This is a genomic window from Sphingobacterium hotanense, from assembly GCF_008274825.1.
GTDB lineage: Bacteria > Bacteroidota > Bacteroidia > Sphingobacteriales > Sphingobacteriaceae > Sphingobacterium > Sphingobacterium hotanense.
The window spans coordinates 634,386-749,728 of sequence record NZ_CP030848.1 but is presented as its reverse complement, the minus strand read 5'-3'; the positions used below and the strand labels follow the sequence as shown (position 1 = coordinate 749,728).

General features: G+C 41.8%; 94 protein-coding genes and 1 riboswitch (2 of these 95 cut by a window edge). Of the genes, 46 read left to right on the top strand and 48 right to left on the bottom strand.

The features are described from left to right. On the top strand, nt 1–229 hold the 3' end of the coding sequence (locus DSM08_RS03055; RefSeq protein WP_149524765.1) for an endonuclease/exonuclease/phosphatase family protein. It extends 881 nt beyond the left edge of the window; the window shows 229 of its 1,110 coding nt (coding positions 882–1,110); the start codon falls outside the window, past its left edge; its stop codon occupies nt 227–229. On the opposite strand, the gene DSM08_RS03050 is transcribed toward DSM08_RS03055, so the two are convergent. After that, complete coding sequence (locus DSM08_RS03050) at nt 226–1,827, bottom strand: S41 family peptidase (RefSeq protein ID WP_149524764.1); 1,602 nt, start codon at nt 1,825–1,827, stop codon at nt 226–228. The two genes, DSM08_RS03055 and DSM08_RS03050, sit on opposite strands and share 4 nt — an antisense overlap. A gap of 138 nt (nt 1,828–1,965) precedes the next feature. On the opposite strand from DSM08_RS03050, the gene DSM08_RS03045 reads away from it, so the two are divergent. The 4 genes from DSM08_RS03045 to DSM08_RS03030 all read left to right on the top strand — a co-directional run bounded on the left by DSM08_RS03045 (nt 1,966) and on the right by DSM08_RS03030 (nt 5,141). After that, entirely contained in the window at nt 1,966–2,532 is a 567-nt protein-coding gene (locus DSM08_RS03045) for a hypothetical protein (protein WP_149524763.1), read from the top strand. A 44-nt stretch (nt 2,533–2,576) separates the two neighbouring features. Further along, complete coding sequence (locus tag DSM08_RS03040) at nt 2,577–2,927, top strand: n-acetylglutamate synthase (protein ID WP_149524762.1); 351 nt, start codon at nt 2,577–2,579, stop codon at nt 2,925–2,927. Nucleotides 2,928–3,205: 278 nt separating this feature from the next. Next, complete coding sequence (gene fumC, locus DSM08_RS03035; RefSeq protein WP_149524761.1) at nt 3,206–4,603, top strand: class II fumarate hydratase; 1,398 nt, start codon at nt 3,206–3,208, stop codon at nt 4,601–4,603. A gap of 34 nt (nt 4,604–4,637) precedes the next feature. Beyond that, complete coding sequence (locus DSM08_RS03030) at nt 4,638–5,141, top strand: fumarate hydratase (RefSeq protein ID WP_149524760.1); 504 nt, start codon at nt 4,638–4,640, stop codon at nt 5,139–5,141. A gap of 37 nt (nt 5,142–5,178) precedes the next feature. On the opposite strand, the gene DSM08_RS03025 is transcribed toward DSM08_RS03030, so the two are convergent. The 3 genes from DSM08_RS03025 to DSM08_RS03015 form a co-directional block, all read right to left on the bottom strand. Beyond that, nucleotides 5,179–6,285: a toxic anion resistance protein gene (locus DSM08_RS03025; protein ID WP_149524759.1), complete on the bottom strand. Its 1,107-nt coding sequence runs from the start codon at nt 6,283–6,285 to the stop codon at nt 5,179–5,181. A 6-nt stretch (nt 6,286–6,291) separates the two neighbouring features. After that, a complete protein-coding gene (locus DSM08_RS03020) occupies nt 6,292–7,077 on the bottom strand; it encodes a hypothetical protein (RefSeq protein WP_149524758.1) in 786 nt (261 codons plus the stop codon). 145 nt (nt 7,078–7,222) lie between these two features. Then, the gene (locus DSM08_RS03015) at nt 7,223–8,713 is read right to left on the bottom strand and encodes a hypothetical protein (protein WP_149524757.1); all 1,491 of its coding nucleotides are present in this window, start codon (nt 8,711–8,713) and stop codon (nt 7,223–7,225) included. A gap of 130 nt (nt 8,714–8,843) precedes the next feature. Between DSM08_RS03015 and yiaA the strand changes: the two genes are divergently transcribed. From yiaA to DSM08_RS02990, 5 genes are all read left to right on the top strand, one after another. Next, a complete protein-coding gene (yiaA, locus tag DSM08_RS03010) occupies nt 8,844–9,311 on the top strand; it encodes an inner membrane protein YiaA (RefSeq protein ID WP_149524756.1) in 468 nt (155 codons plus the stop codon). Nucleotides 9,312–9,398: 87 nt separating this feature from the next. Beyond that, nucleotides 9,399–10,346, top strand: a complete 948-nt coding sequence (locus DSM08_RS03005; protein WP_149524755.1) for a DUF2157 domain-containing protein — start codon at nt 9,399–9,401, stop codon at nt 10,344–10,346. Further along, nucleotides 10,343–11,410: a DUF4401 domain-containing protein gene (locus DSM08_RS03000; RefSeq protein ID WP_149524754.1), complete on the top strand. Its 1,068-nt coding sequence runs from the start codon at nt 10,343–10,345 to the stop codon at nt 11,408–11,410. The genes DSM08_RS03005 and DSM08_RS03000 overlap by 4 nt, the downstream gene beginning before the upstream one ends. Continuing rightward, a complete protein-coding gene (locus DSM08_RS02995) occupies nt 11,397–11,891 on the top strand; it encodes a GDYXXLXY domain-containing protein (RefSeq protein WP_149524753.1) in 495 nt (164 codons plus the stop codon). The genes DSM08_RS03000 and DSM08_RS02995 overlap by 14 nt, the downstream gene beginning before the upstream one ends. A gap of 600 nt (nt 11,892–12,491) precedes the next feature. Further along, a complete protein-coding gene (locus DSM08_RS02990) occupies nt 12,492–13,160 on the top strand; it encodes an OmpW/AlkL family protein (RefSeq protein WP_149524752.1) in 669 nt (222 codons plus the stop codon). A 117-nt stretch (nt 13,161–13,277) separates the two neighbouring features. On the opposite strand, the gene DSM08_RS02985 is transcribed toward DSM08_RS02990, so the two are convergent. Then, complete coding sequence (locus DSM08_RS02985) at nt 13,278–13,652, bottom strand: DUF3127 domain-containing protein (protein ID WP_149524751.1); 375 nt, start codon at nt 13,650–13,652, stop codon at nt 13,278–13,280. Nucleotides 13,653–13,717: 65 nt separating this feature from the next. On the opposite strand from DSM08_RS02985, the gene DSM08_RS02980 reads away from it, so the two are divergent. The 11 genes from DSM08_RS02980 to DSM08_RS02930 all read left to right on the top strand — a co-directional run bounded on the left by DSM08_RS02980 (nt 13,718) and on the right by DSM08_RS02930 (nt 23,212). Beyond that, on the top strand, nt 13,718–14,881 hold the full coding sequence (locus DSM08_RS02980) for a THUMP domain-containing class I SAM-dependent RNA methyltransferase (RefSeq protein WP_149524750.1): 1,164 nt from the start codon (nt 13,718–13,720) through the stop codon (nt 14,879–14,881). Then, on the top strand, nt 14,859–15,527 hold the full coding sequence (locus tag DSM08_RS02975) for an HD domain-containing protein (RefSeq protein WP_149524749.1): 669 nt from the start codon (nt 14,859–14,861) through the stop codon (nt 15,525–15,527). Before DSM08_RS02980 ends, DSM08_RS02975 begins: the two co-directional genes overlap by 23 nt. A gap of 156 nt (nt 15,528–15,683) precedes the next feature. Then, complete coding sequence (locus DSM08_RS02970; protein ID WP_149524748.1) at nt 15,684–16,271, top strand: RNA polymerase sigma factor; 588 nt, start codon at nt 15,684–15,686, stop codon at nt 16,269–16,271. A 131-nt stretch (nt 16,272–16,402) separates the two neighbouring features. Beyond that, on the top strand, nt 16,403–17,122 hold the full coding sequence (locus DSM08_RS02965; RefSeq protein ID WP_149524747.1) for a FecR domain-containing protein: 720 nt from the start codon (nt 16,403–16,405) through the stop codon (nt 17,120–17,122). Further along, nucleotides 17,101–17,412 carry a TlpA family protein disulfide reductase gene (locus tag DSM08_RS02960; RefSeq protein WP_149524746.1) on the top strand — a complete coding sequence of 104 codons (312 nt, stop codon included), beginning with the start codon at nt 17,101–17,103 and terminating at the stop codon, nt 17,410–17,412. Before DSM08_RS02965 ends, DSM08_RS02960 begins: the two co-directional genes overlap by 22 nt. A gap of 120 nt (nt 17,413–17,532) precedes the next feature. Further along, nucleotides 17,533–18,387: a phosphodiester glycosidase family protein gene (locus DSM08_RS02955; protein ID WP_149524745.1), complete on the top strand. Its 855-nt coding sequence runs from the start codon at nt 17,533–17,535 to the stop codon at nt 18,385–18,387. 12 nt (nt 18,388–18,399) lie between these two features. Beyond that, nucleotides 18,400–19,161 (top strand): glycerophosphodiester phosphodiesterase, encoded by a 762-nt coding sequence (locus DSM08_RS02950; protein ID WP_149524744.1) that lies wholly within the window; start codon nt 18,400–18,402, stop codon nt 19,159–19,161. Nucleotide 19,162: 1 nt separating this feature from the next. Further along, entirely contained in the window at nt 19,163–20,014 is an 852-nt protein-coding gene (locus tag DSM08_RS02945) for an endonuclease/exonuclease/phosphatase family protein (RefSeq protein WP_149524743.1), read from the top strand. 492 nt (nt 20,015–20,506) lie between these two features. Then, nucleotides 20,507–21,283, top strand: coding sequence for a DUF4197 domain-containing protein (locus DSM08_RS02940; protein WP_149524742.1), 777 nt, complete (start codon nt 20,507–20,509; stop codon nt 21,281–21,283). A gap of 30 nt (nt 21,284–21,313) precedes the next feature. Beyond that, nucleotides 21,314–22,567: a peptidase T gene (gene pepT, locus DSM08_RS02935; protein ID WP_149524741.1), complete on the top strand. Its 1,254-nt coding sequence runs from the start codon at nt 21,314–21,316 to the stop codon at nt 22,565–22,567. A 78-nt stretch (nt 22,568–22,645) separates the two neighbouring features. Then, on the top strand, nt 22,646–23,212 hold the full coding sequence (locus tag DSM08_RS02930; protein WP_149524740.1) for a nitroreductase family protein: 567 nt from the start codon (nt 22,646–22,648) through the stop codon (nt 23,210–23,212). A gap of 232 nt (nt 23,213–23,444) precedes the next feature. Here DSM08_RS02930 and DSM08_RS02925 read toward each other — a convergent pair whose 3' ends face one another. From DSM08_RS02925 to DSM08_RS02860, 14 genes are all read right to left on the bottom strand, one after another. Beyond that, a complete protein-coding gene (locus DSM08_RS02925) occupies nt 23,445–24,893 on the bottom strand; it encodes an IS1182 family transposase (RefSeq protein ID WP_149527614.1) in 1,449 nt (482 codons plus the stop codon). A gap of 122 nt (nt 24,894–25,015) precedes the next feature. Beyond that, nucleotides 25,016–25,657, bottom strand: coding sequence for a hypothetical protein (locus DSM08_RS02920; RefSeq protein WP_149524739.1), 642 nt, complete (start codon nt 25,655–25,657; stop codon nt 25,016–25,018). Beyond that, a complete protein-coding gene (locus DSM08_RS02915; protein WP_149524738.1) occupies nt 25,657–26,193 on the bottom strand; it encodes an RNA polymerase sigma factor in 537 nt (178 codons plus the stop codon). The genes DSM08_RS02920 and DSM08_RS02915 overlap by 1 nt, the downstream gene beginning before the upstream one ends. Before the next feature lie 172 nt (nt 26,194–26,365). After that, on the bottom strand, nt 26,366–28,057 hold the full coding sequence (locus tag DSM08_RS02910; RefSeq protein ID WP_149524737.1) for a hypothetical protein: 1,692 nt from the start codon (nt 28,055–28,057) through the stop codon (nt 26,366–26,368). Between the two features lie 16 nt (nt 28,058–28,073). Further along, nucleotides 28,074–28,508 carry a lipocalin family protein gene (locus DSM08_RS02905; RefSeq protein ID WP_149524736.1) on the bottom strand — a complete coding sequence of 145 codons (435 nt, stop codon included), beginning with the start codon at nt 28,506–28,508 and terminating at the stop codon, nt 28,074–28,076. Nucleotides 28,509–28,686: 178 nt separating this feature from the next. Then, the gene (locus DSM08_RS02900) at nt 28,687–29,940 is read right to left on the bottom strand and encodes a YeiH family protein (protein ID WP_149524735.1); all 1,254 of its coding nucleotides are present in this window, start codon (nt 29,938–29,940) and stop codon (nt 28,687–28,689) included. 15 nt (nt 29,941–29,955) lie between these two features. Further along, entirely contained in the window at nt 29,956–30,867 is a 912-nt protein-coding gene (locus DSM08_RS02895; protein ID WP_149524734.1) for a TIGR01777 family oxidoreductase, read from the bottom strand. Further along, a complete protein-coding gene (locus DSM08_RS02890) occupies nt 30,867–32,300 on the bottom strand; it encodes a phytoene desaturase family protein (protein ID WP_317131795.1) in 1,434 nt (477 codons plus the stop codon). Before DSM08_RS02890 ends, DSM08_RS02895 begins: the two co-directional genes overlap by 1 nt. A gap of 82 nt (nt 32,301–32,382) precedes the next feature. After that, nucleotides 32,383–34,167, bottom strand: coding sequence for a hypothetical protein (locus tag DSM08_RS02885; protein ID WP_149524732.1), 1,785 nt, complete (start codon nt 34,165–34,167; stop codon nt 32,383–32,385). Nucleotides 34,168–34,378: 211 nt separating this feature from the next. Further along, nucleotides 34,379–36,172 carry an acyl-CoA dehydrogenase family protein gene (locus tag DSM08_RS02880; protein WP_149524731.1) on the bottom strand — a complete coding sequence of 598 codons (1,794 nt, stop codon included), beginning with the start codon at nt 36,170–36,172 and terminating at the stop codon, nt 34,379–34,381. A gap of 35 nt (nt 36,173–36,207) precedes the next feature. Then, nucleotides 36,208–37,380, bottom strand: coding sequence for an acetyl-CoA C-acyltransferase (locus tag DSM08_RS02875; protein ID WP_149524730.1), 1,173 nt, complete (start codon nt 37,378–37,380; stop codon nt 36,208–36,210). 164 nt (nt 37,381–37,544) lie between these two features. Beyond that, a complete protein-coding gene (locus DSM08_RS02870; RefSeq protein ID WP_149524729.1) occupies nt 37,545–37,904 on the bottom strand; it encodes a four helix bundle protein in 360 nt (119 codons plus the stop codon). Between the two features lie 45 nt (nt 37,905–37,949). Continuing rightward, nucleotides 37,950–40,376 carry a 3-hydroxyacyl-CoA dehydrogenase/enoyl-CoA hydratase family protein gene (locus DSM08_RS02865; RefSeq protein WP_149524728.1) on the bottom strand — a complete coding sequence of 809 codons (2,427 nt, stop codon included), beginning with the start codon at nt 40,374–40,376 and terminating at the stop codon, nt 37,950–37,952. Nucleotides 40,377–40,389: 13 nt separating this feature from the next. Continuing rightward, nucleotides 40,390–40,848: a MarR family winged helix-turn-helix transcriptional regulator gene (locus tag DSM08_RS02860; protein WP_149524727.1), complete on the bottom strand. Its 459-nt coding sequence runs from the start codon at nt 40,846–40,848 to the stop codon at nt 40,390–40,392. Between the two features lie 274 nt (nt 40,849–41,122). On the opposite strand from DSM08_RS02860, the gene DSM08_RS02855 reads away from it, so the two are divergent. Next, a complete protein-coding gene (locus tag DSM08_RS02855; protein WP_149524726.1) occupies nt 41,123–42,085 on the top strand; it encodes an isopenicillin N synthase family dioxygenase in 963 nt (320 codons plus the stop codon). A 78-nt stretch (nt 42,086–42,163) separates the two neighbouring features. On the opposite strand, the gene DSM08_RS02850 is transcribed toward DSM08_RS02855, so the two are convergent. The 4 genes from DSM08_RS02850 to DSM08_RS02835 all read right to left on the bottom strand — a co-directional run bounded on the left by DSM08_RS02850 (nt 42,164) and on the right by DSM08_RS02835 (nt 45,579). After that, nucleotides 42,164–42,931 carry an outer membrane beta-barrel protein gene (locus DSM08_RS02850; RefSeq protein WP_149524725.1) on the bottom strand — a complete coding sequence of 256 codons (768 nt, stop codon included), beginning with the start codon at nt 42,929–42,931 and terminating at the stop codon, nt 42,164–42,166. Continuing rightward, a complete protein-coding gene (locus DSM08_RS02845) occupies nt 42,931–44,061 on the bottom strand; it encodes a PCMD domain-containing protein (protein ID WP_149524724.1) in 1,131 nt (376 codons plus the stop codon). Before DSM08_RS02845 ends, DSM08_RS02850 begins: the two co-directional genes overlap by 1 nt. 164 nt (nt 44,062–44,225) lie before the next feature. Continuing rightward, nucleotides 44,226–44,585, bottom strand: a complete 360-nt coding sequence (locus tag DSM08_RS02840; RefSeq protein WP_149527627.1) for an MmcQ/YjbR family DNA-binding protein — start codon at nt 44,583–44,585, stop codon at nt 44,226–44,228. A gap of 433 nt (nt 44,586–45,018) precedes the next feature. Continuing rightward, a complete protein-coding gene (locus tag DSM08_RS02835; protein ID WP_149524723.1) occupies nt 45,019–45,579 on the bottom strand; it encodes a thioredoxin family protein in 561 nt (186 codons plus the stop codon). 277 nt (nt 45,580–45,856) lie between these two features. On the opposite strand from DSM08_RS02835, the gene dnaK reads away from it, so the two are divergent. Then, nucleotides 45,857–47,776 carry a molecular chaperone DnaK gene (gene dnaK / locus DSM08_RS02830; RefSeq protein ID WP_149524722.1) on the top strand — a complete coding sequence of 640 codons (1,920 nt, stop codon included), beginning with the start codon at nt 45,857–45,859 and terminating at the stop codon, nt 47,774–47,776. Nucleotides 47,777–47,914: 138 nt separating this feature from the next. Here dnaK and DSM08_RS02825 read toward each other — a convergent pair whose 3' ends face one another. From DSM08_RS02825 to DSM08_RS02815, 3 genes are all read right to left on the bottom strand, one after another. Beyond that, nucleotides 47,915–48,598, bottom strand: a complete 684-nt coding sequence (locus DSM08_RS02825; protein WP_246172426.1) for a TIGR02117 family protein — start codon at nt 48,596–48,598, stop codon at nt 47,915–47,917. 233 nt (nt 48,599–48,831) lie between these two features. Then, nucleotides 48,832–49,746, bottom strand: coding sequence for a sugar phosphate nucleotidyltransferase (locus DSM08_RS02820; RefSeq protein WP_149524721.1), 915 nt, complete (start codon nt 49,744–49,746; stop codon nt 48,832–48,834). A gap of 55 nt (nt 49,747–49,801) precedes the next feature. Continuing rightward, nucleotides 49,802–51,352, bottom strand: a complete 1,551-nt coding sequence (locus DSM08_RS02815; protein ID WP_149524720.1) for a helicase HerA-like domain-containing protein — start codon at nt 51,350–51,352, stop codon at nt 49,802–49,804. A gap of 175 nt (nt 51,353–51,527) precedes the next feature. On the opposite strand from DSM08_RS02815, the gene DSM08_RS02810 reads away from it, so the two are divergent. The 3 genes from DSM08_RS02810 (at nt 51,528) to DSM08_RS02800 (ending at nt 54,323) form a co-directional block, all read left to right on the top strand. Then, on the top strand, nt 51,528–51,899 hold the full coding sequence (locus tag DSM08_RS02810) for a hypothetical protein (protein ID WP_149524719.1): 372 nt from the start codon (nt 51,528–51,530) through the stop codon (nt 51,897–51,899). A 115-nt stretch (nt 51,900–52,014) separates the two neighbouring features. Then, complete coding sequence (locus DSM08_RS02805) at nt 52,015–53,604, top strand: SulP family inorganic anion transporter (protein ID WP_149524718.1); 1,590 nt, start codon at nt 52,015–52,017, stop codon at nt 53,602–53,604. 71 nt (nt 53,605–53,675) lie between these two features. Then, nucleotides 53,676–54,323, top strand: coding sequence for a carbonic anhydrase (locus DSM08_RS02800; protein ID WP_149524717.1), 648 nt, complete (start codon nt 53,676–53,678; stop codon nt 54,321–54,323). A gap of 78 nt (nt 54,324–54,401) precedes the next feature. Here the strand turns inward: DSM08_RS02800 and DSM08_RS02795 are convergent, their stop codons facing one another. After that, a complete protein-coding gene (locus tag DSM08_RS02795; protein WP_149524716.1) occupies nt 54,402–55,679 on the bottom strand; it encodes an FAD-dependent oxidoreductase in 1,278 nt (425 codons plus the stop codon). Nucleotides 55,680–55,772: 93 nt separating this feature from the next. Here DSM08_RS02795 and DSM08_RS02790 point away from each other — a divergent pair, with 93 nt between their 5' ends. Continuing rightward, on the top strand, nt 55,773–57,443 hold the full coding sequence (locus DSM08_RS02790; RefSeq protein ID WP_149524715.1) for a glutamine--tRNA ligase/YqeY domain fusion protein: 1,671 nt from the start codon (nt 55,773–55,775) through the stop codon (nt 57,441–57,443). A gap of 82 nt (nt 57,444–57,525) precedes the next feature. Here DSM08_RS02790 and DSM08_RS02785 read toward each other — a convergent pair whose 3' ends face one another. From DSM08_RS02785 to rimM, 3 genes are all read right to left on the bottom strand, one after another. Further along, nucleotides 57,526–60,540 (bottom strand): glycosyltransferase family 117 protein, encoded by a 3,015-nt coding sequence (locus DSM08_RS02785; protein ID WP_149524714.1) that lies wholly within the window; start codon nt 60,538–60,540, stop codon nt 57,526–57,528. Nucleotides 60,541–60,810: 270 nt separating this feature from the next. Further along, nucleotides 60,811–61,767 carry a methylenetetrahydrofolate reductase gene (locus tag DSM08_RS02780; RefSeq protein WP_149524713.1) on the bottom strand — a complete coding sequence of 319 codons (957 nt, stop codon included), beginning with the start codon at nt 61,765–61,767 and terminating at the stop codon, nt 60,811–60,813. Nucleotides 61,768–61,812: 45 nt separating this feature from the next. Then, nucleotides 61,813–61,911, bottom strand: a riboswitch (SAM riboswitch). A gap of 79 nt (nt 61,912–61,990) precedes the next feature. Further along, on the bottom strand, nt 61,991–62,518 hold the full coding sequence (rimM, locus tag DSM08_RS02775) for a ribosome maturation factor RimM (protein WP_149524712.1): 528 nt from the start codon (nt 62,516–62,518) through the stop codon (nt 61,991–61,993). 357 nt (nt 62,519–62,875) lie between these two features. Between rimM and DSM08_RS02770 the strand changes: the two genes are divergently transcribed. Both DSM08_RS02770 and DSM08_RS02765 read left to right on the top strand, forming a co-directional pair. Then, complete coding sequence (locus DSM08_RS02770) at nt 62,876–65,959, top strand: SusC/RagA family TonB-linked outer membrane protein (protein ID WP_149524711.1); 3,084 nt, start codon at nt 62,876–62,878, stop codon at nt 65,957–65,959. A gap of 18 nt (nt 65,960–65,977) precedes the next feature. Then, entirely contained in the window at nt 65,978–67,699 is a 1,722-nt protein-coding gene (locus tag DSM08_RS02765) for a RagB/SusD family nutrient uptake outer membrane protein (protein ID WP_149524710.1), read from the top strand. 551 nt (nt 67,700–68,250) lie between these two features. Here DSM08_RS02765 and DSM08_RS02760 read toward each other — a convergent pair. Beyond that, nucleotides 68,251–68,781, bottom strand: coding sequence for a 30S ribosomal protein S16 (locus tag DSM08_RS02760; protein WP_149524709.1), 531 nt, complete (start codon nt 68,779–68,781; stop codon nt 68,251–68,253). 225 nt (nt 68,782–69,006) lie between these two features. Between DSM08_RS02760 and DSM08_RS02755 the strand changes: the two genes are divergently transcribed. The 6 genes from DSM08_RS02755 to DSM08_RS02730 all read left to right on the top strand — a co-directional run bounded on the left by DSM08_RS02755 (nt 69,007) and on the right by DSM08_RS02730 (nt 78,826). Beyond that, entirely contained in the window at nt 69,007–72,363 is a 3,357-nt protein-coding gene (locus DSM08_RS02755) for a UvrD-helicase domain-containing protein (protein WP_149524708.1), read from the top strand. A 9-nt stretch (nt 72,364–72,372) separates the two neighbouring features. Then, nucleotides 72,373–75,261, top strand: coding sequence for a PD-(D/E)XK nuclease family protein (locus DSM08_RS02750; RefSeq protein ID WP_149524707.1), 2,889 nt, complete (start codon nt 72,373–72,375; stop codon nt 75,259–75,261). Nucleotides 75,262–75,404: 143 nt separating this feature from the next. Further along, nucleotides 75,405–76,316, top strand: a complete 912-nt coding sequence (locus tag DSM08_RS02745) for a LysR family transcriptional regulator (RefSeq protein ID WP_149524706.1) — start codon at nt 75,405–75,407, stop codon at nt 76,314–76,316. A 60-nt stretch (nt 76,317–76,376) separates the two neighbouring features. Then, entirely contained in the window at nt 76,377–77,417 is a 1,041-nt protein-coding gene (locus DSM08_RS02740) for a c-type cytochrome (protein WP_149524705.1), read from the top strand. Nucleotides 77,418–77,421: 4 nt separating this feature from the next. Then, complete coding sequence (locus DSM08_RS02735) at nt 77,422–77,895, top strand: DsrE family protein (protein WP_149524704.1); 474 nt, start codon at nt 77,422–77,424, stop codon at nt 77,893–77,895. Nucleotides 77,896–77,899: 4 nt separating this feature from the next. Next, nucleotides 77,900–78,826, top strand: coding sequence for a molybdate ABC transporter substrate-binding protein (locus tag DSM08_RS02730; protein WP_149524703.1), 927 nt, complete (start codon nt 77,900–77,902; stop codon nt 78,824–78,826). 34 nt (nt 78,827–78,860) lie between these two features. On the opposite strand, the gene DSM08_RS02725 is transcribed toward DSM08_RS02730, so the two are convergent. From DSM08_RS02725 to DSM08_RS02695, 7 genes are all read right to left on the bottom strand, one after another. Further along, on the bottom strand, nt 78,861–79,730 hold the full coding sequence (locus DSM08_RS02725) for a cupin-like domain-containing protein (RefSeq protein ID WP_149524702.1): 870 nt from the start codon (nt 79,728–79,730) through the stop codon (nt 78,861–78,863). Between the two features lie 147 nt (nt 79,731–79,877). After that, nucleotides 79,878–80,930: a type IX secretion system ring subunit PorN/GldN gene (gene porN / locus DSM08_RS02720; RefSeq protein WP_149524701.1), complete on the bottom strand. Its 1,053-nt coding sequence runs from the start codon at nt 80,928–80,930 to the stop codon at nt 79,878–79,880. A gap of 21 nt (nt 80,931–80,951) precedes the next feature. Next, nucleotides 80,952–82,475 carry a type IX secretion system motor protein PorM/GldM gene (porM, locus tag DSM08_RS02715; protein ID WP_149524700.1) on the bottom strand — a complete coding sequence of 508 codons (1,524 nt, stop codon included), beginning with the start codon at nt 82,473–82,475 and terminating at the stop codon, nt 80,952–80,954. A 49-nt stretch (nt 82,476–82,524) separates the two neighbouring features. Beyond that, entirely contained in the window at nt 82,525–83,178 is a 654-nt protein-coding gene (porL, locus tag DSM08_RS02710; RefSeq protein ID WP_149524699.1) for a type IX secretion system motor protein PorL/GldL, read from the bottom strand. A 46-nt stretch (nt 83,179–83,224) separates the two neighbouring features. Beyond that, nucleotides 83,225–84,520 carry a T9SS ring complex lipoprotein PorK/GldK gene (gene porK, locus DSM08_RS02705; protein WP_149524698.1) on the bottom strand — a complete coding sequence of 432 codons (1,296 nt, stop codon included), beginning with the start codon at nt 84,518–84,520 and terminating at the stop codon, nt 83,225–83,227. Between the two features lie 545 nt (nt 84,521–85,065). After that, complete coding sequence (locus tag DSM08_RS02700) at nt 85,066–85,833, bottom strand: uroporphyrinogen-III synthase (protein WP_149524697.1); 768 nt, start codon at nt 85,831–85,833, stop codon at nt 85,066–85,068. Between the two features lie 10 nt (nt 85,834–85,843). After that, nucleotides 85,844–86,818 (bottom strand): DUF4271 domain-containing protein, encoded by a 975-nt coding sequence (locus DSM08_RS02695; RefSeq protein ID WP_149524696.1) that lies wholly within the window; start codon nt 86,816–86,818, stop codon nt 85,844–85,846. 46 nt (nt 86,819–86,864) lie between these two features. Between DSM08_RS02695 and DSM08_RS02690 the strand changes: the two genes are divergently transcribed. Further along, nucleotides 86,865–87,431: a DNA-3-methyladenine glycosylase I gene (locus tag DSM08_RS02690; RefSeq protein ID WP_149524695.1), complete on the top strand. Its 567-nt coding sequence runs from the start codon at nt 86,865–86,867 to the stop codon at nt 87,429–87,431. On the opposite strand, the gene DSM08_RS02685 is transcribed toward DSM08_RS02690, so the two are convergent. Both DSM08_RS02685 and DSM08_RS02680 read right to left on the bottom strand, forming a co-directional pair. Further along, a complete protein-coding gene (locus DSM08_RS02685) occupies nt 87,412–87,972 on the bottom strand; it encodes a phosphoribosyltransferase (RefSeq protein ID WP_149524694.1) in 561 nt (186 codons plus the stop codon). The genes DSM08_RS02690 and DSM08_RS02685 overlap by 20 nt on opposite strands. A gap of 2 nt (nt 87,973–87,974) precedes the next feature. Next, complete coding sequence (locus DSM08_RS02680) at nt 87,975–90,050, bottom strand: transglycosylase domain-containing protein (RefSeq protein WP_246172424.1); 2,076 nt, start codon at nt 90,048–90,050, stop codon at nt 87,975–87,977. 115 nt (nt 90,051–90,165) lie between these two features. Between DSM08_RS02680 and DSM08_RS02675 the strand changes: the two genes are divergently transcribed. Then, the gene (locus DSM08_RS02675) at nt 90,166–91,227 is read left to right on the top strand and encodes an Mrp/NBP35 family ATP-binding protein (protein WP_149524693.1); all 1,062 of its coding nucleotides are present in this window, start codon (nt 90,166–90,168) and stop codon (nt 91,225–91,227) included. Between the two features lie 87 nt (nt 91,228–91,314). Here DSM08_RS02675 and DSM08_RS02670 read toward each other — a convergent pair whose 3' ends face one another. From DSM08_RS02670 to DSM08_RS02655, 4 genes are all read right to left on the bottom strand, one after another. After that, on the bottom strand, nt 91,315–92,823 hold the full coding sequence (locus DSM08_RS02670) for a RagB/SusD family nutrient uptake outer membrane protein (protein WP_149524692.1): 1,509 nt from the start codon (nt 92,821–92,823) through the stop codon (nt 91,315–91,317). Nucleotides 92,824–92,843: 20 nt separating this feature from the next. Then, nucleotides 92,844–96,044 carry a SusC/RagA family TonB-linked outer membrane protein gene (locus DSM08_RS02665; RefSeq protein ID WP_149524691.1) on the bottom strand — a complete coding sequence of 1,067 codons (3,201 nt, stop codon included), beginning with the start codon at nt 96,042–96,044 and terminating at the stop codon, nt 92,844–92,846. A 789-nt stretch (nt 96,045–96,833) separates the two neighbouring features. After that, nucleotides 96,834–98,249, bottom strand: coding sequence for a RagB/SusD family nutrient uptake outer membrane protein (locus tag DSM08_RS02660; RefSeq protein WP_149524690.1), 1,416 nt, complete (start codon nt 98,247–98,249; stop codon nt 96,834–96,836). Nucleotides 98,250–98,251: 2 nt separating this feature from the next. Further along, nucleotides 98,252–101,329: a SusC/RagA family TonB-linked outer membrane protein gene (locus DSM08_RS02655; protein WP_149524689.1), complete on the bottom strand. Its 3,078-nt coding sequence runs from the start codon at nt 101,327–101,329 to the stop codon at nt 98,252–98,254. Nucleotides 101,330–101,735: 406 nt separating this feature from the next. Between DSM08_RS02655 and trmD the strand changes: the two genes are divergently transcribed. From trmD to dusB, 5 genes are all read left to right on the top strand, one after another. After that, nucleotides 101,736–102,413 carry a tRNA (guanosine(37)-N1)-methyltransferase TrmD gene (gene trmD / locus DSM08_RS02650; RefSeq protein WP_149524688.1) on the top strand — a complete coding sequence of 226 codons (678 nt, stop codon included), beginning with the start codon at nt 101,736–101,738 and terminating at the stop codon, nt 102,411–102,413. Between the two features lie 248 nt (nt 102,414–102,661). After that, nucleotides 102,662–104,065: an anthranilate synthase component I family protein gene (locus DSM08_RS02645; RefSeq protein ID WP_149524687.1), complete on the top strand. Its 1,404-nt coding sequence runs from the start codon at nt 102,662–102,664 to the stop codon at nt 104,063–104,065. Between the two features lies 1 nt (nt 104,066). After that, nucleotides 104,067–104,639: an anthranilate synthase component II gene (locus DSM08_RS02640; RefSeq protein WP_149524686.1), complete on the top strand. Its 573-nt coding sequence runs from the start codon at nt 104,067–104,069 to the stop codon at nt 104,637–104,639. Nucleotides 104,640–104,677: 38 nt separating this feature from the next. Next, the gene (gene trpC / locus DSM08_RS02635) at nt 104,678–105,469 is read left to right on the top strand and encodes an indole-3-glycerol phosphate synthase TrpC (RefSeq protein WP_149524685.1); all 792 of its coding nucleotides are present in this window, start codon (nt 104,678–104,680) and stop codon (nt 105,467–105,469) included. Nucleotides 105,470–105,722: 253 nt separating this feature from the next. Continuing rightward, on the top strand, nt 105,723–106,718 hold the full coding sequence (gene dusB, locus DSM08_RS02630) for a tRNA dihydrouridine synthase DusB (RefSeq protein WP_149524684.1): 996 nt from the start codon (nt 105,723–105,725) through the stop codon (nt 106,716–106,718). Between the two features lie 86 nt (nt 106,719–106,804). On the opposite strand, the gene DSM08_RS02625 is transcribed toward dusB, so the two are convergent. Genes DSM08_RS02625 through DSM08_RS02615 form a run of 3 tightly spaced genes read right to left on the bottom strand, consistent with a single transcriptional unit; the run spans nt 106,805 to nt 109,771 of the window. Then, complete coding sequence (locus DSM08_RS02625; protein WP_149524683.1) at nt 106,805–108,292, bottom strand: oligosaccharide flippase family protein; 1,488 nt, start codon at nt 108,290–108,292, stop codon at nt 106,805–106,807. Nucleotide 108,293: 1 nt separating this feature from the next. After that, entirely contained in the window at nt 108,294–108,575 is a 282-nt protein-coding gene (locus DSM08_RS02620; protein ID WP_149524682.1) for an acylphosphatase, read from the bottom strand. 32 nt (nt 108,576–108,607) lie between these two features. Continuing rightward, complete coding sequence (locus DSM08_RS02615) at nt 108,608–109,771, bottom strand: amidohydrolase family protein (protein ID WP_149524681.1); 1,164 nt, start codon at nt 109,769–109,771, stop codon at nt 108,608–108,610. A 356-nt stretch (nt 109,772–110,127) separates the two neighbouring features. On the opposite strand from DSM08_RS02615, the gene DSM08_RS02610 reads away from it, so the two are divergent. The 3 genes from DSM08_RS02610 to DSM08_RS02600 are packed head-to-tail and all read left to right on the top strand — an operon-like array spanning nt 110,128 to nt 113,425. Next, the gene (locus tag DSM08_RS02610) at nt 110,128–112,590 is read left to right on the top strand and encodes a TonB-dependent receptor (RefSeq protein WP_149524680.1); all 2,463 of its coding nucleotides are present in this window, start codon (nt 110,128–110,130) and stop codon (nt 112,588–112,590) included. Between the two features lie 38 nt (nt 112,591–112,628). Further along, complete coding sequence (dtd, locus tag DSM08_RS02605) at nt 112,629–113,087, top strand: D-aminoacyl-tRNA deacylase (protein WP_149524679.1); 459 nt, start codon at nt 112,629–112,631, stop codon at nt 113,085–113,087. An 11-nt stretch (nt 113,088–113,098) separates the two neighbouring features. Next, nucleotides 113,099–113,425 (top strand): nucleotide pyrophosphohydrolase, encoded by a 327-nt coding sequence (locus tag DSM08_RS02600; RefSeq protein ID WP_149524678.1) that lies wholly within the window; start codon nt 113,099–113,101, stop codon nt 113,423–113,425. Between the two features lie 17 nt (nt 113,426–113,442). Here the strand turns inward: DSM08_RS02600 and DSM08_RS02595 are convergent, their stop codons facing one another. Beyond that, entirely contained in the window at nt 113,443–114,201 is a 759-nt protein-coding gene (locus DSM08_RS02595; RefSeq protein ID WP_149524677.1) for an endonuclease/exonuclease/phosphatase family protein, read from the bottom strand. A 67-nt stretch (nt 114,202–114,268) separates the two neighbouring features. Here DSM08_RS02595 and ggt point away from each other — a divergent pair, with 67 nt between their 5' ends. Beyond that, nucleotides 114,269–115,343, top strand: partial view of a gamma-glutamyltransferase gene (ggt, locus tag DSM08_RS02590; protein WP_149524676.1) — the 5' portion only. It continues 620 nt past the right edge of the window; 1,075 of the gene's 1,695 nt are visible here — the first part of the coding sequence; the start codon lies at nt 114,269–114,271; its stop codon lies beyond the right edge, outside the window.

The window sequence follows — 115,343 nt, the reverse complement described above, 5'->3', positions numbered from 1 at the left end:
TACCCCCATGTCATACAGCGTTAATCTGATTGGAAAGGATATGAAGAATGCATTTCAGGAGAAAGGCAATGGATGGGGTATTACGCATTTCGAGATGCTACCTATCCTCCAGATAGATTATATTTTTGCCGACAAGCAATTCGCTGTCAACAACTACCATATCATTAAGGAAAAGCTTTCAGATCACTACCCGATTTGGGCAGATTTAAGTATGCACAAAGGAAATTAAGATTGTGTGTTAAGCTGCTGTAAAGCCTTCTCGATAAAGAAATCATAACGATTCTTTACTTTAAAATAAGCTTCCCTACCGAAATAGTACCGACCCAAGAGAGCTTCAATATCACTTTGTATCAGATCGTGCAAGTCTATCTGTTTGCGTGCGCTTAGGCGAACTCCCCTTTGGTTAAGGAAATTAATAAAGCTGCTGTACTCTGAATTTGGAAGGGTATATCCTTGCAAGAAGTTCTCGATAGAATAGGCAGGTAGTTTCTTCGTGAAGCGACTGTAGACAAACTGCTCTACAAGACTCGACTGCGCTAGATCCTGATAAATAATGCTCACCTCGTTAGAGTCCACAGGAACTAACAGATCAGGCACAATACCTCCACCAGAGAAGAGCTTCTTGCCCAAGCCCGTTTGGTATGACTTTCCATGTGCATACGTCGTGTCTAATGACCAAAGACCGCTATACATAGACGCGTAATCTTGCATATTTGACCAATTCGGACTGTATTTACGTTGGATACTACGTCCTAGCGGCGTATAGTATCGAGCAATACTCAAGTTGATCGTTGATCCATCAGAGAAATCGAATAGCTCTTGGACAATCCCTTTTCCATAAGTACGACGTCCGATCAAAATACCTCGATCCCAATCTTGCACTGCACCTGCAACAACTTCACTCGCAGAAGCCGTACGCTCATTCACTAGCACCACCAGTTTACCATTTGCGTAATTGCCTTTACTTTCCGATAGGTAATCTCTGCGCGCTTCATGAGCTCCTTCCGTATATACTACCAAGCGTTGATCGGCGAAGAACTCGCTTGCCAACTTGATTGCGATATGAAAGTATCCTCCGCCATTGTCTCTCAAGTCGAGGATGAGGTTCTTCGCACCTTGCTTCTTAAGCTCGATGATCGCATTCCGAAACTCTTCCGCAGTCTTCAATCCGAAACGACGGATACGAACGAACGCGACGGTAGGTTCGATCATGTAAGCTACGTCCAAGGAGCTTACACTGATCTGGTCTCGCTTTGCTTTCAAGGGGAATGGCAGCGCAATGGAATCGCGTTGGATGAACATCTCTACCTCTGTACCACGCTTACCACGAATTAGCTTCTCTACTTCTTCCTTCGACACCAGATTCCCTGCAACGGGTTTATTACTAATCTTCAGAATTCGATCCCCTACTTTGAAACCAGCCTTATCCGCCGGACCATTGGTAATCACTCCAACTACCAGCAGGGTATCGTTCAGATTGAAATACTCCATTCCTATCCCTTCGAAAGTACCTTCAAGGATTTCCGTTTGAGTCTGCGACTCATTAGGCATCAGAAATAAAGAGTAAGGATCGAGATGGGAAATGATATGGTTGATCGCCCCGTTTTGGACGGAATCCATATTGATGCTATCCACATATCGGGTGGAAATAAGATCTACAACCTGTTGTATCTTATACGCATTATCGGAAATACCAATAGGCACCAAGGAACCACCAGAACTGATTCGCTCTTGGTCAGCGTAATTCTGCCCGAGAATCAATCCTAATAGGAGTGTAGCCGCATAGGTGGCTGCAACGAAAATATTCCTCTTTCTTCCTTTTTGCATTTATGGTCTGGTGCGCAAAATTAACACTTAACGATTTGTTTAAAAGAATAATATAATAAATAATTTATCAACAATTAACAGTCCAAACAAGACTTGTAACGGTAATATTTCAGCAATTTTCAATATTTTTACATACTCATGCACGAAATAGAACCATATTACAACTGGAGAGACGATTATATAGCCTCAGAAGATGAGCGAAGCCCATTTTATGGCACTATACATTCAGAATTTGAGTTTGATAAGAAAATCTATAATTTTCTTTTACATCCACAATGGGATGAGTTTGGATCATTGACGCTTTACCTGAAAGTTTTGTATGCAGATTACGATAAAGGATTCTGCATCATTGAACTCATTGGCGAATGGAACGATGCGATCTACAACGACATCATGATCCTAAAACGCGAGATCATCGACCTGATGATCGGCGAGGGTATCAATAAGTTTATCCTGATTGGAGAGAACGTTTTGAACTTCCATGCTTCCGATGATTCCTATTATGAAGAATGGTTTCAAGATGTCGAAGACGGGTGGATCGTAGGAATCAATTTCCGCGAACATGTTATTCAAGAATTCGAGAGCAACCACATCGACTATTACATTAACTTCGGACAGTATTTCAACAACTTCCCTTGGCGCACATTAAAGCCGAAACAACTTTATCATCACATAGAAGAACACATGCAAAAAAGGCTGAATTAATGTTGTTATTGATAGCCTTTTCATCATAAATAAATACCAGCGCCATGAACGTAAGATCTATCAACTACCACAACCGCATATTCCGAACCTTAAGCAACAGCAACAACGGCGAAACTTCCCCTGAAACAGAATTTCATTACAAGCATATCGGCAATATTGTCTTCGCGGACTACAGTGGCGGAGCTATTAAATATGGGCATCTTTTAGGGATAGTTTCTGAGTATGGCACAATCGACATGCGCTATCATCAGGTTAATCATGCTGGCGAACTCATGACAGGTATCTGCCAATCACGCCCTGAAGTTTTAGCAAACGGTAAAATCCGCTTACATGAGACCTGGCAATGGACTTCCTGCGACCTAAGCAAAGGCGAGAGCATTGTCGAAGAAGTATAAGTACCCCAACACTCCCCTTTCTCCTCTCCAAACATAGATGCAAAATCCGCATAACACACCTGCGTGGCCTCAACAATTGGCGAAAAGCAATAAAATAGGCTTTTTTTAAGTATCTTTAGCCTATCATAAAATTCGTAAAAACTATATTCCAATCATCTACGTTAGGTTAAGTCAACGATTAAAGTAAACAGAGTCCACATCTTTCGTTAACGACGAAGGAATAAGATTTGGATATACGTTATGACAGTCCTAAATTTGCCTAACAAAAATTTGTAATTATGTCATTCAGAATAGAAAAAGACACCATGGGCGAGGTTCAAGTACCTGCCGACAAATACTGGGGTGCACAAACTGAACGTTCAAGAAACAACTTTAAAATTGGTCCAGCGGCATCTATGCCACATGAGATCATAGCAGGCTTTGCTTACCTAAAGAAAGCAGCTGCCTATGCTAACCATGAATTAGGCGTACTACCTGTAGAGAAGCGTGATGCTATCGCTGCAGTATGCGACGAAATCTTAGCAGGTAAACTAGATGACCAATTCCCATTAGTTATCTGGCAAACAGGATCAGGAACACAGTCCAACATGAATGTGAATGAAGTAGTCGCTAACCGCGCGCAAGTACTTGCAGGTGGAAAGATCGGCGAAGGTGAGCCTGTATTAAAAGCGAATGATGATGTAAACAAATCACAGTCTTCTAACGATACATTCCCTACGGGTATGCACATTGCGGCTTACAAAGCAGTAGTAGAAGTGACTATCCCTGGCGTTGAGAAGCTTCGCGATACATTGAAAAGAAAATCCGAAGAGTTCATGAACGTAGTAAAGATTGGACGTACGCATTTAATGGATGCTACACCACTTACACTAGGTCAAGAGCTTTCAGGCTATGTAGCGCAGTTAAATCACGGTCTTAAAGCGTTAAGAAATACGTTATCACACCTTGCAGAAGTAGCATTAGGTGGTACAGCCGTTGGTACGGGTTTAAATACACCTAACGGATACGACGTTGTTGTTGCCAAATATATCGCTGAGTTCACAGGTCATCCATTCGTTACTGCCGAGAACAAATTCGAAGCACTAGCAGCACACGATGCTATCGTTGAAACACACGGTGCTTTGAAACAATTAGCCGTAGCATTGAATAAGATTGCTAACGATATCCGTATGTTAGCATCAGGTCCTCGTTCAGGAATTGGTGAGATCCTTATTCCGGAGAACGAACCAGGATCGTCGATTATGCCAGGAAAAGTAAACCCTACGCAGTGTGAGGCTTTAACAATGGTTGCAGCACAGGTAATGGGTAATGATGTAGCAATCACAATCGGAGGTACGCAAGGTCACTACGAGCTTAACGTATTCAAACCATTGATGGCTGCAAACTTCTTACAATCAGCAAGACTTATCGGAGATGCATGTGTATCTTTCGAAGAGCACTGTGCGGTAGGTATCGAGCCTAACTACGCACGCATCAAAGAATTAGTAGACAACTCCTTGATGTTAGTAACAGCATTGAACACGAAGATCGGTTACTACAAAGCTGCGGAGATTGCACAAACAGCACACAAAAACAATTCTACATTAAAAGAAACAGCTATCGCATTAGGTTATGTTACTGCCGAGCAATTCGACGAGTGGGTAAAACCGGAAGATATGGTAGGTAGCTTAAAATAAAAGAGTGGATAAACGCTTAAAATTACATATTTCAATGAAAGCATACCTTGCCCTAGTGTTAGGTATGTTTTTTATTGGCAGCAGCTGTCAGCGACATTCTGATATGCAGGATGAGGGAGCAGATTGGTTTCAGGGTGTATGGGTACAGGACAGCATCCCCAACTCAGCAAATATGCTGAACTATACCTTACATGAATTCCGTGTCACCTGCGACTCGATTTACACAACCATGAAAGTGCACAATAAGGTAAAAACAATGCCCGACAGTTGCTACAAAAATGGAGAATGGACAGAATATGCAAAGGCTGTCTATGTATTGCGCGGCGACAGTATGATTGTCGAAGGCGTCTATACAAAACCCAACTGGAAACAAAAGATCTCCGGATGTTATAAGCAAGGGGAATACTTGCCACGCTATAAAGTGGCTTACAAAAGCAAGGATAGCGTCGTATTGGAAAACAAATTTGATGCAAGACCTGTCGTTCTCAAGAAGATCAAAGACATTACCTGCGTACCTAAAAAACGTTGGGAACTATAAAAAGAAAGAGCCGCTAAACGCGGCTCTTTCTTTTTATCTAGTTTATCAGTCTCGTCTCATCCGACGATTTCAAAATATGGTTCTTCAATTCAGTCTCCGCCTGCAATAGATCTGCTTCGGCAACCTTACGTTTCTCTCTACCCTCTTTCTGAATACGCAACACCTCTTCAATCGTCGTGATAATATCCGTATTCGCTTTCTTAATGGTTTCCACGTCGATAATACCACGCTCCGTTTCCTTCGCTACATTGATAGTCGCATCTTTCAACATCTCCGAATTGCGCTTCAAGAGTTCATTCGTCGCGTCAGTAACCGCACGTTGTGCTTCCAACGCGCTCTGCGCATGCGCAATACCTAAAGTCAATACCATTTGGTTCTTCCACAAAGGCAAGGTATTCACAATACTTGACTGGATTTTTTCCATCAGCGAGCTGCTATTGCTTTGGATCATACGAATCTGCGGAGCCGTCTGCAAGACCACCATTCGGGTAAGCTTCAGGTCATGCACCTTACGTTCGAAACGAACAACATGTTGCTCCATGTCTTTATACTCCTGTATCTTATGCTGATCTCCTGTCGATTCAGCCTCCGCTTTCATCGCCGGTAAAGTCACGGTTAGCACCTCATGCAACTTCTCCTCCCCTGCTTGAATATGCAGCGAAAGGTCTTTAAAGTATTGCTGATTCTGAACAAAAAGCTTATCGAAGATGTTGACATCCTTCGCTAAGTTCTTATAGTGCCCCTCCAGCTTCAATTCAATGCTATGAATGTTCTTCTCCACAGAAGCATATTCCGTACGAAGACGACCGATCTTTTTCTTGATATTATCGAAGAAAGGAATCAACGGTTTCTTATTCAATTTCTCATCGAAATTCTTAATCTCCCCACGAAGATTCAACAGAATATCTTCCGCACCACCAAGATCCTTGGTCCGCACCTGCTTCAAAATCTCGTTCGAGAAATTACTTACATTGGACTGGCTACCGACACCAAATTGGATAATATCAGTGGTTGATTTTAAGTTAATCTTATCCTTATATTGTTGAATTAAGCCCTTCTCTTCCTCTGTAAAGTTTACAGCGATTTCGCCAGGCTTATTCTTGTTCTGGTCATCATCCAAATTTGTCAAATCTAAGTTTGCCATAATATCTTAATCTTTTAAAAGGTTTCTACTTTTTAAGGTTTGCAGATAAACATCGGTCTCCGCCGATACATCCAGCATCCCCATCTTAAAATGATTCGTTACTTCTTGCTCAATGGCCACCGAAGCCTGGCGTATCACACTTTCCAGCTTACGCTTCGATTCCATCGTGATGCTATTGCTCAGATGCGTATTCTCCAACTCATCATATTGCATCAGCACATTCACTACCGTCGAATGGCGCACAAGAAACTTCTCTGCTTCACGAACATCTTTCTTCTCCAACAATTGAAATAACCGGATAATCTTATCGATATCCGTTTGAATACTTCTATTGTCTATTTGCTTGCGCCAATGTAACAGTCGTTCCACAAAAAATTGAGGCGTATCAATAGACGCCGATTTAAGTTCCAAATATTTCTGTGCAGAAGGCGTCGATATCCATGTCAACGGACGAACCTCGCCCAGCTCCAAGCGCTGTAAATAAGGCTTCGCCTGATTCAGCAGCATGCCATTACCAACGATATAAGACACCACAGAACCACCCATCGTTAGCAGCATCGCGGAGCTCAATGTTCCGAAGAAGTAAATGAAGGATACCAACAGTGCAATCTCTACGGCCAATAATGCCACCCCCGCAACATACCAAGAACGAACCTTCGTTTTCTTAGCTTGTCCCAACATGACGAAGGGATGTATATGTATAGGCAATGGGATAATCATTAATACAGACAAAATCGTCCACATTAACTGTCTGACCTCCCACGGTCTACTTTTCTTTGTTGCCCAACCCATTTTGCAATTTAATTATTTTTATAAAAATACACCAATTCTTATTCCAATGCATACTTTCATCCTAAAAACTAGGTAATTGGCATAAAAACACCTGTCATTACGTCATTTTTATCGGTGAAAATTCCTAGGCCCAATTCCTCAATTTCTATACGGTTTCAATCAGCGACAGCGTCAGTTCATAAGCTGTCTTTTTCTCCCATTTCGCCATTAGCCACGCAATAAAGCTTAGGTTAAAGATATCTTTATTCGCGTCGATATCAACCATAGAAAGAACGGTATCCTGATAAGTTTGCTCGCTGACGATGTCAGGTTTTTGAATGGAGCGCTCAACCATGCTTAGGAAAACCATGACACGCTCCTCCTGAATGCTCAACAAATACTTCTTGTAGCGGCGTTTGAAACTATGCAGCCGCGAAACCGCCAGCTCCGTATTCTCGAATTGCAAATGCACCAAAATCTCCATCAAATTCTTTCGAATCGTCCACAGCATCCCCATCTTCTTCTCATACCAATGATCGGTATGTCCCAATTTCGCTAGATAGCTTAAGCTGCGCGAGTCCCGATGCTGCGCATAGAACATGGTCAGACTCAGATACAGATCGTCGATATCCTCTTGGCTGGATTTCTTAGTCGCATACGATAATCCTTTCTCAATCGCTTGGATACCTTCTTGAGGCTTCCCCGAAAAATGATAGTTCAATCCCAGCAGCAGTTGATACCGCAGCATAAACTGCTCTCTGTAAGATTTACTGCTATCCATCAATTCGTCCATCTGCGTTAAATAACTAATGCTTTCTGCAAACCTTTTATTGCGCAAATTGAAATTTGCTAGGTAATAAAGGATATAGAGATGATAATAGAGATGGCGCTCCTTCGGTTTTTCCAAGCCCTGAATGTATTGATACGTTTTCCGAACATATCTTTCGATCAATCCATAATTCTGATTGATGGCCGCATACTCGTTCGCGATATAGAGGATTTGATAGAGCGACTTATAATTCATCAGATCCAGCACCGCGATCTGATATTTCTTCAGTGTCGCTTCGATCAACTCCGTCAGGTTAACGATTTTCCCTTTCAGATGTATCTCCTGCAATTCCCGACGCAGGTAGGCATAGGCCATATGCATCTTCGCTTCCCGTTGCATATGCGTTTGGTTCAAAGTAAAACGATCTAATAAACGGTCTAAGGCTAAATCCCTATCCAAATGCGCATACTGCATACGCAACAAAAAGACTTCATTGACCAAACCAAACTGCTCTTCTTGAACGGCCAAACGCTCCGCACGATCCAAACATTTCAAACCAATCTTCGCAGCACTATTCTCCAATAAGAATCGAGCAACAACGAGGTTCCTCAGTATTTCGTAGACCGCGCTGTCTTTGCTTTCAAATGCGCGTTGCGAAAGGAATTGGAGCACATTATCCTGCAATCTTTTGCGAAGCGCATGATATGCATCTTTATTTTTTTGCTTTGAATATAATTTATTTATTGATTTTTTATCGTCAGTTTCTAAAAAATTGAACAAACGAATATTCTTGGCATCCTTGCGCTTATTTTTTCTGTTTAGAAAACTCTTAAAATCTGCTTTATCCTGATTATTAAGCAAGTCGATCAGCTGCGATAAATCATCCATACACTATAATTTCTTTCTAAATATATCAAAAATATCTCTTTTATATCGTCAGTATTTTAATGAAACTAAGTTTGCAAGCAGCCCGATTCCCCCGACCTTTACGTCGTATTAATCAACAAAAATTAAAAATATGGAACCGCTAAATATCCAATCAGAAGAAAACAACTTGACTCCAAAGGGGTCGGAAGGAACAAAGAATCCGTACAAACCGACAGCTGCCTTCGTAGGCGCCTCTTGGTTAGCATTAATTACAGGTGCTGTCGCATTTTGTATAGGATTATGGAATGCCGATATGGCACTCAATGAAAAAGGCTATTATTTTACCATTTTACTATTTGGATTATTTGCCGTTATCTCGGTACAGAAAAGCGTACGAGATAAAGCTGAAGGGTTGGCTGTAACTGAGATTTACTATAGCTTAAGCTGGTTTGCGACCATTGCCTCGATCGTATTATTGGTCGTTGGTCTGTGGAATGCTGACTTGACCTTAAGTGAAAAAGGATTCTACGGAATATCCTTTGTGCTCAGTGTTTTTGCTGCCATTGCCGTTCAGAAAAACACAAGAGACGCTAAGTTGGCAAACGAAAAGACCTTATAACTTAGCGGTTTCCCCGCAGTCCTTGCTTGTCGAGGCTGCGGGTTGTTTAAATAATTTTGGTAACTTAACCTATTAAATCCCCCTCTCATGAAGAGCATTAAACGCGAGGATATACATATCCTTGCAAAACATAGCGATCTATCAGAAACGCAAATTGAAAAGGCATTAAAAACCGAAGTATTCAACCAAAGAAACGATTGGTCTAATTTTCTAAAATATGCATTACTAGCGTTAGGCATTGGCTTTTTTGCTGCAGGCGTTATCTTCTTCTTTGCTTACAATTGGGACGAACTAGACAAATTCGCCAAACTTGGCCTCGTACAAATGCTAGTTATCGTTGTCTGCGTAATCGCCTTATTGCCAAAACTCACACCTAACACACGCAAAATATTACTGACAGGGGCTTCCCTATTGGTCGGCGTCATGTTTTCCGTGTTCGGGCAAATCTATCAGACCGGAGCAGATGCCTACGACTTTTTCCTTGCATGGACATTATTTATCGGCATTTGGGTGTTGATCAGCAATTTTCCACCCCTCTGGATACTGTTCCTAGGATTGGTCAATACCACCTTTATCCTGTATACGACACAAGTGACAAGGCATTGGGACGAAGGATTGAACTTTACCATCTTGTTTGTTCTCAACCTGATTCCGCTAGTTGCATCACATTTGATCAATCATTCTTGGAAAGGTGTAAGTATCCCAACATATTTCACCAATATTGTCGCTTTAGCGGCACTTACCTTTGCAACGATTGGGAATTTAGTCTACATCTTCGCCTCGAAGGCAGATTTCCCATATTTACCTCTACTAACGATCGCCTTTTATGGACTAGGAATTGGCTACGGAATTAAGCAGCGAAGTATCTTCTACTTATCCGCCATACCACTCAGCATCATCATCATACTGACAGGCTTGATTCTAGAAATCAGCAACTGGAAAGATTCCTATCTATTCGTCAGTTTATTTATTATCGCAAGCATCAGTTTGGTGGTCTACAATTTAATACACATGTTAAAAAAAGAATCGTCATGAAAAGTAGATTAAATTTCGACGAACTAACACAAAACCTTGGATGGTCGGAGGCAGCGCACAGTTTCGATCGGCAAGCAATAGAAACCGAATTCCAGGAACGTGATGAGACACAAAGTCTCCCAATCAAGATCCTATCTATTTTCGGTGGGCTTATGGCAAGCTCCACATTCACCGGATTCCTATTCACTTTTGGAATTTTGGAGAACAGAATCACGCAACTGATCTTCGGTCTGATCTTTCTTACGGGATCAATCTTCTTTAGCCGAAAGACTAAAATGCTGCTATTGGATACCATTGCGGTATCGGGTCTTATTCTTGGCTTTACACTGATAGGTCTTGCATTAGAAGATTACCGCCTGTCAGACGAATCAGCATTGCTAATCATCTGTATCCTCGCGACCGTCAGTATCAACTTCGTACGAAACTACATCATGACCTTCATATTGGTCCTGATTGCCTGCGGAACCTTGCTCGCGGCACTCAACCAAGCAGACTGGGATAACCTGTCCTATTTCTATGTCCCTGCGCTGGGCTTAGTTTTAGCTTACCTGTATATCAAAGAAGCCCGCATCATCAGTAAAAGAGACTTCTTTTCCATTCGATACAATCCCATCCGCACGGCACTAACTTTTTGCTTAATCATCGGGCTTATTTACCTAACGCTAGATCAGAAATTTATCCTTACAAACTATTATGCGTTGTCAAGTTCGCTATCCTTTATCGTACTCTGTTTTGTTGCGCTGCATTATGTTTTCGAGAAATTGGCCATCAGTAACAAGCGAACAATAGTCTTATTGTATTTGCTTTGTTTATGCTGCCTGCTGCCAACCCTATTTGCTCCTGCCATTTCCGGCGCTATATTTTTGATCTTAGTCAGCTTCTTGGCAAATTATAAGACCGGATTTGTACTAGGCATTTTACTTCTGCTCTATGCAGTTTCCAGGTTCTATTCCGATCTGGAGATTTCCTTGCTCAACAAATCAATCGCTATGATGATCTCCGGAGCATTCTTTATCATTCTATATTTTGTGAGCCTTAAATTAAGTCGTCATGAAGAAAATTAGCATCATACTCATCGTTGTCAACTTACTATTATTGTTGGCTTACTTCAACTATAGCATTGCGCAAAAAGAAGATACCCTCAAAGAAGGGAAATTAGTGCTGTTGGAATTAGCGCCCGTAGACCCTCGATCGCTGATGCAGGGCGATTACATGATGCTCAACTATAAACTGAACAGCAATGTACAGCCCGACAGCATCCCTCGTAGAGGGTATGCAGTCCTTAAATTAGATAACCATCAGGTAGGCGAATTACAAAGATTCCAAGCCGAAAAGGCCCCATTAGCACCCGGAGAAGTGTTGATCGCCTACACCAACCCAACACAATGGCGCGTAAATATCGGAGCGGAATCCTTCTTCTTCCAAGAAGGAACAGGCGAACGTTTCGAAAAAGCTAAATACGGTGCCCTAAAAGTCGATGACAATGGAAACAGCTTACTAATTGGCTTGTACGACGAAGATAAAAGAGAGATAAAATCTAAGTAAAGTCAAAGCTTAAGTTAACCCAATACAAAGCCCAATCAAACCCGCTCTCGAGCGGATTTGATTGGGCTTTGTATTGGGTTTGAAAGGGAAGAGCAATGGTTTTGAGTAGTTGCAGTTAGATTTTAGACATTAGATATAAGACATTAGAGTATTGGCTTTCGAAGTAGAAAGGGAAATTTGTTTTGAACGGAAGAAAGGTGGGGTTTAAGGATTGGCGATTCTGGCGTGTTGTCTTTCAACCAGGAAAGGAAGGATGAAAAGAATTACAGGATCCTGCTAATCCTAAAATCCTTCCTTTCCTGGTTCAAGACAATACCCTTTCAAATAAACTGTGCCCGATCCTGTCAATCCTTGCATCCTTCCTTTCCTGGTATTCAAAACAAAATTCCCTTTTCCAAACCCAAACGTCTAAAAAAAGGCAGGCCGCCATAGGTCTAAATACTAACTACTAACTTCTAAATACTTCCAAAAACAAATAGTATAAAGTTAATTAGTTCAAAATTGTTTAACTATTACATTATTTACTTACTATCCTGATATTCATCATTTATTTTGGGTTTATCTGACAATATATTTGTGGTATAACAAATCGTTATTGCAATGAAAAAACTATTATTAACTATTGCCGGCCTATTTGCAGTAGGCATGAGCTTTACACAAGCCCAAACAACAGATTTTAACAAGTGGCAGGTACGCTTACGTGGGGTTGCCGTTATTCCTACGCCATCTGCTGAAATCGCAACAATCGGTGGTGATGTTGACATCAACACTAAATTTATTCCAGAGCTAGATTTTACGTATTTCTTTACAAAGAACATTGCGGCAGAATTGATCTTAGGAACAACAAAACACAATGTTAATACAACAGGATCAAACTTAACTGCAATTGGTGGTGCGTCATCAGCAGAGGTTGATTTAGGTTCTGTTTGGTTACTTCCTCCAACATTGACAGCGCAATACCATTTCTATCCTGGAAAATTGGTTAAACCGTACGTTGGTGTGGGTGTGAACTATACAATATTCTATAATGTAGATGAAGGTGCCACAGTAAAAGGTGTAGACTACAAAAACAAATTTGGATTTGCTACACAGATCGGTACTGACATTAACATTACAGATAAATTCTTCCTTAACGTGGATGCTAAATACATCTTCTTGAAAACAGATGTTGACGTAGATGCTTCAAACTTAGCTGCTGGTTTAGCCATTCCGGCAACAGTAGACATCAATCCATTCTTAGTGGGAGTTGGTATTGGATATAAATTCTAGTAGCATATTATCAAAAGCGCTCCGGTCTAAGCTTGCTCTCTGCTGAAACCGGAGTTTTTTTACCCAAAAAAGGGGATCCCGTTCGGAGTCCCCTTTGCTATTATCTTTTCTTTCTAATTAGAAAGGTAAGTCGTCATCATCAGCGCCGCTCGAAGAAATATCTACCGGAGGCATATCAGCATAACCCGGTGCCGGTGCAGATGCTGCAGTGTTTGCCAATTTGGTAACACGCCAAGCTACTAAAGAGTTGAAGTAAGTTGTAACCCCTTCTTTGTTCGTCCAAGGACGACCACGAAGGTTGAAAGATACTTCTACATCTTCACCTACTGCAAGGTTATCAAATATATTAACGCGATCTTGAGTTGCCTCAAAGCGGATGTATTCTACAAATTGTGGGTTTTCAGCGTATGCAACAATCATATCTCTCTTTTTGAAAGATTCTGTAACTTGTTGTGTCGCGCCTACTTCATGTACTTTTCCTCTTATTTCCATAACTAAACTATTAAACCGTAAAATTAAACAATTTTTGCTAAGAGAATAAGTAACTTTGCAGAAATATGGCAGAAGTTTTCAACACCCAAAGCAAGGTTATCATTACCTGCAACCGTCGCTTATCTCCTTATCTGGAGCAAGAAGTGAAAGATTTAGGATTCGAAATTAAGCGTGCATTCAACACCGGCGTCGAGGTGAAAGCCTCTGTAAATGAGTGTATCAAGTTAAATTTAAACCTGCGCACAGCCAGCCAGGTATTGTATGAAATTAAATCGTTCAAGGCGAGTGATGCCAACGAACTATATAAGCAATTATTGGGGATCAGCTGGGAAGATATCATCCCGTTTGATGGCTACTTTTCCGTAACATCCAATGTACATAATGAAACGATCACCACGCCATTATTTGCCAATGTCAAGGTAAAAGATGCGATTGTGGATCGCATAAAAGATAAAAAAGGATTGCGTCCGAATACGGGGCCAGACCTATCAAAGGCTGTTATCCATCTGCACTGGATGGAAGACCGCGCGGAAATCTTTTTAGATACTTCCGGTGAAACCTTAGCGAAGCATGGCTACCGTAAGCATCCAGGGAAGGCACCGATGCTGGAAGCTTTAGCAACGGCTACCATCCTTGCCACGCAATGGGATGGGAAATCACCATTTGTAAACCCGATGTGTGGTTCAGGAACATTGGCGATTGAAGCAGCCTTGATTGCGCAGAATCGTAAACCCGGATTGCAGCGTATGAATTACTCATTCATGCATTTTATAGGCTACAACGAGGAGGTTTTCTTTGAGGAACGTCGTATCCTCAAAGAAATAACCGATAAACAGAACTTACCCCATATCATTGCTTCTGATATTTCGGCCGATGCGATTGAAATATCAAAATCAAATGCCCGGACCGCTGGTGTAGAGCATTTGATTGAATTTGAAGTTTGTGATTTTGCTGAAACTACAATTCCGGTGGGTGATGGCGTTATCATGTTCAACCCGGAATATGGCGAACGATTGGGCGTGCATAGCAAATTGGAGCTTACCTACAAGCGCATGGGCGACTTTTTGAAGCAGGATTGCAAAGGATACCGCGGTTATGTGTTTACGGGGAACCCGGATTTAGCGAAGAAAATCGGCTTACGTGCGTCTAGAAGATTCGAATTCTTCAATGGTAAATTAGACTGTCGTTTGTTACAATACGAGCTCTATGAAGGAACAAAAGAAAAGTAAGGACGAAATTCTCGACCTGACAGTCTCTTTTGTTCAGGACACATTGAAAGATGCCGAATCGGGTCACGATTGGTGGCATATTCAACGTGTATGGAACAATACCAAGCATATTCTGCAACACGAAAAAGCAGATCCCTTAGTCTGCGAGTTGACGGCTTTGTTGCATGATATTGCGGATAGCAAATTCCATGATGGCGATGAAACTATTGGTCCGCGGGTGGCTGGAGAATTCCTTCATTCCATTGGGGTCGAGCAGGAAATCATTGAACATGTGCAGCACATTATCCTGAATATGTCGTTCAAAGCGTCTCTGGGTGAAGTGACATTTCATTCCAAGGAATTAGAGGTTGTGCAGGATGCAGACCGATTGGATGCTATTGGAGCGATCGGGATTGCACGAGCATTTACCTATGGTGGATTTAAGAACCGAGAAATCTATAATCCGAATATTCCCGCACAATTAAATCAAGACAAGGAGTCGTATAAGAAAACGACAGCACCGACCATCAATCACTTCTACGAGAAATTGTTGCTGTTGAAAGATAAGATGAATACACCGACCGCAAAAGCGATTGCTGAGAAACGCCATGATTACATGGAAGGATTTTTGGAACAATTTTATGGCGAATGGAAAGGCGATCAATAAACAACGCATTCCTTCATTAAAAGATACTTTTAAGTAAAAGAAAACGGTTAGTCAAAGTTGACTAACCGTTTTCTTTTTGTTAAGATTTTAGTTAACCCTATTATAATTATCCAAATATTATATTTTTGTAACAATTAAATAAAATAAGATATAATATTGAAAGACAGCAATCTAGTAGACCACCCATTGATTTTGCAGCTAAGAGCAGGCGATCAAAGAGCTTTTACGAAGCTGTATGAAATGTACTCTCCTATCTTGCTACAGCGTTTAGACAGCTTGTTGCCCGATCAGGATATTATTCTAGAAATACATCAGACTGCTTTTATTCGAATTTGGTTTTACCGCAAGAATATTCTTAGCGAGAGCGGTATATGGCCCTTGCTACATCGCATTGCGCGAAATCTAGTCGTCGATTATTACCGGGAAGCATCCACCAATGAAGCGATCAAGCAGGCATTGTTGATGCAGGCCACACTTTTCTACGAACTCGAGGAAGCAGACGATTCGACAAGGTCCCTGATGGAACAACTGTACTCTGCGATCGACCGGTTACCGGAGAAAAGAAAAGCGATATTTATGCTCTGCAAATTTCAAGGCAAGTCTTATGAGGAAGCGGCCAAGCTACACGACGTGAGTATCGGAACGGTTAAGGACCATATGGCGAAGGCGATGCGATTCCTGCAGCAAGAATTGGGTCCTAAAATGTATAGCTTACTTCTTTCATTGTTGTCCTTCTGTATCTAATAGGAGTAAATTAAGCAGCATTTTATATTTTTTTTATTTTTCTTCTTCCTTCGAGCATAGACTTTCACCCCTCTTTCCGTATTACTAGTAATAGTAGGCTTCATCAAAGTCCATAACCGATTAATCCATTTATGAATACTTACGACAAACGAGAACTATTTAAGCGATTTCTTGCTGGCAAGTGCCACACGGATGAAGCAGCATGGCTCATCGAACAGTTTTCCGAGAAGGAGTTCAGTGATGCATGGAATGAATGTATCGAAGAGCACTTCCAAGAAGTGGATTTGGACGAGGAAGTGCTGCCTGCTTATCACAAGATATCAGCAAGAGAATATGAGCGTATCGAGGCTCATGTTTTTCCGCCGGAAAAGACCAAGAATCCGCGAGCACCTTACTTTCGATGGGTGGCCGTCGCTGCTGTTGTCGCCACTATCGGCTATTTCGGCTTTCTACAGTTTCGAGCAACGCAGGATTCCGATCATTTGGAAGAATCGCTGATCGCGCAACAGGATAGCATGGTATTTACTGAAGGTAGTATTTCGATGACTTTGCCGGACGGGTCGCAGGTGGAGCTTTCCGATGCTCAACAGCATGCAGACCTTTATGCGGCAGAAAAAGATAGTAGCGGAATTGCACAGTATAGAATAAAAGAACGACAAGATAAACTTCCTTATATACAACAGATTGCCGTTCCATCTCGAAAGATAGCCGCCATTGTGCTATCGGATGGTAGCAAGGTTTGGTTAAATGCTAACTCCAAGCTAAAGTATGATGCGAACTTTGTTGGACAAGAACGGGAAGTCTTCCTTGAGGGCGAAGCCTATTTTGTATTCAGGAATTCAAAACTTTAAAAACAGTTCATAACGAATACACCACAACGTATCCCTTTAAGATTATTGGTATCTCTATCGACCAAAACCCTGCTGCATGGCAAACAGCGTTAAAGCAACATCAGCTGCCTTGGACACAATTGTTAGATCAGCAAAAAGAAAAATCGATTGCTAGCGGATTGTTTGCTATCACTTCCATCCCTGCCACTTTTCTTCTGGACCAAGAGGGCAAGATCATTGCTAAAAACCTGAGAGGCGCAGAATTAGAAGAATTTCTGGCCACGCTTTTCAAAGAAAAAGAAGCAGAATAAAAGCAATTATTCAAGAATACTAAGCCAATTGCAACAATTTTATTAAAATTAAAACGCCCCAAAGCATTTTTAATAATAACTTAACATAATTTGGGTAACTTCGATAAAATGATTTAAACCATGCATCGAAGTTACCTTTTCAAGCTAAACTACCTATTCCTCCTATTTTTATCCTGTTCTATCCTCCACAGCCGGGCGCAGTCTTCCGATTCATTAACAGTCGTAAATAAGCACTGGACCGTGAAGAAAGTTGCTAAAGGAGTCACATGGAAGCAAGGACATTTCGACAATCTTTTCAACAGTGTGCAAGAAGTCAACTGGGTAGAAATTGATTTAAAGAAGCAAGGAAAACATCTCCATCTCGCTGCAGATGCCAAAACACTTAAACCAACCTCACAATTCGCTTTAAAAAATAATGCCTTGGTGGCTATCAATGGTGGCTTTTTCAATATGAAAGACGGCGGAGCCGTCGATTATATCAAGGTCGATGGACAGGTCGTCAACCCGACTGCCAAGAAATCCGACCGTGCAAATGCGGTCTTAAGCATCGACAAAAAGCGAGTGACCATTCAAGCTGCTTCGACAGACAATGTGGAAGAATCCCCAGCTCGAGACGTCATGCTATCCGGCCCCCTACTCCTCCAAAACACAAACCGCTACAACCTCAGCAATAACCCCTTCAACGATAACCGACACCCTCGGACAGCTATTGGCATTGCCAAAAAGAACAAACTGATCCTTTTGGTTGTCGATGGCAGAAATGCGCAGGCTCAAGGCATGAACCTCCATGAGCTAGCCTCGCTGATGAAATGGATTGGCGCACAAGACGCAATGAACCTTGACGGCGGTGGGAGCTCTACCCTTTTCGTTAACGGCGGAAGTCCCAACGACATCGTCAATTACCCATCAGACAACAAGAAATTTGACCACGAAGGACAAAGAAATGTGGCGAATATTATCTATCTTAAAAACTAACACCATTATAAAATGAAAAAAACCTTCTTACTAGTTGCTATGACTATAATTTTCCATGTCGGATTATTCGCGCAAACTTCAATCATCGCGCATCGTGGCGTTTGGAAAAACACACAGGTTCCGCAGAATTCCATTGCATCCTTAAATGGAGCGATCGAGCAGAAACTATGGGGATCAGAATTTGATGTGCATTTGACAAAGGATGATGTATTGGTCGTATGCCATGATCATGATTTTTACGGATTGGAAATCGAACAATTAACCTATCAAGAATTACTTGCGAAGAAGCATCCTAATGGCGAGTCGATTCCTACAGTAGAAGAGTATCTAGCAGCAGGTTTAAAACAAAAGAAAACCAAGTTGATTTACGAATTGAAAACAAGCAGAATCAGCAAAGAAAGAACCTTAAAAGCCGTAGAACTTTCCTTAGCCCTTGTAAAAAAGATGAAAGCTAAGAAAAGAGTGGAGTATATTGCATTCGATTGGGACGCTTGTTTAAAATTCCGCGAGCTTGATAAAAATTCAAAAGTGCATTATTTGAATGGTGATAAAACCCCGGCACAAGTCAAAGAAGCCAAACTGAGCGGTATAGATTACAACCTCAATGCGCTTAAAAAGAATCCAACTTGGATAAAAGAGAGCAAGGATTTAAGATTAAAGGTAAACGTTTGGACGGTCAACAACGAAGCCGATATGAAATACTTTTTGAACGAAAAAGTCGATTATATTACCACTGATGAACCAGAACTACTATCAAAAATAATGAGCAATTAACATGAAGAAAATCCTAATCAACCTAACCCTATTATTACTTGTCAGTTTCTCTTATGCTCAAAAGTTCAATGTCGCTACATTCAACGTAGCTACATTCAACATCCGCATGAAAACTAAAGCGGATACCGGCAACCTTTGGGATGTAAGAAAACATGCGGTAAACAACCTTATCAAATACCACGAATTCGACATTTTCGGCGTTCAAGAGGCTTTCAAAGAACAGTTAGATGATATGCTTACAGCACTTCCGAACTTTCAGTATGTCGGCGTAGGACGCGATGATGGCTCTAACAAAGGAGAACATTCCGCTATCCTATATAATACGAACCGCTTCAAGTTGATGAAAAATGGTACATTCTGGCTATCGGCCACCGACACGGAAAAACCTAACAAAGGTTGGGATGCTGCCCTACCCCGTATTTGTACTTGGGGAGTTTTCCAAGACAAAAACAATGGCAAGAAATTCATCCTAATGAATACCCACTTTGACCATATCGGTAAAGAAGCGCGCGTAGAAAGCGCAAAGCTGATGATGGCGAAAGCAAAAGAGCTAGCGAAAGACCTCCCTTTGATCATTACGGGCGACTTCAACGTGGATGAAAACAACCCTGCCTACTTCACCCTAGCAAAAAGCAATGTCGTACAAGATGTTTACGACCTATCCCCGATTATCTACGAACCCAATTCGACTTTTAACGCTTGGGGCAAAGATATCAAGGAAAAAGGACGTATAGACCATATTTTTATTAGCAAACCTTTCAAAGTATTAAAGTATGGCGTATTGACTGATACTTATCTAGGTCGCTACCCATCTGATCACTTTCCGGTTGCTGCAACCCTAAGCTGGAAGTAAACAACCCTAGAATTCACAAAAACATAGATAGAAAAGGAGCTCCCCAAACCGGGCAGCTCCTTTTTTATTGCATTTTTCTGCCCTTCCGCCCTACCTCGCTAAAACCATCCTAAAAAATCTCTACAACCCTCCTGCAACAACAACTAGAATTTCAACTGAACTAAATAACTAATCCAATTATTATTTATCCAGACAGCGATTACTTAAAGCCCTTTTAAACCCAATTCAAACCCCAATCAGAACCCATTCAAATTGGGTATGATTTGGGTTTGAATTGGGTATGATTAGATTTTGGATAAAATCTAATATATATCAGGACTAGACAATAGATATCAGACAATAGATGTTAGACCCGATCCTGTCAATCCTTGTGTCCTTCCTTTCCTGTTTCAGACAGCAAAAAAAACTATCCTAGTCCGCCTTAGGTCTAATGTCTTACATCTATTGTCTCACATCTAATATCAATCGCCTATTTTTACAAAAATTTTAACTATGAATAACTATCTCAAAATATCGTTGGGTGCAGCGGTACTGTTTCTATCAAGCTGCGAAAGTTTAAATACTGGTGGTTTCACTCTTCCTCCACAAGGAACGGGTACAACCAGTACAGGTTCCACGACAACTAATGCAGGAACTACTGGCGGCATTACGCAATCGGAAGCTAATCTAGGTGTTAAGCAAGCCCTTAGCAACGGACTAAACGAGAGTATCCGCGTGTTGTCATTAAAAGATGGTTTCTTAGGCGATGCGGCGGTGAAAATATTGATGCCGGAGGAAGCGAGAAAAGTAGAATCTGCACTTCGCGCGGTAGGGATGGGAAATCTTTGCGATCAATTCATCACGAGCATGAACCGCGCAGCGGAAACAGCCGTTAAGGAAGCATCATCTGTATTTGTGGGTTCTCTTTCGAGAATGACGGTTAATGATGCATTCAACATCCTTTTGAGCGGACAGCAAGATGCTGCTACGCAATTTTTCAAGAGAAGCACTACGGCGGAGTTAACGACGCGTTTCAGCCCTATCATACAATCTGCAATGGGCAAAAACAATGTTTCCACCTACTGGAATCAGTTAACGAGCGCATACAACAAATTACCATTAGGCAATAAAATCGAAACCGATTTGACGGCTTATGTTACACAACGAGCGATCTCGGGTCTTTTTGTGAAAGTTGCTGATCAGGAGCTTAAGATTCGTCAAAACTTGGGAGGATCGAGAAACTCTAGCATCTTGAATAAAGTATTCGGTTGGGCTGACCAACAAAAGTAAGATAGCGTAGAAATTTGTAGATTTGCCTTTATGGAAATTAACGATATAAAAGATTTTCAGGTCGCTGAAAATTTCACCAGATATGTACAGATTGATACGCAATCGGATGTAAACTCGACAACGGTTCCTTCTACTGAAAAACAGAAAAACCTTAGTCGTTTGCTTGTTGAAGAACTATTGGCAATCGGCATTGAAGATGCACATCTTGATGAGCTCGGTTATGTATATGCAACGATTCCTTCGAATACCGATAAAAAAGTACCGGTTATCTGCTTTTGTTCGCATGTTGACACCTCTCCTGACTCGTCAGGAACGGATGTTAAACCGATCATCCACCACAATTATCAAGGTCAAGACCTTGTGCTTCCCGATGATAACAAAATCGTAATTCGCCTGTCGGATCATCCTGATTTGAAGGATCAGATCGGAAACGATGTGGTTACTGCTAGCGGAAAAACCCTTCTTGGCGCTGATGATAAAGCTGGTGTGGCAGAAATTATGGATGCTGCGCGCATCCTGATGCAGAACCCTGAGATTAAACACGGTGATATCAAGATTCTTTTCACTCCTGATGAAGAAATCGGTCGTGGAGTTGACCATGCTGATCTTAAGAAATTAGGTGCAGATTACGGTTACACGATGGATGGGGAGCGCGCCGGCACCCTAGAGGATGAAACATTCTCTGCTGATGGCGTTCGCATCAAGATTGACGGTATTTCCATTCACCCGGGATACGCTAAGAACAAAATGGTCAATGCTTTAAAAATCGCTGCAGATTTGATCGACAGTCTTCCGAAAGATCGTCTTTCGCCGGAAACAACATCCGGAAAAGAAGGATTTGTACACCCTGTCCACATGACCGGTTCGGTAGAAGAGGCGACGATCGACTTCATTATCCGCGACCATGATACAAAGAAATTGGCAGAGCACGAAGCAGAATTAGAGGCTATTGCCAAAGAGGTAGTCGCTAAATATGCTGGTGCGAGCTTCACTTTCACGGTGAACGAGCAGTACCGCAACATGAAAGAGGTTTTGGATCAGCATCCGCGCGTGGTTGATATTGCGATGATGGGTATTGAGCGTGCCGGCATGAAAGCCGAAAAACGCAGTATCCGCGGAGGTACCGATGGCTCACGCTTATCGTTTATGGGACTTCCATGTCCGAATATCTTTGCTGGAGGTCATGCATTCCACGGTAAACAAGAATGGGTTTCGGTACAGGATATGCAAAAAGCGGTATTAACGATTTTACATATTGCTGCGCTTTGGGAAGAAGTGGCATAAGCCGAAATGACTGAGCAAAGACACATAATTAAGTTGCAAAAGGCTATCTTTAGCAATTAAAACAGTACACGAAAGGACATGCAAAACAACGAAGTATTAAAAGCGATTCAAACCAGAAGATCTGTATTCCAAACTTCATTCACGAATGAAGAGGTTAGCAGAGAAGATATATTAACGATTCTAGAAGCGGCAAACGCGGCTCCTACGCATAAGCGTACGCAGCCTTGGCGTTTCGTCATATTCCGTAAAGAAGGGCTATTGCGCCTAGGCGATGAACTTGCAAGCATTTACAAAAGCGTAACGCCGGCAGAGAAGTACACCGAATTGACGGAACAAAATATGGCGAAGAAAGCGACACAATCCAACGCGGCAATCGCAATCGTGGTGAACTATACAGGCGATGTGCCTGAATGGGAAGAACTATGCGCTACAGCGGCATCGGTGGAAAACATGTGGTTAGCAGCTCATTCCCTTGGTTTGGGCGGTTACTGGGCATCGCCAGGACTGATTAACCATATCGGTCCTTTCTTAAATCTAGAGCCTAATCAGAAATGTATCGGATTCTTCTACTTAGGACACCATGAGTCGGAAGAACGCGAACCAGTTCGCACACCGATCGAAGATAAAATCAGATGGGAGGAATAATCCCTAATGAAAAATAGGTGCTCTCGCGAGGAGGGCACTGAAAAAGCCTCAACTTTCTAATGAGACTTAAAGAAATGACTGAGTATAGGTTTTCCCCTACTCGGTCATTTTTGTTCAAAGGGTTTCTGGAAGTTTGTTTTTTATGAGCTTATTGAAGGTTTAAGCGACTAGGACTTGCTATTTGAGTTTTTAGCATTCCATCCAGGCTTTTTTGAGGCAATATCCCACCTTTTTATATCAATTTCAGGATTCTTTTCAGGTTTACGGTGAAGATGGCCATTGCGCCCTGCATTTCCATATTATGGATTCCATAAGCATCAGCTCTGCCATAGCCATGGACATTCTTGAGCTCACTGTTCTTGGCCTCGATCTTATACCTTTGCTTAGACTTGCTTCGATAATAATCGGTTTGCTGGAAAGCCATCTGATCCCTATGGAGTTCGGATTTTATGGAGACTGAATAGGATTTGGTTCTGGCCCCTTGCTTGTAACATCCGTCCCTAAGAGGACAGACCTTACATTTCTTCACATCAAAGTAATAGGTCTCCGTTTGATTTGTACCTTGTTCCTTCTTTCCCTGACGCGCCTTGCGGATGGCCAAATGTCCTGCGGGACAAACAAACATATCCGCATCTTTATTATAGTCAAACTTGTCTTTATCTTTCCTAAAGCCTTGGGTAATGGATGGATTTAATTTAGCGATGATATCAATGTTTTGTTCTTTTGCCAACTGAAGATTTTCTTTTCCCGAATACGCGGCATCACCTATTATTGTATCCACTTGCATTCCATTCTGCTGGCTGATCTCTAATAACCTAGGTAGTTCAGGGCCATCACCTTTTTCGCCTGTAGTAACGACCGCTGCTGTAATGATGCGTTCCTCAGTCATCGCCAGATGTGTTTTATAGCCAAAGAAACTGCTGTCCACTGACTTGTGTCCAAGTCTGGCCTCATCATCCTTAGAGAGCAGATAGTATTCTTTTGTGTCTTCAATGGTTTCCTTCAACAGATTCAGCTTTTCTTTCACAGCCGGTATTTCACTGATAGATTGATCTTCATCAAGGACCCTCTGTAATTCCCTGCAATAAGCAAGCTCTTGATCCAGGTCGTTGGATTCATTCTTTTGTGGTAGATTCCTCTTGTATTCCCCATCAATCTGATATATCGCTTTTCTTAATAGTTTGGAGCGTTCCCTGAGTACTGCCAATGCTGTGTGCGGATTCGATCTGGAAACGGTATGGGTCGCGTCTACGATAATAGACTTTGATTTTATAATGCCTTTTTCAAGAGCAATCATTACCGTCTTATTGATCAACAGGTTCAACAGATCCATATCTTTTAATCGTAGTTTGCGGAATTTGGTAAGCGAACTTGAATTGATCACATCCTCCTCTGGTGCCATTTCAAGAAAATATTTGAAGGACATATCATATCTGGAACGTTCAACGACATCTACATCCGAAACGGTGTAGATCGTTTTTAACAGAAGGTATTTGAACATCTTGATAGGGCTCTCCGCTGTACGGCCATTCGTCTGGCAATACTTAGCCAAAAGCTCGTCATAGATAAAACTGAAATCGATAAGATCGTTGATTTTTCGAAGTAGATTATCTTTTGGTACGATGATATCGTACAATCCTGAATAGGAACTGAACTGTATTTTTTGTTGGGTAGAGAGCATCCTGATGTCCATTAAAGCTTACCTTAAAATACGAAAAAGGGAGCAGAAAACTGCAGTTTTCGACTCCCTTTTTTAACCTTTATTTTCTAAGGGGACTTTTTCAGTGCCCTCCTCGCGAGCACCTATTTTTTTGAATCTATACGTATATCCAACTTCCCTACTTTTCCTATCCACCTCACCTTTTCCTGCAGGAAGCTGGCAACCGATATAGCCATGGTATTATTTGTATTCTTAATAAATTTAATATCCTGCGCTTCACCATCAATCAGATTAAACTCCAATTGCAATTCAGCGTCTCCAACGATATCTCTTAATTCTGCATTCAATTCCTCATTAAACATTTCCCATCCGCCTACAGGTACAGCATCCGAATCCGACAGTTGGCTCGTAGTCAGTCGCAGATGTTCTTCCATCAGCACCACCTCATTGGTTTTCTCCTTTGCCGGTTGGATGATAAACTTAAAGAATATCAAGGAGCAGGCTACTAAAAACAATACGGCACCTGCAGCACCTATGGTCAGCCTTTGCCAACCGTAGAAACGCTTATCTCGTTCGGCACTTCTTGTTTCCAAACGCTGCGCCAACCGCTGTTGCAAAATACTCAGCTGATGAACATCAACCCCATTTTGCGCTTTATAACCGTCGATGGCATCTTGTAGAAAAGGATCATTCAATGCCTCACGCTCCATCTCATACATCTCCTCCTTACTCATGAGCCCCATGACGTAATTATGAATTCTCGATAACTGGTAATTATTTTCCATTACTTCTTCTCCATACATATTTTCAGATTCCGCCTTCCGTTTTGGATATAGCTCTTCACTTTGGAGAGCTCAAACCCCGTCAGATCGACGATATCTTTATAACACTTTTGTTCTAAATAGAATAGTCGAATACACTGCGCCTGCTCGCTGGCCAAACCCGCTATACAGGTTTCCAACTTATCAAAATCCTGTTCCTCCCAACGATTCTCATCCTTGCTGCTCAGCTTTTGCTCGCTTTCATACAGGTTATCTTCTATATCTACCTTGGTGATCTGTTTATCTTTACGCAATTGCATCAAACAATAGTTGCGCGCATAAACATACAACCAACTCTTAAAATTATCGACCTCGTGCGTGCGTAATTTCACAATCAACTCGTCGAATATCTGCATCACCGCATCTTGACTCTGCTCTGCATCCTGAAGGTATTTAAAGCAAACACCATAGAGCAGAGACATATAGGGAGAATATAATTTCCCTAGACTATCCAAGTTGCCTGTTTGCCTGTAATGATGTAGCAGCTCTTTCTCGTTCATACTTGTTTACCTTCATCAATAAGATGATTCAAGATACGTAATTCCATAAATTATTTGCAAAATATCCTGATCTGGGCCGAAATGGCACTTATACTAATAAAAATGAGAGACTGTGTTAATCACAATCCCTCATTTTTTACACTTAATCTATTAAACTAAATTATCGCTAGTATTAAAAGTAAAACTTGATACTCGGACTGATGTATTTCAGGGTTGCATCTTTACCATTTTTAAATTTGGTTATTTGGTATTCGACATCGTTGATGACCTGCGTATCAGAAGTCGCATATAATGGCAAATACCCCATACCGTATCCAATACCCAGTTGGAAACCTTTTCCAAGACGGTAGCTCAAACCAAGTTTACCCGCTAAATAATAGGTAAAGCCACTAGGATTGATCTCTTCGTCGAAACGGCTCATGATCACTCCACCATGTATATCGGTCTCGATATTCGCATGCAGTCCTTTATACAGTCTAGGGTAAAGCGCAAAGCGAAATCCGACGGTGGCTACCTTGACGTCATCCTTGTACTTAAACTCCCCTGCTTCGTTGCCCGATTTCACGTATTCCATTTCATAACTTCGGCTAGGCAGGAAGTTCCACGAGATGGCAGAGGTGAATTGGAAAAGGTTATTGATAGCATCCTTGCTCATCGGCATGGTCACATAATACTGCCTAAACGCGCTGGTCTCACCTTCCTTTTTGGGTGAAAAGTTATATTCCAATTGGAATGCAAAATCAGCAACAAAATCCTGAGCGACACTCACCGCTTGGGTAACAACCGCCGCCGTAGTTTCATTATTCTCTAAGTACTGCTTGATATTCCTTATTTCCTGATCATACGGATTGCGTTGCAGATATTCGGCGCTGCTAGAGATCAAGCCCTGCACCATTTTCTCTTTACTAGCGCCAAATTGAGAGCCACCTAAGTTATATGCACCTCCAATAATTTGGTTGTAATTGGTTACAATATTATATCGCAATCGCGCGTCGTATTCACTAACGCTCATCGGCTTTTCTTCCTCTTTCTTCTTTTCTTCTTCTTTCTTCACTCCTTCCTCCTTCTCGTCTTCAGGATTTTCATCCTCTTTCGGCTCCTCCTCTTCTGCCTTCTTTTTATCCTCTGCTTCCTTGCGTTTTTTGTTTTCGATCAAGGATGCCAAACGGTTCTTTAAGTTAGCAAGGCTGCTGTACGAGGGATCAAGCTGTTCTACTAAACCAATCTTGGCACTTGCTAGCGCCACGTCTTCCGCACTGAGGGCACGACCAGCTTCCAAGGCAACTTCTGCGGCTCTCTTCTTGTCAGATCCTCCTTTCAAGAATCTTTCGATAGCAGCATTTGCAGCATCAAAGTTATCGATGTAGACCGAGTTGATAACGACATCGAGTTGTGGGCTCTGAACGGATCGCTTTAGAATATTCTTCTCGAACCATTCCGTCGTCACTCCTTCTTTAAACGGCTTGTTATTATCCCCTAATGCGCCCGAATTGTCTAAATAGCCCCCCACATTAATCTGAGCACCTTTGGAGTCGATTATCCTACCAGTATTATCTCTAGCGGTCAATTGCCCCGTCATACTCTTAACTCTGATCTGTTTGATTTCCGGGAACTGACTAGCCGAATATTTCTTCCCCTTATACACATACTCATCACCGATTTGAACATCCACCGGGTTCCAGCCGATCAGCAACATATCCCCGTATTTAAACATTCTGACGTTCAATCCGAATTGCACATACTGAATACCATTGCTTCCTGTGCCGTTGTAATAGCCTGACGTTTTAGTCGTATATTCCTGTCCGTATAAGCTATTGCCGACAAGAATAAACAACAAAATAAGACTGTAAATATTTCCTTTCATGACTTCTTAATTTAGGTTAATTCGATTTACGATACGTCACGCGGAAATAAGCTCCGGTCGTACTGCCCGAGTCCCAGGAAATAACTAGATCGCTAGCATTGAGCTTTTCAACGGTCCGAGGAAACTCTCCAGAGTATTTGGTATAAGTATAGGTCACGGTAGATTTGTCAGATGATAGTTTCCACGTACCGGATATTCCGGTGTTTGCGCCGGCACAGGCTCCTGAGGTTTGGTTAAACTGTCCGTCGGCACTGTAAGTTTGCTTTTCTTGCAATCTACAGGATAAATCGCTTACTGGAGCCCAAGTACCATTTACACCAGTCTTACGTTCATAATTCACCACTTGCCAAGTCCCCACAATTGGCGAGTCTTCTGTTTTGTCTTCATCTTTTTCACATGAGGTGAAAATACATAGCGCGAATAAGATGTAGAGGAATTTCATTGCTTTCATATTCTTAATATTTAGGATTAATTAATGAAGCAAAGCTATTTATCCGGTAAAATGCTGACAATACCGAACATTCGGTATTTTTTTGTGAAGCTTGCCTGAATACATCAAAAAAAAGGAAACAGCGCATTGCCGTTCCCTTCTATCTGTTTTGGAAAAACTCTTTTATAATGGCTATTGTTTAACCGAATAGTGCCATCGCAATCATCAGTGTAACGACGATATTGAAAGTCTGCGCTACGATAAATGCATACAAAGGCTTTTTGTTATCCTGTTTGAAAAGATCTTTGAAGTTTGTTTCCAGACCAATCGAAGTAAATGCGAGTGCAAACCACAATCCTTGGATACTTTTAAGACTATCCTTGACCATATTGTTAGCCTCCGGCGATACGATGAAAGAGAACATCAAAGACACGAATACGAAGCCTACTACAAACTTTGGAAACCTGTCCCAAATGAGTTTCAATGTAGGTTTATCCTTCTTCGTTTCATCGTCTACCGATTTAGAGTAGGTCCAGTAAATGCTAATAAAAAATGCCGCTATTCCTAACAATACATTCTGAGAAAACTTAACAATGGTACTGATCTTCAGCGCTTCTTCGCCCACTAATGAGCCTGATGCTACAACAGCACCCGTCGTGTCGATACTACCGCCCAACCATGCTCCCGTTACTTCCTGCGGCAGGTTCATCCATTCCGCAAGATAGGGCATGAAGATCATCATCGGGATAGCCGTAATAAGAACTAATGAAATGACATAGGAAAGCTTCTTCGTATCGCCTTTAATGGCTCCTGAGGTCGCTATAGCGGCAGATACGCCACAGATAGATACCGCACTAGACAACATAAGCGACATCTCTTTGTCGATTTTCAATTTACGACATACCCAGTAGGCAAAGTACCATACCGACACCACGACTAATAACGCCTGGATAAGGCCTAACGATCCTGCCTTTAGGATATCTCCAAAGATTACCGTAGTACCTAGAAGTACTAAACCGATCTTCACATAAAGCTCCGTGCTAAGTGCGTCCTTGAACCACTGCGGCAACTTAAAGCAGTTACTGATGATCAAACCGATGGCCAAGGAAAAAATAACAGCTTCTAGATTGTAATTCTTAACGGTCTCATTTCCTGCGATGATCAATGCTATCACCGTCAAGATCATCACGATAGGGAATACGATGAGCAGTGCTTTGAGATCTTTGCGAAGCAATACTGCCCCGACGATTGCTGTGATGTAGACTAACCCGAATTGGGCGCCTATAATTTTTAGATTATCAAGGCTTAACACCTTATTGGTCAATGCTGTCGAGTCGGCCCAGCTAAATGAAGGTTTGGGAATAATAACACCGGAAAGGGCCAGGATAATGATGGCAAGTCCTAAAATAACAACTACCCAATCTTCCGATATTGCAAATGGTTTAGTAGACATGAAAGTTTAAATTGATTATTTGATCAACTGTTTTATAGCGTCGTGAAGATAGGGAAAATTAAACTTAAAGCCATTTTTTAGCGTAACATTTGTCGTTACAGGAACTGTTTCTAAAAGCAGTGTAGGGTCTGTTCCTTTCAACAGTGCACCCACCTTTGCAAGTGGCGTCGGCAAAGGCAATCCTATCGATCGACCGACAACCTGACGGAGAGTCTTCATAAAGTTCTTGTTCGATTCAGGATGCGGGCTGCAAGCATGGTAAATCGGTTCCTGTTGTTCTTGATCAATAATCCAACAGACTAATCGGCAGAAGTCTTCCTCATGTATCCAGGGCATCATCTGTTTTCCGGAACCGATGGTACCGGCTAGTCCTAGCTTTGCCAAAGGCGTTAGCTCGCGAATAATACCCGACTGTTTTGATAGTACGGGGCTCATTCGTAGAATTACCTTTTCTGTTTGGGGAGTATGGGCTTGCGTACAGGCGGCTTCCCAATCTATCGATAGCTTTGCCAGAAAATCATCGCCATAAGCGTTGCCATGCTCATCTTGCAGATCTTCCGCCCCATTAAATATCGCCACGCCAGAGAAATTGATCCACAGCTTTGCAGGATTGTCCAGTGATTGTATGGCTGTTGCTAATGCTTTAGTAGGTTGCAATCGAGAATTGTACAGAAGCTTCTTGTTTTTGGCAGTAAAGCGCTTGTTGATAGAGGCACCACTCAGGTTGATTATCACATCAGCACCTTGCAAGGCTTCCGTCCATTCACCTTGCGTTTCACCATCCCATAAGACGAAATCTATCCTCGGATGATGCTTGACCATCTTTCTTCTCGAAAGTACAACAATCTCATCTTCACGTTCTCTAAAATATGGGATCAACAGATTACCTAAATTGCCAGTTCCTCCGGCTAACACAATTTTTGTCATTATAGGGTTATTTTTATTTTAAAATGATCCTCTAGGGCTATTCTTGCTGCGTGGAATCCACACATGCCATGTACACCTCCACCTGGAGGTGTTGAAGAGGATGCCATATATACATTCTCATTTGAAGTTCTATAGGGAGTTAAGGAGAAGCTTGGCCGGGTGTAGAGTTGTGCTAAGTCCATAACCCCACCATTAATATCTCCACCCACATAGTTGGGGTTGTAGCTTTCCATCTGCTGGGTATTGAAAGAATGCTTCGCCATTATGATATCCTTAAATCCCGGAGCGAATCGTTCTATTTGGTTTTCTATGATTTCGGTACAATCGACAGTTGATCCATGTGGAACATGGCAGTACGCCCATGCGGTGTGTTTCCCTGCGGGTGCACGTGTCGAATCGAATAAGCTTTGTTGAGATAATAACACATAAGGTGCATCGGGAATTCTTCCCTGTGCCGTCTGATATTCCGCGAGAGCTATTTCTTCATAGGTACCACCCAAATGGACAGTCGAAGACTGCATTACTTCAGGATTACGAAAAGGGATAGGTTCGGATAATGCCCAATCCATCTTAAAAACACCTAAGCCCTGCCTATAGGCTTTCAACTGATTTCTATAGCCCGTTCTTAACGCTAAACCTTTGACACTTAAGACCTGCTTTGGGGTCATGTCTAATAGCAAGACTTTGTGATTTGGCAACTGTTTGATATCATCGACCCAATAGTCGGTTTGAATCTTCCCCCCAATGGCCATAAAATAAGATGCTAGAGCATCAGCGAGAGCCTGAGAGCCACCAACCGCAATTGGCCATCCGAAGCGATGTCCTACTGTACCTAACATCATTCCAATGGCAGCTGTCGTTAAGTTCTCTAAAGGTTGAATACCATGGGCGCAGAGCCCTGCCCACAACGCCTTCGCTTCTGTGGTTTGGAACGACTTCGCTATCATTGCCGCGGAAGGCAAAGCCTTCAACCCAAACTTCGCCATCAACAATGGATTTCGTGGAATTCTTAACGGCCCTAGAACAGCGCGCGAAAGATCTTCCCATTGATTTACGAAAGGCTCAAATAGTGCGCTATACGTCATGCTATCCTTGCCTAAGGCTAAAGCCGTTTGATCTAGATTGCGGCGTAAAATGACAGCGTGCTCTGTGTCTAATGGATGTGCTACTTCATTTGGCGCATAGACAAATTGGAGTCCATGCTCAATTAAAGGCAATGTGGAAAGAAATGGAGATGCTAAAGCCATGGGATGAATGGCAGAGCAGATATCATGTTTGAACCCCGGAAGTGTGACTTCCTTCGTCCGCATCCCGCCACCAACCGTATCGGCACCCTCAATCAGTAAAGTCTGAAGTCCCTGTTGCTGCAACAAGATAGCTGCAGCAAAGCCATTCGGCCCAGAACCTACAACGATAGCATCATATGCGTCCAAATTGATATTGATTGGTAAATCATAAATTTAAACAATATCAATTGGATTAAGTTGGTTCAAAAGTAATATTACTTAAACGCAACTAATTAGAATTTACCCGTACAAAAATATCACCTCCGTAATTAATCGAATTCTCATCAATTAACTCGAACACGTTTATATTCGGTACTATACCAATATATTTTATTTTCATACCCTCTAAGGTATATGTTCCTGAATATCCACCATTTACCGGTTCATGCTTCAAAGGGTAATTTCCTGCTATCGTACAGTTTTCCAGATTAACCGCATAAGACCCCCGATTATAGGTATCATAGTGATATTGTGAGGAGAATGTAGTTTCCGTAAAAACCATTTGACCCGTGGTCGTAGTCTTGAATGAAACGATATTAGAACATTGAGGATGCGTATAGAGAACCTCCTCTCCAACCGGAATCCCACTGTATAATGACACTAGCTTCCAGGTACCCACCAAAGAGATATTGTTTTGGACTTTTATAGGCACAGAGCCGGAAAAATTCGTAAAATCATCTTTAAAGGCATATTTCAGCTCGGCGTTTATAGTCGACTCCGTCGTATTTACTGTTTCAACATTGAGGAGAAGACTTCCCGATTGACTCAATGCTAGCTTATTTACTTTCAAGTTCGGATGGCTAATACTTAGTTTTAGCTCTTTATCAAAGATATTTGTGCCAACCTGAACTTGACCAACTTGACCTACATTCGGAAATGTAGGAATCTTGAAGATTGAAAAACCTGCATACAGGTTTGAGTTGACCCAATTGATTGCATTATTTGCTTTATTTAGATAACCATTTAGCTCGTCGGTTTTTTCGAACAAGGTCTTCATAAGCAGACTACTTCCTGTTCGATCTCCCGATTGTGGGCTGCGTGCATTCATGTTGAAGGCGAATATTCGGTCCTTTCCTGTCACGATATCCAATATGTCGGGCGTAGAAGCCATCAATGTATTCAACCCTAGGATGTTACCTTTAATCCCGGGAGAAAGGGTTTCACGCTTCGATCTATTTGTATTTGTAATCCCAAATTCAATAGCTGTATAATAGAAAGTCAATCGAGCGATTTCCACTACTGCATCAATTGCACACCAGGCAGCGACGCCAGTAGCACCCAGAAAAACAAGCGTATGCCATCCCCAAGGCAAAGCAAAAGCCACACCGCCCGTCGAAACGGACATCACTAGAATGGCAGTCATATGCTTGTTGATTAGGTCAATCTTCTCTTGATTGGACAAAGTTCCATGAACATTGCCGCCAATTGCAGCCTTCTGTCCGATATTTTGCAAGGTCGGTAGGGAAGTTCTGGCGATTTGTATGCGATTAGAAAAAGAAGATTGAATAAGCTGATCGATAAACGCCTTATTTGCCATGTAAGTCTGTGCCATTATTTTCCGCTGGTTACTATTTGCTTTTGTGAAGGCATCCTTAGCGGCTTTCACATTCGAAATAGCCTGTTCTGCGCCAGGCGTTCCACTTACATCTATAACTTCTTGAAACTTATTCAAAAGAGGCTCCAGCGTCTTCTCCGGACTATTTGCCAGAACCTGATCTTTTATTTCAAATTTGATTGCGAAATGCTTTAGCTCGGGAATTACCAGTCGTTGCTCTCCAAAGGGGATATTTTCATCGGGAATAAAAATTAGATTCTTCTCATCCAGCCGAGTGAGCGTTATGGTTTTGTCCCCCAATTTGGCCGTATAGCTTTCTTTTGTCAGAGTTTCAGAAGAAACATTGACAGTTATCATTTGATAGCGATATATGTCGCCCCCATTGGCCGCATTGTCAGGCTTTTCTATAGGTGGTTCTTTTGGCTTCGGATCAACAGCCTCTTCTTTATCGCAAGACATGGAAAATGTCGTTATACACAGAACCAAAAACAACCTTTTTAGCAAATCAAAATACTTCATAACCGTACATTAAAGTGATCTTTACGAAATTACAAAGTCAAGCATCCTGCAATCAATACCTAACAAAGGGTATTTTTCAAGAGAATTGTGCATCATTGAAAAACAAAAAAAGCCCCGATTTCTCGGGGCCTTTCCATAATCAACCTTAATACTAGAAACAGTATTTATTTTCTTCAATAAGCTTTTTAGCAATTCGCTGACGAGCATCTTTCACGTTGAATGGCTGTGCTTTAGTGAAGCGACGAAGACCAACCAACATCATGTTTAACTCATCTCCTTCAGCGAAAGAGTATAAAGCTTCTTTACCTGCAATATTTACTTTGTCAACAGCTGAGTACAAGTATACTTTAGCCATATCCGCAGCGTAAGCTGCTTTTTCACCACCTACGGTGTGCTGTAATTTCTCTGCGCGCAATAATGCCGATTCTGCTACATAGACATATCCAATGATATCAGAGATATTCATCAAAATTTCTTGTTCTTTCGACAAAGACATCATTAACTTCTGCACAGCAGATCCTGCGATCATCAAACCAGCCTTTTTCAGGTTAGTGATGATTTTCTTCTCAGCAGCAAATGGAGTCTCATCTTCTTCGCCGAAGTCAGGAATAGACATCAATTCGCCTGCTACTGCTGTTGCAGGCCCCATTAAATCAATCTCGCCTTTCATCGCACGTTTCAACAACATATCGATTACTAATAAGCGGTTCACCTCGTTTGTACCTTCGAAGATACGGTTGATACGAGCATCGCGGTATGCACGCTCCATTGGTGCATCTGCTGAATAGCCCATACCACCATAGATCTGAACACCCTCGTCAACCACATAGTCTAACATCTCAGAACACCACACTTTAATGATCGCACATTCGATCGCAAACTGCTCTACAGACTTCAACTTCGCTTTCGCTTCGTCCATTCCGCCAGCAATTAACGCATCATAGGCATCATCGATGTTCTGTCCGGCACGGTAAGCCGCAGATTCGTTCGCAAATAAACGAATAGCAGACTCCGCAATCTTATAGCGAATAGCTCCAAATTTGGAAATAGGCAAGTTAAACTGTACGCGTTCGTTAGCATAGTTGATAGCCGTCGATAATACTGCACGAGCAGAACCAATCGTCGCAGCACCAAGCTTAATACGACCAATATTTAAAATGTTAACCGCAATCTTGAATCCATTCTCACGCTCGGATAACATGTTTTCTACAGGAACCGGACAATCATTGAAGAAGATCTGGCGTGTAGAAGAACCTTTGATACCTAATTTATGCTCCTCAGGATTCATCGTGATACCGCCGAAGTCTTTCTCCACGATAAATGCCGTTAAGTTTTTATCGTCATCAATCTTCGCGAATACAATATAGATATCAGCAAAACCACCATTTGTGATCCACATCTTCTGACCATTGATCAAGTAGTGCGTTCCTTCCGCATTCAATTTTGCGGATGTACGACCTGAGTTCGCATCAGAACCCGAGTTAGGCTCCGTCAAGCAGTATGCTGCTTTCCATTCACCAGTACCCAATTTAGGAATATACTTCGCTTTTTGCTCTGCATTTCCATAGTAAAGGATCGGTAAAGTACCGATACCCGTATGTGCCGACAATGCTACAGCGAAGGAGAATCCACCACCAACTGCATCAGCAACCAACATAGAAGTGTTGAAATTCTTTCCAAAACCGCCATATTCCTCAGGAATAGATACCCCCAACATACCAAGCTCACCCGCTTTGTCCATCAGGCTTTGCATCAAACCTTCCTCCTGCGCATCAATGCGCTCAAGCTTGTTCAATACCTCGGTATCTAAGAAGTCGATGCAGGTTTGGCGAATCATCTGCGCCTCTTCATCGAATTCTTCAGGAATGAATATATCAGTATAAGGTGTTTCACGGATTACGAACTCACCTCCCTTAATTGCTTTATTTTTTACTTCTTCAGACATAATATTTTATTTTAAGCCTTGTTATACTTTTAATCTTATAGTAATTCGAATATACCAGCTGCTCCCTGTCCAGTTCCCACACACATCGTCACCATCCCGTATTTCTTGCCTTGGCGTTTCAATTCGTTCAATACCTGTACGGTCAACTTCGCACCGGTACAACCCAGTGGGTGTCCTAATGCAATAGCACCACCATTTACATTCACTTTTTCCTCATCCAATCCCAATTCGCGGATCACAGCTAAGGATTGCGAAGCAAAGGCCTCATTCAATTCGAATAGGTCAATATCTTCTTTCTTTAATCCCGCTTGCTCCAAAGCCTTTGGAATAGCGTAGATCGGACCGATACCCATAATACGCGGTGGAACACCTGCCACTGCATAGCTTACCAACTTAGCAATAGGCCGTAATCCCAATTCTTTCATCTTTGCCTCAGACATCACCAAAACGAAAGCCGCACCATCTGATGTTTGCGATGAGTTACCCGCCGTAACACTACCATCAGCAGCAAATACCGGTCTTAGTTTCGCTAATGCCTCTAGTGTCGAATCAGCTCTAGGACCTTCATCCGTATCCACCACATATTCGCGCGTCGCCATCTTGCCATCTTTCAGGTAGTTCTCTTTTACCGTAATCGGCACGATACCATCTTTCAGATGACCATTCTTGATCGCTGCGATTGCTTTCTGATGCGATTTCAATGCGAATGCATCTTGATCTTCACGTGAAACCTTATAGTCGTGAGCTACCGCTTCCGCCGTTAAGCCCATCCCCCAGTACCAGTCCGGATTTTCCTTTGCAACAACAGGGTTCGGAACGATCTTCCAGCCACCAAAAGGCATCCCAGACATCACTTCCACCCCCCCAGCGATAATTACATCGGCCATACCCGACTTAATCTTCGCCACAGCAGTCGCAATAGTCTCCAATCCCGATGCACAATAACGGTTTACCGTCACACCCGGAACCTTATCCGTCTGCAATCCCATCAAAGAGATCAAGCGTCCAACATTTAATCCCTGCTCCGCCTCAGGCATCGCATTCCCGACAATCACATCGTCGATTTCTTCTTTATTTAAATTTGGAACAGAGGCCACCAAATGCTTGATGACATCAGCCGCCAAATCATCTGCACGCATAAAGCGAAAACCACCTCTAGGGGCCTTCCCCACCGCTGTACGATATCCTGCTACAATGTATGCTTCCATTTCTTTTTTTAGATATTAGATGGGAGACATTAGACATCAGAATCTGCATTCTTCCCATTGTTTATACTTAGATGTAAGGTGGGAGATGTTAGATTTTAGAATCCTTCCCACAATATTATTCCGATATTTTCTTTTTAAGCGGAGAATTTCTCCGCTGTAAAGAATCAAACCTCTTTTTTCAATTTCTTTTTAAAACCATAGATCATCTTTTGAATCTCGACGATCTTTTTGCATATCTCTTCAGACTTTGATTTTTCCATTAAACCTAGCTTCGACGCAATCGTGATTTGCGTTAAAAGTTCATAGCAAGAACCATTTGCGATACTGAGAAACTGCCCGAACTCTTTATTTGAATTCCTCCCTGCGCCCTCCGCTATATTCGAAGCAATTGATACTGCTGACCTTTTAATTTGATTCGATAACCCGAACTTTTCTCCTTTTGTAAAATCAGAAACTACAAGATAGATTTCTGTAGCCAGCTTGATCGCTTTCTTCCAAACTTTGATCTCTTTCAGGTTATGCATTTTATTCTATTGCCAGCTTACAGTCTAATGTCTAAAATCTATTCACTAGTTCCGAAGTGCCTTTCCCTTCGTCAACATATGCTGAATACGCTCCAACGTTTTGCGCTCGCCGCAAAGTTCGAGGAATGCTTTTCTTTCTAGGTCCAAGAGGTATTGCTCGGATACTTCTGTTGGGGCTGATAAATCGCCACCACACATTACCCAGCCTAGTTTCTCGGAGATCTTCTTGTCGTGGTCGGAGATGTAATTTCCGGCACGCATCGAGGATGCTCCTACGTAGACTATACCTAATCCTTGGTTACCTAAAACTTTAATGTCATTTCTTGGTGCGGGTTGTATATAACCTGCATCCGCTAGTTCTATCGCTTTTGCTTTCGCGTCTGCTAAGAGGCGCGCACGATTCATCGTGATCGCGTATTTTCCGGTCTCCAAGTATCCTAACTCGTGGGCTTCAACAGCGGAAGTAGATACTTTAGCTTGACCAACGGTCAGGAAGCGATCTTTCAAGGTGTTTTGTGTAATCTGGTCGTCTTTGTATTCGTCTGAAGCGCGCAATGCGAACTCTTTCGAACCGCCACCACCAGGGATAACACCAACACCGAATTCTACCAGTCCCATGTAGGTCTCTGCATGTGCCTGAACAAAGTCAGCGTGCATAGAGAACTCACATCCACCGCCTAACGCCAGCTGGAATGGCGCCACAACAACCGGAATCGCTGAATAACGGATTCTCATCGATGTATTTTGGAACATACGAATCGCCATGTTCAGCTCATCGTAATCTTGCTCTACCGCCATCATGAAGATCATCCCGATATTCGCACCAGCAGAGAAGTTCTTGCCGTCATTACCGATTACCAATCCGCGGTATTCTTTTTCCGCTAGGTCGATTGCTTTATTCAATCCTTGAATAACATCGCCACCAATGGTATTCATCTTCGTGTGGAACTCACAAGCGATAATGCCGTCGCCTAAGTCGATGATCGACACCCCAGAGTTCTTCCAGATCGTCTTGGTATCGCGAATATGGTCTAATACAATCAAGTCTTCGGTACCTGGGATTGGCTTGTATGATTTCGATGCGATATCATAAAAATGACGCACACCGTTTTCAACTTTATAGAAAGATTCAAATCCCGAAGCCAACATATCGTGTACCCAGTGAGCAACTTCGCCATCTTGGCCCGGAAGACGTTTCTCTTCCTTCTTAATTTTCTCTATTGTTTCGCGTACGCCTAAAGCATCCCATACTTCAAACGGACCAATTTCCCAACCGAAACCAGCACGCATCGCGTCATCGATACGGAAGAAATCGTCGGTAATCTCAGGAACACGTTTTGAAACATATTCGAACAATGGGTAATGCATCGCACGGAATAATTCCGCAGCCTTATCTGTACCCTGCTCGTACACCTTCATGCGCTTGCGAATATCTTCAACAGCTTTGGTAGCTTCTAAAGTCGAAGATTTAACCTTTTGCTGTGTACCATATTCAAAAGTCTTCAGGTTCAAAGAGAGGATTTCGGAGTTTCCACTCGCATCCTTCACTTTCTCATAGAATCCTTTTTTAGTTTTCTCGCCCAACCATTTGTTCTCTACCATTTTGGTGATAAACGATGGCAGTTGGAATACGCCTTTCGCCTCATCATCAGGCGCATTCTGCGCTAAACCATTGGCCACGTTGACCAAGGTATCTAAACCTACAACATCTGCCGTGCGGAAGGTTGCCGATTTAGGGTGCCCCATCGCTGGGCCTGTATATTTATCGACCTCCTCTACCGTCAAGTCCATTTTCTCCACCAAATGCGTCAAGGCAAGCATGGAGTAAACACCGATACGGTTACCGATAAACGCCGGTGTATCTTTACACAATACCACCGTTTTGCCTAACATCTTGTCGCCGAATTCCAACAAGAAATCAACAACTTCTTTTTTCGTGTTAGGTGTAGGTATAATTTCTAATAGTTGTAAATAGCGTGGGGGGTTGAAGAAGTGGGTACCACAGAAATGTGCTTTAAAATCTTCTGAGCGACCTTCTTCCATCAAATGAATTGGAATACCCGAAGTATTCGAAGTAATCAATGTGCCCGGTTTACGGTATTGTTCAACCTGATCGAATACCGATTTTTTGATATCCAAACGTTCTACCACGACTTCGATAACCCAATCTACCTGAGCAATCTTGTACATATCATCTTCAAAATTACCCGTAGAGATGCGCTTTGCAAAAGACTTGCTGAATAAAGGCGCAGGGTTCGACTTGATTGCCGTGTCCAAAGAGGTATTCACAATACGATTGCGAACCAATGGACTTTCGAAGGTTAAGCCTTTGGCCTCTTCGGCCGGTAAAAGCTCACGTGGAACAATGTCCAACAACAATACCTCCACACCGATATTAGCAAAGTGGCAAGCAATTCGTGACCCCATTACTCCGGATCCTAATACAGCTACTTTCTTAATATTTCTATTCATATCTTGTGTTTTTCTATTTTATTACTGTCTGCGCTATTTTTTTCTCTGGCGCATAGTTTAATGCTAATTCATTGATCTTCGCCAATGCCTTGATCAATGTTGTCCGTTCTCTGTCGGTAAAAGAATTGTTCAAAAACTCATTGAACTCTCTTACCACATCCTTCGCAATACCGCGCTTCTCTCTGCCCAATTCGGTCAAATAAACCTTAACCGAACGCTTATCCGTATCGCTCGTCTCTCTATAAATAAAACCTAGGCTTTCCAGGTTATTTAAAACGCGAGATAAAGACGTGGTCTTCACGCCCGTGGAATTAGCAATCTGCGAAACCGGAGTACCCTCACGGTGGATATTGATTAAAATATATCCAGCGGCTTGAGTGAAGCCATGCTGCGAAGCAATGACATTATATTTGTTTGCAACCGTTTGCCAGGCTGTCTTCAAAAAATAATCTATCGTGTTATCTTGGCTCATAGTTGGGACGCTTCTTTAATATTTATTATGCAAGCATAACAAATTTAACAGATTGATTTTAAAAAACAAACTCTTTTGTGATTTTTTAATAAATCTTTGACATAGATGAATTAGTTTTAGGAGAACAGCCCAAATAAAGACTATGTTTTCAAAATGTGGAAAACTTTTACCCATTGAAAACCATATCTTTAAGCTGTTTTTAAAACCGGTTATAAACAGCAAACGTATTTTTACGCTTTTTAATACATTAACTTTGTACTCAAATAAAATTAACATGGCATTAGTAAATATCCCAAGATTAGACTTAACGCACTATACCGCGGGTACAGCCGAGCAACGCGCTCAGTTTGTGCAAGATTTAGGCAAAGCCTTTAACGAAACAGGCTTTGTGACCATTGCCAACCACGGCCTTTCGGACGAACTAATCGATAGTCTTTATGACAGCGTAAAGAAATTCTTCGGACAGCCTGAAGAAATCAAACGCAAATATGAATTTCCTGAACTAGCAGGCCAACGTGGCTATACTTCCAAAGGAAGAGAAAAAGCCAAGGACTCCACTACTCCAGACTTAAAAGAATTCTGGCAACGCGGACAAACCATCGTTGGCGAGGAATATTCGAAAGCTGATTTCCCAGACAACCCGGAAGTTACGGAACTTCCAGAGTTCAATGCCGCGACATCAGAAATCTACAAGAAACTTGAAGAAGCTGGTCGTAATTTGTTGAAAGCAATTGCGACATACCTTGAATTGCCCGAAGATTACTTTGAAAAGTACGTCATCAACGGAAATTCTATTCTTCGTGCTATACACTACTTCCCTATTGAAAACCCTGATGCTATCTCTCCGGAGGCTGTTCGCGCAGGTGCCCATGAGGATATCAACTTGATCACGCTATTGATTGGCGCTAGTGCTGACGGACTAGAGGTATTAACGAAGGACAACGAATGGTTCCCAATCCGTGCAAAAGGTAAGGACATTGTGGTGAACGTAGGCGATATGTTGCAACGTTTAACAAACAACAAATTAAAATCGACAACCCACCGTGTGGTGAATCCGCCAAGAGAACTGATGGGTACATCACGTTTCTCGGTTCCATTCTTCTTGCATCCGAAAGCAAGCATGAGTTTAGCGAGCTTAGATTCTTGTATCGACGCGGAACACCCGAAAGCATACGAAGATTATACGGCAGGACAGTATCTAGACGAAAGACTTAGAGAAATTGGATTGAAAATGTAATCCATTTTCAACAGACATTTTCATAAAAAAGGGGCTTTCTTTATCAGACTGCCCCTTTTTCATGTATTTGCTTTTTCACTAAAATACGCGCATTCCCACGCCTATATTCATGAAGATATTATGCATATTAAAACTGATGCTTTCAAAGCCTGTTTTCATGATGCTATTGAAACCATAATCAAACTGAGCCAAAGCATAGTAGCGTTGTGTGAAACTGTATTTTCCTCCCAAGCTCATTCCCACATCGACATTTCTGATACTGTTCTTAAAATCATAGGCGGTATTGTTGATCCCGATTTTCTCACCTGTCGGTTCTTCATCGCGCATATATCCCTCGATTGCCTCTCCATAGAATTTCTTCATGACTGCAAAAGAAACATAAGGGCCCGCCTGCACATTCCAGTGCTCGCCAAATTGATAAGTCGCCTGCAAAGGAACCGTGAGGTACAGATTTTCTACATTCGTGGAAATATCACCATAGTAGTACCCTCTTACGTTTTCTGAAGGATCCTCGGCAGCATTGAATGTCGTTTTATATCCTTTCACATTCGCCTCTGTTTTCATCCCCTTGCCATCCAAAACCAAGCCTGCACGTACGCCCCAATGCTGATCGATCGCGTAGTTTGCCTTCGCACCGACGAAAAAAGGCATAGCAGGACGGAAACTTTTGATTTCGCGAATTTCGACCGGCATGCTCAATGGAGCCGCACCGCCGATTTTTGTTCCGACTTCAACATCCAAACTCAATTTACCAGGCTCTTGAACCTGCGCCGAAGCCGAGCTAGCAAGTACCAAAGCACAAAAACTTAAAACCGCGTATCTAATATTTTTATATAGCTTATTCATTACTTCGTGTTGATTTTTACGTTGTCTACAATTAATTTACTACCCACTGCTCCTTGGAAAACAGCACCATTCTTACTTGCAGAAAACACTACAGCAATATTATATCGGAAGGCATCCACCTCCGCGCGATTAAATTCTTTCTTGAACTCAAAAGGTACAGTAAACTTTACCATGCCGTCGCCATCGGTTTTACCTGTTTCCTTCACCTGAGCTATAGCGACGATATATGGACTGTTCTTAACGTCAGTATCTGTTAACCAAGTACGCCCCGGATTGACATCATCATTGGCAGTGCCTTTCATTAAAGCAACGCGATCATAGAATACTGCATAGATATCGCACTCGTCCGTCACATCCACGGTTTGCCCCTGCGCATTGATAACCTTAGCGCCCGGCTCATATTTATAGAATCCTTCGAATGTCTCCGGCACCTTATTGTATGGCAAACCAAAGCGCGTTTCGATTTCAACTATAGACTTGCTGAACAACGAACCGATAAACAGGTTGCCCGCAGCAATCGGTTTTTTAACAAGTCCGCCCAAGAAGCCTGTAGACTTTGTTTCTAAGTATAGGGCATGCTCGCCACTCACCACATATTTCGCATCGATTGTCGACTGCGTAGGGTAAGATTGCTCTGTAGGGTTGTTGCCCGCCGTAAAGGCGAAGCCCGAGTTGCCCGATGCCCATAGACTCTGTTGCATCCCCTCGACCTCTTCATAAAAATAGATCCATTTCTTCTTCTCATCCTGCCCGAAAAGTTCGAAGTCGAAATTCGACGGCACAGAAGATTCAATCAATGAAACATGGTAAGTCTTCGTGAACTTGCCATCTTCTGAGGTAACTTCATAAGCAACGGGCGCTGTAAAATCCTGTTCGCTGCCTGATGCAGGAACAGATACCGCCCCTGGCGTCAATTCGAATTCGAACGCAAACTTCTTTAAGTCGATCGCACCTTGCTTAATGTAGATAACGACATTGCGATTGTTGATGATCGGCTTCGTGTTGATGACGCTGTCAGGAACATTCACCGAAACGATATCCGCTTCCATGTTCTTGGCCTCGTCTTTAATACAACTTGATAGAAAAAGCAAAATCCCAATGGGAATAAGCCAAAGTTTTGAGTAAATCATTATAATACTGTATTGTTAATAAAATCGGCATACCTGATGGGCAGGTAATAACCGCGGCAAAGATAGTATTAATAAGGAGGAAAGCTTGTAGAAACCAGAGGTAGATTTCCCAATCAAACAGATTCTTTACATTCGGTATGTGCTACTTCGTTGTAAACAAGCCCTTAGCTCTCCAATTCTTCCCTTATTTTTTTCGGAAGCCCTTGCACGATCAAATCATAGCTATGCTGAATCAACCGAAAAAGCTCAGCATCCGTAAGCTGCCGATTTGCATACAGCGTATTCCAATGCTTCTTATTCATATGGTAACCCGGTTTTACTGTATGTTCGTATTTCTCGCGCAGTTCCACCGCATATTCCGGATCGCACTTAACATTGAAAGTGAGGTCTTCAACCTGATCTAACCCAACCAGCAAAAATACTTTGCCCATCACTTTAAAAACTAAGGTATCCGGCCCAAAAGGTGTCTCCTCTGTGGTGCCTCTTTGTGCAATGCAATAGTCGCGAAGCTCTTCAATATTCATAGGCGTATAGCTGAATGATAAATGATAGATAAATGTAAGAGAATCTTGGAAATAACGCAAAGACAAGTTCAGGTTATACTCCATATAGAACCCATGTAAACCCCTTTCAAACCCGCTCGCGATTGGGTTTGAAAGGGAAGTGAAAGGGTTATGTATTGGGTTTACAAGGGGTCTTTGTAGTAGTTGGGGTTTAGATATTAGACATTAGACCGATTGCGGTTGTAGAGTTTGATTTTAGAGTTTGTTTTGAACCGACGTTCAAAAAAACATCAATGAGAGTACAAAAGTGTAAGTAAGGGGGAAAGAAAGAAAGAAAGAAATAAAGAGATAAAGAACGAAAGAATACAACCGCACAAAAAAAGGCCTTGTTTCCAAGGCCCTTTCTGAACTATACAGTTCTAATATCTAATGTCTAATATCTCAAATCTAAACCCTAATATTCCTTCAGCGCTTCCTGCAATTCTTTTTGGATTTCGACGCCTTTATCGTCGTTATACCAACGTTGGATGGCTTCTTTGATTTCAGGGAAAGGTTTTCCTTCTGCTTTCATCTCTTCGAAGATGGCCTGCAGCGCGGCAGGACGTGGTCCCCACACGATTTTGTCATGACCTACATCATTACGGATAATTAACTTAGGGATGGATTTACCGCCGTTGGTCAAGTATTCGTCAATAAGGAATGGCTCGGTGTCGCGGAGTTGTATGTCTAAATCGATAAAAGGATTGTCTTTGACAATATTATAAATTTGGGCTACGGAGTGTGCCGCATCACCACACCAAGGTTCGGTGATTACAATCCAATGTTGTTCATCTTTGATACGCTGAATGCATGCTTTCATCTCTTCCGATGGTTCGAATTTCTTTAACCATCTGTTCATTCTCGACCAATTTAACTTGGTGTAATTTAGGTATTCAGCATCATTGTGGTAGACTTCGTATTTCTCTGTGTTTTCTAAAATATCTGCGAAGTACCTCTGGTATTCATCAAAATTCATGTTGGATTATTTTTCATCAAAAGTACAGAATAATAATATAATTCAGAAAAAACCTGACGAAGGTCATGTTCTCCTGTTGCAATATGAGGTAAAGATGACCGATTTCAGGCGGTCAAACGGGGCTTGCAATGACATATTGTCACAGAACCATGACAATTAACTGTCGGAATGGATGATTTCGTCGGATAAAAGGTGAAAACAATCCTTTGGCATAAGCGTTGATGAGTATAGAGAAATTAACAACGTAAAATAGTAAATAAGAAAATATAAATAAGATATGTCAAAAATTATAGGAATCGACTTAGGAACTACCAACTCATGTGTTGCTGTAATGGAAGGTAACGAACCGGTAGTTATTGCAAACAACGAAGGGAAACGTACGACGCCTTCGATTGTAGCATTTGTAGATGGTGGCGAGCGTAAAGTTGGTGACCCTGCAAAGCGTCAAGCTATCACTAACCCACACAAAACGGTATATTCCATTAAACGTTTTATGGGTACCTCATTTGACGAGGCAAAAAATGAAATTTCACATGTACCATATAAAGTGGTAAAGGGCGACAACAATACACCACGTGTAGAAATTGACGACCGTAAATATACTCCTCAAGAGATCTCGGCGATGATTCTTCAAAAGATGAAGAAAACTGCAGAGGACTATTTAGGACAAGAGGTATCTCGCGCAGTAATTACTGTTCCCGCATACTTTAACGATGCGCAGCGTCAAGCGACCAAAGAAGCTGGTGAGATTGCTGGTTTAAAAGTAGAACGTATCATCAACGAGCCTACGGCAGCAGCTTTAGCTTACGGTCTTGACAAAGCAAACAAAGACATGAAAATCGCTGTGTTCGACTGTGGTGGTGGTACACATGACGTTTCAGTGTTAGAATTAGGTGACGGTGTATTTGAAGTAAAATCTACTGATGGCGATACACACTTAGGTGGTGATGACTTCGATAACGCAATCATCAACTGGTTAGCGGCAGAATTTGCTGACGAAAACAATGGCTTCGACTTGAAGAAAGACGCGATGGCATTGCAACGTTTGAAAGAAGCTGCTGAGAAAGCGAAGATTGAATTATCAAGCACAACATCTACGGAGATCAACTTACCATACATCACTGCTGATGCAACAGGTCCCAAACACTTAGTTCGTAATTTATCACGTGCTAAATTTGAAAGCTTAGTTGCTCCATTAGTAGAGCGTACAATCGAGCCTTGCCGTACAGCATTGAAAAACGCTGGTTTCAGCACTTCAGATATCGATGAGGTTATCTTGGTAGGTGGTTCTACACGTATCCCTGCAATCCAAGAAGCGGTTAAGAAATTCTTCGGAAAAGAGCCTTCAAAAGGCGTTAACCCTGACGAGGTTGTAGCATTAGGTGCTGCTATCCAAGGTGGTGTATTAACTGGTGAGGTTAAGGATGTATTATTATTAGACGTTACTCCACTTTCATTAGGTATCGAAACAATGGGTGGTGTGATGACAAAATTAATCGAGTCTAACACAACAATCCCTACACGTAAATCGGAGGTTTTCTCGACAGCATCAGATAACCAACCATCTGTAGAGATCCATGTGTTACAAGGTGAGCGCCCGATGGCTGCACAGAACCGTACATTAGGACGTTTCCAACTGACAGACATCCCTCCTGCTCCACGTGGTATCCCTCAAATCGAAGTAGTATTCGATATCGATGCCAACGGTATCATCAAAGTATCAGCGATCGATAAAGCTACAGGTAAAGAGCAAAACATTCGTATCGAAGCTTCATCAGGTCTATCAGACGAGGAAGTAAAACGTATGAAACAAGAAGCAGAAGCTAACGCTGAAGCGGATAAAAAAGTAAAAGAAGAAGTTGATAAGTTGAACTCTGCTGATGCATTGGTCTTCTCTACCGAAAAACAATTGAAAGAATACGGCGACAAGATCTCAGCAGACAAAAAAGCACCTATCGAAGCAGGCTTAGAGAAATTGAAAGCTGCTCATGCTGCTAAAAACTTTGAAGACATCGATACTGCATCTACTGAGTTACAAAACGCTTGGAACGCTGCATCTGAAGAGATGTACGCAGCATCTCAACAAGGCGCAGGCCAAGAGCAAGCGCAAGGCAATGCCGGACAACAAGCCAACAACGGCGGAAACCAAGGCGGCGCAGATGATGTGCAAGATGTAGATTTTGAAGAAGTGAAATAAAAAAACAATTCATAAAATAAAAAAGGCTCGATTCAGTTGAATCGAGCCTTTTTTATTTATGAGACATTAGACATAAGACATCAGATGTTAGACTTCTTTCTGCCTAACATCTGATGTCTTATATCTAATGTCTAAAATCTACTTTTCGTAATGTCTCAAAACTCCTTTATCAAATACCGTCCAGATGCCGCTTGGCATGTTGGCTTTTTTGAGGGCTTTGTTGGTCCAGGTGTTGCAGGAGAAGAATAGGTTGTAGGCACCTTTGGCTTCGTAGAAGGCGTCGTCTTGGCCGTATTGGGCGTTTGTTTGGATGAGGATTGGTTTTCCGTCGGCGTCTGTGTCTAGGGCCGCGAGGATGTAGTCGCGCAGGGCTTTGTATTGGGAGCGATCGATGGTTACTTTGTGGCAAAGATCGTTTTCAACCATTTGGTTATAGTAGGTGATATGCAATGCGGTTTCACCTATACCGATTCCGGCGATGAGGGCTGTTTTAAGGGTTAGGTCTTTCCATTCGGGGGTATTGAGGTAGAAGCCTTTATCGCCCCAGCCTATGGATACGTAGGGTTGATTGGGATTTTTACCCTTGGTATTTTCTATTGGAAATACGCTAGTCCAGTCTTGGAGATCGTTTTTAATGGGCAATACGATATCGGTATGCACGCCATTGGAAAGCACATAGGCTTCAATTTCGAGCGGAAGCGATATGCTTTGTGACTTGGGCGATGGAATACGGGATAGGATTGCATCGGCTCCGAAATAGAGCCCCGCGAATACAATTAGACCAAGTAGGATATAAAGGATAGTTAGCATAAATCGCTTCATAGTTCGATGGATATGCTGCTAATATCGGGAAATTGATGTAAAAAAAATATCCATGATTCCAGTGAATCATGAATCGGGAGGAAAGTTGTTGATGGTCTGTGAAAACTTTCATATTTCGGTTGAAACAGCAATAGGGATGCGAATTCTTAATGGCCTTTGAAAACAGAGACTTTCAGAAAAAACAATGGCAGGTTTTTGAACCTGCCATTGAATATTGATATATCCAAGATTTCTTAGAATAGTTTTTCAGGATAAACACCGTCAGCAACCAATTTAGAGATGCTTTCTTGAACGATTGGTTTATCTTCCATGTATGTTACTCCGAACCATTTTGAAGAAGTTGGGATGACGCGGTAATCTGCTAATCCTTCTTTCACCATGTAATCTGGAATGGTAGGGATAAAGAATTCTGATTTAGGATTATCGCCATTCTCTTCAACAAACTTAGGGAATAGGGATAACGCGATATCAAATACTTTTGGAGTAAAGCCCCAGAAGTTCATCGAAACACGCGTATCAGCAGGCAATTCAGTTTCTACACCGTTTTCTTCAAATACGATTTTCTTGTTGCCCGCATCGTCAGTTTTATAGAAAATATTAACACGTTCTGTAACAGAATCCATATGTCCTTCAGCATTTACCTCACAAACACCTCTAGATACATAGCCGTAGTCTGACATCGTATTGCCTAATTCAAAGCCCATCAAAGACATGTGGGTATCATTGACATCGTTGGTCAGGAAATCTGCCATCTTTTTGAAGGCATCGTAGCCATAGAAGTCATCTGCGTTGATTACACAGAATGGACCATCTACTTTATCTTTAGCGCTCATTACCGCATGGGCAGTTCCCCAAGGTTTTGTGCGTTCAATTTCACGGTCAACACCGAATTTCTTTAAGTTGAAATCTTGGAAGGCATAATCTACCTCGATCTTGCCATTTAGTTTCTTGTCGAATTTCTCGCGCATTACCTGCTCGAATTCTTCGCGAATAATAAATACTACTTTTCCAAAACCGGCTCTAATAGCATCATAAATGGAGTAATCAATAATCGTTTCGCCGTGTGGTCCGAATCCGTCTACTTGCTTTAATGAACCATAGCGGCTAGCCATTCCTGCTGCCAGAACTACCAAAGTAGGTTTTCCCATAATTATCTTATTTTATGTTTAGTATTTTAATAGCGTTGCAAATATAGTATTTTATCTATTTCTTTTTGAAGATCGCGTTTAGGATTCCCGTTGCTATCTTCCCTAATAGCTTGGAGCCCTCGCGTGCTAAGGTGCGGGATGCTTGGTTTTGTGCCGCCTCTAGCGGGGTCTGCCTTCTGGAGCTGGAAGACGATCTAGACTTGCTGGCTTTCTCCTGCTCTTTGCGCGCAGCTTCCGTCGCCTGTTGCTGTTCGAACTGCGCCATACGCTCATCTATAATCTCTGCTGCTGTACGTCGCTCTACGCGCTCCTGATATTTACTTGCATAATCTGAACCGCTGACAAGTTCTGTGTACAATTGCGAGCTGCACGGCCCCATTACTGCTCGTGCAGGTACGAGATGGGTTGCTACTACTTCTGTAGGGATACCCTTATCGTTCAATACCGTAACTAGGGCTTGACCCGTACCTAAGGAGGTCAATATTTTATCGATCTCATAAAAATCAGATCTTGGATAGGTTTTTACCGTCTTGCGAAGATTCTCTGCATCATTCGGAGTAAAGGCACGCAAAGCATGTTGTACGCGATTTCCTAATTGTCCTAATACACTCTCGGGGATATCCGTCGCTGCCTGAGTACAAAAGAACACGCCTATGCCCTTCGATCGGATCAACCGGACGATCTGTTCAATCTGTGTTAAGAAAGCCTTAGAGGCGTCGTTAAATAGTAAATGGGCTTCGTCGAAGAAGAATACTAATTTGGGTTTATCGAGATCCCCGACCTCTGGTAGATGTTTAAAAAGCTGTGCTAGCAAACTAAGCAGGAAAGTAGAGAACAACAAGGGCTGATCTTGTATATCGGAAATATTCAGCAGTGTGATAACGCCTTTTCCATCAACTTTACCAAATAGATCATTGATATCGAACTCTTTTTCGCCGAAGATATGTTCTAAACCCTGCTGCTCGATAGCGACGATCTTCCGAAGAATAGTACTCGCCGATGCCGAACTGATCTTTCCGTAATCGGCTTTGATTTCCTCCGCACCCGGGCCCTCAGATAGGTAGCTCAGCAGTTTCTTTAAATCTTGAAAGTCTACAATCGGCAACTGATTATCGTCGGCATACTTGAAGATCGCACTCAATACGCCGGACTGTGTATCATTCAAGTCCAGGATTCTGGACAAAAGCACAGGACCAAAGTCTTCTACCGTGACACGCATTGGGGCACCAAGCTTACCGCTTAGTGAAAATAATTCGATAGGAAAACTGGAAGGCTCGAAAGGAATACCCACGGCGTTTCCGCGCTCGATCAATGCGTCGTTTGTTTTTCCCGGTTCTGCTAATCCCGAGAGATCGCCTTTGACGTCGAGCATTAAAACAGGAACACCAGCATCCGAAAGCTGTTCGGCCATGAGTTGTAGCGTTCGGGTTTTACCGGTTCCGGTTGCACCAGCGATCAAACCGTGGCGGTTCATCATCTTTAGCGCCAAATTTACTTTGGCAGCGGTAACAACCTCTCCATTTAGGATACCTGATCCTAATTGTATAAATGGCCCTTTAGGGCTATAAGAAGCGGTAATTTTGTCGATAAACGGTTGTGTTATCATAGATTTTTATTCAGGTAATGCACTCAATAAATAAAGATAATATTCTAATTATAAACTTAAGTAGTTTTCTAATATTAACAAATTGTTAGCCAATCAGGATTAAATACATAGTTTTGTCATCATTTCACAATTTAATTCCAAAAAAAGTGATTTTTTAAAATTTAATTTTATTTTTGTGAAGTTTATGATTGCAGAGACTCATTTCTTTTCTAAAACACAGCGCATAATAGCAGCGAAATTATGCTTCTTCATCTTCTTCACGAAGATGCTGATTAGCATGACGCCTATTTTTGTGGACGTCTTAGACCGAGGAACTGTTTTGCAAGTCGTGATGCAATTAGAAATTGAGAACACGGCGAAAGGCAATAACAGTAACAACGAAGATTTGCATGAGCACAGTATCAAGATTTTCAAACCTGATGCTATGGATTTCCTTAGCTTCAATCCAACGGTAGAAAACACTGGACGCACGAAACATTACCTTAAAAATGAAAGGACGATCTGTGCCTTTCATCCACGCGTTCCTACACCGCCTCCTAACGCGTAATTCAACATCCATTTTATTTTAAATCGCCTTTCTGATGCTACTTTGCTAGGTCTTAATGGCTGTACTGGCGATTATTACATCGTTAAATGTTGAATTTTAAAAAGTTATTTTTATTATGTTAGGAACACGTTTGTCTGCTTTTCTCAAATTATCGAAAAGAGACTTAAAATATGACTTCCCCGCAAGTATTGTAGTATTTTTAGTGGCATTGCCACTCTGTTTAGGAATTGCCATGGCTTCTGGAGCGCCTCTTTTTGCAGGTGTTTTAACGGGAATCATTGGTGGTATAGTTGTCGCATCGATCTCCGGGTCGGCACTAAGTGTTAGTGGCCCTGCGGCAGGATTAACCGTTATTGTATTAGGTGCGATCACCCAACTAGGTGCTTATCAAACATTCTTACTAGCTGTTATGCTGGCGGGCGTTATCCAATTGGTATTAGGTGTCATCAAAGCCGGTATGATTGGTAACTATTTCCCTTCTTCAGTTATTCTGGGGATGCTGGCTGCTATCGGTATTACGATTATCCTTAAGCAAATTCCATTAGCTTTTGGTATGACCGAAACACATGCATTCGAAGTGGAAGATGGCGGCGGTATTGCTGCTTTCACAAACACAATATTTTCTAGTGTAAACTGGGGAGCAACAATCATCTGTTTATTATCACTAGCTGTATTAATTTTCTGGCCGAATATTAAGAAGCTGAACAAAATCCCTGCTCCTCTAATCGTTGTGATTCTAGGCGTTGGATTAGGATTTGCATTTCAAGGAACTTCTTTCGCATTGAATCCAGATCACTTTGTGTCCATTCCTGTAGTATCTTCATTTGCAGAGTTCAAGGGCTTATTTATCTTCCCTGACTTCACGCAGATTGTTAATCAAGAGGTATGGGTAGTTGCATTTACTATCGCCATTATCGCGAGTTTAGAGACGCTTTTGAGTATTGAAGCGGTTGATAAGATCGACCCATTCAAGCGTAACTCTCCTACAAACAGAGAGTTAGTAGCACAGGGTATAGGAAATATGACGAGTGGTTTATTAGGTGGTTTACCAATGACTTCGGTTATCGTAAGATCTTCGGCGAATGCAAACTCTGGTGGACGTACTAGACAGTCGGCTATCCTACATGGTTTATGGTTATTAGTAGCTCTCTTAGCTATTCCATCTATCATTAATTTGATTCCATTGGCTGGTTTAGCTGCAATCTTATTGCACACAGGTTTTAAATTGGCGAAGCCAGCTTTATTCAAACAGATCTACAAAAAAGGATTGGATCAATTTATTCCTTTCTTCGTCACAGTTGCAGCGGTAGTATTTACCGATTTGTTAACTGGAGTAGGTATTGGTATCGTGGTAGCAACCTTCTATATCTTGAAAGCGAACATGACGAATGCATATCAGTTCAACATCGTTCAGAAAGAAGATACAGATACTGCGGTTCTAACGCTTGCTGAAGAAGTGACATTCTTAAACAAAGCGCCTATCCAACAGAAGCTATACAACTTACCAAAGGGTGTTAAGTCGGTGGTCATCGATGGTCAGAAAAGTAAATTTATTGACAAGGATGTTATTGACGTAATCAAGGATTTCGAACAAAATGCATTGAGCAAAGGCTTGGAAATTGAGCTGAACGATGTGAATTACAAGAAGAAGTCCTTCAATGGTAATTTTCGCTTAAAAAAACAAAAACTTCAAAAAGTAGTTTAATTAATTCAAAGAAATTCTGAAACTTGTGCAACCCTTTTCAGGGTTGCCATTAAATCATATTGACAAAAAACATGGAAAATAAAGTATTAGAAACTGGTTTCAACAACATTAAAGAGGGTAACAAAGAGTGGGTTGAGTTCGTGAAAAACGACGAAACGGGCAGATTTCAACAATTAGCAAAAGGCCAAAGTCCGGAAGTATTATGGATCGGATGCGCTGATAGCCGTGTTCCTGCGAACGAATTGACCGGTAAGAAACCAGGAGAAGTATTTGTACATCGCAATATTGCCAACATGTGTGTTCACTCGGATATGAGTATGCTTTCTGTACTTGACTATGCAGTGAATGTTTTAAAGGTAAAACATGTTATCGTGGCTGGACACTATGGTTGTGGAGGTGTAGCTGCTTCTTTAAGCTCTACGCAATACGGTATTATCGACAACTGGTTATGCCATATCAAAGATGTTTACCGCCTACATGCTGAAGAAATTGATGCTATCGAAGATAAAGAACAAAAAGCTGATCGTTTGGTCGAATTAAATGTAAAAGAGCAGGTTTTTAATTTATGCAGTACATCGATTATTCAAAATGCATGGAAAGAGCGTGATGATTTAGCTGTCCATGGGATGGTAATCAATATCGGAACGGGAGAGTTGATCGATCAAGGTTGTACATATACCGGAACTGATAAACTAGGTAATGTGTTTGCTTTCAAATAGGCCTGACTCATTAAAATTCAACAATAAAAGCTTGTTCATTCGAACAAGCTTTTATTGTATATAATCATTTAGCAACTGCTATTTTTTAAACTGCCCATCCACGCTGATTGCCTTTGCATAGGACGCGGAATAAAGATCCGTAACAACTGCAAGCTGCCCTCGCGTGACAAAGGCTTCGGGATCATAATTTCCTTCAAACTTTCTTTTCGTAGACCATTCCTTTATGAGTTGTTGTTCAACCTCATCCCCTTTCAAGGAAACAAACTTGATCAGGCTAATCAAGTCCTTCCATTTCATTTCTTCATTTCGGTAGTTGTCTAAAAACCATAGCTGACTGCGAGAATAGATATCATTTAAGACTCCTTTGACATCATCGAACCTAACTGCGGTATCCTTATGGAAGTACATAGCACCATCCTTTACTTCTCCTAGAAAGAACCCTGTTAAATAGAACTTTTGAATAGAAGCATAATGCGGATCATCAATTGCAATATCAACATACGGATTCAATCTAGCATTGAAAGTCAGTAATTCCGATTGTACTTTTCGGACATCAAGTTTCTCGATGTTTGTGTCAAAAAAAGCGCAATAACCTGCAACTGCAGCCAATCCTTGTCCTAGCGCAATGCTCATAGGTATATCATTGGGCGAATCGCTCAATTCGCTTCCGGGACCTATGCTGAACATGTTTTCATATTGAGCATTCAAAAGCTGTTGTAAAGTAGCCAGATACACTTCTCCGGCGCGTTCTTCTACTGCCATCGTCGTACGACTTAAGGGCAATGTAACTTGCGATACGGGCAAGAATGCAGTTTTTCTCGCCGCCATAGTATCAGGCAATGTTAGGTTTCGATAAAGCTTCCCATCCTTTGTAGCGTCGATTACTACAGGTACGCTAAAGCGTTCCTTATTAGACAACATCAACTGCCAGTTCCTCCTCCCCCGCTCGCATTTGCTGATATCCTCCCCAACAATAATCGTTACACCCTGCATCTTCGCCTTAAACCGCTCGATACTATTCGTCGCTAGTCTAGGGCTAAAGTCACTTTTCACGGTGTTCGCCAGTACTTGGTCTTTCGTCTTACTCATCGCCATATCCATGAGCAATTCCATCCAAATCCCACCATTCAGATTATATTTTTGATCAATAACAACTTTCTCATTGGAATTGCTTGCTAAGAAATCAAGATTGTCGATTACTAAAATCGTCTCGACATTAGACTTGCTGGCTTGAACAGCAGCAGCCCAACCCACAAAACCATCCGCATATATCAGCATCTTTGGCTTTGGTCTTTTTTGCGCGAAAGTGACCACTGGAAGGAGCAAGAAAATAAGTAGGAAAAATCTAAATCTCATAATGAATATTTAATAACCCGAAAATAAGTAAAAAGCAGTAAGTATTCGGTACCATCTCATCCAATATATCGATGAAATACCTAACTTTGCTACATGGTAGAAGAAGAAAAATCATTGAATTTTATTGAAGAGATTATCGAAGAGGATCTTCGAAATGGGAAGAATGATGGCCGCGTGCTAACACGTTTCCCTCCCGAGCCAAATGGCTATCTTCATATCGGACATGCAAAATCCATCTGTTTAAACTTCGCATTAGCACAGAAGTATAACGGAAAAACAAACCTACGTTTTGATGATACCAACCCGGTAACGGAAGATGTGGAGTATGTGGATAGTATCAAGCACGATATTCAATGGTTGGGATTCCAGTGGGCTGAAGAGCTATACACTTCCGACTATTTCGATACTCTATACGCCTATGCTGTCGAGTTGATTAAAAAGGATCTCGCTTATGTAGATGACAGTACTGCTGAAGAAATCGCAGCGGCTAAAGGTACGCCTACTGAACCGGGAACTCCTACGCCAGCACGCAGCCGCAGCATTGAAGAAAACCTTCAGTTGTTTGAAGAAATGCGCGAAGGCAAGTATAAGGACGGAGAGAAAGTACTACGTGCGAAAATAGATCTAGCGAGTCCGAACATGCACATGCGCGATCCTATTATCTACCGCATCAAGCATGCTCATCATCACCGTACAGGAGATAAATGGTGTATCTATCCGATGTATGATTTCGCACATGGACAATCAGACTCCATCGAAAAAATCACGCATTCTGTTTGTACACTAGAATTTATTCCGCACCGTCCATTATATGATTGGTTGATTGATAGACTGGAGATTTTCCCGTCGAAACAATACGAATTTGCTCGCCTAAATCTAAACTACACGGTAATGAGCAAGCGTAAGCTGTTGCAATTAGTAAACGAGAAATTCGTTGAAGGTTGGGACGACCCACGTATGCCGACGATCTCAGGACTGCGCAGACGCGGCTATACGCCTGCAAGTATTCGTAATTTCTGCGAACGCATCGGTATACAAAAGCGCGAAAACATGATTGATGTTAGTCTTTTGGAGTTCTGTATCCGCGAAGATTTGAATAAAACAGCATGGCGCAGAATGGCAGTTCTTGATCCGATTAAGTTGATTATCACGAACTATCCAGAAGGCCAAGTTGAGGAGCTGCACGGTGAAAATAACCCTGAAGTAGAAGGTGGCGAGGGGTCACGTATTATTCCGTTCTCAAAAGAGCTCTGGATCGAGCGTGATGACTTCATGGAAGATGCACCTAAGAAGTTCTTCCGATTAGGACCTGGACTTTCTGTACGCTTGAAACACGGCTATATTGTTACTTGTACAGACTTTAAGAAAGACGAGCAAGGCAATGTGACAGAAGTTTACTGTGAATACGCACCTAACTCAAAATCAGGAGAAGACACTTCCGGCATGAAAGTGAAAGGAACTATCCATTGGGTATCGGTCGAGCATGCCAGAGAAGCAGAGGTGAGACTTTACGACCGTTTATTCCATGACGAAAACCCTGCGGCTGCCGAAGATTTCAAATCATCGATCAACAAGGATAGTCTACAAATCATCGAAAAAGCTTATATCGAACCAGACTTAGCAAACGCGGAGATTGGAAAAGGGTATCAGTTTATCCGCCTAGGATATTTTACACCAGACAACAAACTTTCAACTGCTGAAAAGCCAGTGTTTAACCGTACGGTAACATTGAAAGACTCTTGGGCTAAGGAAGCAAAAAAATAATTTTAAAGAATTAGATAAAATAAAAAGAGGAGCTTTCGCTCCTCTTTTCTTTTATCTAAAATCTAATTATTGATATATTTTCTCAACTCCCCTGCAGCCATGCCTGCTCATACTTACTCCAAACCCGATTCCCTTCTGCAACCAATCCCTCGTCACCAATCTGCTTCAATATAGCTTGATATCTTTCCAATGCTCCTAAGCCGAGTTGAATACTATACAGATCATATCCCTCAGAAGCTTCCATAATACCTTTTTGGTAATTCAGCTTCTCGTCTATCGCTTTGATGTTCTTTGCCGCCAGTTCTTTCGCTTTATCAAGCTCCTTCACCTTCACTAAGGTATCTGCAAGTATTGCATTCAAATAACTCTGGCGCATAGTCTTTGGCTCCTTAGGCTGATGCTCAAGAGCAACTAGCGCTAGCTTCTTCGCTTCCGGAAGCTTATTCTTCTGCACCAAACTCTCCAGTCCTTGTGCATACAGATTCGGCTGCACATAAGAATCATAGATAAAATTAGAGTCGGTATCAAAGTAATCAAGATTCTTGATATCCGTCCATTTGAACTTCTCTACCGCATTTGTATAGATTGCCTCTGTATTGATCAAAGTAGCGTCATCAGCCTGTTGACCAACTTCCACCGGCATCAAACGGTAAACTAGCCCTTCCGATGCTAAATACTTATCCATCCCCATGAAAATATCATTAGGTGCCTGCTTCACAAAGTAAATCGGTCGCTCCCAATTATTATTTTCCAACAAGCCCATTAGGCTCAGCTCTGCACGCGACACATAATTCTGATTGTAATCCCACTGCATATATTCCGGAATAGCGTTTTCCCACTCCTGCGGTACTACCTTATTCTTCAACACCTGCTCTCTATCAATCTTCAATTGCAGTTTCTTCGTCGGCATGACATTCACATACTCCCCAGACTGCAATTGCATCATATTCTGTTGATTATCCGAAAGCATAATATCCAATACGGTCTTCACATCCGTATAACCCTCTACCCCCATATCAAACACCTGAATACCATCCCGTTGTCCACGCTTCACCTTATCATAAGCAAATCCCAATGGCAATGCTTTCGACTCGTTAATGTCGGTTAAAGCCTGCTCCACATACCAATCAGACTGCAGATAACCATAATTCAACACCCGTACATCCGGTCTAACACCTTCTACCTCCTGCAAATACCACAGCGGGAAAGTATCGTTGTCCGCATAGGTGAATAGGATTGCATTTGGCGCACAAGAATTCAGCATGTTCATTGCAAAATCTCTGGTCATCATACGCTCCGATCGATTGTGATCATTCCAATTTTCCTTCAACAGTAAAGTCGGAACAGCCAGCAAACAGATAGCAGAACTTGCCAAAGCTAAGGTCTTCGCCGGAACCTTCACTAATTTCGTTAACAAGTCCACAACAGCAACTACCCCTAATCCAATCCAGATCGCAAATACGTAAAATGATCCCGCGTAAGCATAATCTCTTTCCCTAGGCTGATTAGGCGTCTGATTCAAGTAAATCACGATTGCCAAACCAGTGAAAAAGAACAGCAATCCCAAAATAGCCGTATCCTTCTTGCTCTTCTTCAACTGCCATAATATCCCAAGAAAACCAAGCAATAAAGGCAAGAAAAAATAAGTATTCCTGCTCGGATCCTTTAACATGCTATTTGACAAATGCGACTGTCCAGGCAAACGGAGATTATCAAGAAATGTGATTCCCGACAACCAATTGCCCGCATAAACCTGCCCCTGACTAGGCACATCGTTCTGACGCCCAACGAAGTTCCACAGGAAGTAGCGAGCATACATATGGTTCAACTGATAATTGAAGAAGAACTTCAAGTTATCGCCCATACTAGGCGACTGCCCCTCAGGAATATTTAAATACTGACGGTAAAATGCCGTATGTTTATCGCTATATATCCGTGGGAACAACATCTCTTTATCATAAACATAGCGGTTATTGCTGCTGATCCTGGTATAGCGATCCGCATCCTTTCTATAGGTCGAACCGGACGTCATATCAACGGGACGCGCATCAAAAGTCTGCCCTTTAAATAAAGGCTCCGATTGATATTGCTCCCGACTTAAATAACTCAATAAATTGAAGGCATTATCCGGATCATAGTTGTTCAAAGAAATATTCGTTTGTGCGCGAATCAATAACAGGCTATAAGATCCGAATCCTAAAAAGATAAAACTCAAACTCAACAGCGCCAAATGCATAATCGGCTTTGCTCTACGAGCAGCATAATAAAGCCCGAAAACAATCCCAGCAACTAAAAGCACTATAAAAAACGCCACACCCGATCCAAACGGAAGTCCCAAACTATTGACAAAGAAAAGGTCGAAATTAGCAGCAAAGCGAACGCTATACTGAATAACGCCCCATAGCACAAATGCTAAGGCCAGTACGCCCCAACCTAAGGATTTAGCAATCCCCTTCCACTCGACCTTGTTCGTCCTGCGGAAATATATCATCAAAGCAATCACCGGAATAGTCAGAAGATTCAACAAGTGCACCCCGATAGAAAGCCCCATTACATAGGCAATCGCCAATAACCATTTATTACTATCCGCTTCATCTGCCCGTGCATCCCATTTCAACGCCAACCAAAATACAACGGCAGTACATAGTGACGACATCGAATAAACCTCCGACTCCACTGCCGAGTACCAGAAAGAATCCGTAAAACTATAAGCCAACGAACCCACAATCGCGGCTCCAAAAACCTGATACAACTTTACCGAGGTCCATTCCCCATCGCTCAGAACCAGTTTCTTCGCAATAGCACTGATTGTCCAAAATAGAAATACAATCGTCAAACCGCTGCAAATTGCTGAACCGATATTCATCCAATATGCCGCCTTACTGACATCGCCCATTGCAAAATTTGAAAACACATTCTGTATCATCAGAAACAAGGGTGCCCCAGGTTGATGAACAACCTCTAACTTATGTGCCGAAGCAATAAATTCGCCCGTATCCCACCAGCTACTTGACTTTTCAACGCTCATTACATAAACTATTGTTGCCAAGATTCCACAGCTCCAGCCGAGAAGGTTATTCAGTTTTTGATAGCTCATAAGAGTATAGGTTAGTAATTCCGAATAAAGATAAACTGAAAACCAGAAACTGCGCTTCGCTTAACAAATTTTAACAGAAATTAAGCCCCCCAAACCACTCGCCCAATAAAATATTAAAAACAATCAATCAGAGTTCCCCAAAAACACCAAAATCAAAAAACCAAGACTCTCGTCTTGGCTCCTGTATCTTATAGCACAAAACCGAAATCTAAATCATCGGCTCCACGCTCTAATATCTAATGTCTAAAATCTATTATCTAACTCTAATATCTAAACTAATTTTTCTACAATCTTCTTCGTCGGTCCCGGATTACTCATTGTATAGAAATGTAGTACCGGCGCGCCAAACTCAATCAGTTCTTTACACTGTTGCACTAACCACTCCTCGCCTACCTGGCGCACATCCGCATTAGTCTTACATGCATCCACAGCATCGCTCAATTCCTCAGGGATATCCAAGTGAAAGATTCGAGGAAGCGTAATCAACTGATTCTTCGTTGTCAGGGGTTTCAAACCCGGAATAATCGGAACATGGATACCATGCTCACGACATTTCGTCACAAATTCCTTGTACTTCTCCACGTTGAAGAACATTTGCGTAACAATAAACTCCGCACCCATTTCCACCTTCTTCTTCAACCATTTAAAGTCTGTATTAAAGTTTGGTGCCTCGAAGTGCTTCTCCGGATAGCCCGCCACTCCGATACAGAAGTCGGTCTTTGCCGAGCTCTCGATATCCTCATGCAGATAACGACCATTGTTCATATCAACGACCTGCTCCAGAAGATCCGTCGCATAGGCATGACCACCAACCGTCGGTATAAAGTCCGAATCACCTTTTCTCGCGTCTCCGCGTAGTACCAACACATTATCGATACCCAAAAAGTTTAAATCGATCAAGGCATTCTCGGTCTCCTCTTTCGTAAAACCGCCACAGATCAAATGCGGAACCGCATCCACCTTATACTTACTCATAATCGCAGCACAGATAGCAACAGTGCCCGGACGCTTACGATAGGCAACACGCTCTAATAGACCACTGGAATGCTGTTTATACAGGTAATCCTCGCGATGGTAAGTAACATCGATGAAAGGCGGATTGAACTCCATAAGCTCATCCATGGTCTTGAAAATACTCTGAATTCCCTGTCCTTTTGCCGGTGGCAATAACTCAAATGAATATAGGGTCTTACCCTGTGCGTTCTTAATGTGGTCTACGATTTTCATAAAATTCCTTTAGGCTTAGAGAAAACACAGCGATACCTGAGTTTCAGCTTATCTTTCCCTATCGGGGTAGAATTTAGCACCTTGTCAAGGGACAGGTTGCTAAGGCTTCAGCGGGTCTAGTCCCTCTGCCTTTCTCTATAAGCGAGGGCTAATATCGCTAATAGAAGCAAGAACTCAAAATGAAAACCAGAAAATAAAATGGAAAAATATCGAAAACGCCGTTCTACTGCTCGAAATACATATCGATCAATCCCTCAGGAAGACGAAGTACAACAACCTGTTCCTCAGGATCTATGCCTACAATGAAGTTTTCGTTCAATGGGAACATCACTTCCGTGCCATCCATATCGACCGTAGCGATGAACTGCTGCGGCATCTCTTGTACCTGTGTAATCTCCCCAAGCTCACCTTCTTCCTCTTCAATTGCCATGTAACCTACTAAATCCGTGTAACGGAAATCATCGGGATCGCGCTCAGGCTTCTGATCTAGCGGCAAATACATTTTCTTCTTGATCAAAGGCTGGGCCTTATCAATATGATCGATGTCCTCAAAAGTAGCGTAAGCCGTACTATTGTTGTGCATCTTCAACGTATCAACGAAGTAGGGTACTAACTTCTTATTCACCTCGAGAAACAATACATCAAAATCCAAATCCATATAGTCCTCAAATTCAAAGAATAATTGCACCTCCCCTTTCAAGCCGCGGGTTTTACTGATGTAACCTATATAGAATGTTTGATCGATTGTCATAGCATGAATTTAAATACAAAAGTACAGAAATAATCGGACAATAAAACGCCTAAGGCACGCCGCTGCAATACCGTCCAATTTAACAATTAGGAAAATCAAAAAACAATGAAAATCAGGCAAAATGACAGGGATATAATTAATTGATACATAGTTGTTGAAGCAACTTAATGATATCAAAAATGTTACTATTTACATGAAAAAGCCATTTACACGATGTTGCATATGCAATCGTTTGCATGAAAATACGCAAACGATTGAGTTCAAAAATGATATAGCATTCTATTTACAAAAAGTTAATATTGCCGCAACAATACTAAATTGTGTAGCCAAGATCTACTTTTATTAAACAAGACGCTTATGTGCAAAAAAAGATTATCCAGGGCATTTCTTGCCAGTACGTTTTACCCAATTACATCGGTACTGACATTAGCCCTACTTACCCCAGATGCTGTGTTAGCATCTAACCTAAAAGAATCCAGTTCTATTCATGCCCTTGCTTTTCAAGAAGTAGTTAGTGGTACTATTAAAGGTGCTACAGGACCATTAGCCGCTGTTACCATCAGCGTGAAAGAAGATCCAAAAATCATCTCTTCAACAGATGAAAATGGAGCCTTCTCCATCAATGCTAAAGTGGGCCAAACCTTAATTATCTCCGCTGTAGGCTATGAAAAAGTAGAACGTAAAATCGAATCGAATAACATGAATATCGACTTGGAAGAATCTGTAAATTCTTTAGATGAAGTCGTTGTAGTGGGTTATGGTATTCAACAAAAGAAAGAAAGCTTAACTGGTGCATTACAAAATGTGAGCGGCCAAAAACTTAGAGACGTAACGACTCCATCGGTGGAGAACATGTTGAACGGTAAAGCTGCTGGTGTGTATGTAGCGCCAAGTACCGGTAGACCGGGAACCCGTGGTGCTGTTGTTATCCGCGGACAAGCATCGGTAAACGGTGTTACTAGCCCACTATGGGTAATCGATGGTGTAATCGTAGGGTACAGCCCAGGCGATTTAAACCCCGATGATATCGCCAATCTAACCGTGCTGAAAGACGCTGCTTCAACTTCACTCTACGGATCGCAAGGAGCCAATGGTGTGGTAGTCGTGACGACAAAAGCACCTAGATCGCAGAAAATGCAACTTTCCTATTCTACGAAATTAGGCTTCAACCAATTGACGAATGGAAATATGCAAATGATGAACGGTGCAGAATTATATGATTACTTCGCATCTTTCCAAAACGCAAGTGACATCAAATTCCCGAGATGGAATGAAGAGTTAAGAAACTCAAACTTCGATTGGTGGGATGTCGCAACTCGCAACGGATTCACCCAAAACCACAACATTTCCCTACAAGGCGGTAATGAAACTTTACAATCTTACCTTTCCCTAGGATATTACAATGAATTAGGAGCAGTCAAAGGTTTTGACTACGACCGCTACAATATCCGTTTGAATACGGTTTACAAGCCATTCGAATGGTTGAGCATCAAACCTTCGATCGTTGCCGCACGTAGAGGTACCGACGATAGACAATATGATACAGGTGCGATGGTGACTAACCTTCCTTGGGATAGCCCATATGATGCGGATGGAAGTTTAGTACCACACCGCTACAGCGGATGGGTAAACAATGCAAGCACGAACTACTTATACGACTTGCAATGGAACAAATCTGCAACCACTAACTATGAACTACAAGGTAACTTCGACTTTGATATTCGATTAACAGATTGGTTGACATTCGCATCGGTAAATAGCTACCGCACGAACTTATATTCTTCCTCAGGATACACAGATCCACGTTCCAATGGAGGTGAAAGTGTGTTAGGCCGTATCACAGAATATCGTTTAGACAATACACGGCGCTATACGAACCAATTATTGCGCTTCAACAAAACGTGGGACAAGCATGCAGTTAATGGTATTGTTGCCTATGAATTCAACGATTTCAACGAAAAGATTATTGATATCTATGGAACAGGCTTCTTACCTGGCTTCGAGGTGTTGGACGTTGTTGCTAAACCAGAGCGTACAAAAGGTTCAATCAACGAATGGGCAACTCAGTCTTATCTTGCCAATGCAAACTACGCATACGACAACCGCTATTTAGCGCAAGCGTCCTTCCGTAGAGATGGTGCTTCCAATTTCGGTACCGACGTAAAATATGGCAATTTCTTCTCCATCAGTGGAGCATGGAATATCCACAACGAAAGCTGGTTCAATGTTGATAAAATCAACAACTTAAAACTTCGCGCAGCATACGGTTCTGTAGGTAATAAGCCAACATCATTATATCCACAGTACGACCTTTATGCAATCACTTCCCAATCAGGCTACAACGGTACACCGGGTGCTTTAATTAACCAAATCGGAAACCCGAACCTACAATGGGAGAACACCTATACTGCAGGCGTAGGAGTAGATGCGGGATTCTTCAACAATCGCTTACGCCTAACCGCTGATTACTACAACAAAACGACAGACAACGTATTGTTCCAAGTTCCGGTAACAGGCTTAATCGGGGTTACATCGATTTGGAGAAATGTTGGTGAAATGCAAAATAGAGGTTATGAATTGACTATTGGTGGTGATATCATCAAAAAAGGAGACTGGTTATGGAGTATGGACCTCAATTTAGGACATAACAAAAACAAATTGACCGACCTTTACAAAACCTTGCAAAACGGCGAATTGATCTCAAAACCTATTATTGCGGGCGACAACTCCGGCATCGCGGGTTCGGCACAACGCCTATTAGAGATTGGCGCTCCTGTCGACACCTATTACATGATCGAATGGGCTGGCGTAAATCCAGACAACGGTAAACCAATGTGGTACAAAGATGATTTGGACGCTGAAGGAAATGTAATCGGCAAAAGCAAAACAGAAAAATACGCTGAGGGAACATACCGTAAAATGGGCAAAGCAGCAGCAGACTTATTCGGCGGATTCGGAACGTTCGTAGCTTACAAAGACTTCGATTTGACAGCGAACTTCGGTTTCTCTATCGGTGGACAGAAATACAACTATGCACGCCAGGAATTAGATGCTGACGGAGCATATGTTGACAGAAACCAAATGAAATTACAAGATGGTTGGAGCCGTTGGGAAAAACCAGGCGATGTAGCCACTCACCCGGTAGCACGCTACAACAACTCCAACAACGGTAACAAAGCATCATCAAGATACCTGGAAAGCAATGACTTCTTAAGATTAAGATCATTAGCTGTAGGTTATTCATTCAAACTACCTCAATACTATTTAAGCAACGTGAGAGTATTCTTGTCTGGCGAAAACTTATTCACATGGACAGATTACTCGGGTGTAGATCCAGAAGCAACGATCCATCCGGAAACTGGAAAACTGTTGGAAACAGCGCTTCCTGCGGTTTACCCTGCAACACGTAAGTTTATGTTTGGTTTGAATGTTACATTTTAATTGAGGGGATTATATCATATGAAAAAGCTATTATTTATACTATCGGCAACAGCATTGTTCTCCTCTTGTGAGATCGACAGACTGCCAAAAGGATCAATGGATACAGAAGGGGTAGCGGAAAATCCGCAAGCCCTGATTACAGGTGCATACGCACAATTAAAAGCATGGTCTGATCCCATGCACCGCGCTGGTGAATACGCAGGTGATAACATGATGATTCGTGGAGCATCAACAGATGCTTTCTATGAGTTCATCTCCTTCTCCCGCACACCGAATAACTACCGCTTATCAAACTTCTGGGACTACAGCTACAAGGCGATTGCACAAGCGTCGAATGCGATGAAATTCCTAAAAGAAGGCGAAAACGTTGAGGTAGACAACCAGATTGGAGAGTGTTACTACATCCGCGGTTTAATGTACTTTTATTTGGTGCGTGCATACGGCCGCCCATATTACCAAAGTCCGGAAACTAACCTTGGAGTGCCAATTGTAAATGGAACACCGGAGAACCCACTAGGCGACCTGAACTTCCCAGACCGCGCAACAGTGAAAGAAACATACGATCAGATTATCGCCGATTTAACGAAAGCTGAATCATTGCTGACGCTAAGTAAAGGGAATATCTACGCTACCAAAGAAGCAGCACAAGCATTGCTTTCACGGGTTTACTTATACATGAGCGGAACCTATGAAGCACCCAATGCGCAGTACGCGAAACTTTCAGCAGAATATGCGGATAAAGTGATCAACTCAGGCAAATTCAACCTGTTAGGTCGCGCGGAATTCATGCGCTATAATACTTTTACTCCAGAGAACAACAAAGAAACAATCTTTGCCGTAAAACGCTTAGCATCTGAATTCTCGGGCAGCGATCATTACTATGGTGTTGGTGGTATGTATGCAAACATTGGTGGTCAAGGTTGGGGAGAAATGTACGCAAGTGCAAAATACATCGATCTATTGAACGAAACCGGCAGAAATGACTGGAGACCCGATAGCTACAAGATCGTTGATGCGCGTGCTGCTTTTATCGAACCTACCTACGATGACAACGGCGGTAAGTACACCGAAGTTTTCCGCTACATCAAACAAGATAGCGAGACTTCTAAAAACTACATGCAAGACACCATCATTCGCAGTGGAAATACATTGATCGCGAAGGAAGTAACAACGGTAGACAAAAAACCTGTTGTGGACCGTTACACGCTGACGCCTGTAAATGCCTCACAAGGAATCTATTCGATCAAGCATAAAGACGGAAGACCCTATACCGGTGTTTTAGACTATTACATTTCCTTGAACCGTGCTTACCCACAGTTCTACATTGTAAAAGCATCGCGCGAAGGCGAGAACTCACACCTACACTCACCAGTAATCAGCAGATTAGGTGAAATTTACTTAAACCGGGCAGAAGCCAATGCCAAACTCGGTAAATATGCTGAAGCATTAGCAGACTTAAACAAAATCCGTACGCGTTCTATTGAAAACGGCGCCTATACTAGTCTATCAGCAGCCGACGCAAGCGAAAAAATCGATAAAGAACGTCAGTTAGAATTAGCCTTCCAAGCAGAACGCAGCTATGATGTATTTCGCAACGGAAAATCCCTCACACGCGACTACCCAGGACCACATGAGCAACAAGCAGTAATCCCTGCTACCGATTACCGTGTAATCTATTACATCCCACAATCGGCAATCAACTCTTATCCTGGGCAATTGACACAAAATCCAACACAGTAGGCTTAGATGTTAGATGTTAGACATTAGACAATTAGACCTTTGATAGATAGTAAAAATGCCAACCGAAAGGTTGGCATTTTTACTTTTGACTAGCTGGCTTTCTTTCCGCCGCGTCGGGACTAGAAGCAGACTTACTTTATCTATTGCATTTTCAGACCCCAATACTTACCCCAATCAGAGCGGCTCTGATTGGGGTAAGTATTGGGTCAATGTCGACGCTAGTATTTAGTAGTTAGTATTTAGACCAATGCCGGGAGTAGATTTTAAATATAAGATATTAGACAGTAGTGTCGAGGGATTTTTTCTCAACTAGGAAAGGAAGGATAAAAAGATTAACAGGATCTTGCCAATCCTAGTATCCTCCCTTTCTTGGTTCAAAACAAAATTCCTCTTCCTCTCTAAACCCACGGGTAAAACAAATCTTCTTTACTGATTCAGAAAAAATCCCTAACCCGCCCTACTCTAATGTCTAATATCTTATGTCTAATATCTAAAAAAGGCCAGTCTGCATAGCAGACCGGCCTTTTTTCAATAAAAGATTTTCGAAAGGATTATCCTTCTGTTTCTTCTGTGTTTTCTTCAGCAGCTTCTTCGGCAGCTTCTTCTGCAGCAGCTTCTTCAACTGGAGCATTTTTAGCAGCGATAGCAGCAGCTTTTTCTTCTTTTTTCTTAGCTTCAGCAGCTAGAGCAGCTTTTTTAGCTTCTCCTTTAGATTGTGCTAAGCCAGATTTTTTACCTTCGATTTTCGCATCATTTCCTTCAGTCCAAGCAGCGAATAATTCTTCTGCTTTAGCCTCATCGAAAGCACCTTTTTTCACACCACCTTGTAAGTGTTTTTTGTAAAGAACACCTTTGTAAGAAAGGATAGCGCGAGCTGTGTCAGTAGGTTGTGCACCATTGTTCACCCATGTTAATGCTCTATCGAAATCTAAGATGATAGTTGCTGGGTTAGTGTTCGGGTTATAAGAACCGATACGCTCAATGAATTTACCATCACGTGGAGCACGTGCATCTGCTACTACTACATGGTAAAAAGGTTTTCCTTTTTTACCGTGTCTTTGCAATCTGATTTTAGTTGCCATGTTTTAATTTATTTTATGTATTCAACATATCCCCCGTTGCTACATGCAGGAGGGGACGCAAAGATACAAAAATTATAATTACTAAAAAGCTAAATATCAAAAGATTGTTAACGCAGAAACACCGAAGATCGGCGTACCTCAAACTGCATCTCCCTATTTCGGATTAAATTTGAGGATTAAGCCGATATTAGCGATATTCAACCTCATAAATCCGCGTTCATTGCTATGTCAGGAAAAGCACCTCTAAAGATCGTCAAGGCATCTGCCGGGTCTGGAAAAACATTCAGTCTTACAGTACATTACCTCAGTCTATTGCTCGCCAAGGAAAGCAACTACCGGGAGATACTCGCCGTTACATTTACCAATAAAGCAACGGCGGAGATGAAAGAACGTATTCTATCCGTACTGCATGGTCTTGCAATCGCTGATCCGCATAGGAATATTGAAAGCTATAGAAAACTTCTATTAGAGCAATATCCCGAATGGGATGCCAACACTTTGCAGGAGAAAGCTTATCGCGTTTATCGCCGCATACTGCACGATTATAGCCATTTCTCGGTCAGCACCATCGATGGTTTCTCCCAAAAGGTAATCCGTAGCTTCACCTATGAGCTCAACCTTGATGCAGCGTATGCCATCGAAATGAATACCAATAAGGTGAAAAAGGATCTGACCATTATGCTGAATCAGCTTTTGGATGAGAAACCTGAACTATTAGAATGGATTATCGCGTACGCGGAGCAAAAGATAGCGAATAATGAAAACTGGAACTACCGACAGCAACTTATGGCATTGGCAGGTCTTATCTTTTCAGAAAACTTCCAGGAATTTGACTCCTACTTGCTCACTGCCGACACCAATCAGGTTTTCAATTTACTGCAGAAAGAAATAGCCGAGAAGTCTAAAGCCTTCCTTGCCACCTTTTCTCAGGCAATCGAGGCCTTCAAGGAAACATTCCGCTCCTTGGGCGTAGACGAGTCGGAAATGAAAAACAAGTCTCGCAACAAGCTCATTTCCGCAAGTAAAGTCGATAGCAACCTGCACAAAATCAATGAAACAGATCTGCAAAAGATATTTGATAAGTTCCTGATCCTCCAGGATAATGATGACGCTTTTACCGATCAGAATAAAGAAGTTAGATACGACCTACAAATCGGCATTCAACCTGCGCTGCAAACGATCTTCGAGATACACAAACTATTTCCAAGCTATATCGCTTATAAAGCGGTCGAAGCTAACCTCTACTTCCTACGTTTGTTGAAAGAGATGAGCGACCTCTTGAGTTTATGGCGCAAAGAGAATGCATCGCAACTGATTTCGGACTCGCAGATACTACTGAACAAATTAGGATTAGATGAAAACAACGATCCCACATTTATATGGGAGAAAATAGGGAACCGATACAATTATTTCCTGTTTGATGAGTTTCAGGATACGTCTAGAATTCAATGGAAAAACTATAGCCCACTCCTACTCAATGCGCTCGCCAATTCGCAAGGAAAAATGAGCGAGCATCTTATTGTGGGCGATGTGAAGCAAAGTATTTATCGCTGGCGAAACGGCGATTGGCGAATCTTGCTACAACAAGTCGAGCAGCAAGTTTCCGACTCGTTCCACCTGAACGAACAATCGAGACCACAATTTATCGATCAGGGTGCGCTGTTGACCAATTACCGCAGCCTTCCGAATATCATTAAGTTGAATAATTACCTCTTCAGCAGTATTCCACAATTGATGCAAAATGTATTGAATGAGCAGGTACTTGAATCGTTGAATAAGGAAGGTAAGGAATGGTGGACTGCCACAGGGAATGATCAGATGCTGATCAAAGCATACGAAGGCAGCAATCAGGAACTCCCCGAGCAACTGCAGGCAGATGCTGCGAACCAAGGCTCTATTGAGATAACATTTCTTCCGGTAGAGAATGGAGCGCGCAGGCGCAATCAGGTCGAGGAAGCATCTATCGATGCCCTCTGCGAAAAAGTTGCCGAATGGATCAGCAGCGGACGCTATCAGCCTTCGCAGATTGGTATCCTCGTTCGTAGCAATGCGCAGGCGAGACTCCTCATTCAACAATTGATGGATTACAAAAACACCCATCAGTTGAACTATGAGGTGATCTCTGGTGATGCGCTTACTTTGGTTTCGAATCATGCGATCCAGTTATTGGTAGAAACATTCAAAGCGCTGGTCTACCAGTCAGACAAGCATGTTATTCAACATGCCAACATGGCCTACCTCTATCAACTAAGCAAAGGAAAATCTGCCTTTGATCAATCCTATTGGTTAAAATTCAGAGACAATAATATTCAGGAACTTCAGGGGTTAGTGCCCGATGAGCTGATTGCGCAATGGGACGCTCTACAGAAAATGCCATTGATACATCTGTCGGAGAAACTGATCGAGATCTATGGATTAACTGATGAAGGCAGCATTCACCTGCCCTATTTACTGGCATTCAAAGATATCATCACCGCCTTCTCCGCAATGGGCGAGCGCGGTTTGATACAATTTCTGGAATATTGGCTGGAAGATGGCGAAAAAGCAGTGCTTCCAAGCAATGGAAAGATTGATGCCATTGAGGTTACCACCATCCACAAATCTAAAGGTCTCGCTTATGATGTCGTAATGCTTCCTTTCTGCTCTTGGAGCTTAGACGGTATGTCGCGAGGCGACTTCTGGATCAATGTAGAAAACAGTCCTTTCGCTGCATTAGGAAAGATTCCTATAAAGTACAGTAAATCGCTCGGCAACTCGATATTCTATCAGCAGTATTTCGAAGAGATGCTCTTCAATTACATGGATGCGTTAAACACATTCTATGTAGCAAACACCCGTGCGAAACAGCACTTATACATTTCGGCGCCTCAGTTTAAACAGAATGTTGACAAGAAGACTGGTGAAATTAAAGGTTTTGAGCCGAGCAACGAGTATATTTCTGATTTACTGATACAAGCCCTCTCAGCAGATAACGCGGTATTCAAGTTGGAAAACAATCAGCTCAATATACAGCATATCATCAGCAAATCGGATGAAGCTTTGAAAGCCGAAGGCAATTATATCGCGCTCCAACATTATCCGATATCCAATGTATTGGAAAAGGAATGGGAACACGCGAGCACTAGAAGCATCAATAATATCCTGATGATGGAGAAAGCGGCGCAATATGGGGTACTGGCCCATGAAATCGTATCGGAGGCATCGCAGGAAAAAGATATTGATCTACTGATCGATAAATATATTCAGGAGGGGATTCTCCCTATGGAAGACCGCGAGGCACTGTTGCAGGAGATCCACGAAATATGGCATCACCCGCAAATCAATAGCTGGTTGAATGGTGATTTTAAGATTTGGAACGAAGCAAGCATCATTACAGCCGATGGAGAGACCATTCGCCCCGACAAGGTATTTACCAGCCCCAACAGTACGATAGTGCTAGATTTCAAATTCACGCAGGGAGATTATGTAGGCCACAAGGCGCAGGTTGATAAATACATGAAGGCCATCCGAAATGTAGGTTATGAAAATGTAAAAGGCTATCTGTATTATGCCAAATCAAAAGAATTAGTAGAAGTTATTTAAGCAATCCCTATGAACAAAGCATTTCTACGCCTAGTAGCAGAAGATATTCAACAACGATATGGCAAAGATATCTCTGATATTGCCGTCGTTTTCAATAATAAAAGACCGATTACCTATTTGAAAAAGCATTTGGTCGATGTTTATCAGCAGGCAATCTGGTCGCCACAATTCTTTACCATCCAAGAGTTCTTTAGCTTGTCGACGACGAAGGTACAGGCATCGCCTATCAGTCAGTTCTTCTATTTATACGAGCTTCACAATGAGCTGCTCGCCAAGGAAGGCGTCGAACCGGAGACCTTAGAAGAGTTTTATCCCATCGCGGAGATTATCCTCAGCGACTTCAGTCAGCTAGACTACGATCTTGTGGATATCGCTCAAATCTTTATGGAGCTTTCCGACACGACGGAAATTGAGCTCGCCTTCCAGCATTTCACGCCCGAACAGCAGGCTTTTATTCGACAATTCTGGCAGTCGTTCAGCGTTCAAGGACATACGGGAGTACAGAAAAGATTCCTTCGCTTATGGCGTAGACTACCTACATTATACAAAGCCTTTAAAGAGCGTTTGCAAGCTGAAGGTCAGACGAATTTCCCAACCATATACCGCGATTTGGCGGAGGGTAAGGCAGAAAATGAGATCTTTGTCGACCAGTTTAAACAAGTACTCTTCGTGGGTTTCAATGCCCTCAACAGAGCCGAAGCTAAACTATTCAGAGAATGGCAGGAACAGGGCAAGGCGCTTTTCTATTTCGATGCGGACAGCCATTACCTGGATGATAAACTACAGGAAGCAGGTCTGTTTATCCGACGCAACATTTTCCAAACGGGATTATTGAATGCTTTAGGCGATGTTCCAAACGTTATCGGGAACCGAGCAGATGATGTACATGTGTATCAGAGCTTAGGAAAGATCAGCGAAACGAAATTGCTATACGACTTGTTGAGCGAAAATCAGGATCAGAGCAAGTCATCGGCTATTCTACTTGCCGATGAAAGCATGCTCGTTCCGCTCTTGCAGAGTTTACCTTATACGGATGTGAATATCACGACCGGATATCCGCTAATTCAATCGCCAATCTATGGTTTGTTGGATCTTTGGATGAATGTGCAGGTGTTGATATCCCAGCAACATAAAGAAAAAATTCCTTATCAGCTGTTGGAGACCTACTTAACCAATCCGATGAGTAAGGTGTCGAAGCAACAAAAGCAACAGATACAGACTGAGTCGGCAGATAAGCAATTGTTTGAAGTGGAGGTCAAGGAAATCGATATCAGCCAATCGGTACTGCCGCATTTCTTCCGCAAATTACAGTCTGCCGAGCAGACTATACCGACCTTAAGCGCAATGATCGACAGTTTATTGCTTTCGCTGGCAGACAACGACCGTATCCGGCAGATTGAGTCTAACCTGCTGATGGAGACGAAGAAGGTGCTGAATCAGCTCCAACTGGGATTCTCCAATCTGGGAAAACTGAGCATTGGATTCCAAATCGGATTGATCAGAAAGGCCCTCGGACCGATTAGCTCGGCTATTGAGGGTAACCCACTTAAAGGTTTGCAGATCATGGGGCTGTTAGAGAGTCGCTGTCTGAACTTCGATCAGGTGTATATCCTGGGTGCCAATGAAGGCATTTTGCCGAAGACATCGAATTCGCCAACTTTCCTGCCCAACAATTTAAGGAAAGCATACGGGCTTCCTGTCTTAGAAAACCAAGACGCCCTATCGGCTTATTTATTCTATCGCCATTTTCAATACAGTAGCGATATTCATCTATTCTACAATGCGGTAGTCAGTGAAAGCAGCTCGGGCGAGGAAAGTCGCTTCATCAAACAATTAGAGTTTGAAACCAAGTTCAACTTCGTAAAACATACGCAGCAACAACCGCTGACTTTTCCAACGCAGCCGCAGGAATTGGTTATCGAGAAAACAGGCGAGGTCTGGAATAAACTATACGGCAGCTATATCAAGCATGGGAAGCGAATTTCCGCTTCTGCATTCACTAGCTACCTGCAATCGCCCCTGCAATTCTTCTTGAAATATGTCGCCGACATCAAGGAACCACCTTCCATAAGTCAGGAATTCGAGATGAATAAACTTGGGACTGTCATACATGAGAGTATGGAAGAATTGTTGGCTCCGCTAAAAGCAGTCGATGATTTTGTTGCGACCGAAAGCTTGAAAGCGAAACTGGAAATAGCAGATCAAGTGGTCTTGAAGCAGATTGGTAATGAATACCTCACAAGCTTCAATACGGTCAATGAACTCAATAGCTTGCAGCGCATCATGCATAAGATTGCTGCCGAGTATGTGAAAATGTACTTGCGATATGATATTGACCAGTATCAGGCGATCCGTATTGTCGAGCTCGAAAACAGTGATGATTATATCCTAGATTTTCCAATAGAAATCAACGGCAGCATTGAAACCGTAAGTTTATATGGTATCATCGACCGCGTTGATGAAGTGCTCACAAAAGATGGGCAAACAAAGCTTCGTATCGTCGATTACAAAACCGGTTCGGATAGCGTAACATTCCGCAACCTAGATGTAGTATTTGCGGCAAACACGGAAAACAAAGCGCTTGTGCAAACGCTATTCTATGCCTATGTATATGAGCAAGTAACGGGCCTTCGTAATCTCGAGCCTCACCTATACGTCGCAAGAAGGATGCGTGAAGACGGTACTGTCTTTAAAAACAATAATGGTAGCTTTGTGCTTAGCCATCAAACCCTCGCCGAGCAAAAGGAGGTTTTTGTGGCATTTCTGAAAAGTACGTTAGAAGAGCTTTTTGATCAGCAAGTACCGTTCAAACATAATCCCGATGCAGCAGTGTATCCCTCAGATCCCTTTACATTGTTTTATAAGTACAGCGTGAAGGAAAGCGCGGTGGAAGATTGAAGTAGTTAGTAGTTAATATTTAGACCTATGGCGGGATTAGATTTTAGAAATTAGAGTATTATTTAGACCGATCGAGTCTATTTTAATCCTTCACTGAAATCTATCTATTTCTTCAATATTCAAAAGTTCAATAACATAATCTGATGTTAGAAGTTAATTTTAGAATCAAAGTATTTTACCATGCAGCGAAGAGTTTAAGCTTTACGAAGACTTCGCGTGAGCTTTTCATCAGTCAACCTGCTGTTTCCAAACATATTCAGGAGCTGGAAAGCCTGGTAGGGCATGCGCTGTTTCTAAGGAATGGAAACCGTCTACAGCTTACCGAAGCTGGTAAAACATTAATGGAGGCTGCAAGTACGATCAGCAAGCAATACGAATTGCTAGATTATAGGCTTGGGCTTTTAAATGATAAACTAAAGGGTAATCTCGTGATTGGCGCTAGCACTACCCTGTCGCAGTATATTCTTCCGCAACTCATCGCTAAATTCACGGAGGAAAACCCATTAGTCAATATCAAGTTGTATAATGGCAATACTGCGCATGTAACAAAGTGGTTATTCGAACAGAAGATTGCGCTTGGATTTGTTGAGGGTTTGGCCGAGGACAAGTCTTTAAAATACACTAAAATATTAGACGATCAACTGATCTTTATTGCTCGCAGCAAGCATCCGATCTTTCAACAACAGGAGCTTTCTATAGATGATTTCAGCAAGCAGGAGTTTGTTTTTAGAGAACCGGGCTCGGGAACAAATGATATCGTATTCCAACGGTTTAAAGAGATAGGGATTGATGCAAAACATCTGATCAATCGCGTTGAAATGTCTAGCTCCGAGTCAATTAAAAAATACATCCAATACAAAGATAGTATTGGGATTCTCTCAAAATTTGCCGTCAAAGAAGAGATCGAAAGCGGCAAATTAGCAGAGATAATGAATGATAAATGGGCTATTGCGCGCAACTTATATCTCGTTCATCTGCATGGGGAAGTTTCGGATCTTCCAAAGCAATTCCTGCGATTCCTGAATAGAGAATTGAAAAACTTCCATAACAAATAGTTATAAGGCATAACAGAATACCGTTTTAACGCTTATGGAAAGTAGGCTAAGTTTGCTTCCATGGCAAATCACTCTAACCAACCGGTAAACTTACTTCGCGAGATCAATAAGCTCAGCAGAATAACGAAAGCGATGTCTATCCTTTTTGTCTTGCTAGTGATCCTTATTTTCTTGCTTCCTTTTATCCCATTTCAACAGCAGCATGCATCTGCCGCAGTGGAGCAACCTTCGAAAGAAGCGGATGGCCAGCTGTTGAACAGCGTGGAAGACTTCAAGCTCAGCCCCTATCCCGATACAGAGGATGGAAAAATGGCCGCCTACGGCGAACAACTTATTCGTGAAACGTATAAGTATTTAGGTCCTGAAAATCCTAAAGTTGCGGCCTTTACTGGGAATCGCCTTGCCTGCGCTTCCTGCCACCTGGAAGCCGGCACAAAAGCCTATGCCGCGCCTTACGTTGGATTAAGCGCCTTATTCCCCGTTTATAGTGGGCGCGACGGCAAGGTTGGCACCTTGGAAGACCGTATTAATGGTTGCTTCGAGCGGAGTATGAACGGAAAGAAGCTACCCATTGACAGCAGGGAAATGCTGGCCATGGTCAGTTATATCAAACACTTAAGTGCTGATGTACGGATCGGGAAACGGATTAAAGGGCAAGGTTTTGTAGACTTAAAAGTACCAGACCGCAAAGCTGACCTCAATCATGGACAACTCGTTTTCCAGAAACAATGCGTCTCTTGTCATCAAGCAGATGGACAAGGATTGCCTAAATTGGCAAACAATCCGAAGGATGGCTATGTTTATCCACCATTATGGGGAGAGGATTCTTTCAACGATGGAGCAGGTATGGCGCGGGTTATCACAGCGGCAAAGTTTATCAAAGGCAACATGCCTTTAGGTGTTGATCCCTTAGAGCCTGTTTTAAGCGATGAGGAAGCTTTTGATGTTGCGGCCTATATAAACTCCTTCGACCGTCCTCAAAAGTCCAACAAGGAGCTGGATTACCCTGTGTTAAGCCAGAAACCTAGAGATGCCGCATATCCGCCATATGCGGATAATGTTACACAAGAACAACATAAATACGGACCTTTTAATTTTTAAGCATATGAAAAAATTTATTGTACTAGGCTGCTCACTTTTATTGGGGATGAGCCTGTACGCCCAAGACAACAAGAATATGGAAACAAAACTGAAAGAAAACGCGGAATATCAAGGCGCTGAAGCGCATAAGAAACACTATCAAGTGATCTATCAGCTGGATAGCAATAACCCGGATATTATTAAAAAAGCGATCAGAAACATCAACAACTTACTCAACGATCCTCGTCTAAAGGGTAAAGTTGAAGTTGAGTTGATTACCTTTTCTGGTGGTACTGAAGCACTTTTGAAAACATCCGCATTCGAAACGCAGATCAAAGACCTGATCAATAAAGGCGTACGGGTAGCGCAGTGTAGCAATTCGCTACAGGAGCGCAACTTGACCAAAGAACAGATGTTTGACTTTATTGGCTATGTGCCTAGTGGGAATGGTGAACTTGTTATTCGCGGATCAGAAGGTTGGACCATCGTAAAACCTTAAGTTCATGAATACATCCGCATTAAAGAAATCTATTGTCGCACTACTTAGTGTTTTCATCATGCAACAAAACAGCAACGCCCAAGAGCATAGATATGATCCGCCATGGAATCCATCCCCGGAGTCTGCCGTCAATTTCACCATCCCCGGAATAGACAATGTACCGGATCTATATGGCGATATCGTCGACCCGCAATTGGTGGTTTTCTTCGCCGGCAACCAGTTTATGTGCATCCCGGAGTTGATCACCGCCTTTAAGAAGCAACATCCGGAATACGAGCGTATTTTCGTAGAAACCCTACCTCCGGGTATTCTTGCGAAACAGATTGAAGGAGGTTCCATTACGATTGGAAACCTTCGCATTACACATAAACCCGATGTGTATGCCGCCGGCACCAATAGAATTCAGGGCATGAAAGAGCATCTCAACAAAATAGATACTTACGCTTTCAATAAGTTGACTATTATGGTCCCTGCAGGAAACCCTTCGAAAGTAACGGGTATTAAAGATTTAGCAAAACCTACGCTACGCGTCGCAATGCCTAATCCGGCCTGGGAAGGTGTGGGAAATCAAATTGTATCTGTTTACAACAAGATCGGCGGTAAACAACTGGAAAAGCAGATCATGGAAACGAAGGTAGAAGATGGAACTACCTATCTCACGAAGATTCACCATCGCGAGAGTCCCATGCGGATATTGTATCAACAAGCCGATGCAGCTCCTGTATGGCATTCTGAAGTTGTATTTCAGAAACTGCTTAAGCACCCTGTTGATGAAGTCGCGATTCCAAATGCTGATAACGTAAAGGCCAAGTATCAGATTGCTAGCTTAAAGAATGCCCCAAGGGCAAAAGCCGCAGCAGACTTTCTAGGTTTTATGCAGACCAAAGAAGCGAGAGAAATTTACAAGAAATATGGTTTCGAAACACCATAAACAAATAAAGGCTGTCTTTGCAGACAGCCTTCTCTTATTTTTTATATTTTCTTATCGCTCGACTAGCTCGAGACTGCGCAGTTTTGATTTTGTAATCAAACCATTTATCCTTAAATATTTTGCGCATTGTATCATCAAAATGACGAGTCACGAATAAATTTCTCGCCCCTTTCAGCTTTTCAGTAAGTGAATTTGCTAATGCACGAACAGAGATTGAATAGCCTTCAGTTTCGTACTGGATGTAATGCCACCATCCCGCAGGCATATATAATGTTTCCCCCGGACCAATTACTGCCTCATAGCCATCCAAATACTCAATTGCAGGGTATTCACTAACACTGCTAGTTTTCAAGTTAGCAATGCTATGAAAGTTATAGGGAAGTTTATACATTAAGTCAGACTGATCATTTGGAAACAACCAGATACGCTTCTTTCCTTGGAATTGCGTAATGAAAACATGCGACATATCAATATCGAAGTGATTACGCGTTGCGGAGCCCTCTCCACCAAAGAACATATAGGGTAGCCATTGAAGAACCTTTCCTCCTGTCACATCATTGAAGATTACATCCTTCTTCAGCTCTGGTCTTATCTTCATCAAATTGAATAAGAAAAGACGTAATTCCGTAGGCTCTGTGCTAATTTTATCCAGATACTGGCCAAAGCTCATTCTGCCCACCGGAGGGCTCGCAGCATGGTTTTGGGATTCTTCCTCGCGTCCATATACATCGATTTGCTCGTTGCCCGCTATTTCCTTGAAATAATCGTAGCTCCACTTGGTCCAACAAGGGCTGTCCTTACTTACGAAATCCTTTATGATGACCGGCTGACCCTTGTTCAGATAATCTTTTACAAAGTCATTTGGAGCAATCCCAGAGATACTATTTACAGGTTTTAATTTCACAAGATTACCATTTACGTGTTAGTACAAACATAAAAAAAATATTTCTACAATAAATATTCCCAAAGTATCGCAATTAACATTTTTTATCGCGAAACAGTGACAAATTATGTAGAAATATTCTTCTAAAAAATGATAACCGTCAGATTTCTAGTAAGACCACAAGTCTTGCTCGTAATCCATCAACGATTTTTTAATTCTTTCTGATTCAAACAGGCGCTCCATGTCATCACTGATATAATCTTTGATTCGAAGATCCTCAGGGTTTGATTGCTTCACGATATAGCTTGCAAACATGCGTTTGATAAAGATATCATCATAGCTCAAGCCGGTAGCGTCGTTATGTCGATTCATGACCTCTTTGTTTACAAGGACATGACGTGCCTCTGGGAAATATACCCAGAAAGCCGGAGTCGCATCGATCTGCGGGATGAAACTATTGCCACCTACCGGAGGAAGAGCTACATCTGCAGGAGGAGTTGCATTCGTTGTTGTTTCCGTATTATTTTCTGCTGGAACCGCAAATGGATCAAATGGGTCTACTGGAGCACTGCTCCCTGCATCTGTACCCGTTCCGTCAACCGGCATGATAATATCCGACGCACCTGGGATCTGAGGCGTAATCAAAGGCGCTATGCCCACAATACGAGCCTCGAATACCGAGCGTTGCTTATCAAATATCCAATCCTCTTTGATACGAAACTTCACCACCTGCGTTGCATCGAAATCACGCTGTTGGTAGCTCGATCCGATTACCTCATTATTCTCATTGAATTCTTCTACCAAGATCGAATCGCCACCAAAACGAGCCATCACCTGATCGGGTGCTAGCAAAGTCTTGAACGAATCGCCGTTAGGGTCATCTTTGGTAGGCGTTGGATCGTATGCGCGTAATTTACCCTCTTGGATCGCTTCTAAGAGAATATTAATCAAACTCGACTTAGGAGATGCGAAAGCTTGATTCATCTTCACACGCAGATCCATTTCGCGCCATACACGTTTGCTGAAAGCGATATCCGTCTGACGAATATTAGCATAAGGAACGACCTTCCGATTTTCGAAATCTGATTTCACTACATATCCATCAACTGGAGGCAAGGTGTCAACTGCCTGAACGGGGTCTACACTATTGTTCAGGTTCTCCTGTTGTGCCGAGGCTTGCAAGGAGAAAAAAACAGTTGCTGCTAATACTAACTTTTTCATGATACTAATCATCTAAATTGATTAATTGGTAACCTGGAACGTAATAGGGTCCAAGTTTTGGGCAACGCCGTCAGGCCCTACCCCTACGATATCATAGATCATTACCACCGAACCACTGGTCACTCCTGATAAGCCAGACTTCATCTGTGCGCTAAAGTTTGATCCACTGGTTGTGTAAGGTCCTATAGGATCTACACGTGGTTTTGCGATATACATATTGAATTTAGAGATGCGGAACTTCGCATCAAATTCGAAATTATCTAATGAGGCAGCAACCACGTTCTGACCGCGTAATTGTGCTGCAGAGATACGACCTCCTGTTTTACCAGCAACGCGAGCCGTCGGTTTTGGAATACGCTTCACACGGAACTTCGTACTGCTCAACTGCTGCGTCTTGTCTCCAATTTTTGCCGATACATTAACTGTTGCTTCTCCGGTTGAAGAAACACGAGCATTATATTTACCGCCAGACCCAGAAATCGAAACTCCGGAACCCGAAACAATCAGATTCTCACGAGCAATACCAGGAGCAGAAACCGAAATAGGGTTATCAACACCGATGTATAGCACATTCATCTTATCCGGAGATACCACCGCCGAAGGGCGAGCAACCTGATAAGAAATCGGCTCTGTTTCGTAAGTTTTCACTGTACCGTCAGTTTGCTGAACGCTGATTAATCCTTTCCAGCTGAATACCCCTTCTGACGACGTATTCACCGAGTACATCCCTTGTCCATCAACAACCTGCAAAGGACTTCCGTTTACTGAAATCTGAGGAGTCGACTTGGAGTCGTATGCCGTCAGGAATACTTTTGCTGTGTAAGGCTGGCCTTGAATTAAGTAAGAAGTCGGAGCAACAGCAACTGCCGAGAAACGGTCTAAGTTTACTACAGCTTGATCCATCTTACCAAAAATATGTTTTACAACTGCAGACTCCGCATTCTTCGCATCTGCATTGATTTTCTCTAATGCTGTGATAGCAGCGGTCAAAGGAATACCATCTCCAAAGTTGGCTTCTTCCCAAGTCTTCTTAACCCCACCACGATCCTTCGGATCTGCTGCTAAAAGCGCAAAATCAACCTCGTTGTTCGTCAATTTCTTCAATTCTGCAGCGGTCTTATTAATCAAGTCGCGCAATTCTTTTCCGCGACCCTGATTGATCATCAATCGAGGAGAGATATCAACGTTACTACGCTTGCTTACATCGCCGGTGCTCTCTTCCAGACCACCACCTTCTTCCATAAACAATCGGTTATATTCCGCTACTTTGCTCGTCAAAGCCGCTACTAGTTTCTGTGCTTGCTCAGCTTTCGTTAATAAAGGCTGTGCGCGCTCCGGGTTCTCCTTCATTTTCGTTTCACGGAAAGAAAGGAACATATTATCGATACCCGTTTGGGTATTTTCTGTCGATGTTTTTAAACTATCACCCAAGTTTTTGAAAGCATCCAGAAGGGAATCACTTACATTTAGTGCTACTAAGCCTAGTAGAACCAAATAAAGGATCCCGATCATCTTCTGCCTTGGTGTTTCTTTTCTACCTGCCATAAGTCAGTTTTCTATTTTTTTAAATGTTAAAAATCTAGTTCAAACTTCGTTATGATCTGTTTCCAGATGTTGGATTCATTGCAGAAAGCATTCCACCGTAGATGGCGTTCAACGATGATAGGTTCTTATTGAAAGTGTTTACTTGCTCTTTAAACTGTTGCATATCTGTAGCCGACTCATTGAAAGTCTGCAAGTCAGCAGCAGCACGTTCAAACGCATGACTCAATTGTGATGCACCCGTTGCGGCAGCATTTAATTTATCTGCAAACTGATTTGTCGCCGTAGCGGTGTCTGCTACTTTTGAAATAGCAGCTACCTTATCACCAAACGTACGAAGACCATCTCCTAAGTTTCCGATCAGGTTTTCGTCAATGTTCGCGTCTTGCAATAATTTATCGAGTGCAGCCGTATTACCAATCGCGGTAGGTTGTGCCACTTGTACCTGTTGCACGCTACGTGTCGGCAATTCGCCTTTAAAATCTTCGTCTAACTCCGGATAAACACGAGTCCAATCCACGTCTTCTTCCGCAGATAAAAACCCCATGATGAAGAATAATACAGCTTCCACGGCCAAGCCTATACCAATCATCCACTCTCCACCTTTGAAGTGAAGAATTTTGAACATTAGTCCAATAATGACCACTGAGGCACCCCAGTTAATAAGCGTGTTGATACCGAATCCGAATCTTTTCTTTCTTGCCATCGTTTAAAATGTTAGTAGTTTATGTTGTTTAGTATATGTTGATTGATTATCTATTCAAAACCCCTTTATAGGCTAATACACTGCGGAAGCCTAAATAAGCTTTCGCTGTATCTTGATACTCGTACTGACGAGTTGAATTTTGCAAGAAGTATCCCACGTCCTTCCATGAGCCACCGCGAATAACCTTACGCTTCATCGTCTCATGATCGGATGGCGAAGCATGGTAAGTATATGTCGGGTTCATATCATGAACGAAAGAATAGGCTGATTCATTATAACTTGATTGCGTCCATTCCGCGACATTCCCTGCCATGTTATACAAACCGTAGTCGTTCGGGAAGTACGAATAAACGGGAGCAGTATAAGCAGCACCATCATCCAGGTAGTTACCACGCCCTGGCTTGAAATTAGCCATCAGACAGCCTTTCGCATTGCGAGCTGTCGGACCACCCCATGGAAACTGAGTTCCAATTTTACCACCGCGAGCAGCATACTCCCACTGAGCCTCGGAAGGCAATTGATAAGGAGCACGTTCTTCACGACGCTTATTTGCAGCATTGTTGTTGAATAATAATGTTCTCCAGGTATTGAAAGCCTGCGCTTGTCGCCAGGTCACCCCTACTACCGGATATTCATCATAAGAAGCATGGGAAAAATAACTTTCTACCAAAGGCTCGTTCTGAGCATATGAAAAATCTGTTAACCAAACCGTCGTATCCGGATAGATCAACATGGTATCTCTTAAGATAAAATCCGAACGTTTCTTTGAAGGGTCATTTTTGGCAGCAACCGCAGCACGCAGATCGTACCATTCATAATGGTAGGTCAATTGACGTACATCCAATTCATTTTTACCAAAAATACGGTCTTCGCCTTGGTAATACATTTGGTTTAAACCTTCCTGTTGTGCTGGGGTCTGTGCATTCCATGGCGAATTCTTGCGCACTCTCTCCCAATCGATATGTCTCGAGTCGCCGGATGCCGAAGTCTTGAAATACGAAGGATCATTGAGGTGGTTATAAATTAAGATGGAATCACGAACCCAGTTTACAAACTGACGATATTCGCTATTTGAGATTTCTGTATCGTCCATATAGAATGGAGCGATGGTAACCTGTCTGTTCTGCGAGGTTTGAGAAAAGGTAATATCTTCATCAGACTGCCCCATAATAAAGGTTCCCCCCGGGATGAGCACCATTCCGAAAGGTGTTTTATTCTCTTTTAACCTGTCTAATCGAGTACCAACCAATTCGCCAGAGCTATCTGGTCTATTACATCCAGTAAGTACAACCGTTAATAATAATGCACCCTGGAGTATACGTTTGAAAGGTTTAAGTATCATTATATAATATTATTCAATATAAATTTCACTAATGAAGATTTGGATAGTTTCGCTACCACGAAAGCCAAAAATCTTAAATGGAATCTTATTAAACAAGAAAAATTCAATTCTTTTTCCATTTTAACATAAAAATCATATCCGATTCACGATAATTTGGCCGGTCCCAAAATTACCCCGATTACCATTAAAATCAACCATTATCAACAATAAAACAAGATATTGTAGCCGAATGTTTATAACTTTTATCCCACTTTTCCATCCAACAGCAGCAAATATTATAAAAATCTGGCGAAGCAGATTCATGATGGGGATTTGTCACAGTCGTGTAGACATTAGATATTAGACATCAGACACGGCTAAGACGGCTATTTTCAAAATGAAAAAGAGCTTTTGCACAGATTAATACCTAATGTCTAAAATCTCAAATTAAAAAAAGCCCCTAGAAAAAATCCTAAGGGCTTAAAATATCTTCAACAGCAATTTTTCTATCTCTAGGCGATTAGAAATTTCGAATGTCTACTATCTTACATCTAATATCTAAACTACTATTTATTCACTTGCTTAATATACTGTTCGATTGCCATCGTCATGCTTGGTGCATTTGGCGTCGGGGCAGGGATATCAAGGATAAGGTCATGATCTAGCAATGCCTGTTGAGTACTTGAGCCGAACGCTGCGATGCGTGTATTGTTCTGTACGAAATCTGGGAAGTTCTCATATAGTGACTGTACGCTTGAAGGGCTAAAGAAGACGATGATATCGTAGAATACATCCTTTAGATCTTTGATGTCGCTGATGACCGTTCTGAATAGAACGGCAGGAGTGAAATCATATCCGTTTTCTTGCAACCAACGTTGTGTTTCTTCGTTTGCCACGTCAGAGCATGGGAATAAGAATTTCTCTTTATTGTGCTTCTTCAACACGTCTTCCAGATCTTTTGCAGTTTGTTTACCGAAGAAGATTTTACGCTTGCGGTACTGTATGTATTTCTGCAAGTATAAAGCAATGGTTTCGGAGATACAGAAATATTTCATCTCTGCGGATACCTCAAAACGCATTTCTTCACAAACTCTAAAGAAGTGATCTACAGCATTTTTACTCGTAAAAATTACTGCAGTATGGTCCGCAAAGTTTACCTTATCTTTTCGTACATCTTTAGCCGGAACACCTTCCACATGGATAAAACCGCGGAAGTCCAATCGTAGATTGTATTTCTCAGCTAAGGTGAAGTAGGGAGATTTATCGTTTTCAGGTTTTGGTAAAGTAACAAGAATGCTCTTTACTTTTTTGGATCTTTCTACATCAATCTGCATAAATTCTTTCTTATTTACTAAGTGCTCTAACTAATATTAAAATAGGTGCTAGTTCGAGACTGCAAAGATAAAGAATTAAATAAAAAATAGAAAACTTGAAATTCCCGAATAGGTGTAAAGCGGTCCGTAGGAAGCGGTAAGTGAATAAAATTATTATTAAAACAACGTAAACAACCGTAATAAATTGAAAATATGCCACAGGTACAAACAGTAGAGCCAACAAGAATGGCATCAATAAAAACATGCTGTTAAAATAGACGAGATACAAGACCGCAACGTACTCACGCACAATCTTTTCTAAAGAAAATATAAAAGATACAAAGCGAATAATTAAAATCTTAGCGATGAATAAAGCCGCTACGAAAATTGCATTTTTTATAAAATTCTCAAAAGTAAGATAATTTTTGTCGCTGAAACTCGACATAACCAAGACGATGAACAGCCCGAGCGACAGGCTGAACAAAGCATAGAGGAAAATATAGGGCCAGGAAGTTGCCAAACTATCCTCTTTACTAACTTGTAATAACAACCTTTCTTTGTAGTAGGCATCAACAATGGTACGCAGTTCCATTGGGAAAACAATGCGTATAATAGCCAAAATCAAGAATAGAAAGAAAACAATAATCAAGACCCAAATCGGACGCTCGCTTTTCAATTTTCCCGAAATTATACGCTCCGCATCCGTTGATGCTTCAATTCTTTCTACACCAAACAGCAAGTCGTGGCGCCCAATTTTCAGCTGCTGCTTCAAGCGCTCTGTTAAGAAATTATTATCTTTCCTTAAACCGGGGATGATTTCAGTATATTTAAATGCCGAATCTAGGGAGTCTAAGGGTGAAACCTGCGCTAAACTATCGTTAAATGGTAGGCTATCAGCAGGTAATATTTGCACATTACCTACCGGTATGGTAGCGGCACCTTGTTGGGCAAAACCAAACAATACGGTAAAAATTAACAGAAAACGGAATAGCACACGATGTTTCATGAGTGCCGTAAAGTTAGAATAAAATAATCGCTTTAGAAATTGAAAAATGAGCAATAAAGAGCTAGTACGCTGTGGCTGGTGTGGTAATGATGCCGAATATCAAGCCTACCACGATCAGGAATGGGGAAAACAAGTAAAGGACGACAAAACACTATTCGAATTTCTCATTTTAGAATCTGCGCAAGCTGGATTAAGCTGGATTACGATCCTGCGACGACGCGAAAACTATAGAAAAGCATTTGCTGATTTCGATGTGGAAAAGGTTGCCGCGATGACAGAGAAAGATCAAGAGCGTTTATTACAGGACCCGGGAATTATCAGGAATAAGCTGAAAATTAAAACAACGATCAGCAATGCACAGATCTTTATGGATATTCAGAAGGAGTTCGGCAGTTTCTACAATTACTTATATTCATTCATGCCCGACAAAAAGCCTATCATCAATAGCTATGAAGACTATCGTCAGGCTCCCGCAACCTCCCCTATTTCAGACGCGATCGCCAAGGATTTGAAGAAAAGAGGAATTCGATTCTTTGGGACCACTATATGCTACGCCTATATGCAGGCGGTAGGTATGGTCAATGACCATATGCTTAGCTGCTCTTTTCGTTAGTAAGCGGATCGAACTGCTTATAGATATGCTGTAGGTTTCGACATTGACCATTGTAGTCCAGGCCATAGCCTACTACAAATTCCTTCTCGATCTCGAAACCTACATACATGATGTTATCAAAAGAATATAAAAGGCATTCCGGCTTCATGAGTAATGTCGCCACGGAAATACTCGCCACCTGAAGTTTCTCCAGCGCTTCAATCGTATGAACCAACGAATTGCCCGTATCTACGATATCCTCTACAATCACCACATGACGCCCCGTCAAATCCATCCCCACACCTATCAATTCCGAAATACGCCCCTGATCTGTTCCCGTATAGGATGCTAGCTTAACGAACGACATCTCACATGGGATATGTATCTGCTTCATCAGATCAGCCATAAACATAAAGCAACCATTCAGAACGCCGATAAAAACAGGATGCTTATCTTCATAACGAAGATTGATATCAATTCCGATAAGGCGGATACGCTTTTGAATCTGATCATAATCGATCATCAATTCAAAATGCAGGTCATCAATTATTATGTTCTTCATGCTTAGTTTTCCTCTTTGTTTTCTTCCTTACCGAATAATCGCTCGCGGATAGACTTGCGCAGTTGGTCTTCTAAATCCATCTCTTCGGCCATATCTTTAAGATCATCGAAAGATGCCGCCGTATCAACAACGCCTTTCGGACGCGCCGGGCGCAGATTTGGCTGCAATTGTGCCTGATAGAACCCGTAATTCGCAGGGACATTTTCATTATCCAATTGCCGCATCTTGTTCATGATATAACCATAGGTATTAAAATGCTTCATGACCCAGGGTTTCAATTGTCCGGTATAGTCAAATGACGATAGACCGGTTTTCGGTCGCGGGATAATACTCGATAGGAACAAACTCTCCCCAATCGTTATTTCTGAAGGTTTCTTCCCAAAATAATACTGCGAAGCTTCCGCAATACCATAGACGTTTTTGCCCCATTCGATTACATTCAGATAAATTTCCAATAAGCGATCTTTGCTTACCTGCCCAGATTGCTCCATTAGCCAAACAAGCAAGATCTCCTCAAACTTGCGCATCATTGTTTTATTCCTATTCAGGTAAACATTCTTTACCAGCTGCATAGAAATGGTGCTTGCTCCACGTTTGAACTTCTTCTCTTTAATATTCGTAACGATTGACAACTGGAAGGCTTCCAGTTCGAACCCCTTGTGTTTATAGAAAAAAGGATCTTCGGTATTCAACACCGTTTTCTTTAAAATCGAAGAAACCTGATCCAGCGGAGTAAACATTGGATTGGCGGGCCCCACAACGATATCGCGTAGTTTTGTCGTATCATCATAAGCCTCATAAACAAAGGGCTGGTTTAAGGCGGCAATATCGGCCTTGCCCCATTTTACAATTTTCAATGCCGCATCGTCTATTTTGGAACTGAACTTCAACTGATCGGGATCATCCAAATCTACCTCAAAATCCATGTCATATTGAATATCGCCCTCAACCTGTAAACCGTCAAGCTGGTCAAAAAGCCCTTTCGGTATCGCATCAAAAAAATTCTGCGCCTTAAACTTACCCGTATGGACTGCCATGCTCAATAACTTCTTAGGCTTACGTGTGTATTTTAGTCGAGGTTCAAAAGAAAATTCTTTGACCTGCACCTTGGTGCCCTCGATTAACTGAATCGTATTCTCCGACACATGAAATCCGCCAAGCGCCGCCCCTTCAGGAAGAACAACCTGTTCGCCAGATAAGCGTCGCTGATAAATTTTCAGGTTCTTGGTCGACCAACCACCCAATACTTCCAGTACATCTTTACCCTTCCGAGATACATCGTCTAGGTGAAAGGCAAGTTCATCGAAACTCACCTGAAGTCCGTATTTTCTGCGTAAAAATGGTAACTCGGCATCCTTATTATCCGAAGTGATTTTAACGCTCAATGTCTGCTTATCGGGATTGACCTCGCCGCTGAAGTTCCATTTCGCATCCTGCTCGTTCAAGAAGACATCGACATCGTAATCCCCATTGTCGATTTCGCCAACTGGAATACGCACCATTTGGGTTCCTGAACTATCCTGATACGACAAATTCACATTCGTCATGTTCAAATCGCGAGGAACCTTCAGGAAAACCTGCTTGATCAATCGATCGACCGTCTCGGCTAACGTTCGGCTGCTGGTATCAACCGCAGTTGAATCCTTGGCTTTCTTTCGAAATAAAAAGTCATAATTGGAGGTGTTATCCTCTTTTACCAAGGTGATATCGGCGTTTTCTATTTGCAAGGAACCCAATTTGATTGTCCCGGAAATTAGGGGGAACAGCTTTACGGACACTTTAAATTTATCCATAGCCGCCAACTGATCTGCGGAATCTGGAACAACGCGGACCTTTTGGAACTCCACAGTCGTCAAGCCTGCAAAATCATAGCTCCCAATACGTAAATCGAGCTGATAATCGTCCTTGAGTTTCTTCTTCACTTTCACCACCGCTTGATCTAACATTTTTCCCCGAACGGATAGCCCCCAGAATAATCCAATCAGGAAGATCCCCAAAACAGCACCCGCTGTAATTAAAAACCAGCGCTTCCGCAGGAACGAAAAATCAAGCTTCCTCAGCCATTCTTTTACCAGCATAAATAGACCGTTTCTTCATTATTAATTTGATAAAAATAGATAAAATTCATTAAAAACATCTTTATGACATGATATTGTCCATCTTTCCTTAAGTTTGTATGAATATTGTGAAACCATGATTACAAAACAACAAATCTTAGATGCTTTGAGTAATGTGGAAGAGCCTGATCTGAAGAAAGATTTAGTCACTCTAAACATGATTGAAAACATCGAAATTCTACCTAATAAGATAAAATTCGACGTTGTACTTACCACTCCCGCTTGCCCGCTAAAAGGCCATATAGAACATGCTTGCCGCAACGCTATTGCTTTTTTCGTGTCTAAGGATGTGGATGTAGAAATCAACATGACCGCTCGTGTCCGTCCTGTGGAAAACGCTCAGCTAAAGAACATCAAAAACATCGTATTAGTATCCTCTGGAAAAGGGGGCGTCGGAAAATCAACCGTTGCAGCCAATCTAGCATTGGCACTGTCGCAGACAGGTGCAAAGACGGGATTATTGGATGCTGATATCTATGGCCCTTCGGTGCCTATCATGTTTGGACTGGACGGAGCAAGACCAGAATCTACGCAGACGGCTGATGGGCAGACCAAGATTGTACCTATCGAAAAATTTGGGTTGAAATTACTGTCAATCGGATTTTTTACAGATCCGAACCAACCGATTCCGTGGCGTGGCCCGATGGCGACCTCAGCAATCAAACAGCTATTCAATGATACCGACTGGGGCGAGCTAGACTATTTAGTAGTCGACATGCCTCCAGGTACGGGTGATATACATATTACGGTGGCTCAGCAATACCCTATTTCTGGTGCTGTCATTGTGACGACGCCACAGCAAGTCGCGCTTGCCGACGCGATCAAGGGTATGGCGATGTATCAGATGGAAGGCGTGCAAGTACCGATCTTAGGTGTCATCGAAAACATGGCATACTTTACCCCTGCCGAACTTCCCGACAACAAATATTATATCTTCGGAAAAGATGGTGGAAAACGCCTTGCTGAACAAAACAATGTGCCGTTTATCGGAGAGATTCCTTTGGTAAAAGCCGTTGCAGATGCTGGTGATAATGGATTCCCGGTGGCCCTAGATGCTGATGATCCTGTAACGAAGTCCTTCGCAAGTATTGCCGGACGCGTGGCGCAGGAACTGAGCATTCTCGCAGCAACCGTTTAGAGAACGATATATAGAAATCGAAAACAAACACTTTCAAACAAAAAGGCCTCGCGATTTGCGAGGCCTTTTCTATTAAGAAAAATCAAATTAATTAATTTGAGGGTTATTCTGAATTTCCACCTGTGGAATTGGGAATGTTAATTGATCAGCATTGTATTTGAACGATTGACCTGCGAAGTATAAGTGGTTTTCACCTCTTGTAACCGTCGCTTTGTTACGTTTCAATGCTAAGTAAGATTTACCTTCACCCCAAAGTTCAATACGAGTTTGTAAGTAAATTTCGTCTTTTAAGCGCTGACCTGACAATGTTGAAAGGTAGCTTGTATTATCCAAACGCAAGTCTAATAATTTTTTCAACGATGCGATTGCCGCAGCTTCGTTTCCGATATTAGCATTTGCTTCTGCATTTAACAATACCATTTCATCAACACGCATGTACAAGTAGTCAGTTACGATTTGACGTTGACCCATTGCTTCACGCTCAGGTGTGTAGAATTTGTTGATCGGCATTAACTCGTCTGCATCAAACTGTCCTTTACGAACGTCGTTTGCAGGGATTTTAGCGTAAAGACCTTTATCAATTGCTTTAGGGTCACCAGCAGCAGCGTAGCTATAGCTCCAGTAATCCACTTGTCCCCACCATGATACTAAGTCTAAGTTGCTCGCTAATGTTAAATCAACACCCCACATCCAGCTTGGTGTAGCAATGTTATTGAAACCACCGTCGCCATTAACAACTAATCCTTGTCCGTCTAATACAGCTGCTGATTGACTTTTTGTAGTCAAAGGGAAGCCACCATTAGTAATGATATCATTAGTTAAAGTAGCTACTTTTTGCCAGTCTGCTTGCGTACCTCTAGCACCCAAAGCGTAAGCTAACAAACCTTCAGCAACGTATTTGTTGATTTGGTGTTTACCTGTTCTGTTGAATCCATTTAAGTATTCTACCGCAGTTTCCAAATCTGAAATGATTAGATCATATACTTCTTTCGTTGTAGAAAGAGGTTGATTTGGTTGATCTGTGTTCGTATAGATAGGTAAGATTTTATCATTACCAGAACCGTACTCAGGAGCATATAAATTTGCTAGGTAGAAGTAAGCATACGCACGCATAGCTTTTGCTTGTCCCATTACAAAACGAGCATCTTTTTGATCTGCAGGGATCTCCACTTCTGAGCCACCGATAGCGTCCATTGCCGAGTTTGCAGACATAATGATTTTGTAATAGTAGTTCCAAGGTTTTGAAGCCTCAGCACGTGTGTAGTCAGTTGTCGCGATATAACGAACAACGTTTGAATACCATCCGTAGTTCAGACCGGTTAATACCATGTCTGACGCTAACATATCCATATAGATATCGTATCCTTTTTGTCCGAAGTCATCATGGTCTTCATCTGCAGGAAGCGCTGTAAATGTAGTATACATTGTCGCATACAAACCTGTGATGTAACCGTTCAAAACGTTAGGATCTTGTTTACCGGCTTCTTCGATTTGGTCGGTAGACAATTGCTCTGTTGGGGCGCTGTCTAAGAAATCTTTGCTACAAGAAGCAAAAACTAAAGAGCCTGCCAACAATATATTTAATGTTTTTTTCATTTTCTTAAACGCTTATAAAATTAAAACTTAACTCTTAAACCAGCACTTACCGTTGATAAAGGTGAGTATCTGTACATGCTAGAAGAACCAGCTTGGTGAGTTGAAGGGTTAAATCCTTTTCTTGCTGAAGCAATAGCTAAGTTATCCGCAGATACCCATACTGATAATGCTTGAGCACCAAAAGTTTTAATCCAATCTGATTTGAAGTTATATCCTAAACGAACGTTGTTTAACATCAAGTAGTTTGATTTCGTTAAGAATCTAGTCGATACTGAGTTAACATTCGCGTCCCAATCATTGCTCAATCTAGGCACGTCAGTAACGTCGCCTGGTTTTTGCCATCTGTTGAAGATGTCGTTATGCCAGTTGTTGCTACCGATAGCATCGTTATTCATCAAAATAGCGTATGCACCGTCATAAGCATATCCACCTAGGCTATACAATAGTTGCGCGCTTAAGTCAAATCCTTTGTAACCTGCTCTTAGGTTGAAAGCACCTCTGATAGCTGGAATAGCTGATTTGCCAACGTAGTATTGTGTTGCTTGCGAATAAGTTTTTGTTGTTCCTTCTTTGATTTCTTTGTTGTCTGGGTTGTTGAACAATGCCATTGATGCGATTTGCTCACCAGCATTGAATGAACCGTCTCCGTTGTTGTCAGTGTAGTACACTTTCCACATACTTAGACCATCCTCAGGATCCACACCTACGAAGTCTCTCATGTAGAAATCATAGATTGAATGACCTTCAGCCCATCCGTAGCTTCCTTGGATATCAATAACTTTTGGTAATTGAGTCGAAGGATCGATTGGCATTTTAGTGATTTTGTTTTTGAACGCCTCACCGTTGATACCTAAATCTAAATAGAAGTTTTCGTTCTTAACGATATGACCTACTAAATCAAACTCGATACCTTGGTTTCTCAATTGACCATCATTTACTTTGATAGTTTGGTAACCGATTGATGGTCCCATACCGTAGTCAAAGATTAAGTTATCTGTATTTTTGATGTAGTATTCTACTGTACCTGTTAAGAAGTTGCCGATTTCAAATTCAACACCTGTTTGGAACATTTTTGAAGTCTCCCAAGTAAGGTCTTCATTACCTTTGTTGTTGAATGTGAATGCAGCTTCGTTGTTTACATTTTCTACGTTGTAAGTGATGTAACCTGGGTAGTAACCTACGCCTGCTTGATCACCTAATACACCGTATGAAACTTTGTATTTCAAGAACTTGAAGATGTTCTGATCGTTCATGAAGTCTTCGTTAGACACAATCCATCCTGCACCTACCGAACCGAAAGTACCCCATTTCTCGTTTTTAAATCTTGAAGATCCATCGCGTCTTAAACTACCTGACAAGTAATACTTGTTTTTGTAATCGTAGTTGATCTGACCGAAGTAACTTTCTAATGAGTAGTCCTCAGTCCAAGATTTGATTGGGTTAGATACAACTACGTTGCTGAAGTCTAAGATATCGTTTGATACTAGGTTGTACCCTGAGTTATCAAGGATATTTGAATCCCATTTTACAGCCTCGTGAGCAGCTAATGCCTCGAAAGAGTGATCGCCGAAGTCTTTTCTATAACGTAATAAGTTTAACAAGTTATAGTAGTTCAACTCTGTACGTCTTTGGTACAATGAACCGTTTTGACCTGCTGCACTTCCGTAGAATTTGTTAGCTCTGTCGTTGTAAATATTGTTGTAGTACTGAATACCTAAAGAGTTTTCGAACGTTAAACCGTCAATAATATTGAAGTTAACATATGCTCTACCGTTTAATTCGTTACGGTTATGACGTTTGATGTCATAAGTAGCATCAGCAATCGCGTTCGTTAATGAACCGAATTTACGTTTTGAAACTGTACCATAATCGAATACGCTTCCACCGTAGTAAGGATCGTCGATTGTGTTACCGTCAGCATCTCTTTGGAATAATGGGTAGATGGAAGGAATGTTGTCTACGAACCAGAAAATACTTCCTGAGTCTTCAGACTGGCCACCAGTATTACGCTCTACTTTAGAGTAGTTCGCGTTCATACCCACATTGATGAATTTGTTTACTTTGTGATCTAAGCTTAAACGACCTGTTAAACGCTCGAAATCAGAGTTGATCGAGTAACCTTTATCGCCTAAATAACCTAGGGAAGTAAAGTAGTTTGTCTTCTCGCTAGAACCACCAAATCTTACGTTGATATCAGTTCTCGCTGCACTTTGGAATGCATAGTCTTCCCAGTTTTCAGGGTTGTATTTACGAGTAACACCTGATTTCACTGTTCTTGTTGTAGGATCGATTAGATCTGCAACTGAAGATACGTTCCATATGTTGTTCAATGCGTTGATACCAGAACCTGAGAATAAACGTTGATTAGCGAATGCTACACCGTCTTGTCCTCTAGTGATACCTTCGTTGTACATCGCTTCCCAGCTCAATCCGATATATTCTTCTGCTGATTTGATTACATCATAACGTGGAAGTAATGACATGTTGCTACCGAAGTTAGCATCTGCTTCAACGAATGATTGTTGACCGCGACCTGTTTTTGTCGTAATCAAGATAACCCCATTCGCACCACGAGAACCGTAAATTGCGGTCGCAGCAGCATCTTTCAATACCGTTACGTTTTCGATGTCTGCATTGTTGATTGATGTAATGTTTCCTGAGAAAGGAACACCATCAACAACATACAAAGGATCGCGGTTACCATTTACAGAACCAAAACCACGGATACGAATAGTAGCAGAGCTACCTGGCTGACCAGTAGTATTCACTACTTGTAAACCAGCAACCTCACCAGCAATCGCTTGTGAAATGTTGGAAACGTTCTTTTGTTGTAGTTTAGCACCATCAACTTTTTTCGCTGAACCTGTAAAAGCTTCTTTTGTTGTGCTACCGTAACCTACGACAACAACTTCTTCTAATGTAGCTTCTTCGCTTACTAAGGCAGCATTAACTACCGACTTACCAGCAACTGAAATACGTTGAGAAACATACCCTACATACGAGAATGCTAGAGTAGCATTGTCAGCAACTGTAAGGGAATAGTTTCCGGAGTCGTCTGTTTGGGTAGAAGTAGTCGTACCGACGATAATGACAGATACTCCTGATAATGGAGCGCCCCCATCTGCCGCAGTTACTTGACCACTCACTTGACGATTTTGTGCAAACGCAACCCCAATAAGGCACGTCATCACAAAAATAAAACTGAGTAATTTTTGTTTCATTTTGTTTGTAATAATTAAAGAATTCTGAGCAATAACTGTTAAAAATTGTTAAACAGGGTGCAAATATAGACTTTCATTAACCTTAAGACAAACAAAATACCTTGTTAATCAATTTTTTGTGAATAATTCAAAATATTGGTTGTTTTTTAAACTTTTTACAAAAGTAATTGGGGAAATGGCGTTATTTTATAAATTATTGATAAATAAATGTCGGTTACTAATAAGTATAGTTTTATCTAAAATTAAAATTTAGAGGTTTAGGATGGTTGAATATCAATGATTTAAAGTTTTGTGAATTCTAGAATTAAGAAATTCATAATGATGTGGTAACATTGGTGTTTTATGCAACTAAGAATGAGTGCGATTGTAAAGTATAGAACAGGAAGGTTAATATCATGTTAGGTAAATTATGTGTTATTCAGAACAAACAATAATAAATTAGTTGCATAACACTATTTTATTCTTCCAACTTCAAAAAATAGCTTGCAAATTCCGCACAATATAAACATTTGTCGACATATTTTGTTGTATTTCAATAAATATACTACTACCTTCAGCTTCCAAAACACTGCAGGTCAATCTTATACCTAACAAAAACCTAATTCAAGAAATAGCATTACTGTTATCGGAGGGATACTAACACGTCATTTGTAACAAATAGAATAGGTTAGAAAAAGTGCAGCAACCTGCTTTGAAATTACTTAAATATTGAACAATAGTTAGCTGCACTGACAACAAAAAAGGGACTACAAATATGCAGTCCCTATTTCATCGGATATGAAATATATCTTATTGTTGCCAACCCGTATTCTGTTCCAAATTATCGTTACGATCTAATTCCGTTAATGGAATCGGAGCAACGCGACGGAAATTCGAATATGTAATTGTAGCAGCAGAACTAGGAGAACGTCCTGTTATATCACGTTTTAATCTGTTTAAAGTATGTACTCTATCTCCCTCGAAAGCTAGCTCTTTTCTACGTTCCGTGATTATACGTTCTAAAAGCGCACTACCGGTCTCAGTAACGGTCGCACTTGGATCACGTTCTGTTACAAGAGCCTCTAGATAAGTCTTTGCATCTGCATTCCCTAGATTATATGCAGCTTCAGCCGCAGTCAAATACATCTCCGAGATACGTAAAATTTTCTTGGTACCATAATTTACTAAATCCGGATACTTATTAATAATATACGCTGGATTTTCTGCCCTCACTCGAGCCCCTTTAATAATAAGTTTTTTTCTAACGTCTGTATCCGCGTATGACTCGTAAAAAGCATTATGCGCTAATCCATCACCATAACCTGTCTGACCGAAGAAATATGGCAATTCATCAAATCCGGCATTATCAATTTGATCTGAAACTATTTCGAATAATGTTTCATTGCCAAATGAATGTGAACCAAGTGCTCCCCAATAAGCTTCCAATCCAGCCATAGGAACTAAATCAACACCACTATTATCGATTACTTCTTTCGCATAATTTAAAGCCAGTTGATTTGCTGCTGGGGTTCCTTTATGAAGGTTTACTCTAGCTGCCAAAGCACGCGCTGAATATTTCGAGAAACGCCCAGTATTCGGTGCCTTACTCATCAATTTATAGGCTTCATCTAAATCCGATAAAACTTGAGTATACACCTCTTCGACTGTGGCACGCGAAGGTTTACCTTCAATGTCGAATGTTGTCACAAGCGGAACACCAAGACCTGCAGGATTATCAGTATACGGACGCGCAAAGAAACGAACCAATTCAAAATGCAATAAAGCACGAACAGCATAAGCTTCTCCTTTATACTGGTTGATATTAGCTTCATCACCAGATGGAGTCGAATGAATAATGTTGTTTGCACGATTGATAACTCTATAGGCATTCTGCCACATCCCTGTAAACCATTGATTGTTTTCTACGAAATTCAGATTATATATTTCAGTATAACGTCCAGCGTTTCTAGTAGAAATCTTAACATTATCAGCCCACAAATCACCCATCAATGGTATAGTTCTGCCGTAGAGGTCGAATACACGCATTCCAGCATATGTTCCCGTTAGAGCAGACAACGCATCTGCTTCTGTCAACAAAGCGGTCTCAGCTGGAACGGAGGTATAAGGGGGAAGATCTAAGAAATCTTTACTACAAGAACTTAACAAAGTTCCTGCTACCAGCCCCGTAAATATTATATTTTTAAATTTAATTTTCATGTTAAGCATCTTTAAAATCCAACGTTAATTCCGAATGTAAAGGTCTTAGGAATAAAGACATCAAAGTTCGTTACCCCTTGAGTACCGCCGGCAACCTCTGAGCTTCCCGCTTCCGGGTCAAATGGTAATGTATCGTCTTTTACCCAAGTCCACAGATTTGAACCGCGAAGGTAAACACGTACGTTAGAAAGCTTAGCAGTTTCGATCCAATTTGATGGTAAACTGTAGCTCAATGTAACATCACGTAGACGGATGAAATCTCCACCTTTTAATAATCGATCAGATGCGCCAAAGGCATTTTTATTTCCAGAAGCAAATACAGGACGAGGAACATCAGTAACATCACCAGGTTTCTGCCAACGATCTAATTCTAAAGCACTTTGGTTGTAAGAACCGTAATATGCACCACCACTATTTTGGTAAGAGTAAAATCCTTGATAGATATGGTTTCCAAAGTTATAATAGAACAACGCATCTAACCCAATACCTTTATAATTCAATGTAGTACCGAAGCTACCAAAAGCTTTCGGTAAAGCTGTTTTTCCTAACAAAACACGTTTTGCTTGACTATACACGTTTGTTGTTTCTGTTCTAGTTTCATCTTTATACCACAATGGGTCGCCATTTTCAGGATCTGCTCCTGCCCATTGAGGAAGATAGTAAGAGAAATAATCTTCGCCAACTCTTCTAATGAAAGGGCTAGAGATTTGCTCGTCTCCAACTAATCTAGTTGTTTTATTTTTATTTACTGAAATGTTAAAATTTAAATCCCATTGAAAATCGTCCGTTTTAACAGGAGTACCATTTAATGCGACTTCAAAACCGCGATTTCTTAAACCAGCATAATTAGCTACGTAACTATTGAAACCGGTAGTATATGGAACTGGAACAGCATATAAAAGTCCTTCTGACTCTCTGTTGTAGAAATCAAATGTAACTCCTAAACGATGATTCAAGAATTCCGCATCAAGACCAATATCATAAGAATTCGTCTTTTCCCATGTTAGGTTAGATAGACCATATTGTGTCGGTCCCGCTCCGATATTTCCATCATACACGAAGTTATAAGTTGTTCTAGTATATCCGTACAAAGTTCTCCATGCATTATTTCCGATGCCCGCATTTCCTGTCACACCATAAGAAGCACGTAATTTTAATGCGCTGATGGCATCAACTTCTCTAATGAAATCTTCTTGATCTAAATTCCAACTCCCCGCCACAGACCAGAAATTACCATAGCGTTTATCTGATCCGAAACGTGACGAACCATCATTACGATAACTCCAAGAAACAACATACGTATTTTTATAAGAGAAATCTCCTAGTGCAAGGAATGAAGCGAATGAATAGTCGTCATTTGAACCTGTAGCTGTAATTGGCGTTGCACCTACAGAAGGAACTGTCAAATCAGTATTCAATGGCACATTATAAACACCTACCGAAGAGCTGTAGGATTGAGATTTTTGAGCCTCATAACCCGCTTTAATATTTGCCACCCAATTTTTGTCTTCATCAATGTCCCAACGATAGTCAACCAAGTTAGTCCACACCCAATTGAAATAACGAGTATAGTCTCTGTAACTTCTACCACCAACGTTTCTACCGTCACCATAATTTGGATTGTTGTAATAATCTTCTTCTAGATTGTTGTAATCAATACCATATTTAGAAGAAATTTTTAAGTTTGGAAGAATTTTGTACTCTCCATAAATACTATCAATAGCCTTCTGTGTATTGTTACTTCTTCTGTCCTTATCCAAAATCTCTAGAGGATTGTATAAACCAGCTCCTGCTGCTAGGTCTCCAGAGATATAGTTTGATCCATCAGGATTTCTAGAGGGAATACTTGGCATTAAGAAGAAGCTAGTCAATACCGGGTTACCAAATGCTCCCCCGTTCAATAATCCTTTTAAATTCGAGGTTGATAGGATCATATTAGTTCCCACGGTAAAACGATCATTGATATTATGTTTTAATGATAGCTTTCCGGAATATCTAGTGAAATCTGAATTAGGGATCGTTCCTTCTTGTTTGAAAAACCCGCCGCCCACGTTAAACGTGGTTTTCTCATTACCGCCGTCAAGTGACAAATTATACTGTTGTTGACTTCCTGTACGCGTAACCTCATCATACCAATTAGTGTTTATTGAAGGGTCAATCCCGAACCCGTTTTCACTGATAACAAATTCACGAATATTGTCTGGTGTTAATTTATAAGCATCTACGTAAGTAGGATTGTTTAACAAAGACTCTCCAATCAACATAATATTTTCTTCGGTAGTCAGTGCACGCGCTTTTTTAGGGCTAACACCTGGCTTTACTGAACCGAAATCAGCATCTAATCTAAACTTTGTCTTTCCAGCTTTACCTGATTTTGTCGTGATTAAGATAACACCATTGGAACCACGCGAACCGTAGATAGCCGTCGATGAAGCATCTTTTAAAACTGTGATGTTTTCAATATCGTTCGGGTTGATACCTGCTAATACGTTAGCTGTTGGAGTTGCTCTAGAAAGATCACCTGAGTTTACAGGCACTCCATCAATAACGTATAATGGTGATGAAGACCCGGAAATAGATCCAACACCTCTAATTCTAATAGTTTGTGCTGATCCAGGCTGACCGGATCCTCCAGACGACTGTAAGCCCGGAACGCGTCCTTGAAGGGCACGGTCAATTGAAGGGAAAGGCGTTTGTTCTACATCTTTAGACTGCACAACGGTAGTCGAACCTGTTTGTCTCAATTTGGTTGTCGTACCATATCCGGTAACTACCACCTCTTCTAGCGACAAGTCGTCGCTAATCAATTGCACATTCACAACGCTGTTACTTCCCACAGCCACACGCTGCGCAGCAAAACCCACAAAACTAACGGATAGCGTTGCATTGGGGCCAACTGAGATACTGAAATTTCCTGAATTGTCTGTTTGAGTAGCATTAGACGTTCCAGCCTCAACCACAGAAGCTCCTGCAATCGGAGATCCATCTGTCGAAGACGTAACTCTACCACTCACCTGACGATTTTGCGCATACGATATCCCAACGAATAAAGTACACAGCAAAAAAATACTGAGTAATTTTTGTTTCATGTTTTGTTGTTGTTTAGTTAATCGCTTTCTTTGGTTTGTAAGAAATAACAAAACGTTAAAATTTTGTTAAATCTGAGGGCAATATAGGATAGCAAAGTTGTTACAGCAAATATTTCACACAATTTCTTACAAACTTTAAGTTATCAGACTTAAATTATCCTTATTCATTATTTCTTTTCTTAAAACAACATTATTGCATTTTCATCAAACCTTTAGGTATATCATTAAAAGATTTTGAACAGAATTATCACCTCACAATTATTTACAACAAAATCAATAATTAAATTCAGCCAATAATTATCCAAAAACACCAATCATAGACAACTATTATTTACAAGAACATTAAAAATATTTCACAAGGATTCAAACACCCCATTTTTCACCCTTTCTTCCTACCTTTGCAGTTATGAGATTCGATATCATTACTGTTCTACCAGACTTACTACAAAGTCCGTTTGCCCATTCTATTTTGCAGAGAGCACAGAAAAAGGGCATTGCAGAAATTCATGTACACAACCTTCGCGATTACAGCGAAAACAAACAAAAATCTGTAGACGATTATCCTTATGGCGGTGGCTCGGGGATGGTAATGCAGATTGCGCCATTCGCCGCATGTATCGAAAAACTGCAATCTGAGCGTAATTACGATGAAGTTATCTACATGACTCCTGACGGTGTTACCTTAAATCAGGATATCGCAAACTCATTATCTACATTAGAAAACGTCATCATCCTGTGCGGACATTATAAAGGTATCGATCAACGCATCCGTGATATATATGTTACTCGGGAAATTTCCATTGGCGATTATGTACTATCGGGAGGCGAGTTGCCAGCCGCAATTCTCGTAGATGCCATCATCCGATTAATTCCGGGAGTTCTTTCTGATGAGACCTCTGCCCTATCCGACTCTTTTCAAGATGGTCTATTAGATGCTCCAATATATACTCGCCCGGTAGAGTGGCGGGGCCATAAGGTTCCAGACATCCTATTGAGTGGGCATGAAGCAAAAATCACAGCTTGGCGCCACGAACAACAGCTACAAAGAACAAAAGAAAGGCGTCCAGATTTGCTAAATGATTAATAAAAACTTACTTTCTTTATTTTTTCTTTAAATAAAGTTTGATATTTCAAAATTTCCTTTAAATTTGTGTGTTAATAATGAGAGCATTTCAATATACTAACCGTTGGTGGCTTCTGACTAAATAAGTCGGGAGGGTGGTATATTTTACGATAAGATTTTCATAATCAACCAAAACCACTGAATGGTAAGCCCGACGTAGAGTACGTCGGGCTTTTTTTATTTTTGACACAATATATTATAAACAACATATGAACTATACTTTTAAAACGAATCATAAAAACATCCTCGCAGATACGACAACACCTGTGAGCATGTACTTAAGACTTCGTGACACTTTCCCGAACAGCCTTTTGTTGGAAAGTTCAGAATACCATAGCCGCGACAACAACATCAGTTATATCTGTTGCCAGCCTATTGCTGGTATCATCCTGGAAGGCAAAACCCTGAACATTTCGCTTCCCGACGGACAAAAAATCAGCAAGAACGCTGAAGGACTTAATCTGCGGGAGGAAGTGTCCAACTTCAGAAAATCATTTCAATCGGAAAACGCCCCTGAAGTAAATGTCATTTCAAACGGTATTTTCGGCTATTTCACCTTCGACGCCGTCAACTATTTCGAAGACATCCAATTAACTACTCCCCCGCATCCTGAAAAAGATATCCCTACTCTTCAATACCATGTCTACAAATTTGTAATCGCTATAGACCACTTCAGGAATCAGTTACATATCTTCGAAAACCTCTTAGACAGCGAAAGCAGCGAGCTAGATCGTCTTCAATTTCTTATTCAAAACAAGAATTTCCCTGAATATACCTTCCAAAAGAAAGGGGCAGAAACGTCCAACATGAGCGACGAGGATTTCAAAAACCTTGTTTTGAAGATGAAAGAACATATTCAGCGTGGCGATGTATTCCAAATCGTTCCCTCGCGCGGATTTAAAACCCCATTCTCTGGTGATGAATTCAACGTATATCGCGCATTGCGCTCCATCAACCCCTCGCCTTACCTGTTCTATTTCGATTACGGCGATTTTAAGCTATTCGGATCATCTCCGGAAGCGCAATTGACCATCAAAAAAGATGTTGCGAGCATCTACCCTATCGCCGGAACGTTCAAGAGAACGGGAAATATGGAACAGGACGAGAAGATTGCGGAGGAGTTGAAGAACGACCCGAAAGAATCTGCCGAACATGTGATGTTGGTCGACTTGGCAAGAAATGACCTCAGTCGTCACTGCACGCAAGTGGAAGTCAAATCATATAAAGAAGCACAGTACTATTCCCATGTCATCCACCTGGTGTCCAAGGTAAGCGGCAAGTTAAATCCGAATGCAAATCCATTCGACGTCGTAGGCGATACTTTCCCTGCCGGCACGCTATCGGGCGCGCCAAAACATATGGCATTGACCTTGATCGATCGCTATGAGGGATTCCAACGCTCCTTCTACTCTGGAGCAATTGGCTATATGGGATTTAACGGCGATTTTAACCATGCCATCATGATCCGTTCGTTTTTGAGCAAGCAGAATAACCTGCACTACCAAGCCGGAGCGGGAATTGTATTGGATTCCGATCCCGAAAAAGAACTACAAGAAGTAAACAACAAAATATCGGCCCTTCGCAGAGCCTTAGAATTAGCGGAAACTATATAACATGAGCAAGCCAGTTTTAGTAATCGACAATTACGATTCATTCACCTATAATCTCGTTCACCTTCTACAGGAATTGAACACAGCTTACGTGGTCGTTCGCAACGACAAGTTTGAACTTGCAGACGTCGAACAATACGACAAAATATTATTATCGCCTGGGCCGGGCATCCCTGAGGAAGCCGGTCTATTGATGGATGTCATCCGCACCTACGCGCCCAGCAAAAGCATTCTTGGAATTTGCCTAGGGCAGCAGGCCATTGCCGAAGTTTTCGGCGGCACGCTGTACAATATGCCGAAGCCTTTACATGGTGTTGCGACAAGCATACACATCACAGACCCTGAGGAAAAATTATTTCAGAATTTCCCGTCCGATTCAAAAATTGGAAGATACCATTCCTGGGCGGTAGAGGATAAAACTTTACCCGAATCGTTAAAAATTACAGCTGTTGATCCTTCCGGTGTCATCATGGCATTATCGCATAAAGAATATGATGTGAGAGGAATGCAATTTCACCCGGAATCAATCTTGACCGACAATGGTAAAATCTTAATTGAAAACTGGTTAAAGGATTAACCCATCATAAACCAAAACAATCATCAGCAGAATACATCATGACGATATTAGATACAATAGTTGAACGCAAAAGAGAGGAAGTTGCCGAAGCAAAAGCGAATGTATCCAGCGAAGAGCTAAAATCCTATCCGCTATTTCAAAGAGAATGCTACAACCTTCGCGAGTCTATTTTACACCCAGAGCGATCGGGAATTATTGCCGAATACAAGCGCGCATCCCCATCTAAGGGTTTGATAAACGGGCGCGATTCGGTACAGGAAGTTGTTAAAGGCTACCAAGAAGCTGGAGCATCAGCGATCTCCGTATTAACCGACAAAGATTTCTTTCAAGGCGATCTAAAAGATTTGACGGAAGCACGCGAGGTTCTGCAAATCCCGTTATTGCGCAAGGAATTTATCGTAGACGAATACCAGATTACTGAAGCAAAAGCTTACGGCGCCGATATCATCCTATTGATAGCAGCTTGTTTAAGCAACGAGGAGATCGTAAGCCTCTCCAGCTATGCAAAATCACTCGGTCTAAATGTACTTTTGGAAGTGCATAATGAAGAAGAATTAAACAAAAGTCTATTTGATACGATCGACGCCATTGGCGTAAATAACCGCAATCTGAAAGACTTTGTCGTTTCGCTGGACCACTCCTATAATCTTGTAAACAAAATCCCGAACCGATACATCAAGGTTTCCGAAAGTGGAATTTCAGACCCTCAAACCATCAACGAATTGAAGAAAGCAGGGTTTCAGGCATTTCTGATCGGCGAAAACTTTATGAAAACAGAAAACCCGATGTTGGCTATTCAGGAATTTACAGACAAAGTGAATAAAGACTAGTTTATATGTGCTAGGACACAGATCCTATCTTGAGCCTTTTGAAACCCCATATAAACCCCTGTCGAAGCGCTTTTGAAAGGGGTTTGTATTGGGTCTGTATTGGGTTTGAAAGGGTTCTGTGTCGAGCATGTCCAGGACCGACATCGTTTTTGAAGAAAGTGATTGTCAGCTGAATCTCCCATCTATGCCACTCGAGGGCAGTTTGGCAAGGAAATAAGAATTTTGCTTACCTTTGTAAAAATTTTCAACAAGCATGTCAGTAAAGATTGGTGAACATATTGATTTAGGGGAGTTTCCATTGTTGCTAGCTCCGATGGAAGATGTGAGTGATCCACCGTTCCGCTTTGTGTGTAAACAAAATGGGGTTGATATGATGTACACGGAATTCATCTCTTCGGAGGGATTGATTCGTGATGCAGCGAAATCGAGACAGAAGTTGGATATTTTCGAGTATGAGCGCCCTATCGGGATTCAGATCTTCGGATCTGATATTGAGCATATGCGTCAATCTGCAGAGATCTGTTCGGCGGCTAATCCGGATTTAATCGATATCAACTATGGATGTCCGGTAAAGAACGTAGCCTGTCGTGGTGCTGGCGCTAGTTTATTGCAAGATATTGATAAGATGGTAGCGATGACCAAAGCAGTTGTTGAGGCTACACATCTTCCCGTTACTGTAAAAACACGCTTAGGTTGGGACGATAGTACAAAGAATGTGTATGAAGTTGCAGAGCGTCTTCAGGATATCGGTATTAAAGCCTTATCTATCCACGGTAGAACGCGCGCGCAGATGTATAAAGGACAGGCAGACTGGTCTATGATTCGCGATGTGAAACGCAATCCGCGCATCAAGATTCCTATTTTCGGGAATGGCGATGTGGATTCAGTCGATAAAGCAGCGGCTTGGCGTCAGGAATACGAGGTGGATGGTATTATGATCGGCCGTGCATCCATTGGTTACCCTTGGATTTTCCGCGAGGTGAAGCACTTTTTCGAAACAGGCGAGCGACTGGATGGACCTACCGTTGCCGAGCGTGTTGAAGTTTGCCGCACGCACTTGACGAAGTCGATCGAATGGAAAGGCGACAAAACGGGCATCTTCGAAATGAGAAGGCATTATGCCAACTATTTCAAAGGCATTCCTAATTTTAAAGAATACAGAATGAGACTGGTGGAGCTGATGAAGTACGATGAAATCATCGAAGTCTTAGAAGAAATAAAGCATAATTTTGCTGAGGAAGTCGCTTAAAAAGCGACTTTTTTATTGCTATTCTTTTTCCAAGAAATCTTTTGGCAATGTTCGAGTTGAGCAAGCAAAAAGTGGATTCTCTGCAGTTACCTTCTGCGCAACACTTTCAACAGCATATTCTTTTCCAAGTAGGCTACTATGCTGAGGAATACGATAAACAAGACGTTTCCGATCCAAAAGTGCAGATGAAATGCTGCAAACGCTAAGGCTACCCCCAAAAGCATATAGCCTGCAATTTTCTTCACATTATAAGGTATACTGTAGTTCTTTTGCCCCCACACATAGGAAAGTGTAACCATCAGTAAATAAGTAATCGTAGTAGATATAGCAGCGCCCACATAAGAGTAGGTTGGAATTAGGGCAAAGTTCAATATAATGGTCGCCAATGCGCCGATACCCGAAATATAAAGCGCATATCTCGTCTGATCAGACAGCTTATACCATACGGATAAATTCATGTAAATACCCAACAAAACGTAGTTTAGGAGCAATACGGGAACAATAAACAGTCCCGACCAGTAGTTTTGCTCACCGCCTTCTTTGCTCGGAATGAAATGCTTTAACCAGTCAATATTAGCACAGATACCAACCATTACGACCAACATCGCAATAATAAAATATTCCATGATCATGGCATAGGTTTTCCTTGCGTTTTCGTTTTTCGAATAGCTGAAAAAAAAAGGCTCTGCGCCCAAACGAAAAGCCGTTACAAATAGATTCAAGAATACAGCAATTTTAGCCACGGCTCCATAGATACCCAATTCGCTATCTCCCCTTTCGCCAGGAATAAGACGGGGCAGCATCATCTTATCTAGATTCTCGTTGATGATGAAGGAAATATTCGCAATCAGAATAGGAAAAGTATAGCTTAACATCTGCTTGATGAGCGCGCCATCCACACGGAATCTGAAACTGATCATCTGTGGTATCAGCATCACCAGGGTAACTACGGATGCGATTAGGTTTGCTATGAAAACATTCCCTAGCCATCCTTCTCGAAACCAACCCGAAGCAAACTCCTTCCAAAAGGTATATTCCGCTGTCAGATAAGGCAAGAAATAGAGGAAAAACAAGATAAAAAAGACGTAGATCAGGATATTGGCGATCTTAATAACGCCATATTTGATGGGTCTACCTTCTGCACGCAGTTTAGCAAAGGGCACCACGGCAAGCGCGTCTGCGGCAAGAATAACAGCAAAATATTTTACGAAGGTGACATATTCGGCAACATTCTCCCCGTTGCTCAACCAATAGCCAATCGGGTTGGCAAAGGTCAGAACGGTGAGCACGAACAAAGCGCTACTTATTATCGTAACGAAGAAACTGGTATCAAAAACTTTCTGCTTGTCGCCTTCCACCTTTTGCAGGTAGCGGAAAAAGGTGGTTTCCATTCCAAATGCAAGGATCGCATTGATCATGGAAGCGTAGGCATATAGATTGGTAAAAACGCCGTACACTGCTGTCGCGAACTTCTTTGTCAGCAGTGGGGTCATTAAAAAACTAAGCATACGGGATAATATGGTGGTAAGACCATATATCGCCGTATCGCTTATAAATTTCTTTACTACCGACACCTTACTTAATTTTTTTTATGACTTCGAAGTTCTTGAAATGTTTCAGTTCTGTTGTCTCAGTAACCTCTACACCGGTAACTTCCGCCTCGGCTGGGCCTTCGTCACAAAAGTCTAGCAGTAAATCTAAGGCGATGGCATCTCCTTCGGCCTCCAAATAGACGGTTCCGTCAGGCTGATTTAATACAAACCCCTTTACGCCTAACTGATCAGCAACCGCTTTCGTAGAGGCACGAAAGTACACCCCTTGTACTTTTCCTTTGACCAAGACATTCAAATGCTTCATGGTTACAAAGGTAAAAGAAGAATTAGAAAAAGCTATCGGATTCGTTTAACTTTAATTTTCTGATCTAGTTTAAAGCTTTCCATGCCTTCTAACAGAACAAGACCCGGTTTTTTACCTTCCTCTAAGGATCCTAATTCATGGTCAATATTCAATGCTTTCGCACCGTTAATAGTAGCCCATTTGATAGTTTCATTAAAATCAAGATGTGGATATTCCGCATGAAGTACTTTTAGTTCATCCAATATATCTAACGATGTGTTGGATGCCAAACTATCCGTACCAATTACGATTTCATGACCTCCCAATAGGAAGTTTTCCACTTTAGGAAGCTTGTTCTCGATGTATAGATTTGCTTTTGGACACAAACAGAAATATACCTTTCTGCCCATGCGATCAACGAAGTCTAAATCTTTGATGGAAGTGTATGTATTGTGAACTAAGATTAGTTTATTCTTTGTTGGAATATATGGTAAGAAAGACTGCAGCGAGTTTCTAGCTTGCGCACGGAAACCATCCACAGAAAGTTTCATTTTCTCATAGAAGTCTAGGAATTCGCCTTTATTATATCTAAAAAGTTTGTTTTCCTCATCACTTTCTTGATTATGAATACTGATGATATTATCTTCTCCAACGGCTTTCTTAAAGGTTTTGAATAAGGTTTTTGAGCATGAGTACGGTGCATGCGGCGTAATAGAAGATCTTTTGTAATCGAAATGGAATTCAATTTCTTTTGCTTGATCAATCCGCGCCTCTACATCGTCATTAGATAATGCCATCACCTCGACAAAAGTATGATACAGCATCGGACTATTTTCTTTCACTTTAGCGGATAGTGAGGAGTTCGCGTGGTCACCCACAGCTTGTATTCCATTTTCATACATCGCTTTATCCGCAGCTTTCATAGCCTCGTCAACGGCCTTATCTTTCGCCCCACGTTCGGTCATTACCTTCATTAAGAACTGTGGTAATCCGGTGTGTTGCGGGACAACGCCTTCCATATGCGAAAGTTCAAGATGACAGTGTGCATTTACGAAGCCAGGAATTAGGGCTCCTTTCAGAAATTCTACTTTTGAATCGTCGACTTCACCTTGGTTGTAAATCCCTTTAATAGTTCCATGGTCGTCCATTGCTACGATCCCTTTTTTTATTGCAGGGCCAGTTACTGGAAATACAATATCAGCAGCATAATACTTCATAAATTTTTTAAAACCGTTTTGTTAAAGTTAGCGTAATCCACCCCCGGAGGGTTATATAACAGTAAATTTACAAAAATTTCAACAAATGTTAACTAATAAAACAATAATTACAAATTTGTTACAGTAAAGGATCGATTTTGTTTAAAGGTATTAAAAGGTTAATTTTGTACCATCAAATAGGGGTGCCTTGTTGTTCGACAACACAAATAAAGGCTGAGATTATACCCAGCACGGCTCTGATAAAGGCAGTGCGTACCTGATCTGGATAATGCCAGCGTAGGGAGTGGGCGGTTAAATAAGGGCTATTGTAACCCCTTGCAATAGTGAAGTTTAACTCATTTACACAAACAAACATTATGTTAAAAAAGGTATGGGCGACAGTTGCCTTTTGCCACCTGATCATGTTGGGTTTTGCGCAACATGCATTGACAGTAAAAGTCAGTAACAAAGACCAAGAACCACTAGCGGGAGCTACGGTAAAATTAGCTTCGGAAACGGGTAAAACAGACCAAAATGGGCTGTTTGTTTTTAGTAATTTAGCTACAAAAAATTATTTATTACAGGTAACATTTCTTGGATATCAAAATTATTCTATACAGATTAATCCAAGCGAGCAAACCAGTTTGAATGTTCAACTAAAAGAAAGTTCATTCGTAACTGAGGAGGTTTTCGTAACGGCAACTCGCGCAAAAGAAAACGCAGCAACAACTTATAAGAACATTGATAAGGAAGAAATCCGCAAGAACAACTTGGGCCAGGATATTCCTTTCCTGATCAATCAAACTCCGGGGGTTGTTGTTAGCTCAGACGCGGGCGCTGGAATTGGCTATACGAGCATGACGGTACGTGGATCGGACAACGAACGTATCAATATCACCCTAAACGGTATACCCTTAAATGATGCAGAGAGCATGGGCAGTTTCTTTGTGAATCTTCCGGATTTTGCTTCTTCTGTGCAAAGTATCCAGGTACAGCGTGGTATCGGTACTTCCACCAATGGAGCAGGCGCCTTCGGTGCTTCTCTAAATATTCAGACGGATGCGCTTGAAGTGGAGCCATATGCGGAATTGAATAACTCCATCGGGTCGTACAACTCCTGGAAGAACACTTTAAAAGTAGGTTCGGGATTAATTAATAATAAATATGCTTTCAATGCAAGATTATCTCGCGTAGCGTCTGACGGCTATATAAATCGGGCAAGCTCAGATTTAAAGTCTTTCTATGTTGATGGAGGATTGTACACCGACAAGCACATTCTAAAAGCCACAGTTTTTTCTGGAAAAGAAAAGACCTATCAGTCATGGTATGGTACGCCGGAGCCTTTGATTACCGGAGACTACAGTAGACTGAACGAATATGCTGCGGCGATGGAATTGTACAGCCCCGAAGAAGTCAACCGTTTGAAAGAGGAAGGCCGAAAGTTTAATTATTATACGTATGACAATCAAACCGATAATTACACGCAAACGCATGCCCATTTGCAATACACGTTTGAAGCGAGCGACAAACTGAATCTCAATGCAGCGTTGCATTATACGCGTGGCGCAGGCTTCTATGAGGAATTCCGTCCGAACGATAAAATGATTCGTTACGGCATGGACACGCTCTTTCATGGGCAAGATACGATCAGCCGATCAGACCTCATTCGCCGTCGCTGGTTAGACAATCACTTCTATGGGGCGACCTATTCTGCAAACTACAGAGCGAACAGCAACCTGAGTTTCATCTTTGGCGGTGCATATAATCAATATCGAGGGAAGCATTATGGCGAGGTTATTTGGGCGCGGTATGCATCAGACAGTAATTTAGGCGATCGTTATTATTACAATGAGGCCGATAAAAACGACTTCAATTTCTTTGTGAAGGCCGATTATCGATTGGATGATTGGTTGTTTAACGTGGATTTGCAGTACAGAAATATTTACTACTTAGGAGAAGGGGACGATGATAAAGTAAAACATCTTTATTTCAAAGACAAGCTCAACTTCTTTAATCCGAAGGTTGGAGCGACCTACTTCATCAATTCGAACAGTAATCTTTATGCATCCTATGCTTTTGCGAGCAAAGAGCCAAAGCGTTCGGACTACGTAGAGAACCCATTGAATGAATTCCCGAAGCCGGAACAAATGCAGAATGTAGAGGCGGGTTATCGCTTTAGAGATCAGCAGTTCAATATTGGCGCGAATGTATATGGGATGTTTTACAAGAATCAGTTGATTCCTACTGGAGCACTTAATGATGTCGGAGCGGCATTGCGCCAGAACGTGGAGGATAGTTATCGGATTGGTTTTGAATTGGATGCTGCCTGGAATATTAATTCACAGTTCGTTTGGGGAGTGACCGCAGCATTGAGTCAGAATAAGATCAAGAACTTCACGGAGAAAATTCTGGTCTATGATAATGAGAACGATTGGAATTATGTCGGCGAGGAAGAGATTTTCTATAAATCGACTACAATTGCGAAGTCACCTGCAGCTGTTCTATCGAATATCTTCACATACAAACCTACGGATGCTTTATCTTTTAGTTTGTTGAGCAAATATGTTTCTAGACTCTACTTGGACAATAGCGGAGCAAAGGAACGTAGTATCGATCCTTCCTTTGTGAACAATATTCAGGGTATTTATAGCTTTTCAGCATTAGGAATCGAGCGTATCGACTTGAATTTGACGGTGAACAACATCTTCAACAGCAAGTACGAGACAACTGGTTACACTTGGGGGCAGAAGTTTGAAAGCAAAGGAACGCGAGATTACTATAATTTTTACTACCCACAGGCAGAGACTAATTTTATGTTAGGATTGAATATTAGGTTCTAAGGATTGGCAAATCGTTATTATCTTTTTACTTTTAGTGCATGCGAGCAGTAATACAACGAGTGAGCCATGCGAGCTGCACGGTAGACAATAAGATAACGGGAGAAATTGAGCAAGGATTATTGGTATTTCTGGGTGTAGAAGAAGGAGATACAAAGGCAGATATGGAGTGGTTGGGACAGAAGTTAGTGAACCTACGTATCTTCTCGGATGAGCAGGGACTAATGAATAAGTCCATACAGGATATTGAAGGCAATATTTTGCTGATATCGCAGTTCACCTTGTTTGCACAGACGAAGAAAGGCAATCGACCTTCGTTCATTCGCGCGGGAAAGCCCGATATTGCGAAGCCTATGTATGAGGCGATGGGAATTTACCTATCGGATTTGCTGGGCAAGCCGGCGCAGCTGGGAATCTTCGGTGCTGATATGAAAATCGACCTGCGCAATGATGGCCCCGTTACGATTATCATGAATACTAAAGATAAAGACAACTTCTAAAGGAAATAGATATGACGATAGCAGAAGCGCAAGCCATAGTAGATAAATGGATAAATAGCACGGGAGTACGCTATTTCAATGAACTAACCAATACAGCGATGTTAATGGAGGAGGTCGGTGAAGTGGCGCGTATTATGGCTCGGCAATATGGAGAGCAATCTTTTAAGAAATCGGATGAGGAAGTAAATCTTGCCGATGAAATGGCGGATATCCTTTTTGTGCTGATCTGTTTAGCTAATCAAACGGGTATTGATCTGACCGATGCCTTGACCAAAAACTTAGATAAAAAGACTAAACGCGATAGCGAGCGACATAAAAACAATGAGAAGCTGAAATAGCTTCTCATAGTTTTTATCTATTGAATCTCTATCTCTGCAAATAAGGGCAAATGATCAGAGGCCTCATGCTCTGGTATCACTTTATACGATTTCCATTTGAACTTAACATTATCAAGGAGCATAATGTAGTCTATTTCATTGCGCGGATTGACATTCGGAGAGGTAGGCACATTGGATGTGGTATTTCTTACGAAGAACTGCTCCAACAGCTTGATAGGTTCGGATCCGGGTTTAGCATTCAGATCACCAACAAGAATTAGAGGGCTGCTATATAGCTCGGCCAGCTCGTTGATAAAATGTGCCTGAGCGATTCTATTTTCTTCATGTAGATCAAGGTGTGTATTCGCTAGGGAAACACGCTTGCCATTTGGCAATTCTACATCAACGATAGCCAAAGATCTATTTTCACTTTTTACCGGCATAGGCAGATCATATCTTCTCTTGCCTACAATCTTATGTTTAGAGAGAATTAGCGTGCCATAGTATCCCTTTTCCAAGTCAATACCTTTGGAAAAATAATAGTCCATTCCAGTCAATTCAGCAAGCTTTTCCGCTTGATTGACCATCTCCGACCTAGACACATGGATATCGACTTCTTGAATCCCCACGATCTCAGCTTTGGAGTCGACAATCACTTTCGCAATAGCCGGCAAATCAATAACACCTGGCTTGGCCGGCGGATTTGCATGGTGGATATTGTAGCTCAGGACTTTGATAGTCTGCGCCGAGAGTGTTAAAGAAAGGGAGCTCAAAAGGATGATAAAAAGGTATTTCATGCGTTCAGATTGTTATTTGAGGGTTAATATATTCAAGTAATAGGGCCAAATTTAATATCTTTAGCACATGAAATTACCTAATATATTTTACTTATTATTCATCGCCTTCTTTCTAGGTTCCTGTTCTGTTACTCAACAGCAGGCCCAAGATCAGCAAGAATATAAAAACGGCGCGGTGGTAACCGCACATCCTATCGCATCAGAGGTGGGAGTTGCTATTCTTAAAAAAGGAGGAAATGCGGTCGATGCTGCTATTGCTGTTAAATTCGCATTAGTCGTTGTTTATCCCAATGCGGGTAACCTCGGAGGAGGTGGGTTCATGGTTTATCGCGATAAATCAGGTTTAGTAAACTCTCTTGATTTTCGTGAGAAAGCACCTGCAAAAGCACATCGGGATATGTATTTGGATAAGGATGGTAATCCGATTACAGACTTGAGTCTTTACGGACAATTGGCTGCCGGTGTTCCCGGGTCAGTTGCCGGCATGGAGGAAGCTTTCAAAAAATATGGCAGCTTAAGCTGGAAAGAACTTTTGCAGCCTGCTATCGAGTTGGCCGAGGGAGGATTCCCGATTACGGCGCAGCAGGCAGGAGAATTCAACCGATACCAAGAGCGCTTTAAAAAACACAATCCTAATGGCGCAGCTATTATTCGTGACGCTGAATGGAAAGCGGGAGATTTATTTGTGCAGAAAGAATTAGGGGAAACACTAAGACGCATTGCAGACCAAGGTCGTGATGGCTTTTATAAAGGAAAAACAGCGGAATACATCGTTGCCGAGATGAAGAAAGGCAATGGTATCATCAGTCTGGAGGATCTTGCAAACTACCAAGCCGTTTGGAGAACCCCTATTGTGGGCAACTATAAAGGCTACAAAGTTATCTCTATGCCCCCACCTTCAAGTGGCGGCGTAGCATTAATGGCGCTATTGCAATCTGTTGAAAAATATCCCCTAGCAAGATGGGGCTTTCAACACGACAGCACTGTACGCGCGATGGTGGAAGCCGAACGCCGCGTATATGCCGACCGCGCTACTCACTTAGGCGACCCTGACTTTTATAGCGTACCGGTAGCCAACCTAACGGATGCGAAGTTTAACCAAGATCGCATGGCAAAGGTTAGCTTGAAGCGTGCAACGCCTA

Bases quoted from the DNA above. Each gene is read 5' to 3' on its own strand.
- DSM08_RS03050 (WP_149524764.1), bottom strand. From the start codon at position 1,827: ATGCAAAAAGGAAGAAAGAGGAATATTTTCGTTGCAGCCACCTATGCG.
- DSM08_RS03045 (WP_149524763.1), top strand. From the start codon at position 1,966: ATGCACGAAATAGAACCATATTACAACTGGAGAGACGATTATATAGCC.
- DSM08_RS03040 (WP_149524762.1), top strand. From the start codon at position 2,577: ATGAACGTAAGATCTATCAACTACCACAACCGCATATTCCGAACCTTA.
- fumC (WP_149524761.1), top strand. From the start codon at position 3,206: ATGTCATTCAGAATAGAAAAAGACACCATGGGCGAGGTTCAAGTACCT.
- DSM08_RS03030 (WP_149524760.1), top strand. From the start codon at position 4,638: ATGAAAGCATACCTTGCCCTAGTGTTAGGTATGTTTTTTATTGGCAGC.
- DSM08_RS03025 (WP_149524759.1), bottom strand. From the start codon at position 6,285: ATGGCAAACTTAGATTTGACAAATTTGGATGATGACCAGAACAAGAAT.
- DSM08_RS03020 (WP_149524758.1), bottom strand. From the start codon at position 7,077: ATGGGTTGGGCAACAAAGAAAAGTAGACCGTGGGAGGTCAGACAGTTA.
- DSM08_RS03015 (WP_149524757.1), bottom strand. From the start codon at position 8,713: ATGGATGATTTATCGCAGCTGATCGACTTGCTTAATAATCAGGATAAA.
- yiaA (WP_149524756.1), top strand. From the start codon at position 8,844: ATGGAACCGCTAAATATCCAATCAGAAGAAAACAACTTGACTCCAAAG.
- DSM08_RS03005 (WP_149524755.1), top strand. From the start codon at position 9,399: ATGAAGAGCATTAAACGCGAGGATATACATATCCTTGCAAAACATAGC.
- DSM08_RS03000 (WP_149524754.1), top strand. From the start codon at position 10,343: ATGAAAAGTAGATTAAATTTCGACGAACTAACACAAAACCTTGGATGG.
- DSM08_RS02995 (WP_149524753.1), top strand. From the start codon at position 11,397: ATGAAGAAAATTAGCATCATACTCATCGTTGTCAACTTACTATTATTG.
- DSM08_RS02990 (WP_149524752.1), top strand. From the start codon at position 12,492: ATGAAAAAACTATTATTAACTATTGCCGGCCTATTTGCAGTAGGCATG.
- DSM08_RS02985 (WP_149524751.1), bottom strand. From the start codon at position 13,652: ATGGAAATAAGAGGAAAAGTACATGAAGTAGGCGCGACACAACAAGTT.
- DSM08_RS02980 (WP_149524750.1), top strand. From the start codon at position 13,718: ATGGCAGAAGTTTTCAACACCCAAAGCAAGGTTATCATTACCTGCAAC.
- DSM08_RS02975 (WP_149524749.1), top strand. From the start codon at position 14,859: ATGAAGGAACAAAAGAAAAGTAAGGACGAAATTCTCGACCTGACAGTC.
- DSM08_RS02965 (WP_149524747.1), top strand. From the start codon at position 16,403: ATGAATACTTACGACAAACGAGAACTATTTAAGCGATTTCTTGCTGGC.
- DSM08_RS02955 (WP_149524745.1), top strand. From the start codon at position 17,533: ATGCATCGAAGTTACCTTTTCAAGCTAAACTACCTATTCCTCCTATTT.
- DSM08_RS02950 (WP_149524744.1), top strand. From the start codon at position 18,400: ATGAAAAAAACCTTCTTACTAGTTGCTATGACTATAATTTTCCATGTC.
- DSM08_RS02945 (WP_149524743.1), top strand. From the start codon at position 19,163: ATGAAGAAAATCCTAATCAACCTAACCCTATTATTACTTGTCAGTTTC.
- DSM08_RS02940 (WP_149524742.1), top strand. From the start codon at position 20,507: ATGAATAACTATCTCAAAATATCGTTGGGTGCAGCGGTACTGTTTCTA.
- pepT (WP_149524741.1), top strand. From the start codon at position 21,314: ATGGAAATTAACGATATAAAAGATTTTCAGGTCGCTGAAAATTTCACC.
- DSM08_RS02930 (WP_149524740.1), top strand. From the start codon at position 22,646: ATGCAAAACAACGAAGTATTAAAAGCGATTCAAACCAGAAGATCTGTA.
- DSM08_RS02925 (WP_149527614.1), bottom strand. From the start codon at position 24,893: ATGCTCTCTACCCAACAAAAAATACAGTTCAGTTCCTATTCAGGATTG.
- DSM08_RS02920 (WP_149524739.1), bottom strand. From the start codon at position 25,657: ATGGAAAATAATTACCAGTTATCGAGAATTCATAATTACGTCATGGGG.
- DSM08_RS02915 (WP_149524738.1), bottom strand. From the start codon at position 26,193: ATGAACGAGAAAGAGCTGCTACATCATTACAGGCAAACAGGCAACTTG.
- DSM08_RS02910 (WP_149524737.1), bottom strand. From the start codon at position 28,057: ATGAAAGGAAATATTTACAGTCTTATTTTGTTGTTTATTCTTGTCGGC.
- DSM08_RS02905 (WP_149524736.1), bottom strand. From the start codon at position 28,508: ATGAAAGCAATGAAATTCCTCTACATCTTATTCGCGCTATGTATTTTC.
- DSM08_RS02900 (WP_149524735.1), bottom strand. From the start codon at position 29,940: ATGTCTACTAAACCATTTGCAATATCGGAAGATTGGGTAGTTGTTATT.
- DSM08_RS02895 (WP_149524734.1), bottom strand. From the start codon at position 30,867: ATGACAAAAATTGTGTTAGCCGGAGGAACTGGCAATTTAGGTAATCTG.
- DSM08_RS02885 (WP_149524732.1), bottom strand. From the start codon at position 34,167: ATGTCTTGCGATAAAGAAGAGGCTGTTGATCCGAAGCCAAAAGAACCA.
- DSM08_RS02880 (WP_149524731.1), bottom strand. From the start codon at position 36,172: ATGTCTGAAGAAGTAAAAAATAAAGCAATTAAGGGAGGTGAGTTCGTA.
- DSM08_RS02875 (WP_149524730.1), bottom strand. From the start codon at position 37,380: ATGGAAGCATACATTGTAGCAGGATATCGTACAGCGGTGGGGAAGGCC.
- DSM08_RS02870 (WP_149524729.1), bottom strand. From the start codon at position 37,904: ATGCATAACCTGAAAGAGATCAAAGTTTGGAAGAAAGCGATCAAGCTG.
- DSM08_RS02865 (WP_149524728.1), bottom strand. From the start codon at position 40,376: ATGAATAGAAATATTAAGAAAGTAGCTGTATTAGGATCCGGAGTAATG.
- DSM08_RS02860 (WP_149524727.1), bottom strand. From the start codon at position 40,848: ATGAGCCAAGATAACACGATAGATTATTTTTTGAAGACAGCCTGGCAA.
- DSM08_RS02855 (WP_149524726.1), top strand. From the start codon at position 41,123: ATGGCATTAGTAAATATCCCAAGATTAGACTTAACGCACTATACCGCG.
- DSM08_RS02850 (WP_149524725.1), bottom strand. From the start codon at position 42,931: ATGAATAAGCTATATAAAAATATTAGATACGCGGTTTTAAGTTTTTGT.
- DSM08_RS02845 (WP_149524724.1), bottom strand. From the start codon at position 44,061: ATGATTTACTCAAAACTTTGGCTTATTCCCATTGGGATTTTGCTTTTT.
- DSM08_RS02840 (WP_149527627.1), bottom strand. From the start codon at position 44,585: ATGAATATTGAAGAGCTTCGCGACTATTGCATTGCACAAAGAGGCACC.
- DSM08_RS02835 (WP_149524723.1), bottom strand. From the start codon at position 45,579: ATGAATTTTGATGAATACCAGAGGTACTTCGCAGATATTTTAGAAAAC.
- dnaK (WP_149524722.1), top strand. From the start codon at position 45,857: ATGTCAAAAATTATAGGAATCGACTTAGGAACTACCAACTCATGTGTT.
- DSM08_RS02825 (WP_246172426.1), bottom strand. From the start codon at position 48,598: ATGAAGCGATTTATGCTAACTATCCTTTATATCCTACTTGGTCTAATT.
- DSM08_RS02820 (WP_149524721.1), bottom strand. From the start codon at position 49,746: ATGGGAAAACCTACTTTGGTAGTTCTGGCAGCAGGAATGGCTAGCCGC.
- DSM08_RS02815 (WP_149524720.1), bottom strand. From the start codon at position 51,352: ATGATAACACAACCGTTTATCGACAAAATTACCGCTTCTTATAGCCCT.
- DSM08_RS02805 (WP_149524718.1), top strand. From the start codon at position 52,015: ATGTTAGGAACACGTTTGTCTGCTTTTCTCAAATTATCGAAAAGAGAC.
- DSM08_RS02800 (WP_149524717.1), top strand. From the start codon at position 53,676: ATGGAAAATAAAGTATTAGAAACTGGTTTCAACAACATTAAAGAGGGT.
- DSM08_RS02795 (WP_149524716.1), bottom strand. From the start codon at position 55,679: ATGAGATTTAGATTTTTCCTACTTATTTTCTTGCTCCTTCCAGTGGTC.
- DSM08_RS02790 (WP_149524715.1), top strand. From the start codon at position 55,773: ATGGTAGAAGAAGAAAAATCATTGAATTTTATTGAAGAGATTATCGAA.
- DSM08_RS02785 (WP_149524714.1), bottom strand. From the start codon at position 60,540: ATGAGCTATCAAAAACTGAATAACCTTCTCGGCTGGAGCTGTGGAATC.
- DSM08_RS02780 (WP_149524713.1), bottom strand. From the start codon at position 61,767: ATGAAAATCGTAGACCACATTAAGAACGCACAGGGTAAGACCCTATAT.
- rimM (WP_149524712.1), bottom strand. From the start codon at position 62,518: ATGACAATCGATCAAACATTCTATATAGGTTACATCAGTAAAACCCGC.
- DSM08_RS02770 (WP_149524711.1), top strand. From the start codon at position 62,876: ATGTGCAAAAAAAGATTATCCAGGGCATTTCTTGCCAGTACGTTTTAC.
- DSM08_RS02765 (WP_149524710.1), top strand. From the start codon at position 65,978: ATGAAAAAGCTATTATTTATACTATCGGCAACAGCATTGTTCTCCTCT.
- DSM08_RS02760 (WP_149524709.1), bottom strand. From the start codon at position 68,781: ATGGCAACTAAAATCAGATTGCAAAGACACGGTAAAAAAGGAAAACCT.
- DSM08_RS02755 (WP_149524708.1), top strand. From the start codon at position 69,007: ATGTCAGGAAAAGCACCTCTAAAGATCGTCAAGGCATCTGCCGGGTCT.
- DSM08_RS02750 (WP_149524707.1), top strand. From the start codon at position 72,373: ATGAACAAAGCATTTCTACGCCTAGTAGCAGAAGATATTCAACAACGA.
- DSM08_RS02745 (WP_149524706.1), top strand. From the start codon at position 75,405: ATGTTAGAAGTTAATTTTAGAATCAAAGTATTTTACCATGCAGCGAAG.
- DSM08_RS02740 (WP_149524705.1), top strand. From the start codon at position 76,377: ATGGCAAATCACTCTAACCAACCGGTAAACTTACTTCGCGAGATCAAT.
- DSM08_RS02735 (WP_149524704.1), top strand. From the start codon at position 77,422: ATGAAAAAATTTATTGTACTAGGCTGCTCACTTTTATTGGGGATGAGC.
- DSM08_RS02730 (WP_149524703.1), top strand. From the start codon at position 77,900: ATGAATACATCCGCATTAAAGAAATCTATTGTCGCACTACTTAGTGTT.
- porN (WP_149524701.1), bottom strand. From the start codon at position 80,930: ATGAAAAAGTTAGTATTAGCAGCAACTGTTTTTTTCTCCTTGCAAGCC.
- porM (WP_149524700.1), bottom strand. From the start codon at position 82,475: ATGGCAGGTAGAAAAGAAACACCAAGGCAGAAGATGATCGGGATCCTT.
- porL (WP_149524699.1), bottom strand. From the start codon at position 83,178: ATGGCAAGAAAGAAAAGATTCGGATTCGGTATCAACACGCTTATTAAC.
- porK (WP_149524698.1), bottom strand. From the start codon at position 84,520: ATGATACTTAAACCTTTCAAACGTATACTCCAGGGTGCATTATTATTA.
- DSM08_RS02700 (WP_149524697.1), bottom strand. From the start codon at position 85,833: ATGCAGATTGATGTAGAAAGATCCAAAAAAGTAAAGAGCATTCTTGTT.
- DSM08_RS02695 (WP_149524696.1), bottom strand. From the start codon at position 86,818: ATGAAACATCGTGTGCTATTCCGTTTTCTGTTAATTTTTACCGTATTG.
- DSM08_RS02690 (WP_149524695.1), top strand. From the start codon at position 86,865: ATGAGCAATAAAGAGCTAGTACGCTGTGGCTGGTGTGGTAATGATGCC.
- DSM08_RS02685 (WP_149524694.1), bottom strand. From the start codon at position 87,972: ATGAAGAACATAATAATTGATGACCTGCATTTTGAATTGATGATCGAT.
- DSM08_RS02680 (WP_246172424.1), bottom strand. From the start codon at position 90,050: ATGCTGGTAAAAGAATGGCTGAGGAAGCTTGATTTTTCGTTCCTGCGG.
- DSM08_RS02675 (WP_149524693.1), top strand. From the start codon at position 90,166: ATGATTACAAAACAACAAATCTTAGATGCTTTGAGTAATGTGGAAGAG.
- DSM08_RS02670 (WP_149524692.1), bottom strand. From the start codon at position 92,823: ATGAAAAAAACATTAAATATATTGTTGGCAGGCTCTTTAGTTTTTGCT.
- DSM08_RS02665 (WP_149524691.1), bottom strand. From the start codon at position 96,044: ATGAAACAAAAATTACTCAGTTTTATTTTTGTGATGACGTGCCTTATT.
- DSM08_RS02660 (WP_149524690.1), bottom strand. From the start codon at position 98,249: ATGCTTAACATGAAAATTAAATTTAAAAATATAATATTTACGGGGCTG.
- DSM08_RS02655 (WP_149524689.1), bottom strand. From the start codon at position 101,329: ATGAAACAAAAATTACTCAGTATTTTTTTGCTGTGTACTTTATTCGTT.
- trmD (WP_149524688.1), top strand. From the start codon at position 101,736: ATGAGATTCGATATCATTACTGTTCTACCAGACTTACTACAAAGTCCG.
- DSM08_RS02645 (WP_149524687.1), top strand. From the start codon at position 102,662: ATGAACTATACTTTTAAAACGAATCATAAAAACATCCTCGCAGATACG.
- DSM08_RS02640 (WP_149524686.1), top strand. From the start codon at position 104,067: ATGAGCAAGCCAGTTTTAGTAATCGACAATTACGATTCATTCACCTAT.
- trpC (WP_149524685.1), top strand. From the start codon at position 104,678: ATGACGATATTAGATACAATAGTTGAACGCAAAAGAGAGGAAGTTGCC.
- dusB (WP_149524684.1), top strand. From the start codon at position 105,723: ATGTCAGTAAAGATTGGTGAACATATTGATTTAGGGGAGTTTCCATTG.
- DSM08_RS02620 (WP_149524682.1), bottom strand. From the start codon at position 108,575: ATGAAGCATTTGAATGTCTTGGTCAAAGGAAAAGTACAAGGGGTGTAC.
- DSM08_RS02615 (WP_149524681.1), bottom strand. From the start codon at position 109,771: ATGAAGTATTATGCTGCTGATATTGTATTTCCAGTAACTGGCCCTGCA.
- DSM08_RS02610 (WP_149524680.1), top strand. From the start codon at position 110,128: ATGTTAAAAAAGGTATGGGCGACAGTTGCCTTTTGCCACCTGATCATG.
- dtd (WP_149524679.1), top strand. From the start codon at position 112,629: ATGCGAGCAGTAATACAACGAGTGAGCCATGCGAGCTGCACGGTAGAC.
- DSM08_RS02600 (WP_149524678.1), top strand. From the start codon at position 113,099: ATGACGATAGCAGAAGCGCAAGCCATAGTAGATAAATGGATAAATAGC.
- DSM08_RS02595 (WP_149524677.1), bottom strand. From the start codon at position 114,201: ATGAAATACCTTTTTATCATCCTTTTGAGCTCCCTTTCTTTAACACTC.